This is a genomic window from Bilifractor porci (assembly GCF_009696005.1).
Taxonomy (GTDB): domain Bacteria; phylum Bacillota; class Clostridia; order Lachnospirales; family Lachnospiraceae; genus Bilifractor; species Bilifractor porci.
In genome coordinates, this window is the sequence record NZ_VUMV01000002.1 from 1 (window position 1) to 115343 (window position 115343).

The 115343-nt window shown below is 50.1% G+C and carries 101 protein-coding genes, 8 tRNA genes, 1 rRNA gene, 2 pseudogenes and 1 riboswitch (1 of these 113 running past the window's edge); of the genes and pseudogenes, 93 read left to right on the plus strand and 19 right to left on the minus strand.

Annotated elements, in window-relative coordinates:
* The 10 genes and pseudogenes from FYJ60_RS02850 to FYJ60_RS02895 all read left to right on the plus strand — a co-directional run.
* Nucleotides 1–97: ribosomal RNA gene (locus FYJ60_RS02850) — 23S ribosomal RNA — on the plus strand; the annotation flags it as partial.
* A gap of 111 nt (nucleotides 98–208) precedes the next feature.
* Nucleotides 209–282: transfer RNA gene (locus tag FYJ60_RS02855), tRNA-Asp, on the plus strand.
* A 45-nt stretch (nucleotides 283–327) separates the two neighbouring features.
* Nucleotides 328–400, plus strand: a tRNA-Val gene (locus tag FYJ60_RS02860).
* Nucleotides 401–405: 5 nt separating this feature from the next.
* Nucleotides 406–487: transfer RNA gene (locus FYJ60_RS02865), tRNA-Tyr, on the plus strand.
* Between the two features lie 31 nt (nucleotides 488–518).
* Nucleotides 519–591: transfer RNA gene (locus tag FYJ60_RS02870), tRNA-Thr, on the plus strand.
* Nucleotides 592–609: 18 nt separating this feature from the next.
* A tRNA-Met gene (locus tag FYJ60_RS02875) sits at nucleotides 610–683 on the plus strand.
* 7 nt (nucleotides 684–690) lie between these two features.
* Nucleotides 691–763 (plus strand) — tRNA-Phe (locus FYJ60_RS02880).
* A 9-nt stretch (nucleotides 764–772) separates the two neighbouring features.
* Nucleotides 773–845, plus strand: a tRNA-Lys gene (locus tag FYJ60_RS02885).
* Between the two features lie 165 nt (nucleotides 846–1010).
* Nucleotides 1011–2138 carry a D-alanyl-D-alanine carboxypeptidase family protein gene (locus tag FYJ60_RS02890; protein WP_154457084.1) on the plus strand — a complete coding sequence of 376 codons (1128 nt, stop codon included), beginning with the start codon at nucleotides 1011–1013 and terminating at the stop codon, nucleotides 2136–2138.
* Nucleotides 2139–2182: 44 nt separating this feature from the next.
* Nucleotides 2183–2455 (plus strand): annotated as a pseudogene (locus tag FYJ60_RS02895) (GIY-YIG nuclease family protein); the annotation flags it as partial.
* A gap of 200 nt (nucleotides 2456–2655) precedes the next feature.
* On the opposite strand, the gene FYJ60_RS02900 reads toward FYJ60_RS02895, so the two are convergent.
* The gene (locus FYJ60_RS02900) at nucleotides 2656–3354 is read right to left on the minus strand and encodes a S1 RNA-binding domain-containing protein (protein WP_154457085.1); all 699 of its coding nucleotides are present in this window, start codon (nucleotides 3352–3354) and stop codon (nucleotides 2656–2658) included.
* A gap of 349 nt (nucleotides 3355–3703) precedes the next feature.
* Between FYJ60_RS02900 and gdhA the strand changes: the two genes are divergently transcribed.
* The 44 genes and pseudogenes from gdhA (at nucleotide 3704) to FYJ60_RS03120 (ending at nucleotide 52067) form a co-directional block, all read left to right on the plus strand.
* Complete coding sequence (gene gdhA, locus FYJ60_RS02905) at nucleotides 3704–5038, plus strand: NADP-specific glutamate dehydrogenase (RefSeq protein WP_154457086.1); 1335 nt, start codon at nucleotides 3704–3706, stop codon at nucleotides 5036–5038.
* Between the two features lie 253 nt (nucleotides 5039–5291).
* Nucleotides 5292–5801, plus strand: a complete 510-nt coding sequence (locus tag FYJ60_RS02910; RefSeq protein WP_235903300.1) for a shikimate kinase — start codon at nucleotides 5292–5294, stop codon at nucleotides 5799–5801.
* Between the two features lie 271 nt (nucleotides 5802–6072).
* Entirely contained in the window at nucleotides 6073–7365 is a 1293-nt protein-coding gene (locus FYJ60_RS02915; RefSeq protein ID WP_154457088.1) for a UDP-N-acetylglucosamine 1-carboxyvinyltransferase, read from the plus strand.
* 134 nt (nucleotides 7366–7499) lie between these two features.
* Nucleotides 7500–7597: riboswitch (SAM riboswitch) on the plus strand.
* A gap of 215 nt (nucleotides 7598–7812) precedes the next feature.
* Complete coding sequence (metK, locus tag FYJ60_RS02920) at nucleotides 7813–9000, plus strand: methionine adenosyltransferase (protein ID WP_154457089.1); 1188 nt, start codon at nucleotides 7813–7815, stop codon at nucleotides 8998–9000.
* Between the two features lie 292 nt (nucleotides 9001–9292).
* Nucleotides 9293–10852, plus strand: a complete 1560-nt coding sequence (locus FYJ60_RS02925) for a sensor histidine kinase (RefSeq protein WP_154457547.1) — start codon at nucleotides 9293–9295, stop codon at nucleotides 10850–10852.
* On the plus strand, nucleotides 10849–11538 hold the full coding sequence (locus FYJ60_RS02930) for a response regulator transcription factor (protein WP_154457090.1): 690 nt from the start codon (nucleotides 10849–10851) through the stop codon (nucleotides 11536–11538). Before FYJ60_RS02925 ends, FYJ60_RS02930 begins: the two co-directional genes overlap by 4 nt.
* A gap of 124 nt (nucleotides 11539–11662) precedes the next feature.
* Nucleotides 11663–12133, plus strand: coding sequence for a YbaK/EbsC family protein (locus FYJ60_RS02935; protein ID WP_154457549.1), 471 nt, complete (start codon nucleotides 11663–11665; stop codon nucleotides 12131–12133).
* 219 nt (nucleotides 12134–12352) lie between these two features.
* A complete protein-coding gene (crcB, locus tag FYJ60_RS02940; protein WP_154457091.1) occupies nucleotides 12353–12727 on the plus strand; it encodes a fluoride efflux transporter CrcB in 375 nt (124 codons plus the stop codon).
* A gap of 282 nt (nucleotides 12728–13009) precedes the next feature.
* The gene (locus FYJ60_RS02945) at nucleotides 13010–13654 is read left to right on the plus strand and encodes a trimeric intracellular cation channel family protein (protein ID WP_154457092.1); all 645 of its coding nucleotides are present in this window, start codon (nucleotides 13010–13012) and stop codon (nucleotides 13652–13654) included.
* Between the two features lie 110 nt (nucleotides 13655–13764).
* Nucleotides 13765–14367, plus strand: coding sequence for a bifunctional phosphoserine phosphatase/homoserine phosphotransferase ThrH (gene thrH / locus FYJ60_RS02950; protein WP_154457093.1), 603 nt, complete (start codon nucleotides 13765–13767; stop codon nucleotides 14365–14367).
* A gap of 82 nt (nucleotides 14368–14449) precedes the next feature.
* Nucleotides 14450–15043 carry a nucleoside/nucleotide kinase family protein gene (locus FYJ60_RS02955; protein WP_154457094.1) on the plus strand — a complete coding sequence of 198 codons (594 nt, stop codon included), beginning with the start codon at nucleotides 14450–14452 and terminating at the stop codon, nucleotides 15041–15043.
* 115 nt (nucleotides 15044–15158) lie between these two features.
* Nucleotides 15159–16166 (plus strand): DNA polymerase III subunit delta', encoded by a 1008-nt coding sequence (gene holB, locus FYJ60_RS02960; protein WP_154457095.1) that lies wholly within the window; start codon nucleotides 15159–15161, stop codon nucleotides 16164–16166.
* A gap of 96 nt (nucleotides 16167–16262) precedes the next feature.
* Nucleotides 16263–17150, plus strand: a pseudogene (locus FYJ60_RS12820) (PSP1 domain-containing protein); the annotation flags it as partial.
* A gap of 403 nt (nucleotides 17151–17553) precedes the next feature.
* On the plus strand, nucleotides 17554–18318 hold the full coding sequence (locus FYJ60_RS02970; protein WP_154457097.1) for a tRNA1(Val) (adenine(37)-N6)-methyltransferase: 765 nt from the start codon (nucleotides 17554–17556) through the stop codon (nucleotides 18316–18318).
* On the plus strand, nucleotides 18315–19169 hold the full coding sequence (gene rsmI, locus FYJ60_RS02975; protein WP_154457098.1) for a 16S rRNA (cytidine(1402)-2'-O)-methyltransferase: 855 nt from the start codon (nucleotides 18315–18317) through the stop codon (nucleotides 19167–19169). The genes FYJ60_RS02970 and rsmI overlap by 4 nt, the downstream gene beginning before the upstream one ends.
* A gap of 164 nt (nucleotides 19170–19333) precedes the next feature.
* Nucleotides 19334–19936 (plus strand): C39 family peptidase, encoded by a 603-nt coding sequence (locus FYJ60_RS02980; RefSeq protein ID WP_154457099.1) that lies wholly within the window; start codon nucleotides 19334–19336, stop codon nucleotides 19934–19936.
* Nucleotides 19937–20018: 82 nt separating this feature from the next.
* Nucleotides 20019–21707 (plus strand): ABC transporter substrate-binding protein, encoded by a 1689-nt coding sequence (locus FYJ60_RS02985; protein WP_154457100.1) that lies wholly within the window; start codon nucleotides 20019–20021, stop codon nucleotides 21705–21707.
* 145 nt (nucleotides 21708–21852) lie between these two features.
* Entirely contained in the window at nucleotides 21853–22842 is a 990-nt protein-coding gene (locus tag FYJ60_RS02990) for an ABC transporter ATP-binding protein (RefSeq protein ID WP_154457101.1), read from the plus strand.
* A gap of 24 nt (nucleotides 22843–22866) precedes the next feature.
* Entirely contained in the window at nucleotides 22867–23907 is a 1041-nt protein-coding gene (locus tag FYJ60_RS02995) for an ABC transporter ATP-binding protein (protein ID WP_154457102.1), read from the plus strand.
* The gene (locus tag FYJ60_RS03000) at nucleotides 23904–24851 is read left to right on the plus strand and encodes an ABC transporter permease (protein ID WP_154457103.1); all 948 of its coding nucleotides are present in this window, start codon (nucleotides 23904–23906) and stop codon (nucleotides 24849–24851) included. The genes FYJ60_RS02995 and FYJ60_RS03000 overlap by 4 nt, the downstream gene beginning before the upstream one ends.
* 12 nt (nucleotides 24852–24863) lie before the next feature.
* Nucleotides 24864–25712 carry an ABC transporter permease gene (locus tag FYJ60_RS03005; protein ID WP_154457104.1) on the plus strand — a complete coding sequence of 283 codons (849 nt, stop codon included), beginning with the start codon at nucleotides 24864–24866 and terminating at the stop codon, nucleotides 25710–25712.
* Nucleotides 25713–25812: 100 nt separating this feature from the next.
* Nucleotides 25813–26340, plus strand: a complete 528-nt coding sequence (hpf, locus tag FYJ60_RS03010; protein ID WP_154457105.1) for a ribosome hibernation-promoting factor, HPF/YfiA family — start codon at nucleotides 25813–25815, stop codon at nucleotides 26338–26340.
* A 31-nt stretch (nucleotides 26341–26371) separates the two neighbouring features.
* Entirely contained in the window at nucleotides 26372–28942 is a 2571-nt protein-coding gene (secA, locus tag FYJ60_RS03015; protein WP_154457106.1) for a preprotein translocase subunit SecA, read from the plus strand.
* A 211-nt stretch (nucleotides 28943–29153) separates the two neighbouring features.
* Nucleotides 29154–30288 (plus strand): peptide chain release factor 2 gene (gene prfB / locus FYJ60_RS03020; protein WP_154457107.1). Its coding sequence is split into 2 segments (ribosomal slippage): nucleotides 29154–29231 and nucleotides 29233–30288, totalling 1134 coding nucleotides; the frame shifts between segments, so codons are not numbered across the junction.
* Nucleotides 30289–30563: 275 nt separating this feature from the next.
* The gene (locus FYJ60_RS03025; protein ID WP_154457108.1) at nucleotides 30564–30995 is read left to right on the plus strand and encodes an ACT domain-containing protein; all 432 of its coding nucleotides are present in this window, start codon (nucleotides 30564–30566) and stop codon (nucleotides 30993–30995) included.
* A 51-nt stretch (nucleotides 30996–31046) separates the two neighbouring features.
* On the plus strand, nucleotides 31047–32264 hold the full coding sequence (locus FYJ60_RS03030; RefSeq protein WP_154457109.1) for a homoserine dehydrogenase: 1218 nt from the start codon (nucleotides 31047–31049) through the stop codon (nucleotides 32262–32264).
* A gap of 230 nt (nucleotides 32265–32494) precedes the next feature.
* A complete protein-coding gene (locus FYJ60_RS03035) occupies nucleotides 32495–33469 on the plus strand; it encodes an NAD(P)-dependent oxidoreductase (protein ID WP_154457110.1) in 975 nt (324 codons plus the stop codon).
* Nucleotides 33460–34155 (plus strand): FadR/GntR family transcriptional regulator, encoded by a 696-nt coding sequence (locus tag FYJ60_RS03040; RefSeq protein ID WP_154457111.1) that lies wholly within the window; start codon nucleotides 33460–33462, stop codon nucleotides 34153–34155. The genes FYJ60_RS03035 and FYJ60_RS03040 overlap by 10 nt, the downstream gene beginning before the upstream one ends.
* 275 nt (nucleotides 34156–34430) lie before the next feature.
* Nucleotides 34431–35588, plus strand: a complete 1158-nt coding sequence (locus tag FYJ60_RS03045; RefSeq protein ID WP_154457112.1) for a pyridoxal phosphate-dependent aminotransferase — start codon at nucleotides 34431–34433, stop codon at nucleotides 35586–35588.
* A 289-nt stretch (nucleotides 35589–35877) separates the two neighbouring features.
* Nucleotides 35878–36600 carry an amino acid ABC transporter permease gene (locus tag FYJ60_RS03050; RefSeq protein ID WP_154457113.1) on the plus strand — a complete coding sequence of 241 codons (723 nt, stop codon included), beginning with the start codon at nucleotides 35878–35880 and terminating at the stop codon, nucleotides 36598–36600.
* Nucleotides 36601–36630: 30 nt separating this feature from the next.
* Entirely contained in the window at nucleotides 36631–37392 is a 762-nt protein-coding gene (locus tag FYJ60_RS03055) for an amino acid ABC transporter permease (protein WP_154457114.1), read from the plus strand.
* An 8-nt stretch (nucleotides 37393–37400) separates the two neighbouring features.
* The gene (locus tag FYJ60_RS03060) at nucleotides 37401–38279 is read left to right on the plus strand and encodes a sulfite exporter TauE/SafE family protein (RefSeq protein ID WP_154457115.1); all 879 of its coding nucleotides are present in this window, start codon (nucleotides 37401–37403) and stop codon (nucleotides 38277–38279) included.
* A 72-nt stretch (nucleotides 38280–38351) separates the two neighbouring features.
* Complete coding sequence (locus tag FYJ60_RS03065) at nucleotides 38352–39086, plus strand: amino acid ABC transporter ATP-binding protein (RefSeq protein ID WP_154457551.1); 735 nt, start codon at nucleotides 38352–38354, stop codon at nucleotides 39084–39086.
* Between the two features lie 61 nt (nucleotides 39087–39147).
* On the plus strand, nucleotides 39148–40146 hold the full coding sequence (locus FYJ60_RS03070; RefSeq protein WP_205838937.1) for a transporter substrate-binding domain-containing protein: 999 nt from the start codon (nucleotides 39148–39150) through the stop codon (nucleotides 40144–40146).
* A gap of 30 nt (nucleotides 40147–40176) precedes the next feature.
* A complete protein-coding gene (locus tag FYJ60_RS03075) occupies nucleotides 40177–40923 on the plus strand; it encodes an SDR family NAD(P)-dependent oxidoreductase (RefSeq protein WP_154457117.1) in 747 nt (248 codons plus the stop codon).
* Nucleotides 40924–40956: 33 nt separating this feature from the next.
* On the plus strand, nucleotides 40957–42351 hold the full coding sequence (locus tag FYJ60_RS03080) for a glutamate mutase L (RefSeq protein ID WP_154457118.1): 1395 nt from the start codon (nucleotides 40957–40959) through the stop codon (nucleotides 42349–42351).
* A gap of 1 nt (nucleotide 42352) precedes the next feature.
* Nucleotides 42353–44110, plus strand: a complete 1758-nt coding sequence (locus FYJ60_RS03085) for a cobalamin-dependent protein (protein ID WP_205838938.1) — start codon at nucleotides 42353–42355, stop codon at nucleotides 44108–44110.
* A gap of 77 nt (nucleotides 44111–44187) precedes the next feature.
* Nucleotides 44188–44787 carry a cytidylate kinase-like family protein gene (locus tag FYJ60_RS03090; RefSeq protein WP_154457120.1) on the plus strand — a complete coding sequence of 200 codons (600 nt, stop codon included), beginning with the start codon at nucleotides 44188–44190 and terminating at the stop codon, nucleotides 44785–44787.
* Between the two features lie 44 nt (nucleotides 44788–44831).
* The gene (locus FYJ60_RS03095) at nucleotides 44832–46028 is read left to right on the plus strand and encodes a DUF362 domain-containing protein (RefSeq protein WP_154457121.1); all 1197 of its coding nucleotides are present in this window, start codon (nucleotides 44832–44834) and stop codon (nucleotides 46026–46028) included.
* Between the two features lie 22 nt (nucleotides 46029–46050).
* Entirely contained in the window at nucleotides 46051–46983 is a 933-nt protein-coding gene (locus FYJ60_RS03100; protein ID WP_154457122.1) for an AEC family transporter, read from the plus strand.
* Between the two features lie 34 nt (nucleotides 46984–47017).
* Entirely contained in the window at nucleotides 47018–47578 is a 561-nt protein-coding gene (locus FYJ60_RS03105; protein WP_154457123.1) for a flavodoxin family protein, read from the plus strand.
* Between the two features lie 184 nt (nucleotides 47579–47762).
* Entirely contained in the window at nucleotides 47763–49754 is a 1992-nt protein-coding gene (gene metG, locus FYJ60_RS03110) for a methionine--tRNA ligase (RefSeq protein WP_154457124.1), read from the plus strand.
* Nucleotides 49755–49818: 64 nt separating this feature from the next.
* Nucleotides 49819–50619, plus strand: coding sequence for a TatD family hydrolase (locus FYJ60_RS03115; RefSeq protein ID WP_154457125.1), 801 nt, complete (start codon nucleotides 49819–49821; stop codon nucleotides 50617–50619).
* A gap of 89 nt (nucleotides 50620–50708) precedes the next feature.
* The gene (locus tag FYJ60_RS03120) at nucleotides 50709–52067 is read left to right on the plus strand and encodes an alpha-amylase family glycosyl hydrolase (RefSeq protein ID WP_154457126.1); all 1359 of its coding nucleotides are present in this window, start codon (nucleotides 50709–50711) and stop codon (nucleotides 52065–52067) included.
* Nucleotides 52068–52137: 70 nt separating this feature from the next.
* Here the strand turns inward: FYJ60_RS03120 and FYJ60_RS03125 are convergent, their stop codons facing one another.
* Nucleotides 52138–52830, minus strand: a complete 693-nt coding sequence (locus FYJ60_RS03125) for a Crp/Fnr family transcriptional regulator (RefSeq protein ID WP_154457127.1) — start codon at nucleotides 52828–52830, stop codon at nucleotides 52138–52140.
* Nucleotides 52831–53002: 172 nt separating this feature from the next.
* Here FYJ60_RS03125 and asrA point away from each other — a divergent pair, with 172 nt between their 5' ends.
* From asrA to glgD, 12 genes are all read left to right on the plus strand, one after another.
* Complete coding sequence (gene asrA, locus FYJ60_RS03130) at nucleotides 53003–54037, plus strand: anaerobic sulfite reductase subunit AsrA (protein WP_330579089.1); 1035 nt, start codon at nucleotides 53003–53005, stop codon at nucleotides 54035–54037.
* Complete coding sequence (gene asrB, locus FYJ60_RS03135; RefSeq protein ID WP_154457128.1) at nucleotides 54034–54822, plus strand: anaerobic sulfite reductase subunit AsrB; 789 nt, start codon at nucleotides 54034–54036, stop codon at nucleotides 54820–54822. Before asrA ends, asrB begins: the two co-directional genes overlap by 4 nt.
* 14 nt (nucleotides 54823–54836) lie before the next feature.
* A complete protein-coding gene (gene asrC, locus FYJ60_RS03140; RefSeq protein WP_154457129.1) occupies nucleotides 54837–55820 on the plus strand; it encodes a sulfite reductase subunit C in 984 nt (327 codons plus the stop codon).
* A gap of 390 nt (nucleotides 55821–56210) precedes the next feature.
* On the plus strand, nucleotides 56211–57191 hold the full coding sequence (locus FYJ60_RS03145) for a phosphate ABC transporter substrate-binding protein (protein ID WP_235903301.1): 981 nt from the start codon (nucleotides 56211–56213) through the stop codon (nucleotides 57189–57191).
* Nucleotides 57192–57344: 153 nt separating this feature from the next.
* Nucleotides 57345–58220, plus strand: coding sequence for a phosphate ABC transporter permease subunit PstC (gene pstC / locus FYJ60_RS03150; protein WP_154457130.1), 876 nt, complete (start codon nucleotides 57345–57347; stop codon nucleotides 58218–58220).
* A complete protein-coding gene (pstA, locus tag FYJ60_RS03155; RefSeq protein WP_330579090.1) occupies nucleotides 58217–59188 on the plus strand; it encodes a phosphate ABC transporter permease PstA in 972 nt (323 codons plus the stop codon). Before pstC ends, pstA begins: the two co-directional genes overlap by 4 nt.
* 9 nt (nucleotides 59189–59197) lie before the next feature.
* Nucleotides 59198–59950, plus strand: coding sequence for a phosphate ABC transporter ATP-binding protein PstB (pstB, locus tag FYJ60_RS03160; protein ID WP_154457131.1), 753 nt, complete (start codon nucleotides 59198–59200; stop codon nucleotides 59948–59950).
* 58 nt (nucleotides 59951–60008) lie between these two features.
* Nucleotides 60009–60695 carry a phosphate signaling complex protein PhoU gene (phoU, locus tag FYJ60_RS03165; protein ID WP_154457132.1) on the plus strand — a complete coding sequence of 229 codons (687 nt, stop codon included), beginning with the start codon at nucleotides 60009–60011 and terminating at the stop codon, nucleotides 60693–60695.
* Between the two features lie 225 nt (nucleotides 60696–60920).
* Complete coding sequence (locus FYJ60_RS03170; RefSeq protein ID WP_154457556.1) at nucleotides 60921–61625, plus strand: response regulator transcription factor; 705 nt, start codon at nucleotides 60921–60923, stop codon at nucleotides 61623–61625.
* 35 nt (nucleotides 61626–61660) lie between these two features.
* Entirely contained in the window at nucleotides 61661–63145 is a 1485-nt protein-coding gene (locus FYJ60_RS03175; protein WP_205838939.1) for a sensor histidine kinase, read from the plus strand.
* 196 nt (nucleotides 63146–63341) lie between these two features.
* Complete coding sequence (locus FYJ60_RS03180; protein WP_154457134.1) at nucleotides 63342–64478, plus strand: glucose-1-phosphate adenylyltransferase; 1137 nt, start codon at nucleotides 63342–63344, stop codon at nucleotides 64476–64478.
* 1 nt (nucleotide 64479) lies between these two features.
* Nucleotides 64480–65598 carry a glucose-1-phosphate adenylyltransferase subunit GlgD gene (gene glgD, locus FYJ60_RS03185; protein WP_154457135.1) on the plus strand — a complete coding sequence of 373 codons (1119 nt, stop codon included), beginning with the start codon at nucleotides 64480–64482 and terminating at the stop codon, nucleotides 65596–65598.
* A gap of 138 nt (nucleotides 65599–65736) precedes the next feature.
* Here glgD and FYJ60_RS03190 read toward each other — a convergent pair whose 3' ends face one another.
* Nucleotides 65737–66045 (minus strand): AzlD domain-containing protein, encoded by a 309-nt coding sequence (locus FYJ60_RS03190; RefSeq protein ID WP_154457136.1) that lies wholly within the window; start codon nucleotides 66043–66045, stop codon nucleotides 65737–65739.
* A 3-nt stretch (nucleotides 66046–66048) separates the two neighbouring features.
* On the minus strand, nucleotides 66049–66810 hold the full coding sequence (locus FYJ60_RS03195; protein WP_154457137.1) for an AzlC family ABC transporter permease: 762 nt from the start codon (nucleotides 66808–66810) through the stop codon (nucleotides 66049–66051).
* Between the two features lie 369 nt (nucleotides 66811–67179).
* On the opposite strand from FYJ60_RS03195, the gene FYJ60_RS03200 reads away from it, so the two are divergent.
* The 3 genes from FYJ60_RS03200 to FYJ60_RS03210 all read left to right on the plus strand — a co-directional run bounded on the left by FYJ60_RS03200 (nucleotide 67180) and on the right by FYJ60_RS03210 (nucleotide 69297).
* The gene (locus FYJ60_RS03200) at nucleotides 67180–67833 is read left to right on the plus strand and encodes a YesL family protein (protein ID WP_154457138.1); all 654 of its coding nucleotides are present in this window, start codon (nucleotides 67180–67182) and stop codon (nucleotides 67831–67833) included.
* A 329-nt stretch (nucleotides 67834–68162) separates the two neighbouring features.
* The gene (locus tag FYJ60_RS03205; protein ID WP_408609142.1) at nucleotides 68163–68750 is read left to right on the plus strand and encodes a manganese efflux pump MntP; all 588 of its coding nucleotides are present in this window, start codon (nucleotides 68163–68165) and stop codon (nucleotides 68748–68750) included.
* Between the two features lie 64 nt (nucleotides 68751–68814).
* A complete protein-coding gene (locus FYJ60_RS03210; protein ID WP_154457140.1) occupies nucleotides 68815–69297 on the plus strand; it encodes a cytidine deaminase in 483 nt (160 codons plus the stop codon).
* A 50-nt stretch (nucleotides 69298–69347) separates the two neighbouring features.
* Here the strand turns inward: FYJ60_RS03210 and FYJ60_RS03215 are convergent, their stop codons facing one another.
* Nucleotides 69348–70730, minus strand: a complete 1383-nt coding sequence (locus FYJ60_RS03215; RefSeq protein WP_154457141.1) for an MATE family efflux transporter — start codon at nucleotides 70728–70730, stop codon at nucleotides 69348–69350.
* Nucleotides 70731–71022: 292 nt separating this feature from the next.
* On the opposite strand from FYJ60_RS03215, the gene FYJ60_RS03220 reads away from it, so the two are divergent.
* Nucleotides 71023–71445 (plus strand): amino acid-binding protein, encoded by a 423-nt coding sequence (locus FYJ60_RS03220; RefSeq protein WP_154457142.1) that lies wholly within the window; start codon nucleotides 71023–71025, stop codon nucleotides 71443–71445.
* 65 nt (nucleotides 71446–71510) lie between these two features.
* Nucleotides 71511–72524, plus strand: a complete 1014-nt coding sequence (locus FYJ60_RS03225) for a glycosyltransferase family 2 protein (protein ID WP_330579092.1) — start codon at nucleotides 71511–71513, stop codon at nucleotides 72522–72524.
* A gap of 359 nt (nucleotides 72525–72883) precedes the next feature.
* On the opposite strand, the gene FYJ60_RS03230 is transcribed toward FYJ60_RS03225, so the two are convergent.
* A complete protein-coding gene (locus FYJ60_RS03230; protein WP_154457143.1) occupies nucleotides 72884–73393 on the minus strand; it encodes a pyridoxamine 5'-phosphate oxidase family protein in 510 nt (169 codons plus the stop codon).
* A 135-nt stretch (nucleotides 73394–73528) separates the two neighbouring features.
* Here FYJ60_RS03230 and FYJ60_RS03235 point away from each other — a divergent pair, with 135 nt between their 5' ends.
* The 4 genes from FYJ60_RS03235 to FYJ60_RS03250 all read left to right on the plus strand — a co-directional run bounded on the left by FYJ60_RS03235 (nucleotide 73529) and on the right by FYJ60_RS03250 (nucleotide 76429).
* A complete protein-coding gene (locus FYJ60_RS03235; protein WP_154457144.1) occupies nucleotides 73529–73930 on the plus strand; it encodes a hypothetical protein in 402 nt (133 codons plus the stop codon).
* 279 nt (nucleotides 73931–74209) lie between these two features.
* A complete protein-coding gene (locus FYJ60_RS03240) occupies nucleotides 74210–74665 on the plus strand; it encodes a low molecular weight protein-tyrosine-phosphatase (protein ID WP_154457145.1) in 456 nt (151 codons plus the stop codon).
* Between the two features lie 97 nt (nucleotides 74666–74762).
* Nucleotides 74763–74903, plus strand: a complete 141-nt coding sequence (locus tag FYJ60_RS03245) for a hypothetical protein (protein ID WP_154457146.1) — start codon at nucleotides 74763–74765, stop codon at nucleotides 74901–74903.
* Between the two features lie 332 nt (nucleotides 74904–75235).
* Nucleotides 75236–76429, plus strand: a complete 1194-nt coding sequence (locus tag FYJ60_RS03250; protein WP_235903302.1) for a M20/M25/M40 family metallo-hydrolase — start codon at nucleotides 75236–75238, stop codon at nucleotides 76427–76429.
* A 57-nt stretch (nucleotides 76430–76486) separates the two neighbouring features.
* Here the strand turns inward: FYJ60_RS03250 and FYJ60_RS03255 are convergent, their stop codons facing one another.
* Nucleotides 76487–77050, minus strand: coding sequence for a TetR/AcrR family transcriptional regulator (locus FYJ60_RS03255; RefSeq protein WP_154457147.1), 564 nt, complete (start codon nucleotides 77048–77050; stop codon nucleotides 76487–76489).
* 350 nt (nucleotides 77051–77400) lie between these two features.
* Here FYJ60_RS03255 and FYJ60_RS03260 point away from each other — a divergent pair, with 350 nt between their 5' ends.
* The gene (locus FYJ60_RS03260) at nucleotides 77401–78369 is read left to right on the plus strand and encodes a B12-binding domain-containing radical SAM protein (protein ID WP_205838940.1); all 969 of its coding nucleotides are present in this window, start codon (nucleotides 77401–77403) and stop codon (nucleotides 78367–78369) included.
* Here FYJ60_RS03260 and FYJ60_RS03265 read toward each other — a convergent pair.
* A complete protein-coding gene (locus FYJ60_RS03265; RefSeq protein WP_154457149.1) occupies nucleotides 78366–79355 on the minus strand; it encodes a nucleotidyltransferase family protein in 990 nt (329 codons plus the stop codon). The genes FYJ60_RS03260 and FYJ60_RS03265 overlap by 4 nt on opposite strands.
* Nucleotides 79356–79533: 178 nt before the next feature.
* The gene (locus tag FYJ60_RS03270) at nucleotides 79534–79776 is read right to left on the minus strand and encodes a hypothetical protein (protein WP_154457150.1); all 243 of its coding nucleotides are present in this window, start codon (nucleotides 79774–79776) and stop codon (nucleotides 79534–79536) included.
* A 116-nt stretch (nucleotides 79777–79892) separates the two neighbouring features.
* On the opposite strand from FYJ60_RS03270, the gene FYJ60_RS03275 reads away from it, so the two are divergent.
* Entirely contained in the window at nucleotides 79893–81647 is a 1755-nt protein-coding gene (locus tag FYJ60_RS03275; RefSeq protein ID WP_154457151.1) for an ammonium transporter, read from the plus strand.
* 306 nt (nucleotides 81648–81953) lie between these two features.
* On the opposite strand, the gene FYJ60_RS03280 is transcribed toward FYJ60_RS03275, so the two are convergent.
* Nucleotides 81954–82026: transfer RNA gene (locus FYJ60_RS03280), tRNA-Val, on the minus strand.
* 221 nt (nucleotides 82027–82247) lie between these two features.
* On the opposite strand from FYJ60_RS03280, the gene FYJ60_RS03285 reads away from it, so the two are divergent.
* Together FYJ60_RS03285 and FYJ60_RS03290 are read left to right on the plus strand one after the other, a co-directional pair.
* Nucleotides 82248–82472, plus strand: a complete 225-nt coding sequence (locus FYJ60_RS03285; RefSeq protein ID WP_154457152.1) for a hypothetical protein — start codon at nucleotides 82248–82250, stop codon at nucleotides 82470–82472.
* Between the two features lie 274 nt (nucleotides 82473–82746).
* Nucleotides 82747–83625, plus strand: a complete 879-nt coding sequence (locus FYJ60_RS03290) for an aldose 1-epimerase family protein (RefSeq protein WP_154457153.1) — start codon at nucleotides 82747–82749, stop codon at nucleotides 83623–83625.
* 100 nt (nucleotides 83626–83725) lie between these two features.
* Here the strand turns inward: FYJ60_RS03290 and FYJ60_RS03295 are convergent, their stop codons facing one another.
* The 5 genes from FYJ60_RS03295 to FYJ60_RS03310 all read right to left on the minus strand — a co-directional run bounded on the left by FYJ60_RS03295 (nucleotide 83726) and on the right by FYJ60_RS03310 (nucleotide 87790).
* On the minus strand, nucleotides 83726–84028 hold the full coding sequence (locus FYJ60_RS03295) for a metallophosphoesterase family protein (RefSeq protein ID WP_154457154.1): 303 nt from the start codon (nucleotides 84026–84028) through the stop codon (nucleotides 83726–83728).
* A gap of 169 nt (nucleotides 84029–84197) precedes the next feature.
* Nucleotides 84198–85637, minus strand: coding sequence for a M20/M25/M40 family metallo-hydrolase (locus FYJ60_RS03300; RefSeq protein ID WP_205838941.1), 1440 nt, complete (start codon nucleotides 85635–85637; stop codon nucleotides 84198–84200).
* Nucleotides 85634–86344 (minus strand): hypothetical protein, encoded by a 711-nt coding sequence (locus FYJ60_RS12435; RefSeq protein WP_205838942.1) that lies wholly within the window; start codon nucleotides 86342–86344, stop codon nucleotides 85634–85636. The genes FYJ60_RS03300 and FYJ60_RS12435 overlap by 4 nt, the downstream gene beginning before the upstream one ends.
* A 116-nt stretch (nucleotides 86345–86460) precedes the next feature.
* Nucleotides 86461–87201, minus strand: coding sequence for a DUF5058 family protein (locus tag FYJ60_RS03305; RefSeq protein ID WP_154457156.1), 741 nt, complete (start codon nucleotides 87199–87201; stop codon nucleotides 86461–86463).
* Between the two features lie 157 nt (nucleotides 87202–87358).
* Nucleotides 87359–87790 carry an Lrp/AsnC family transcriptional regulator gene (locus tag FYJ60_RS03310; RefSeq protein WP_205838969.1) on the minus strand — a complete coding sequence of 144 codons (432 nt, stop codon included), beginning with the start codon at nucleotides 87788–87790 and terminating at the stop codon, nucleotides 87359–87361.
* A gap of 519 nt (nucleotides 87791–88309) precedes the next feature.
* On the opposite strand from FYJ60_RS03310, the gene FYJ60_RS03315 reads away from it, so the two are divergent.
* Nucleotides 88310–89716, plus strand: coding sequence for an aspartate ammonia-lyase (locus tag FYJ60_RS03315; RefSeq protein ID WP_154457158.1), 1407 nt, complete (start codon nucleotides 88310–88312; stop codon nucleotides 89714–89716).
* Between the two features lie 287 nt (nucleotides 89717–90003).
* Nucleotides 90004–92571: a glycoside hydrolase family 3 protein gene (locus FYJ60_RS03320; RefSeq protein ID WP_235903303.1), complete on the plus strand. Its 2568-nt coding sequence runs from the start codon at nucleotides 90004–90006 to the stop codon at nucleotides 92569–92571.
* A 62-nt stretch (nucleotides 92572–92633) separates the two neighbouring features.
* Here the strand turns inward: FYJ60_RS03320 and FYJ60_RS03325 are convergent, their stop codons facing one another.
* Nucleotides 92634–94025 (minus strand): MATE family efflux transporter, encoded by a 1392-nt coding sequence (locus tag FYJ60_RS03325; protein WP_154457159.1) that lies wholly within the window; start codon nucleotides 94023–94025, stop codon nucleotides 92634–92636.
* A gap of 399 nt (nucleotides 94026–94424) precedes the next feature.
* On the opposite strand from FYJ60_RS03325, the gene deoD reads away from it, so the two are divergent.
* Together deoD and FYJ60_RS03335 are read left to right on the plus strand one after the other, a co-directional pair.
* Nucleotides 94425–95156 (plus strand): purine-nucleoside phosphorylase, encoded by a 732-nt coding sequence (gene deoD, locus FYJ60_RS03330; RefSeq protein WP_154457160.1) that lies wholly within the window; start codon nucleotides 94425–94427, stop codon nucleotides 95154–95156.
* 47 nt (nucleotides 95157–95203) lie between these two features.
* Entirely contained in the window at nucleotides 95204–95932 is a 729-nt protein-coding gene (locus tag FYJ60_RS03335) for a glycerophosphodiester phosphodiesterase (protein ID WP_154457161.1), read from the plus strand.
* A 12-nt stretch (nucleotides 95933–95944) separates the two neighbouring features.
* Here the strand turns inward: FYJ60_RS03335 and FYJ60_RS03340 are convergent, their stop codons facing one another.
* Entirely contained in the window at nucleotides 95945–96811 is an 867-nt protein-coding gene (locus FYJ60_RS03340; RefSeq protein ID WP_154457162.1) for a glycoside hydrolase family 25 protein, read from the minus strand.
* Between the two features lie 198 nt (nucleotides 96812–97009).
* Here FYJ60_RS03340 and FYJ60_RS03345 point away from each other — a divergent pair, with 198 nt between their 5' ends.
* Nucleotides 97010–98398: a hypothetical protein gene (locus FYJ60_RS03345; protein ID WP_154457163.1), complete on the plus strand. Its 1389-nt coding sequence runs from the start codon at nucleotides 97010–97012 to the stop codon at nucleotides 98396–98398.
* A gap of 13 nt (nucleotides 98399–98411) precedes the next feature.
* Here FYJ60_RS03345 and FYJ60_RS03350 read toward each other — a convergent pair whose 3' ends face one another.
* On the minus strand, nucleotides 98412–99035 hold the full coding sequence (locus tag FYJ60_RS03350; protein ID WP_154457164.1) for a TetR/AcrR family transcriptional regulator: 624 nt from the start codon (nucleotides 99033–99035) through the stop codon (nucleotides 98412–98414).
* A gap of 443 nt (nucleotides 99036–99478) precedes the next feature.
* Between FYJ60_RS03350 and FYJ60_RS03355 the strand changes: the two genes are divergently transcribed.
* The 6 genes from FYJ60_RS03355 to FYJ60_RS03380 all read left to right on the plus strand — a co-directional run bounded on the left by FYJ60_RS03355 (nucleotide 99479) and on the right by FYJ60_RS03380 (nucleotide 111030).
* A complete protein-coding gene (locus FYJ60_RS03355; protein WP_154457165.1) occupies nucleotides 99479–101734 on the plus strand; it encodes an efflux RND transporter permease subunit in 2256 nt (751 codons plus the stop codon).
* Nucleotides 101735–101823: 89 nt separating this feature from the next.
* Complete coding sequence (locus FYJ60_RS03360) at nucleotides 101824–104715, plus strand: hypothetical protein (RefSeq protein WP_154457166.1); 2892 nt, start codon at nucleotides 101824–101826, stop codon at nucleotides 104713–104715.
* 328 nt (nucleotides 104716–105043) lie between these two features.
* Complete coding sequence (locus FYJ60_RS03365; RefSeq protein ID WP_154457167.1) at nucleotides 105044–105217, plus strand: ribbon-helix-helix domain-containing protein; 174 nt, start codon at nucleotides 105044–105046, stop codon at nucleotides 105215–105217.
* A 181-nt stretch (nucleotides 105218–105398) separates the two neighbouring features.
* On the plus strand, nucleotides 105399–106343 hold the full coding sequence (locus FYJ60_RS03370; protein WP_154457168.1) for an Rpn family recombination-promoting nuclease/putative transposase: 945 nt from the start codon (nucleotides 105399–105401) through the stop codon (nucleotides 106341–106343).
* A 285-nt stretch (nucleotides 106344–106628) separates the two neighbouring features.
* The gene (locus tag FYJ60_RS03375) at nucleotides 106629–110300 is read left to right on the plus strand and encodes a DEAD/DEAH box helicase (RefSeq protein ID WP_154457169.1); all 3672 of its coding nucleotides are present in this window, start codon (nucleotides 106629–106631) and stop codon (nucleotides 110298–110300) included.
* Nucleotides 110301–110352: 52 nt separating this feature from the next.
* Nucleotides 110353–111030, plus strand: a complete 678-nt coding sequence (locus FYJ60_RS03380) for a GtrA domain-containing protein (protein ID WP_154457170.1) — start codon at nucleotides 110353–110355, stop codon at nucleotides 111028–111030.
* Nucleotides 111031–111134: 104 nt separating this feature from the next.
* Here FYJ60_RS03380 and FYJ60_RS03385 read toward each other — a convergent pair whose 3' ends face one another.
* Entirely contained in the window at nucleotides 111135–112322 is a 1188-nt protein-coding gene (locus FYJ60_RS03385; protein WP_154457171.1) for a cation diffusion facilitator family transporter, read from the minus strand.
* A gap of 411 nt (nucleotides 112323–112733) precedes the next feature.
* On the opposite strand from FYJ60_RS03385, the gene FYJ60_RS03390 reads away from it, so the two are divergent.
* The 3 genes from FYJ60_RS03390 to FYJ60_RS03400 form a co-directional block, all read left to right on the plus strand.
* Entirely contained in the window at nucleotides 112734–113294 is a 561-nt protein-coding gene (locus tag FYJ60_RS03390) for a prolyl-tRNA synthetase associated domain-containing protein (protein ID WP_154457172.1), read from the plus strand.
* 208 nt (nucleotides 113295–113502) lie between these two features.
* Nucleotides 113503–114378, plus strand: a complete 876-nt coding sequence (locus FYJ60_RS03395; protein ID WP_205838943.1) for an AraC family transcriptional regulator — start codon at nucleotides 113503–113505, stop codon at nucleotides 114376–114378.
* 796 nt (nucleotides 114379–115174) lie between these two features.
* A protein-coding gene (locus FYJ60_RS03400; RefSeq protein ID WP_154457174.1) for a hypothetical protein crosses the window boundary here: on the plus strand, nucleotides 115175–115343 show its 5' portion. It continues 5231 nt past the right edge of the window; only the first 169 of its 5400 coding nucleotides appear in the window; its start codon is at nucleotides 115175–115177; its stop codon lies beyond the right edge, outside the window.

The following is a 115343-nucleotide window of genomic DNA, read 5'->3' on the forward strand; positions in this document are numbered from 1 at the left end:
GTAAGACCCCTTGAAGACGACGAGGTAGATAGGGCAGAGGTGGAAGTGCAGCAATGCATGGAGCTGACTGTTACTAATCGGTCGAGGGCTAGATCAGGGAAGCGCGGAAGCGGAGCAGAAGAAGCGAAGCGGAGGCGTGGAGCGGTTCATAGAATTGCGGGACGTTTGGAAAGAGTATATGCAGTTTTGAAGGTATGAAGTACCTTATGGCCCGGTGGCTCAGCTGGTTAGAGCGCCGCCCTGTCACGGCGGAGGTCGTCGGTTCGATCCCGATCCGGGTCGCGCGGACAAAGCTTTCAGAGTTTTGTTCTTTGATAATGATATGATGGGGTCTTAGCTCAGCTGGGAGAGCATCTGCCTTACAAGCAGAGGGTCACAGGTTCGAGCCCTGTAGGCCCCATTTGTGGATGGTTTCCCGAGTGGCCAAAGGGGACAGACTGTAAATCTGCTGGCACTGCCTTCGGTGGTTCGAATCCACCACCATCCATTACAGCATGATGATAGGATTGCTGGTATATGCCGATGTGGCTCAATTGGCAGAGCAGCTGATTTGTAATCAGCAGGTTATCGGTTCGAGTCCGATCATCGGCTTGTAAAAATTTTATATATCGCGGGATGGAGCAGTCAGGAAGCTCGTCGGGCTCATAACCCGAAGGTCGTAGGTTCAAATCCTACTCCCGCAACTTTTGTGCCTAGTTAGCTCAGTTGGTAGAGCAGAGGACTGAAAATCCTCGTGTCTCTGGTTCGATTCCGGAACTAGGCACTATTTTAAGGAGCATTAGCTCAGGTGGTAGAGCACTTGACTTTTAATCAAGTTGTCCGGGGTTCGAGTCCCCGATGCTTCAGAGAAGCCCGGTAAGATGTTTACCGGGTTATTTTTTAATTCGGAAAAATTGCTTTTGTGTATTTCACCCGGTATACTGAATCAGAGATGGGGAAGCACTGACGGCCTCCGTGCGTCAGGAGAAAAAAGGGTCTTTTGAAGATGAAGTAGAAGACAGGAGGAAATTATGTCTTTTGAAGATGAAGTAGAAGAAACAAGAGAGGAACGCAAGGCTCGAAGGGCCAGGGAAAAAAAGATAAAGAAAAAAATTCTCATGGTTGTTTCTATCCTTGTACTTGTAGTGGCTCTGCTTATTGTCCTGTTTTTATTTCTTCTGGTAAAGGGGCGGATGGATGCCAGCAATAAGCTTTACTCGGAAGCGGATAACAGCGTATCAGGTTTTTCTCTGGTTTACGCAGGTGAGAAAACTGATACAACGATTCCGGAAGAAAACAGTTCATCTGAAAATGTTCAATCCTCTTCTCAGACCGGAAATACCGACGTACCTGTCATTGACCAGTCCGGCATTGTAAGCCCGGAGGCTCTGATGATCCGGTTAAGCGATCAGGCAGTGGTATTTGATAAAAATGGAGAGACAACCATCTATCCGGCGTCTCTGACCAAGATGATGACCTGTATCATCGGGATAGAAAACGAGAGTGATCTGAACAAATCCTTCATGGTTACAGACAATGAAATTGATCCCGCCTGGAACGAAGGCGCTACGGTGGCCGGATTCGGATACGGAGAAACCGTTACCATCAGTGACCTTCTTTACGGCATTATGCTTCCTTCCGGAGCAGATGCCTGTTATGCGCTGGCAGACGCGGTTTCCGGTTCCGAGGCAGATTTTGTTACCCTCATGAATCAGAAGGCGCAGGAACTAGGCATGACCGGTACCAATTTCACAAACTGCACAGGTCTGCATGATGCCAATCAGTATACAACCTGTGCGGATCTTGCGAAGCTTCTGGAATATTGCCTGCAGAATTCCACATTCCGGGATATTTTTACTTCTTATGTGTATACGACAACCTCTACCGATCAGCATCCGGACGGTATTACACTCAGCAGCAGGCTTTTTACCTATCTGACAGAATCCTTGCTGGATAATGGAACGGTTATTGAGGGAGGAAAGACAGGATATACCGATGAAGCGGGAAACTGTCTGGCAAGTCTGGCGAAGGCAAAGGACGGGACAGAATATATCCTGATTACAGCCGGCGCGGCAAGCCAGGATACGGATGACAGTGACGGTTCGGTTGATCATCCGAATATTACGGACGCTGTTTATGTTTACGGTCAGCTTCCGTGACCGCAGAGTCGGATGCTATGCAGCGCGGCGGAACAGAAAAAAGTATGGACGCGGACTTGGAAATCAGAACGTCGTGTGATAGCGGCGGAAATTATACTTATATTCTGCTGTGTGCAGATCATACCCTGTATACCGGCTGGACCAACGATCTGGAAAACCGGGTCCGCACGCATAACCGCGGAGCCGGAGCAAAGTATACCAGGAGCCGTCTTCCGGTCAAACTGGTGTACTGGGAAGTTTTTCCGACGAAGAAAGAGGCGATGGCAAGAGAATATGCCATCAAACAGCTTTCCAGGAAGCAGAAAGAGACGTTAATATTCGGATGGAAAGCCCCCGGTCCGGAAAATAAAGAGCATTCCCGCAGCGTCGGCAGAGCCGACGCAGTGAGATCTGCCGATACAAAAGGTAATAGAACAGCCGCTTTATAGACATTGCAGCTGAATATTCCCGTGAATATCCGGCTGCTGCATAAAGCGGCTGTTTCTGTATTTATCACATATATATTACGATTCTTTAATCAGACCTTGATATTTTTCAAGAGAGATCCGAGATTTGTGGTGAGATCCTCAGATTTTGGCAGTTTAATGTTGCGTACCTCCTGCCGGTCTTCTTCCTCTGCGTTCTTTTCCAGGGCTTTCATGGACAGGCTGAGCTTTCCATCTTTGATAGCTATTACCTTTACCTTAACTTCCTGTCCTGTTTTCAGCACAACATCCGGAGATTTAATTCTGTTTCTGGAGATCTGAGATACATGAACAAGACCGGACAGACCGTTTTCCAGACGGACAAAGGCACCATAAGGCTGTATGGTTTCCACGACGCCGGACATAACGGTGCCGACAGCCATTTCATTCATTTTTTCTTTTTTCTCTTCATTTGCCTTGGCGCGCAGAAGTTCAACGCAGGAAAGAATCAGACGTTTCTTTTCCGGATCTGCCTCGCGGACAATTACTTCTACAGTTTTTCCAAGATATTCATTTAAGTCATTGACATGACCAAGGGCAAGACGGGAAGCGGGGATGAAACCGCGAATACCTTCTATGTTGGAAACAACACCTTTATTCACCACTCCGTCTACAGTAACCGTAAGGGGAGTCTTATCCGCCTGGTATTGTTTCAGCTTTTCCCAGTTTTCTTCACCCTCATCCTTAAAATTGACGAAAGAGCTGTCAATAGCGTTGGAAAAGTCTTCCATGCTCATGTTTTCTTCAGACATTTTTTTCACCTCAACTAAACTTTTATGCCGGTAGATGGCATTTATGATATACACAGCTTTATTAGTATAACATAGATAGAATCCTTTCGGAAGAAAGAAATAGGGAGGAGTTTTTATTCCTTATGCGCGGAGCCGGATGTCAAAACTGCATGGCGGCGTAAAGAATCCTTCAGTAATACTTAAAAATAAGTAAATTTTGCAGAGATAAATGCTTATTATGCAGGATTCAAAAAATTGATTGCATCCATAAGTAGTACATGATATAGTTTGCGATAGAGTCGATATAATCAGAATGAAGTATTGGCCGACAGATCATGCAGAAGAATCTACAGTAAGGAGGAACCAACAAATGGGATATGTAGATGAAGTTTACGAAAAAGTTGTCGCGAAAAATCCGGCGCAGCCCGAATTTCATCAGGCTGTAAAAGAATTTCTGGAAACCATCCGCCCGGTAGCGGAGAGAAACGAAGAGCTTTACAGAAAGAACGCGCTTCTTGAGCGTCTCTGTGAGCCGGAACGTCAGATTCGTTTCCGCGTTCCGTGGGTAGATGATAACGGACAGGTTCAGGTTAACGCAGGATACCGCGTACAGTTTAACAGCGCTATCGGACCGTACAAGGGCGGTCTCCGGTTCCATCCTTCTGTAAATATCGGAATTATTAAGTTCCTCGGATTCGAGCAGATCTTCAAAAATTCTCTGACCGGACTTCCCATCGGAGGCGGCAAAGGCGGCTCCGATTTTGATCCGAAGGGAAAATCCGACAGAGAGGTTATGGCATTCTGCCAGAGCTTTATGACAGAGCTGTACCGCCATATCGGCGCGGACACAGATGTTCCTGCCGGTGATATTGGTGTCGGCGGCCGCGAGATCGGATTCCTTTTCGGACAGTACAAGAGAATCCGCGACAGCTACGAAGGCGTCCTTACCGGAAAAGGCCTGAGCTATGGCGGTTCTCTTGCAAGAACAGAGGCAACCGGTTATGGTCTCCTGTACTTTACACAGGAACTCCTGAAAATAAATAACATTGATATTTCCGGAAAGACCGCTGTTGTCTCCGGTGCCGGAAATGTTGCGATTTACGCGATTCAGAAAGCACAGCAGCTTGGCGTTAAGGTCCTTACCTGCTCCGATTCTACCGGCTGGGTCTATGATCCGGATGGAATTGATGTGGCAGCTCTGCAGGAGATTAAGGAAGTTAACCGTGCGCGTCTGACAGAGTACAAGAAGTATCGTCCGAATTCCGAGTACCATGAGGGCAGAGGCGTATGGGCTGTGAAGGCAGACATCGCCCTTCCGTGCGCGACACAGAACGAGCTGAATCTGGAAGACGCAAAGACACTGGTGGCAAATGGAACCATCGCTGTGTGCGAGGGCGCTAATATGCCTACAACTCTGGAAGCTACTGATTATCTGAAGCAGCACGGCGTAATTTTCGGACCGGCAAAAGCAGCAAATGCAGGCGGCGTGGCTACTTCCGCTCTGGAAATGAGCCAGAACAGCGAACGTCTTTCCTGGACCTTCGAGGAGGTAGACGCGAAGCTGAAACAGATTATGATCAATATTGTTCATAATATTGACAGTGCCGCAAAGGAGTACGGCAAGGACGGCGATTATGCGGCAGGAGCAAATATCGCAGGATTTAAGAAGGTAGAGCAGGCAATGCTCGCCCAGGGTATTGTATAATAACTGCCGGGTCCCGCAGACGGGGCTTATCGTATATTGATTTTAAAAACAGGGTTCCGCGTAAACCGGGAGCCCTGTTTTTCCGTCAGAAGGTGGCTGGTTGAAATCTGAAGTTCCAGTTTGAAAGAGTAAGTTCCATGCCTGTTGAGTGGCTGAAAATGCGGAATCTCTTTCTTGCATATGGTGGCAGGGCTTACTATAATAAACCCGCCTGGCTGTTCCAATGCCGGGCAGACCAGTAAGGAGAAAAGATATGGACAATATTATTCTGACGGGAATGCCGGGTGTCGGCAAGAGTACAATAGGAGTCATTCTCGCAAAAGAAATCGGATACCGCTTTCTGGATTCAGATCTGCTGATTCAGGAGAGGGAAAAACGGCTTTTGAAGGAAATTATTGCAGAGGAAGGCATCGACGGTTTTCTGGAAATAGAAAACCGTGTTAATGCTTCAATTCAAACAGAGAATACGGTTATTGCGACGGGGGGAAGCGCTGTCTACGGATACGAAGCGATGCGTCATTTTAAGGAAACAGGCCGGGTTGTCTATCTCCATCTGGAATATGACCAGCTGAAAAAAAGACTCGGTGACTTGAAAGACCGTGGTGTCGTGCTGCGGGAGGGACAGACGCTGCTGGATATCTACAAAGAGAGGGAACTCCTGTACAGACAATACGCGGATCTGATTCTGGATGAAACCGGCAGGGATCTGGAAAACACGCTGGCAGAACTGATCCGTCAGCTTCATATAACCGGCCATAAGTAATCCGTATAACGGATGTAAGTAGCTGTGGGGCGCCGGTACAGCGCGCAGTCCGCATGGCAGTTTACAAATTTCCTGATTTCATGTAAGATAGAGGAAACTTTTACATACAGACATGTCGGTGGGTCCGGCATGAAAATTTACGCACAGGGTTTTTACTGCAGAATTTCCGGTAATAAGGGGTAACCGGAATTCACACGCGAAAGACCGGGGAACTGCCGGGGGAGAAAGGCAGTTTTTCCGGGGCATGCAGAAACGTTTACTGAGGTGGAGAATGGATAAATATGTAATTAAGGGCGGCAATCCTCTGGTTGGAGAGGTAGAGATCGGAGGAGCCAAGAATGCTGCGCTTGCTATTCTTACTGCGGCGATCATGACAGATGAGCCGGTTCTGGTAGAGAATATTCCTGATGTAAGTGATATCAATGTTTTGCTGGAAGCAATTTCGGTTATCGGGGCATCCGTAGAGCGGCTTGACCGTCACAGAGTCCGCATCAACGGTTCCACAATCGGAAGTGTCAGCGTGGATTATGAGTTTATAAAGAAAATACGTGCCTCATATTATCTTCTGGGCGCATTGCTCGGAAAATATAAAAAGGCGGAGGTTCCGCTTCCCGGCGGGTGCAATATCGGAAGCCGTCCGATTGACCAGCATCTGAAGGGGTTTCGCGCCCTGGGCGCGACGGTCAATATCACACATGGGGTCATTGAGGCGTCTGCGGAAAACCTTCATGGCGCGCATATCTTTCTGGACATGGTTTCTGTGGGCGCGACCATTAATATTATGATGGCGGCATCCATGGCAAAGGGAAATACCATAATCGAAAATGCGGCCAGAGAGCCTCATGTTGTAGACGCGGCAAATTTTCTGAACAGCATGGGAGCCAATATCAAGGGTGCCGGTACTGATGTGATCCGGATCTGCGGCGTGGAGAAACTGCACCGCACCGTTTATGCTGTGGTGCCGGATATGATTGAGGCAGGAACCTATATGTTTGCGGCAGCGGCAACCAGAGGGGATGTTCTTGTGCGCAATGTCATTCCGAAGCATCTGGAGGCAATGACGGCAAAACTTCTGGAGATCGGCTGCTATGTCGAGGAGTTTGATGACGCGGTAAGAATAAGCGCGAAAAGCCGTCTCAGAAAAACGCATGTAAAAACGCTTCCGTATCCCGGCTTCCCAACAGATATGCAGCCGCAGATGAGCGTCGTTCTCTGTACGGCCCAGGGAACCAGTATCGTTACGGAAAGTATATTTGAAAACCGCTTTAAGTACGCCGATGAGCTCTCCCGCATGGGAGCAAGTATCAAGGTGGAAGGAAATACGGCAATTATTGACGGCACGGAATCTTTAACCGGCGCCAGGATATCTGCCCCTGACCTTCGGGCAGGAGCTGCTCTGGTCATTGCCGGGCTGGTAGCAGAGGGCATTACGGTAGTAGACGATATTGTCTATATCCTCCGCGGGTATGAAGACTTTGACGCGAAGCTGCGCAGTCTCGGAGCGGAAATCCAGCAGGTCAGCGACGAGAGGGAAATCCAGAAATTCCGCCTTATGGTAGGCTGATGATTGTCGAATGCGTATTTTGGTTGGACAAAATTGATACCCTGTCTAAACGGGCAGGTATGGTTCTTGACGGAGATTTTGAAAAGCGTTATGTTAGTTGTCGTAAATAAAAATGACAACTGCATAACGCTTTTCTCTTATTCAGAGTGGTGGAGGTGTAAGGACCGTAGAGACCACGACAACCCCGGAAACGGAAGGTGCCAGCCTGAGCGAGACGATCGAACAATAAGAGTTTGGAATATCAGATCCGCTTTTATTGAGCGGATTTTTTACTGTATAAGTCCAGTCGCAAAGCAGGGAGGGGCGCATGCTTGCATGCAGGTCCAGTTGCAAAGCAGGGAGGGAGGCATGCTTGCATGCAGGACCGGACGTGCTTTAGCGACGACAACAGGTATGAGCGCAAAGTGACGTAAGAGCGGCACGGGAAAAGCAGCAAAAGGAGAAGAAATGGAGAGAAAATTATTTACTTCCGAATCAGTTACTGAGGGACATCCGGATAAAATCTGCGACGCGGTTTCCGACGCCATCCTGGACGCCTGCATGGCAGAGGATCCCATGAGCCGTGTTGCATGTGAAACCGCTATGTGTACCGGTTTTGCCCTGGTTACAGGTGAAATCACGACGAAAGCGCATCTGGATTACCAGAAAATTGTCCGCGATACGATCCGTGAAATCGGATATGACAGCTCCGAGAAGGGCTTTGACGCAAATACCTGCGCGGTTTTTGTAGCTGTTGACCAGCAGTCCCCGGATATTGCCATGGGTGTTGATAAAGCACTGGAGGCAAAAGAGAGCAAGATGACAGATGCCCAGATTGAGGCCATCGGCGCCGGCGATCAGGGGATGATGTTCGGTTATGCCACCAATGAGACTCCGGAATACATGCCGTATTCCATTGAGCTTGCGCACAAGCTGACAAGAAAGCTCGCGGAGGTCAGAAAAAACGGAACATTATCTTATCTTCGTCCGGATGGAAAATCACAGGTTTCTGTCGAGTATGATGAGAATGACAAGCCGGTACGTCTGGAGGCTATTGTTATCTCTACCCAGCATGATGAAGATGTAACGCAGGAGCAGATTCATAAGGATATCCGCAAATACGTGATTGATCCGGTTGTAGATTCTGCTATGGTTGATGAAAACACCAAAATTTACATTAACCCCACCGGCCGTTTTGTAATCGGCGGACCGCAGGGAGATGCAGGACTTACCGGACGCAAGATTATTGTTGATACATATGGCGGAGTAGGCCGCCATGGCGGCGGTGCCTTTTCCGGAAAGGACTGCACAAAGGTAGACCGTTCTGCCGCGTATGCTGCCCGTTATGTGGCAAAAAATCTGGTTGCGGCAGGACTTGCCGATAAGTGCGAGATTCAGCTCTCTTATGCCATTGGTGTAGCGCAGCCGACATCCATCAATATCAATACCTTTGGTACAGGAAAACTTTCTGATGAGAAATTAATCGCAATTATCCGTGACCATTTTGATCTTCGTCCGGCGGGAATTATTAAAATGCTGGATCTCCGCCGTCCGATTTATCGTCAGACTGCGGCCTATGGCCATTTCGGAAGAACAGACATTGATCTTCCGTGGGAGCAGACCGATAAGGCAGAAGAACTGAAAAAGTATCTGTAACCGTGAGCAAACAGGGGAAAACGGACCGGAAGGTCCGGGTGGACTGTCGCTTTATCAGCGGAAAAGGGAGTGCTCTGAAAAGAGTACCCCCTTTTCCCGCGAAAAGCGGCAGTCTTTTTCTTGCTCCGCATTCCTGCCTTTCCTCAGTTTTTGATCGGGATATTTCCGAAAAAGACTTCATAAAGAATTAAGAAACAGCCGGACAGCCGGTATGCTATACTTTTTTCTGAATCCTACAGGACTGCAGACTACAGTGAAATAGAAAAGAAAACATATGAAGAACAAAAAGGGCATGAGCCTTAAAGCGCGCATTACAACAGCATTTATCCTTATTATTATCATTCCGGTTGTTTTCTGCACACTGCTCTTTTATTTTCTGACAGGTTATAAACTACAGTCGTTGAAGAAAGAGTACGGACTGGAAAATCCCACCTATGAAAGTCTTTATAACAGCTCTCTGATTACCGCAAAAAAGATGGACGAGGATATGAAAACCCTGTCAGAGCTGATCGGGGCAGACCCTGCAAAGGCGGAAGATACCGGCTTTCTGGAAGAGGAAAACACGAAATTTCAGTCAGACGGAATCTTTCTGATCATCCGGAAGGGAGATGAAATTCTCTATAACGGGCGGTTCTCTATCAAAAACTCCGTTCTTCTGAAAGAGCTTCCTCCCTATGGCTCGGAAGAAAATACGGAGAACGGATACACCCAGATCATGGGCGATTACATGACACAGCAGTATGATTTTACTTTTGCCGACGGTACGGCAGGGAGTGTATTTCTGATCAGCGAGCTGTCCCGTGTAACCAATGAGACAAAGATTTGGATGGCAGAAATGATTTTCCTTATTATCCTGATTCTGGCTGTCACGGCCATGGGAATGAGTTTCTGGATCTATCAGGGCGTTATCACCCCGATTAACCGGCTAAAGACAGCAGCGCAGAACATCCGGGACGGCAGACTGGATTTTACGGTGGAAGGGAGCAACATACAGGAAATAAATGATCTGTGTATGGATTTCGAGGAAATGAGAATCCGCCTGAAGCAGTCTGCGGAAGAAAAGCTGAAATTTGACAGGGAGAGCAAGGAACTGGTCAGCAATATTTCTCATGACTTGAAAACACCGGTAACCGCCATCCGGGGTTACGCGGAAGGAATTATGGATGGGGTTGCGGATACTCCGGAAAAAATCGACCGCTATATCCGGACGATTTATAACAAGACAAACGATATGGCCAGGCTGATTGATGAGCTTACCATGTATTCCAAGATTGATACAAACCGGATTCCCTACAATTTTACAAAGCTCCATGTTACGGAATACTTTGATGACTGTGTGGATGAGCTTCGGCTGGAGATGGAGGGCAGGGGAATCGAACTGTCCTATTTCAATTATCTGCAGGATGATGCTATTATTATTGCAGACCCGGAGCAGTTAAAACGGGTCATCAATAATATCATCAGCAACTCCATTAAATATATGAATAAGGAGAAGGGAGTCATTAACATCCGGCTCCGTGATGTAGGAGACTATATCCAGGCGGAATTTGAAGACAATGGAAAGGGGATTCCCCAGAAGGATGTCAGCCGCATTTTTGACCGCTTTTACCGGACGGATGCTTCCCGGAATTCCAGACAGGGAGGCAGCGGCATAGGGCTCTCTATTGTAAAGAAAATACTGGAGGATCATGAGGGGAAGGTCTGGGCGACCAGTAAGGAAAATGTAGGAACGGTCATTTATTTTGTCCTGCGGAAATATCAGGAACCGCCGGCAGCGCAGCCGGATGGAGAAGAAAAGCCGCAGGAAAATTCCAGGATCAGAAATTATATCAGGGGGAGAAATAAAAAATGAGCAGAATCCTAATCGTAGAAGACGAGGAATCGATCGCGGAGCTGGAAAAGGATTATCTGGAGCTTTCCGGCTTCGAGGTAGAAATCGAAACAGATGGGGAGGCGGGACAGAAGCGTGCGCTGGAGGAGGATTTTAATCTCTATATTCTGGATCTGATGCTTCCCGGAGCGGACGGGTTTGAGATCTGCAAAAAGATAAGAGAAAAGAAAGATGCCCCGATTATTATTGTCTCTGCCAAAAAGGATGACATAGATAAAATTCATGGTCTTGGTCTGGGTGCGGATGACTACATGACCAAACCCTTTTCTCCCAGTGAACTGGTGGCGAGAGTAAAGGCGCATCTGGCAAGATACAGCCGGCTGACAGAAAGTGTAAAGCAGGAAAACGAAATCGTAGAGATTCGTGGAATACGGATAGACAAAACAGCCCGCAGGGTCTGGGTGAACGGCGAGGAAAAGAGCTTTACCAATAAGGAGTTTGATTTACTGACTTTTCTTGCGGAACATCCGAATCACGTGTACACCAAAGAAGAACTGTTCCGTCAGATCTGGAACATGGATTCGGTGGGAGACATTGCGACAGTAACCGTCCACATAAAAAAAATCCGCGAGAAAATCGAGTACAACACAGCCAAACCCCAGTATATTGAGACCATCTGGGGAGTAGGATACCGCTTCAAAATATAAATGTATAAGTCCAGTCGCAAAGCACGGCGGGACGCATGCTTGCATGCAGGACCGGACGTGCTTTAGCGACGACAACAGGTATGAGCATAGAGCCGTGAGGAGCACGGCGGGAATGGGAGAAAAAATGTCTTTTGAAAAAGCAGTAAGTTATTTGAAACAGAAGGGTTATGAATCAAGGATCCTTGTTCCGGAGGATTCAACGGCAACGGTAGATCTGGCTGCCCGTGCAATCGGCACAGATCCTGGCGCGATAGCAAAAACCATGTCCCTTCTTGTGGATGGAAAACCGCTTCTGATTCTGACAGAAGGAACTGCCAGGATTGATAATCATAAATTCAAGGAAACATTTCATACCAAGGCGAAAATGATTCCGGCAGACCAGGTTGAAGAACTTGTCGGACATGCGCCGGGAGGAATCTGTCCGTTTGGCATACATGAAGGTATTCCGGTGTGCCTGGATAAGAGCATCCGGAAACATGATACCGTATATCCGGCCGCAGGAGATGATCACAGCTGTGTCAGGCTTACATTGGAAGAACTGGAGGATGTGATCGGGAATTTCCAGTGGGTGGATGTCTGCAAGGAAACAGCATAATTATATCTTAGGACATATGAAGAAAAAACCGGCGGCGGGCTTTCTGCATAAAATAACTGCCTGTCGGAAATAGCTCACGGGAAATCTGAGCATTACGAAAACCGTATATTCATCTGCAGGGGTTCCTGTGGTATGATTCTCTGTAAAAGGCTGACAGGCGCAGAAGTCTTTGTATATGGCTGCATGCAGACTGTCAGCCGATACAGGAGGATGGATTTTATGGCAGAATGCATCATCATCGGGGCGGGCGGAGCGCTGGGAGCCATATGCAGATACCTGATCGGACTGGCACCGTTAAATCCGGAAAGCGGGTTTCCGCTGAAGACGTTTCTGATTAATGTAATCGGTTCCTTTGTCATTGGGATTGTTGCCGCACTGGCAGTGAAATATCATCTGAACCCCAGGCTGATTTTGTTTCTGAAGGTTGGCATCTGCGGGGGATTTACTACGTTTTCTTCTTTTGCGCTGGAGACAGCGCAGCTGACAGAAAAGGGACATGCAGGAATAGCCTTCCTGTATGTGGTTCTTAGTATTGCGGCCGGAGTAACAGCAGTCATTCTGGCGAATAAAATGATTGTACAGGGAAGGATGTGAGAGCCGTGATTCTGCTTGGAATATTATTCCTTTTTATCTTTTTCGGCCTGATCGGGATTGCCGTCAGGCTGGCATGGGGATTTTTGAAATTCATTACAGGCGTTGGATTGTTCTGTGCCTGTCCTCTGCTGTTTCTGATGCTTTTGATAACCGGAACACTGAATTTTGGAGTTGTTCTTATTATTTTACTGGTTTTATGCGGGATAGGGTTTCGCAGAGGCTGAAAATACGAATTTTTGAGCAGGCGTTGCGGGGGTAGGGATTGACAGGGGCAGCAGGCTGATGACAAAAGATTTTATTCTGATAATGGATCTGATTGGAACCGTTGCTTTTGCAATTTCCGGTTCCATGACAGCGGTCGAACAGGGAATGGATCTGTTCGGCATATTGATTCTTGCGCTGACAACCGCAACGGGAGGCGGGTTTATCCGGGATCTGACGATTGGCAGCCTGCCTCCGGTTGTATTCAGAAATCCCGTCTATATGATTCTTTCCTTCCTGACAGCAGGGATCGTCTTCCTTGTTCTGAAATTTCAAAGCCTGAGGCCTCATTCAGAACGCGTCAGACTTGTTTATGAAAAAACGTTATTGGTAACAGACTCCCTGGGGCTGGCAGCTTTTACAGTTGATGGCGTCTGCGCAGGACTGGTGCAGACGGATACCAACCTTTTTCTTGCGGTGTTTTTAGGTGTAATTACCGGTGTTGGGGGAGGAATCCTGAGGGATCTTTTTGCGGGGAAGAAACCCTACGTGTTTGTAAAGCATGTTTATGCCCTTGCGTCTCTGGGAGGCGCAGTCGCAGCCTATGTTCTCCCCCGGTATATGGATTCCGGCATTTCTATTATGATCAGCTTTGGAATCATTATTCTGATCCGGTATCTGGCCGCCCATTTCCGCTGGGATCTTCCCCGGATTTCCTCCGGATGATCCGTTTCCGGTGAGTGTTCCTGATCTTTTATGTCTGGACTTCCCGGGCATTGTTCTGCTAGAATAAAAAAGCGTGGCTGCTGTATTTGAAAGACAAGGAGGATGCTGCTATGGATATTGTGTGTCTTGACCTGGAGGGCGTTCTGGTTCCGGAAATCTGGATCGCGTTTTCAAAGGCCAGCGGTATACCGGAGCTTAAAAGAACAACACGGGATGAGCCGGACTATAATAAACTGATGAACTGGAGACTGGGAATTCTGAAGGAACACGGACTGGGACTGAAGGAAATTCAGGATACGATTGCAACGATTGATCCGATGCCCGGCGCCAGAGAGTTTCTCGACAGACTCCGCTCGGAGACCCAGGTGATTATTATCAGCGATACCTTTACACAGTTTGCGAAGCCGCTGATGGAAAAGCTGGGATGGCCGACGATTTTCTGCAATACACTGGAAGTTGCCCCGAATGGGGAAATCACCGGATTCCGGATGCGGATTCCGGATTCCAAGCTCAGTACGGTCAAAGCACTGCAGAGTATCGGTTTTGAGACAATCGCCAGTGGTGACAGCTATAATGATCTCGGAATGATTCGGGCGAGCAAAGCAGGCTTTCTGTTCAAAAGTACGGATCAGATCAAAAAGGATAATGCGGATCTGGAAGCGTTTGAGACGTACGATGAGCTGCTTGCCGCCATTGAAAAGCATCTCGGATAAAACAGGAATACAGGGGCTGCTGTCACTGCCGGGATATCCGGCAAACAGCAGCCCTTTCCGCATGCAGAGGCAAAAACGGCAGATGAAGAAGATTTTTTATATTATGGGGAAAAGCGCTACCGGAAAGGATCATATTTACCGGGCGCTGGCGGAGGATCCGGAGCTGGATCTGAGCCGTCTGGTTCTTTATACGACAAGACCCCGCAGGGAAAAAGAAGAAAACGGCCGGGAATATTTTTTCACTGATCAGGAACGTCTGCAGCAGCTTCGGACGGAGGGGAAGGTGATCGAGGAACGCGTATACCACACGGTGTCCGGAGACTGGTACTACTTTACCGCGGATGAGGGGCAGATTGATCTGAAACAAAGAAACTATCTGGGTATCGGAACGCTGGAATCCTATGAACGGATGAGGGAATATTTCGGCGGAGGGCAGTTGGTTCCCATCTACATAGAGACGGAGGACGGGCTGCGTCTGGAGAGAGCCCTGAAAAGGGAAAAAAAGCAGAAAAATCCGAATTATGAAGAACTGTGCCGGCGATATCTGGCGGACTGCGCGGATTTTTCCCCGGAAAGAATTACAGAGGCGGGAATTGAGAGAAGATTCAGCAATAATGGCACACTGGAAGCGTGTGTGGAAAACGTAAAGCATTATGTCAGATGCTTTTTATCGTGATGCGGGTATGCTATACTGTAGGCGTCTTAAAAGGAGCGGCCGGAAATTCCGTCTGGAAAATCCGGCATGGCGCGGAGACGTTTTTATCCTGCATACAGGGACAAGGGGGTAAGGCATGAGAGAACCGGATGAAAGAAAAGGGTTTGCCGGAATTGTCGGGCACAGGGATGTGGTCGAACATCTCCAGAATGCAATCAGGACGGGAAAAGTTTCTCACGCCTATATCATCGGCGGGGAAAAAGGATCCGGGAAAAGGCTGATCGCGGCGATTTTCGCCATGACCCTGCAGTGTCAGGAGCACGGAACGGAACCCTGCCAGGTATGTACCTCCTGCCGGAAAATGCTGTCCGGGAATCACCCGGATGTTATCTATGTGACGCATGAAAAGCCGAACACGGTCAGCATTGACGATATCCGGGAACAGCTGGTAGATGACATTTCCATCAAGCCGTATGAGAGCCGGTATAAGATTTACATTGTGGATGACGCCTCCATGATGTCTCCGCAGGCGCAGAATGCCCTGCTGAAAACCATAGAGGAACCGCCCGCATACGCGGTTATCCTGCTTCTTGCGGAAAATCCGGACATCCTGCTTCCGACCATTACATCCCGGTGTGTCACGCTTCGCCTGAAGCCGGTCAGTGATGAGGAAATGAAGGACTACCTGATGCATCAGATGCATGTGCCGGATTATCAGGCGGAGATCGAGGCATCGTTTGCGCAGGGGAATATCGGAAAGGCCAAAAAGGCCGCGGAATCCCGCGATTTTATGGAGAGCGTGGAATACTGCGTCCGGATTATGAAAAAAGCGAAGCAGATGGAAATCTACGAACTTGTGGATGCCGTAAAGCAGCTCTCTTCGGATAAGAAGAGTATCTATGACAAGCTGGATCTGTTTGAAATGTGGTTTCGGGACGTACTTCTGTTTAAGGCGACAAAGGAAGTGGACGGACTGATTTTCAAAGAGGAAATCAATGCGATTTCCGAACGCGCGGCTACCAGCTCCTACGAGGGAATTCAGAAAATTATAGAGGCAATCCATGTGGCAGCGGACCGGCTTCGCGCGAATGTAAATTTTGACCTCACCATGGAGCTGATGTTCCTTACCATCAAGGAAAACTGAAAGAATACTTTTGGCGATTTCATCATAGCATTATAAAAGAAGGAAGAAAGCACCGGGACAGGACCGGACCGGTGACAGAGGAAGATAAAAAGATATATGGTAACAATCGTTGGTGTACGTTTCCGCAGCGGCGGAAAGGTTTATTATTTTGACCCGAAGGATTATCATCCGCACATGGGCGACCGTGTGATTGTAGAGACTGCCCGTGGTCTGGAATGCGGCCGTGTGGTTCTGGGCTCGCACCAGATTCCGGAGAAGCAGGTGGTGCAGCCGCTCAGGGAAATTATCCGCATGGCTACGGAAAAGGATATTGCCAGGGAAGAATCCAACCGGGTGAAGGAGAAGGAAGCCTACAAAATCTGCCAGGAAAAAATACGGGAGCTGCATCTGGATATGAAGCTGATCCAGGCAGAGTATTCCTTCGATAACAAAAAAGTCCTGTTTTATTTTACGGCGGATGGACGGGTGGATTTCCGGGAGCTTGTCCGGGAACTGGCGGCTATATTCAAGACCAGAATCGAACTCCGTCAGATCGGTGTCCGGGATGAGACAAAGCTGCTGGGAGGGATAGGAATCTGCGGCCGCCCGCTGTGCTGCCATACCTATCTTTCCAATTTTGCCCCGGTATCTATCAAAATGGCAAAGGAGCAGAACCTGTCCCTGAATCCGGCGAAGATATCCGGCGTCTGCGGACGGCTTATGTGCTGCCTGAAAAATGAGCAGGAAACCTATGAATATCTGAATAAAAACCTTCCGGGACTCGGCGATGTCGTGCAGGTTCAGGATGGTCCGCAGGGGATTGTCCAGAGTGTCAACGTCCTGAAGCAGACCGTCCGCGTTCTGATTGAAGAGGGCGACGATAAGGAAATGCAGGAGCATCCGGTAGAAGAGCTGACACTTGTCATGAAGCACCGGAAGGGGACTGCCTGGAGGGCATCGGCGGAAAAAGAAGAAACCCGGCCGGCGCAGGAGGAAGGCCGTTCCGGCAGGGGAGAGGACACCCGCAAAAAGAACGGTCAGGAAGAGCATCTGGAAAACAGGAAAGAAGAGAAGCCGGGAAGAGACAGAAACCGCGGACGCTCCAGAGGGAAGGAGCGCGACAGGGAGCAGAAGGGTGATCCGGAGCAGAATCGGACAGAGCGTCCCGACCGTCCGGGACGGTCATCCGGACGATCCAGGGCTTCCGGACAGAGCAGGAATCCAGAGGCGGAAGTTTCCGGAAACGGCGGGTACGCACCATATGCCGCCGCAGAAGGGCAGGAGCAGCGGGAACGCCGCAGAAGCCGTACAAGAAACCGGAGCCGGAACAGAAACCGTGATAAGGGAACAGAAGGGGCCGGAACGGCTTCTGCCAGACGTACAGAGGAAAAGCGGACAGGTAAAGGCGATGGGGAATAAACCGGACAGAGATGCGGGGCTGAAAGAGGGCGAGCATCTGGATGATCTGCAGAACGGATATTGGATCATCCAGGCGGAAAAAGGGTTCCGTTATGGTATTGATGCTGTCCTCCTCTCCGGTTACGCGAACGTGAAAAAGGGAGACAGGGTTCTGGATCTGGGAACCGGAACAGGAATTATTCCCATTCTGCTTGCGGCAAAAACAGAGGGCCGGACTTTTACCGGGCTGGAGATCCAGAAAAAATCTGCCGATATGGCGCAGAGAAGCGTCATCCGGAATCATCTGGAGGACAGAGTGAAAATTGTACAGGGGGATATCAGAGAAGCCGTAACCATTTTTGGCGCGGCTTCCTTTGATGTCATTGTCAGCAATCCCCCCTATATGATCAGCCGCCACGGGCTGGTCAATCCCGATGAGAGTACGGCGATTGCCAGACATGAAATATTATGTACCTTCCGGGAACTGGCGCAGCAGGCGTCCGGGCTTCTGTGTGCAGGCGGAAGGTTCTGTCTGGTTCACAGGCCGTTCCGGCTTGCGGAGATTATGGATGTTCTGCGGGAGGTCCGGCTGGAGCCGAAGAGAATGCAACTGGTTTATCCTTTTGCGGATAAAGAGCCGAATCTGGTTCTTCTGGAAGCGTATAAGAACGGACGGCCAAGGCTCCATGTGGATAAGCCGCTCATTGTATACGAAAAACCCGGCGTTTATTCCAGGGATATCTGCAGGATATACGGAGACGGGAGGCAGGCATGACCGGAAAACTGATTCTCTGCGCCACGCCCATCGGAAATCTGGGCGATATGACGCCGCGGTGTATCCAGACGCTCCGGGAGGCGGATCTGATCGCGGCGGAGGATACCAGAAACAGCAGAAAACTGCTGACTCATTTTGACATTCACACGCCGATGACCAGCTATCACGAGTTTAATAAGTATGATAAAGCCAGGGAACTGGTGGAAAAAATGCAGCAGGGAGCCGTTGTGGCACTGATTACCGACGCGGGGACGCCCGGTATCTCGGATCCCGGAGAAGTGCTTACACAGATGGCTGTGGAGGCCGGAATTCCGGTTTCTACAAATCCCGGGGCTGCGGCATTTCTGCAGGCTTTGATTCTTTCCGGGTTTTCCACCAGAAGATTCGTGTTTGAGGCATTTCTTCCCCAGGAGAAAAAGGAACAGAGGGAAGTGCTGGATTCTCTGAAAGAGGAGACCAGGACAATGATCCTCTATGAAGCACCGCACAGGCTCAGGAAGACACTGGATGTGCTGACCGGCTTACTTGGAGAAGACCGTCCGGCGGCCATCTGCAAGGAGTTGACCAAAAAACATGAAACGGTGCTCCGGCTGACATTGGGAGAAGCCGTCTCCCAGTTCCGGGAGGAAGAACCCAGAGGCGAGTATGTCATTGTCATCCGGGGAAAGGATCCGGAACAGAAAAAGGCGGAACAGCAGGCCGTCTGGCAGCAGCTTGGCATCGAAGAACATATGCAGCGGTATCTGGACGAAGGCCTGGATAAGAAAACAGCGATGAAAAAGGTGGCAGCGGACCGAGGAGTTTCCAAACGGGACATTTATGCGGCGCTGAACCGGAAACAGCAGTCCTAAAGCCTCGATAGGATCAAAATTTCTATCTTGACATATGGCGGAAGTATGGTATTCTTTGTAATCATAGCAAAGCCTACAGGTTATCTAGGAAATAGCCCCGGGCGCCGGTATGCGTCAGCAGGCGGCTTTGTGATGTGAGAGCTTTTTGAGGGGGAGACAGCAGGATGAGGACACCACTCAGATATCAGGCGACCGAGTATGACTGTGGTCCTACGGCCGTCCTGAACGCAATTACCTATCTGTATTCAACGGAAGAAATTCCTCCGGATTTTGTTAAGGCAGTCTATAATTACGGCTTGGATGAATACAATGACCTGGGCTGTCCGGGAAGGCACGGGACCTCTCAGGCGGCCATCCGCTTTATGACGGAATGGTTTAATAATTACGCGAAGTGTACGGGCTATCCCCTTCGGTGTGAGTATTATCAGGGAGAGGATGTCCACATGAAGGAGAATTCCCAGCTTGTTGCCTGTCTGGAACAGGGAGGGGTGGCGGTCGTCCGGTGCATTCTGGAGTGCGAGCATTACATCACCCTGACGGGCATTGACAGTGAGTATGTGCATGTGTTTGATCCGTATTTCTGGGATATGGATTTTGGAAAAAAGGGGATTATCCGTGTGACAGACAAGCCCTTTGAGATGAACCGGAAAATATCCAGAAACATCATGGACTGTACGGATGACTGCGATTATTCTTTTTGCAAGACAGAAAACCGCACGGCCATGTTGATATATAAGACAGGGAAAGGAAAGGTACTTCTTCCCTGAAAAAGAGGCTGTCACGGCGGGAGAGATACGCGGCAGTTTGTTACCGGAACGGGTTCCGGCAGAATAGGAGGAACAGGGAGCTATGAGAAAGAACGGGAGATGGAAGGAAAAAATACTGGCCGCCGGGCTGGCGCTGGCTATGGCGGCGGGACTTGGCGCCTGCGGAAGTGCTTCGGGAAGTGCTTCGTCCGGCAGCTCTGTGACGGGAACGTCCGGCGCGGCGGTATCCGGAAGCACAGATGCGGCAGCGGTCCAGACCGGAGATGATATTGTCAATATCGCGTTTACCGATACGGTAGGCACGGTAAATCCGCTGAATATGGATGTTACCTTTATCAATTATTACGCAACGAGCATGATGTTTCTTCCGCTGGTATCTTTTAACAATAAGTATGAGCCGGATTATCTGCTTGCCGAAAGCATCACGACCGATGACAATCAGACCTTCAAGGTGAAGTTAAAGGATAACGCGGCCTGGTCCGACGGGGAGCCGGTAACATCCGATGACGTGATTTACACAATCCTGAAGTTTACCTGCCCGGCGGTCGCGAATCCTAATTTTGATTTCACACCTTTCAAGGGCTTTAATGACGACGGAACCTCACCGGAGGGGGCGACAGAAATCGAGGGAATCCACAAGACCGATGACAAAAATCTGGAGTTCATCTGCAAGGAGCATATGTCCCTTAACACGTTCCTGAATAATGTGGCAACCTGGGTGTGCATTCTTCCCAAACATGCCATTGAGGACATTCCGGACGACCAGCTTTTGACGGACAGCTGGTTCAGCCATCCGGACGTTGTGGACGGGCCTTATTTCCTGGATGATTACGATCCGGCACATTATGTCTCTTACCATGCCAATGAAAACTATTTTGAGGGAGCCCCGAAAATTCCGAAAATCAATTTCCGGATTATGCAGGGAAGTGAAATTCTTGCCGGACTGAAGTCCGGGGAGATCGACATGGTACATCCCTCCAGCTCGATTCCGATTGAGGACCGCGAGGCGGTAGAAAATCTGGAAGGCTTTACCACAAAATACACAGACAACATTATTAACGAGATGACGCTGTTCAATACCAGCAAGGAATACCTGTCCGATCCCAAGGTGCGCCAGGCTATCATTTACGCCATTGACAGAGACACGATTGTGAAGCAGCTTCTGAACGGGCAGGGTGAGGTGACCGACGGATTTATCTGCTCCGGAAGCCCCTTCTATAATGAGGGCAAAACGAAGCTCTCCTATGATCCGGAAAAGGCAAAACAGCTTCTGGAAGAAGCAGGCTGGGACAGCTCGCAGACCCTGCAGTATTATGTGAGCTCCAGTGATTCTACCGCGGTGAAAGCGGCCCAGCTGGTCCAGCAGTATCTGCAGAATGTAGGCGTAAAAATAGAGATCAATACCGTGGATTTTGCGACACTGATGACAATCGGCGGCACAGATGAGGAGGATTTCTTCTCCGTGCAGTATACGATCACTCCGAACGATTACTGGGCGGATATCAAAAATCTGATTGATGTACAGGACTTCAGCTGGTCCGGCGGCTATTACAATGAAAAGGTGGATGCGGATCTGGCCAAGACACAGGAGACCACAGACGATACGGAGCTGAAAAACCTGTATAACGAAATCGAGGAGCAGGTGATTGAGGACGCGCCGATGTTCCCCATGTATTTCCAGAGTAATCTGGGCGTGGTCAGCGACAGGCTGAAAAACGTGACGCCAAGTTTTTACGGGGCTTTTGACAACATCCAGGAATGGAGCGTATAAAAAGAGAAGTATGATTCAGAGCGCCAGGGGCACTGCCTTTGGCGCTCTGTTAAGATAGAGTTGTATGCGGCGGTTCGATATGCTACAATCGCGGAAGCCAGTTTCGGGAAGAGCGGGAAAGCAGGAATAGAGGAAGGAATTGTTCATGGAAGAGCCGGTATTAGAGGTAAAAAACCTGCGTGTTGGTTTCAGAAGTGATTTTGGGGAAAGAATTGTCACGGATGATGTCTGCTTTCATATCAATAAAGGAGAAATGCTTGGCATTGTAGGGGAATCCGGATGCGGGAAAAGCGTCTCCTGCCTTGCGGTGATGGGGCTGTTAACTGCCAACGGATATGTGAAGCAGGGACAGGCGCTTTTTGACGGGAAGGATCTTCTGTCCATTCCGGAAAAAGAACTGGACAGGATAAGGGGAAAGGATCTTTCCATGATTTTTCAGGACGCGCTGGCAAGCCTGAATCCGGCTTTTACGGTGGGAAACCAGATCACAGAGGTTCTTCGGAAGCACCTGCATATGACCAAAAAAGAAGCGGAAAAAAGAGCGGTTGTTCTTCTTCACCAGGTCGGTATTCCGGATCCGGTTTCGGCGTCCCGGAGATATCCCAACGAGCTTTCCGGAGGAATGCGGCAGAGGGTCATGATTGCCATGGCGCTGTCCTGCAGTCCGAAGCTTTTAATTGCAGACGAACCGACAACCGCGCTGGATGTGACCATTCAGGCGCAGATTATGCAGCTGATTCAGAAAATCCGGGACGACCTCCATATGTCGATGATCCTGATCACGCACGACATCGGGCTGATGGCGCAGATGGCGGATCGCGTAATGGTTATGTACGCGGGGCAGTTTATTGAAGAGGCAGATGTGTTTGAACTGTTCCGGAATCCTCTTCACCCGTATACAAGGGCGCTGCTGGCAGCGGCTCCCGGCATTGACGACGCAAAAGACCGGAAACTGGCCTCGATCCGGGGAACTGTCCCGGAGACTTATTGGGATATTACCGGATGCAGGTTCTGTGGCCGCTGTCCCTATGCGCAGGAGGCCTGCCGCGAAAAGCAGGAGATGCCGGAGCTCTCGGCAGGGCATTATGTAAGGTGCTGCAGGGCAGGAGAACTGGCAAAGAAGGAACAGAAGTAGATTGCGGGGCAGAGGACGGAGCACATGGAGCAAGAACAGGGAAAGGAAAAAGAACCGATACTTCAGGTTCGGGATCTGGTGAAATATTATCCGCAGGCAAATACGGCGCTGCTTCCGAGGAACCGCCGGCTTCTGCACGCGGTGGACGGCGTCAGCTTTGAGCTTTTCCAGGGAGAGACCCTGGGACTGGTAGGGGAGTCCGGATGCGGAAAGTCAACGGTCGGGAGAATGCTGGTGGGAATTGAAAAGCCAACGTCCGGCGAGATCCTGTATAAAAAGAAGGATCTGGTCCATATGCCGGGCGGAGAGCTTCGGGGAATCCGCACGGAGCTGCAGATGGTCTTTCAGGATTCCTATGCCTCTCTGAATCCCCGGAAGAGAGTCTGCGACATTCTTGCGGCGCCCATGCTGTATCATCACATGGCAGAGAAGGCGGATGTAAACCGCAGGATTGAACAGCTGCTGGAACAGGTGGGACTGCCGAAAAATGCCGGCAGGCGTTACCCCTATGAATTTTCCGGGGGACAGAGGCAGCGAATTTCCATCGCGCGGGCGCTGTCCCTGAATCCGGGTCTGATTGTCTGTGACGAACCGGTGTCTGCCCTGGATATGTCGATTCAGGCGCAGATTCTGAATCTGCTGAAGGAACTCCAGGATGAGCTGGGGGTCACGTATCTGTTCATTGCCCACGGCCTGGGAGCCGTCCACTATGTCAGTCAGCGGATTGCCGTGATGTATCTGGGGAAAATTGTCGAGATCGGGCCGGGAACCGAAGTTTTCCGGAATCCGAGACATCCGTATGCGCAGATGCTGATTTCCGCGGTTCCTGTCGCGGATCCGACCAAAAGGACGCTTACCCGGACAGAAATAGAAGGGGAGGTTCCATCCGCCGTTGACCTGCCGAAAGGGTGCCGTTTTGCCTCCCGATGTCCGTATGCCACGGATCGCTGCTGGATGAGCGAGCCGGAAATGCGGCACACGGAAGCGCCGGGGGAACCGCCGCATCTGGCGGCATGCTTTGAGTGGGAAAGGATAGCCGCGGGCGGAAAGGAGGACCGGTCATGACCAAATATATTGTCAAACGCGTTTTGATTGCGGTTGTGGTCCTGCTGGGCATTACCGTTGTCGATTTCTGGATCATGACGCTGATCGGAAATCCGATCGAAATTATGAGTGGGGGGCCGAAGGTCTCCAAGGTGATGCTGCAGAGAAGGGCAGAGACGCTGGGGCTGGATAAACCGATAATTGTCCAGTATTTCAGCTGGCTGGGGCAGGTTCTTCACGGAAATCTGGGATATTCCTACAAGGATTATCAGCCGGTATCGGCCCAGATTGCTTCCCATCTGGGACCGACGCTCATTCTGACGGGTTCTGCCCTGGTCCTCAGTATGCTGATTGCCATCTTCGGGGGAATCTACAGCGCGCTGCATCCCCATAAAAAAAGCGATTACACGATTGTCACACTGTCCTTCCTGGGACAGAGCATACCGGGATTCTTTCTCGCGCTGATTTTGATCTATCTGTTTTCCGTGAAACTGGGCTGGCTGCCGTCCAACGGCATGAGGGAGCTGGGAACAGCGGGAAACGGCGTACAGCTCCGTTATCTGATTCTGCCCTGCATTGTGCTTGCCGTAAGCATGGCAGGAAGGAACATCCGTTACATCCGGTCTGCCATGCTGGAAATTCTGAACAAGGATTATCTGCGGACGGCGAAGGGAAAAGGAATCGGCCGGCGAATGGTGATCTATAAGCATGCGCTCCGGAACGCGCTGATTCCCATCATCACGGTAATCGGGATGGAAATTCCCGGGCTTTTCGGCGGATCTATTATCGTGGAACAGGTATTTTCCTGGCCGGGGCTGGGCCTTCTGACCATGAATGCCGTGCTGGCCAGGGATTATCCCGTTATTATGGGCGTATGCCTGCTTTCGGCAGTTGTTGTTCTTGCGGCCAATCTGGTAACAGATATTCTGTATGCTGTGGCGGATCCCACAGTTCGTTATGAGTGACGGAGGAATCATATGGAAGAAAGTTATCTGCAGTCCGTCATCCGGCGGTTCAGACATCATAAGGCTGGGGTAGTCAGCTTCTGGATTGTGGCTGTTATCATTGTTCTGGCGCTGCTGGCGCCGGTGCTGGCACCGTATGGCCCGCAGGAAATCACATCTGAATTTTCCGCGGCTCCCAGCCTGAAGCACCTGCTGGGAACCGATCAGATCGGCAGGGACGTACTCTCCCGGCTGCTGTACGGCACCAGGGTTTCCCTGTTTGTAGGGTTTATGGCCACGGTCATTTCCACTATGCTGGGAGTACTCCTGGGACTTCTTGCCGGCTACGTGGGAGGCGCCCTGGATATGATACTCATGCGGTTTACCGATATGGTCATGTCTTTTCCGTACATTCTCCTGATCCTTGTGGCCAGCGTTATTTTCAAGCCCGGACTCTGGAGTATCATTCTGATTTTCGGTTTTGTGGACTGGCCGGGAGTCGCCCGCCTGGTCCGGGGAAGCATTCTGTCGATCAAAGAGCAGGATTACGTCAAAAGCAGCCAGATTGCCGGGATGCCACGTTCCTATATCCTTTTTTCCGATATTCTTCCCAATGTTATGACGAATATCCTGGTCTTTGCAACAACCGTCATGGCGACATCCATTCTGGATGAAGCGGCGCTCAGCTTTCTGGGGATGGGGATACAGCCCCCGGCGGCAAGCCTGGGCAATATGCTGAACGGTGCCGAATCCGTAACCGTGCTTACGGGCATGCCGTGGCTCTGGATCAGTCCCGGACTGGTCATTATCATCCTGGTCGTCTGCGTCAACTTTGTCGGAGACGCGCTGCGGGACGCACTGGATCCGACGGCGGTTGTCTGACGCTGAAAGGGGGTACATTCGTTGCATTTGCCCCCTGCAGTTGCTATAATACCCTTATTCCATTAGGGGATTTTAAGCCCCATGAAAGGAGAAACTGCTTATGAAGATCACAATCAGCGGTAAAAATATTGATGTAACACCGGGACTGCGTCAGACGGTCAATGAAAAACTTGGAAAACTGGATCGCTACTTCACTCCGGACACACAGGTGAATGTAACACTGAGTGTAGAGAAGGAGAGACATAAAATCGAGGTGACCATTCCCGTAAAAGGAAGAATTATCCGTTCGGAGCAGGTCAGCAATGACATGTATGTCTCGATTGACCTGGTAGAAGAGGTAATAGAGAGACAGCTCCGGAAATACAAGAACAAGATTATCGATAAAAAGCAGAGCGCAGAGAACTTCCAGAAGGCTTACGTGGACAACGATTATCTGGAGAATGAAGAGATCCGGATTGTCAGAACCAAAAAATTTGATATTAAGCCGATGTACCCGGAGGACGCCTGCGTTCAGATGGAGCTGCTGGGGCATAATTTCTTCGTCTTCATGAACGCGGATACCGATCAGGTAAACGTCGTTTACAAGAGGAAGGGAAATACCTACGGCCTGATTGAGCCGGAAAGCTGAAGCAGTCAAGAAGGGAGCACCACTTTAATTTATGAAACTTTCAGAAAAAATTTTCGGCACCCACAGCCAGCGGGAGCTGAAACGGATTGAGCCTCTTGTGGATAAAATCGAGAGCCTCCGTCCGTCTATGCAGAACCTGTCTGATGCAGAGCTTCGCGCGAAAACACAGGAGTACAAAGACCGCCTGAAAAACGGGGAGACTCTGGATGACCTTCTTCCGGAGGCGTTTGCCACGGTAAGAGAGGCGGCAAAGCGGGTGCTGAACATGGAGCCCTACCGGGTGCAGATCATCGGCGGAATTATCCTTCATCAAGGAAGAATTGCGGAGATGAAGACCGGAGAAGGAAAGACGCTGGTTTCCACCATGCCGGCCTATCTGAATGCGCTTACCGGGAAAGGTGTTCACATTATTACGGTCAACGATTATCTGGCCAGCCGTGACGCCGGCTGGATGGGCAAGGTGCATGAATTCCTCGGCCTCACGGTAGGCTGCGTACTGAACAGTATGAAGGGGGACGAGCGCCGCGCGGCATACAACTGCGACATCACCTATGTGACCAATAACGAGGATGGGTTTGATTATCTTCGGGACAACATGGTGATTTACAAAGAACAGCTGGTACAGAGAGGGCTGGCCTATGCCATCATCGACGAGGTAGACTCTGTTCTGATTGATGAGGCCCGTACCCCGCTGATTATTTCCGGCCAGAGCGGAAAATCTACCAAGCTCTATGAAACCTGCGATATCCTTGCCTCCCAGATGGAACGCGGCGAGGCATCCGGCGAAGTGACCAAGATGACGGCCATCATGGGCGAAGAAATCGAGGAAACCGGAGATTTTATTGTAAATGAAAAAGACAAGCTGGTAACGCTGACCGAACAGGGCGTGAAAAAGGTCGAGAAGTTCTTCCACATCGAGAACCTGTCCGACCCGGAAAACATGGATATCCAGCACAATATTATTCTGGCGCTCCGTGCGCATAATCTGATGTTCCGCGACAGGGACTATATTGTCAAGGATGACCAGGTCTTGATTGTCGATGAATTTACCGGCCGTGTGCTTCCGGGCAGACGGTATTCCGACGGGCTGCATCAGGCGATCGAGGCAAAGGAGCATGTGAAGATCAAGCGTGAGAGCAAGACCCTTGCGACGATAACCTTCCAGAATTTCTTTAACAAGTATGAAAAGAAGGCCGGCATGACCGGTACTGCCCTCACCGAGGAGCAGGAATTCCGTGACATCTACGGGATGGATGTAGTAGAGATTCCTACTAATAAACCGGTGATCCGTGTGGATCATGAAGACGCTGTCTACATGACCAAGAAGGAAAAATACAACGCGGTTGTGGAAGAGATCAAGGAATCTCACGAGAAAAACCAGCCTGTGCTGGTCGGCACGGTGAATATTGATACATCTGAGCTGCTCAGCCGCATGCTGAAGCGGGAGGGCATTCCGCACCAGGTACTGAATGCCAAGTTCCATGAGATGGAGGCGGAAATCATCTCCCATGCAGGAGAGGCCGGAACGGTGACCATAGCGACCAACATGGCCGGCCGTGGTACCGATATCAAGCTGGACGATGCGGCCAGGGAGGCCGGCGGCCTGAAGGTGATCGGAACAGAACGCCATGAGTCCAGACGAATTGACAATCAGCTGCGTGGCCGTTCCGGCCGTCAGGGAGATCCGGGAGAATCCAGATTCTATATTTCCCTGGAAGATGACCTGATGCGTCTTTTTGGTTCCGAGAAGCTGATGGGCGTGTTTAAGTCTCTGGGCGTTGCAGAGGGCGAGCAGATTGAGCACAAAATGCTTTCCTCCGCGATTGAAAAAGCGCAGAAGAAGATCGAGAGCAACAACTACGGAATCCGTAAAAATCTGCTGGATTACGACAGCGTGAACAACGAGCAGAGAGAGATTATCTATAAAGAACGCCGCCGTGTGCTGGACGGGGAGAACATGCGGGATTCCATCCTGAAGATGATCTACGATACCGTGGATGGAATGGTGGACCGCTGTATTTCCGAGGATGCGGAGAGCGATGAATGGGATCTCAGGGAGTTAAACGAGCTCCTGCTTCCGGTGATTCCGATCCGGGAAATTACGCAGGACGACGTGAAAGGACTCCGCAAGGACGAGCTGAAGCAGAAGCTGAAAGAAGCGGCCGTGAAGCTCTATGAGGAGAAGGAAGCCCAATTCCCGGCGGAGGAGCAGATTCGTGAGCTGGAGCGAGTGGTTCTGCTTCGTGTCATTGACGAGAAGTGGATGAATCACATCGATGACATGGATCAGCTGCGTCAGGGAATCGGCCTGCAGGCTTATGGGCAGAGAGATCCCAAGGTGGAATACAAGATGATCGCCTATGATATGTTCAACGAAATGACGGAGAACATTCAGCAGGATACGATCCGCCTTCTGTACCACGTACGTGTGCAGGAGAAAGTAGAGCGGGAGCAGGTTGCAGAGGTTACCGGAACAAACAAAGATGATTCCGATGTGAAAAAACCCGTGCAGCGGAAACAGAAAAAGATTTATCCGAATGATCCCTGCCCCTGCGGCAGCGGGTTGAAATATAAGCAGTGCCACGGCAGGAAAGCCGTGTAAGTTGTGTAAATAAGTCCACCGCGCTGCTACGCTGCTTACGCAGCTCTCGCATCGCTAACAGGCATTCGCATTTTCGTGCCGCATGCGCGTCACTTCATGCTCATACCTGTTGTCGTCGCTAAAGCATGGCCAGGTCTGCATGCAAGCATGCGCCCGTCCCTGCTTTGCGACTGGACTTATCAATAAAAATATCACGAAAGAAGGTGAGCCAATGGTAGTTGAACTTGAAAACATGAAGCAGGAAATCCGCTCCTATGAGCAGCCGTTGGTCGAAGTGAGGGATTCACTTTGACCTCGCCAGTAAAGAGCAGAGGATAGAGGAACTGCAGAGAAAGATGGAGGAGCCGAATTTCTGGGATAATCCGGAGGAGGCTCAGAAACAGACCATCGAGCTGGGAAATCTGAAGGATGACCTGGAAAAGTACAAAAAGCTGGAAACGGACAAAGAAGACATCGAGACGATGATCGAGATGGGCGAGGAAGAAGACGATGAGTCTGTGGTCCCGGAAATCCGGGAGATGCTGGACGAGTTTATTGAAACGCTGGACAATATGCGGATCAAAACGCTTCTGTCCGGAGAATACGATTCCAACAACGCGATTCTTCGCCTGAATGCCGGCGCCGGCGGAACGGAGGCCATGGACTGGTGCTCCATGCTCTACCGTATGTACTGCAGATGGGCGGAGAGGAAAGGTTTCCGGATTGAAGAGCTGGATTATCTGGAAGGCGATGAGGCCGGGATTAAATCGGTCACTTTCCAGGTAGACGGAGAAAATGCCTACGGGCTTCTGAAGTCTGAGAAGGGCGTACACCGTCTGGTGCGTATCTCGCCTTTCAACGCAAACGGAAAGAGACAGACATCCTTTGTTTCCTGCGATGTCATGCCGGATATCGAGCAGGATATCGACATAGAGGTAAAGGATGAGGATATCCGTGTAGATACCTATCGCTCCAGCGGTGCAGGCGGACAGCACATTAACAAGACCTCTTCGGCTATCCGTATTACCCATCTTCCGACCGGAATTGTGGTGACCTGCCAGAATGAGCGGTCACAGCACATGAACAAAGATAAGGCCATGCAGATGTTGAAGGCAAAGCTGTATCTTCTGGAACAGGAAAAACAGGAGGAAAAGCTGAGCGGAATCCGCGGCGAGGTAACAGATATCGCCTGGGGACATCAGATTCGGTCCTATGTTCTTCAGCCGTACACCATGGTGAAGGATCTTCGGACGAATTACGAACGTCCGCAGGCGGATGCCGTGCTGGACGGCGATCTGGATCCGTTTATCAATGCTTATCTGAAATGGCTGGCCCTGAAGAAAAAAGGGCAGACAGCCCAGCAGTAAAGAAAAGCTTCCGTACCGGGTATTCCGGTACAGAAGCTTTTTTCAGTGCAACTGGATGTGCCGTCTCTGCCATATGTAGCGAGGGAGGATTTGTGCGGCTGAAACGGCTGAAAGAAAGGCAGATAACATATGGCGGAAGCGAAGTGTCTGGTTCTGACGGACGCTATACAGGGAACTGAAAAAGATTTAGGACTTGCGCGGCAAGACTTATTGTGATACCATCCATGAGTGGCAGACAGATGTATTTCTGTGACGAACGCACATGGAGGAGTTTCATGGGGGATACCTATTATCTGGTAAGAGAAAAGGCCGTTCCGGAAGTCCTGCTGAAGGTTTTGCAGGCCCGGAGGCTGATAGAGGAACGCCGTATGACGGTCCAGCAGGCCACCGAAGAAGCAGGCATCAGCCGGAGTTCTTTCTACAAATATCAGGACGATATCTATCCGTTTCACGACACGGCAAAAGGGAAAACCATTACGATTGTACTCCAGGTGAAGGATGAAACAGGAATTCTTTCGGATGTCCTGCATGTGATTGCGGAATATCACGGTAATATTTTGACGATCCACCAGTCCATACCCTTAAATGGTGTGGCCACGCTTACTATCAGTGTGGAAATCCCTCAGCAGGGCGACGTAGCCGGTATGCTAAGCAAAATTGAAGAGCGGTCCGGCGTGCGGGAGCTTCGCATTCTGGGAAGAGAATAAAAGAAAAGTTGACGTAAAACCGTTACAGGCTGAAAGAGAGGAAACTGGAGTATGATAAAGATTGCTGTTCTCGGATATGGAACCGTCGGTTCCGGCGTGGTAGAGGTGATTGAGAAAAATCACGATTCCATTAACAAAAAGGCAGCGGATGATATTGAAATCAAATACGTTCTGGATCTGAGAGATTTTCCCGGTGATCCGGTGGAAAAGGTGCTTGTTCATGACTACAATGTTATCCTGAACGATCCGGAAGTCAGCATTGTGGTGGAGACGATGGGAGGCCTGCATCCGGCATATGAATTTACAAAACAGGCGCTGGAAGCGGGAAAAAGTGTCTGTACATCCAATAAAGAGCTTGTGGCGGAATATGGGACAGAATTAGTGCGGATCGCCGAAAAAAAAGATATCAACTATCTGTTTGAGGCAAGCTGCGGAGGAGGAATCCCGATTATCCGTCCGTTAAACTCCTCCCTTACCGCAGATGAAATTGATGAAATTGAAGGAATCCTGAATGGCACCACCAATTATATTCTGACAAAGATGGCAGTGGACGGGCTGGATTTCGATGAGGCGCTGAAGGAAGCGCAGCAGAACGGCTATGCGGAGAGAAATCCCGAAGCAGATATTGAAGGATATGACGCATGCCGTAAGATAGCCATTCTTTCTTCACTTGCCTATGGCGCACATATCGATTACAGGGATATTTACACCGAGGGAATCACAAAGATCACGGCGACAGATATCAAGTACGCGCAGAGCCTTGGAGCCAGTATTAAGCTGCTTGCCACAAGCAAAAAGGTGCACGACGGTTTTTACGCTATGGTCAGCCCGGTAATGATTAACGCGCATAATCCGTTGTACAGTGTGCAGGGTGTTTTCAATGCTATTTTTATCCATGGCAATGTGCTGGGCGATGCCATGTTCTACGGAAGCGGAGCGGGAAAACTGCCGACAGCAAGCGCGGTTGTGGCAGACGTGGTGGACTGCGCGAAACATCTGCACAAGCATATCATCATGAACTGGAGCAGCCGTCCGCTTAAACTTATGGATATTGAGAATGTGCGCAACCGCTTCTTTGTTCGTATGGAAGGCTGTATGGCGCAGGAGATTGTCAGGGTAAACGGTGTGTTCGGGGATGTGGAAAGCTTTAGTGTTCCCGGAATTTCAGGGGAATTTGCTTTTATCACGGAAAAGATGCCGGAGCATGAATTCCGTGACGGTATTGCCCAGCTGAAGGGAATCCGCAGCACCATCCGGGTAGGATTCTGAAATCCTAAACAGAGAAGTATCAGATAGGCTCTTCTGATGACAGGGATTTTCCCTGTCCGGAGGAGCTTTTTTAATCCTGATTTTCTGTTTAGGGAGTTTCTGCTTCGTCTTCTACTTGATTAAAATAATCTTTTGAAAAAACAGTTGACAGGCAGAATAGAAAAGCCTACATTTGTAATACATCGTTAGCGATGTATTACAAATGTAGGCACGGATAGGAGATGATTGCAATGAAAGTTCTGGTCTATAGCTGCAGAGAGGATGAAAAAGAACTGCTTGAGGAATATGAGAGTTCAGGGGAGTTTGAATTTACATACTGCAGTTCTCAGCCCACCATGGAAAATTACTTTCTTGCAGAGGGAATTCCGATTATTACCATTGTGGGCACACAGGTTCCGGATGAACTGCTGAAAAAATTTGCGGATATCGGAGTAAAATTTATTTCATGCAGGTGCATAGGACTGGATCACATTAATCCTGCTTACGCAAAAGAGCTTGGCATAAAAGTGACAAATATTACATATTCGCCAAATGCGGTGGCGGATTACGCGATTATGCTGATACTTATGTGTCTCCGGAAGGAAAAGTATATTCTGGAGCATTACAAGGTGAGAGATTACACGCTGGCGCAGAATCAGGGCAGAGAGCTGCGGGATATGACGGTCGGAGTGGTAGGCGGCGGGAGAATCGGAAGAACGGTGATTCAGGAGATCAGCGGCTTCGGAAGCAGAATTCTGGTTTATGACAAATATGAAAACGAAGAGGTAAAAAAACATGCGGAGTATGTGCCTTATGAAACACTGCTTCGTCAGTCGGACGTAATCACCTTTCACGCGCCGGGAAATGATGATACCTACCATATGCTTAATTTAGAAAATGTAAAACTCCTGAAGCGAGGTGCGGTTATTGTTAATACATCAAGGGGATCCAATATTGATAATAAGGCTTTAATCTATGGTATAGAGCACGGAATAATCAGTCAGGCGGGGCTTGATGTTGTGGATCATGAGCCCCGGATTTATAATATCAATCATCGGGATTCTATTCCGACAGATCATGATGTGGCTGTGCTTGAGAGCTATCCTAACGTGATTATTACGCCACATACAGCTTTTTATACGGATCATGCAGTAAGAGATATGATTGAACATGCACTGGATAATATCCGGAATTTCGCGCAGGAAAGCAAAGGTGGATGCCAATGAAGGTAGCGGACAGAGCCAAGCAGGAGCTGCTGAATAAAATTATTGTTGAAAAGGAATATCATTCCGGTGAAAAACTTCCCAACGAGAACAGACTGGCGGAGGAATTGCGTGTGAGCAGGACGTCTGTGCGGGAGGCCATTCAGTTTCTTGTAACCCAGAATGTTCTGGAAGTTCGCCGCGGAAAGGGAACTTTTGTAACTGATCATGTGGATGACAGTCAGGGATTCGGATCAAAAGCAGCACTGTCTCTGCAGAACAGGAGACTGCGGGATATTTACGAGCTTCGCTATATGCTGGCGCCGCAGGCTGCCTATTTTGCGGCAAAACGGGCAACCGAAGCAGAGCTGGAAAATATCATTCAAATCGGAAAAGAAATTCAGGAACATAGTCTTGAGTCGGATGAAGATATGGGCAATAACGAAAAGTTTCATATGGCTATTGCCAGGGCAACGCATAATGAGTTTGCTGTTCAGCTGATGCAGATGATCGAGGACCGGCTGATAGAAGAATTCAAGGCCGGGGAGAAAAGACAGGTTTTATATGACAGTGTTCTGGATGATCATAAGATGATTATCAATTATTTGAAGCTTAGGGACGCAGACGGCGCAAGACAGGCAATGGCGCTCCATATGCAGCACAGCATGAGGGAATATCATATTGACAGCGAGGAAGAAGGAGCGGTATAAGCCCGTGTATTGTTTCCAGCAGAAGGAACACAGAAAAGTAGGCAGCCTTTGAGGGCTGAATGTGGGCATGGTGGTTTAAAATATAAAATAAGGCTGGTAAAAGTGACAGCATTTTTCACAAGGAAGTGGGATCTGAACAGATTCCGCTTTTTTTCGTCAGGAAAATATAATTATCGTGTTAAAAGTCTGATATCATGCGTGACCATAAATGGACGCAAAAGGTACGTTTGATGCCCATATCTGAATATTTGTCAGTGGAAAAGGAGGAAATGTCAATGGAAATGTCAAAAATTGCAAAAAACTATCCGGCATCAGGAATCCGAAAAATGTTTGATCTGGCAGCGCAGTATAAAGATGTCATCGATTTAACCTGCGGAGATCCGAATTTTGACACACCGGAGAACGTCCGGGAAGCTGCAAAAAAGGCGATTGATGATGGATTTACGCATTACGCGCCCAATGCCGGAATTCCGGAACTCCGGGAGGCGGTTGCTGCAAGGTACAAAGGATACGATCCTGACCAGGTTATTATCACGGTGGGAGCGCTGGAAGGCCTTACGTTGGGGCTTCTGGCAGTGGTGGATCCGGACGATGAGGTAATTGTGCCAAATCCGTCCTTTGCCAATTACCAGGGGCAGATTATGCTTGCGCACGGAAAACCGGCAGGGGTCGATGTCTACGAGGAAAATGATTACCGGATCCGTCCGGAGGATATTGAAAAAGCGGTTACCCCGAAAACAAAGGCGATTATTATAAATTCTCCAAGTAATCCACTTGGTTCAGTACTGACAGAGGAGGACTGCAGAAGAATCGGGGAGATTGCAGAGAAGCATGATCTCTATATTTTTTCAGATGAACCGTACGACAAGATCTTATTTGATCATACCGAGTTTTTCAGCATGTCAGAGATTGAATCCATTCGTGACAGGTTGTTTTCGCTTAACAGTTTTTCAAAGACATATGCAATGACCGGATGGCGGATCGGGTATATGCTGTATCCCACGCAGTTTCAAAGTGTTCTTCCGCATATGCAGGAGGGAATTGTATCCTGTGTTTCTACATTTATCCAGAAGGCAGCGGTAGAAGCCCTTACCGGTCCGCAGGACTGCATCCGGCAGATGTCTGAGGATTATTGCAGGAGAAGGGATATTCTGCAGAATGGTCTGAATTCTATTCCGGGATTTTCCTGCAGACCGGTAAAAGGCAGTTTCTATATTTTTGTGAATATCAAAGCGTTTGGAAAGACCTCACAGGAGTTTGCGGAGGAGCTGGTTCGCGGGGCGAGGGTGGTAACCGTTCCCGGATCCGCCTTTGGCTCTATGGGAGAGGGATATCTTCGGCTGGTTTTTGCTAATTCTGACCAGAACCTGGAAGAAGCAGTGCGCAGGATAAGAGAATATATTGCCGGGAATTACCCGGATCTGAAGGCATAAGCAGTCAGATGAATCATGCCGGATTTCGTCAAATCACAGATAATATTTCTATTTATGTGAAAAAACTTGGGAAAATAGCCAAGTTGACTTTATGCTATGATGGTGATAGTATTTGATAAACCGAAAAGAGATCATACATCGAAGCAAAACTCATACAACGCATAGGCATAGAACGGTGTAGGATCAATATAGGAATGATGCAAAGGAGCAGATAACCCGGAAGTGGTTCTGCTCCTTCTTTTTTATCCGGCGGACGGTGTCAGATGTTTATTAGCGAAAGGAGATTGTTATGAAACAATTTGAATCATTCATTAACGCAATTCCAAAGCTGATCAGTGTGATACCATCAACGCTGCTTCTTTTTCTGGGAATAATAGGAGTCGGTATTGTTCTGGGCATGCTGCTGGCCTGGGTAAGGCTGAAGGGAAACACGGTTGGAAATGTTCTGGTGAACATTTATATCTCTTTTATCCGCGGAACACCGCTGCTGATTCAGATTTTGATTGTGTATTTCGGTTTGCGGGCGATAGCCGTTAACGGTTTTGGCAATCAGAATGCAACAAGATGGCCGGCCGCATTGTTTGTCTTTATTGCCTATAGTCTTAATCTTGGAGCCTTTCTTTGCGAAACCTTCCGTTCTGCTTATACTTCTGTGGATTTTGGACAGGTGGAGGCAGGGATGAGCATTAACATGAAAAACAGTCAGATCTTCTGGCATATCATTTTTCCCCAGGCGGCAAGGATCGCTCTTCCCAATATGAGCAATCTTCTGATTGATGATTATAAGGCTTTATCGCTGGCGTTCTCCATAGGATTCATAGATATCATGGGAAGAGGAGAAGGGCTGGCCGGTTTGACAAAAGGAGTTGGCGCCGTCGGGATTTATCTGGCAGTTGCAGCGCTGTACTGGCTGGTCTGCAAGGGACTGGACATTGTGTTCCGGAGAGTCGAGTGGGGTCTGAGCAAAGATATCCGGGTCGCCCAGGCTGCTGTTGCACATCAGACATCCTGAATACAGAAGCATAGGGAGAGGAGGTAGAATATGATTTTTAATTTTGAGTTCGCGGCTGAAAGCTTTCCGAAAATCCTTTCTGCAATTCCGGTTACGCTTCTGCTGACGGTTATCGGCATGGCGGTCAGTTCCATCCTGGGTTTTCTAATGGCAATGGCAAGAATTGAGCAAAAGAAATTCTGGTCCGGGTTTTCCTCCGTTTATATCACGATCATGCGGGGCGTTCCGATTATGGTACAGCTTTATCTGGTGTTTGTTGCTCTTCCGCTTGCTATTCAGAGTATCGCAGAGGCAATGGGGATAAAAACATATGTGGATATTCCCCCGATGGTTGTCGCGGCGACAGCACTGTCCCTGAACTATACGGCCTATATGGAGGAGGTTTTCCGGGCGGCGATTCAATCGGTGGATTCCGGACAGTGGGAAGCGGCAATTTCCATCGGAATGACAAAAAGGCAGATGATGGCAGAAGTTATTCTCCCACAGGCATTTGTGGAGGCCATTCCGAATCTGGGGAATACGTTTATCGGACTGATTAAGGATACTTCACTGGCCTACATGGTTATGGTCATGGACATTATGGGAGAAGCCAGAACATTAGCAGGAGCCGGCCTTAATTATCTGGAAGCATATGCGGATGCCGCTTTGATTTACTGGGGATTAAATTTTCTGCTGGAGCGTTTATTTGGCATCTGGGAACGGCATGCCGGTGTCTTTAACCGGAAGGATGTACGTCCGGCAGGTAAGACAATAGGGAGAACAAAAGTAAAAACCGCAGCGGCCGGAAGATGAGAAATGCCATGAAAATGATACAGAGCGTTGTACTGGGACTTGCGTGCGTCTATATTTTCTTCGCTTCTTTCGCATTGTTTCGTCATCGGAAAAAGATTCGTGAAGAGAAAGGAAGTTATCTGCTTTATGGTTTGATTTCCGTGCTTGCCATGTTTTTTGGAACCTTTGGCGTTTCGGATACGGCAATTTCAGTTTTCGGATACAGAGCAGCCGGGATTGTAAAAGATGACGTGCTTCCGGGGACAATTATCACGGCAGCTGTGCTTCCGGTCTGCGCGATGGCCCTGTCCTATACCTCCCTTTTTCCGGTTGAGGCAGGGCTGCTGGTCGGATGTGTCGTATTTGAAACCGCAGGAGCAGTTATCGGCTCGGCACTTGTTTCCAGACTGAGCGGAAGAAAAATCAGTATGGTGATCGGCATTGCAATGCTGGCTACAGCAGCAATGATTATTGTCAAACTTTTGATTAATGGAATGGAAGGAGGAACGTTATATGAGCTGGCAGGATGGAAAAGATATCTGGCGTTTATCTCATTCTTTTTTCTGGGAGCCTTAAATATGGCCGGCATCGGGGCGACCGTTCCTGCTATCGCGCTTTTAATGGTTCTGGGAATGGATCTCCGGTCAATTTACCCGGTTGTAATGACTGGAAACGCGGTAAGCAGCACGTTTGGAGGGCTTGCGTTCCTGAAAACGGAAAAATATAACGGCAAGGCAGTTCTTGCAAGCGTTTTTGGCACAGTGGCAGTTGTTTTTGCCGTCCGCCTGGTCAGGAATATTAATGTGACAGTCCTGCAGATTGCGATGGTTGGATTAATGATTTACAGCGCGGTGTCTGTATTTAAAAAACAGGAAGGGGAAAAGAAGAAAACTTCCGGGATGCCGTAAAGAATAAAACAAAAGAAACAGTATTGGCAGAAGAAAATAAGACAGAAAAAAGAGGTGGATATAATGAGCAGCTTGATAGAAGTACGCGGCATAAAAAAGGCATTTGGCGATCTGGCAGTTTTGCGTGGTGTTGATCTTGATATTAATAAGGGAGAAGTTCTTGCCATATTGGGACCCAGTGGTTCCGGAAAGACAACGTTTCTGAGAACGATCAATTTTCTTGGCCCCGCAAATGAGGGAACCATCCGGATCGGTGATATTCAGGTGGACTGCAAACAGGCGACGAAAAAAGAAATCTACGGACTCCGAAAGAAAACGGCCATGGTTTTCCAGAATTACAACCTGTTTAAGAACAAAACAGTCCTGCAAAATGTCATGGAAGGACTGGTACTTGTTCAGAAGATGGATAAAAAAGAAGCCAGGGAAAGGAGTATTGAAACCCTGAATAAAGTCGGGCTGGGAGAACGGCTGGATTATTATCCGTCACAGATGTCAGGAGGCCAGCAGCAGAGAGCGAGTATTGCGAGAGCGCTTGTGCTGAATCCGGAGGTTATTTTATTTGATGAACCTACATCAGCCCTGGATCCAGAACTGGTTGGCGAGGTTCTGCAGGTGATGAAAGAAGTTGCAGAAACAGGAATTACCATGATGGTGGTGACGCATGAAATCGGATTTGCCCACGATGTTGCCACAAATGTTGTTTTTATGGATGGAGGACGAGTGGTTGAGCAGGGCAGGCCAACCGATGTGATAGACCATCCGCAGAATGAAAGGACGCAGCAGTTTCTTGGAAAACTATCGGCATGATGTTTTGCAAAACTGTTCGTTATACAGAAAACCGCGGCAGAGATTCAAGGAGGGAAGAATTATGAGAAGAATGACCAGAAATATTGCTATGGGTATGGCACTTGTACTTGGGGCAGGATTGATGGCGGCAGGATGTGGGAGTTCGAGCAGTACAGCGTCTTCCGGAACTTCGGAATCCTCATCATCAGGAACATCCGCAGCGGCAGCAGCGTCCTCCGAGAGTGTAGGAACTTCGTCATCCTCTTCAGCTGGCTCATCGGATGCATATGTAACAGCAAACAGTTATGATTCGACTGCGGCTGTCGATGATAACAGTGACGCGAAAGAAATGCAGATCGCACTTGATGCAAATGTTTCTCCGTATACCTATACGGATGATGACAGAAATCCGGCTGGTTATGATTATGAGGTACTCAAATTGATTGATGCCATGCTTCCCCAGTATAAATTTTCCTATAATGTGGTGGATTATGATGCCGCAGCTATCGGCCTGGAGCAGGGACAGTATGATCTGGAAGCCGGGGATAAATATGATACATCCGCAAGACAGAAGAAATTTTATATTTCAGATTCTGATTACTATGCAGGTGTCAGCATCGCGGTAAAAAAGGACAGCGGGATTTCTTCCATAGAAGATCTGTACAACGGTGGAAAACTTGTTCCGGTACCGGAGGCTGATGGACTTCGGCAGGTTTATCTGGATTATATGAAGGAGCATCCGGATTGCGGAATCGTTCAGGAAACGGGTTCTTCTCTGATCAGTATCGCAGACGGATTGAATTATGTGGCTGCCGGGAGGTATGACGCAATGATTGATTCTCCGGATATGTTCAAGGAGGTACTGGACCAGGATAAGGATCTGGCGTCTGAAATTACCATTCTGGATCCGTTTACTGTTGTCGGCGGACATTTTCTGATTAACCGGAATGACAAGGAATTCTGCGCAGACGTCAATGGAGCTGTGGCCGCTTTGATTAAAGATGGAACGCTTGGCAAATTAAGTGAAAAGTGGTTCGGAGAGGACGTATTTACCAAATATGCGGATATAGCTGCAAATTGAAAAGATTTTTGATGACAGGGGGTGAAGGAATTGGCTCGCAGATATGAGAAAGTACTTATCACTGGCGGAACACATGGGATTGGGAAAGCGATTGCAGAGCAGTTTGCCTCCTGTGGTTATGAAGTATGTATCACCGGAAGAAATGTGGAAGCCGGCGATGAAGTAACAAAAAATGCAAAGGAAAAATACCGGGAAAGCATGCATTTTATACCGTGTGAAATGCAGGATACAGAGCAGATAAAAAATGCCGTAGCACAGGCTGTGCAGAAGATGGACCGGATTGACATTCTCGTTAATAATGCCGGAATTTATCCGGCAGCTCCTCTTCTTGAAATGACAGAAGAAGATTTTGACAGAGTTTTCCGGGTTAATGTATGGGGAGCCTTCGAGATGGCAAGAGAAGCAGCAAAACAAAGTATGATTCCATGCAAAGGGGGAAAGCTCATTTTTGTAAGCTCGGTGGACGGATGGCTCCCCTCGGCGGGAATTGCTGCTTATGCCGCTTCAAAAGCCGCTGTTAACAGTCTGGTAAAGTCTTTTGCCATTGAGCTTTCTCCTTATGGTATTCATGCCAATGGAATTGCCCCCGGATGGGTGGCAACAGAAACTGTGCTGAAAGCAGGCCGCTGGAAAAGTCAGATGGACAGCGTTTTGGAAAAACGCATGGCGGATCCGGAAGAAATCGGAAAGGCCATCATAGCCCTGTGTACAGAGTCCTTCGATTATATGGATGGTGAAGTATTGAATTTCAGCGGAGGTCTGATCATGAACGCATGACAGGAAAAACAGAGAAAAAAGCCGGTGAAAAATATGGGATATACAATTTGCTTTGATTTTGGCAGCACCTATACCAAAATGGCGGTTCTTGATCTGGAGAATGCGGAAACCGCAGTTACATCGAGGGTTCCTTCAACGGTAAAGACGGACGCGGTGCAGGGTCTGAAGGCGAATCTGGAAATTGCCGCAAAGTATATCGGCGAGGAGGCAGTTCGGAGCGCGCATATGCTTGCCAGCAGCAGCGCGGCAGGCGGGCTCAGGATGGTTGTTGTCGGATTGACGGAAAAATACAGTCTTCTTGCCGGCATGAACACAGCGTTGGGAGCGGGTGCCAGAGTCATCCGTTCCTATTATGGAATCCTGGATGATAAGAAACTGGAAGAAATCCGAGAGGCCAACCCGTCTATCCTGCTGCTCTGCGGCGGAACCGATGAAGGAAATGTGGACAGGCTCTGGCATAATACGGAAATGCTGGCGGGAAAAAGAATGGTAAGTTGTCCGGTTATCTACGCGGGGAATAAGAAAATTGCCCAGGAGGTACGGACAAAGTTTTTGCAAAGCGGCATAGAATGTTACCTGACCGATAACATATTTCCGGAACTGGATTGTCTGAATGCCGGGCCGGCACAGAAGGTTATCCATAATATTTTTATGAATCGTATTACCGGTATGCGGGGCATGAATGAGGTAAGGAAATATGTCGGAGACATTGTGATGCCTACGCCGGCCGCGGTTCTGCGGGCAGGTACCCTTCTTGCGAAAGGGTCTGGGAATGATGAAACCGGAATAGGAAGCTGCATGTTGTTTGATGTCGGAGGAGCCACCACAGACGTATATTCTTTCAGCGATAATCTTCCGAAAGGGATGAAAGCGGTAGGAGCTCCGGAACCCTTTGCCAAAAGAAGCGTGGAGGGAGATCTCGGACTCAGGTCTTCCGCAAAGTCTCTTTTTGAAAATGCAAGAGGTTTTATCCTGAAGGGGCATTTCTCTGGGAGTGAAAATAAGGTTGAAGAGATGTGCGTCCGCAGAACCCGGCAGGAAGCGTTTCTGCCGGATAATGAAGAGGAAACCGCTCTGGATCAAAAATTGGCGGAGGCGGCTGTTTATACTTCCGCCAGAAGGCATTGCGGAAGGGTCGAAAACGCATATGGAAAAGATTCCGTATTGATACAAAACGGAAAAAATCTGACAAATGTAAAGACGCTGATCGGGACAGGCGGGCCGATTATTTTTCGGAAACAGCCGGAAAAAGTTCTCAGAATGGCGCTGCGAAAGCCGGAGGAGAAGGAACTGCTGCTCCCGGAACACGCGGATTGTTTCGTAGACAGCAGATACCTGCTTTTTGCGGCAGGTCTTTCAGCGGAAGAGAATCCCGGCGGTGCGTACCAGATTGCGGTGAATAGCTTGAAAAGGGCAGGAGATGGTTAAGATGCCACAGATTACAAGGCAGGGTTTAATTAAGAAAGAATTGCCTTCGTTTAAAGAAATGCAGCTGTATGCGGAGCAGGTCTCAGAGGGATGGAAAATAGGAAGAAGTCCTTTTATGGATGCTCACGGAATAAAATCGGAACGGGAATACAAAGAACAGTGTAAGAAAACCGGAAAAATCATGCGGCACGCACACATCGGTTATAACTCCGCGGAAGAGACGATTGCTGCCATTCAGTATATTTACCGTGAGCTTCAGGCCAGAAATGCCAGCCTGGACCGATTCGGAATTTGCCTGGATGTGCAGATGGGAGTTCCGGAGGAACAGAGACAGAATATCCCGCGGGGAGCGGGACTGGTTTTTCAGTCTGAAGAAGAATGGATTCGGGTTGCCCAGGCCGCGCCGGTTATGGTTCATTTTGGGGACAATATGATTGGAACACTGAATTCCATTGAAAACCTTCGTCTGGCATTTGCGGCAGGAGGCACAACGATAGGAAATGTTTCCCATTACTATACCTATGAATATCCGTTTCCCTATGATCTGAATCTCCGTACCGAGAGGATGGTGGAGGCTTTTTGTATTATGGGCCTCTATAAAGACAGGGGTATGCTGGTTCACTCTAATCTGGATGACGGATTTGGTGCCCTGTTTCATGATCTTGCCGATACGCTTGGCTGGGCAAAGTTGGAAAAACATATTGTTGAAGATCTGATAGGGGCGAAGCTGGGACATTGCTTTGGGAATCTGTACAGCGATCCTGTGCTTCGGATCGCGTTTTCCTTTGCGCTGGATGATATCAACGGTCACGATTCCTGCGGAACCATGATTTACGGCAACACAACCGATTTCGATACGGATTTCCGGAAAAACTATTCAGTGACAAACGGATATCTGCTGGGAGACATGATCGGGCAGATTCACCGGCCGACAGGCCACGCGCTGAATGCGGTTCCGGTTTCAGAGGCTGCCAGAATCCCGTCCAGGGATGAAATCCTGGAGGCCCAGATTATGAGCAACGAGCTGGAGCGGTATGCCCGAATGTATGAACCATACATGGATTGGGAGAAAATTGAGAGCTGTGAAAAGAAGCTTCTGGAAGGCGCAGAGGTATTCTACCACAATACGCTTCAGGAACTGGATCGGATAGGAATTGATCTGGAAAATCCGGCAGAAATCATGCTGGCGTTGAAGCGTCTGGGTCCGGACTATCTGGAGCGGTATTGCGGAGCGGGAAAGGTCAGGGAAGAAGAAAGAATCCCGGTCTGGCCGACAGATATGGTAAAGAAGATCACAAAAATCAAAGAAAATGCACTGCGGCATATTTCGCAGGGCGAACTGACGGGAACCAGGCTGGTCATCTGTTCCACGGACGTGCATGAATTCGGGAAGAATATTGTCGGAAGTGTGCTGAAAAAAGCAGGGGCTTCTGTTCATGATATCGGGACAGATGCCTCCCCGGCAGAAATTGCGGAAACCGCAATCGAGACGGACAGTCAGTATATCGTTGTCAGCACGTTTAATGGGGTAGCCAAAACATTTGCCCGGAATTTACTTGATACCTTGGGAAAATATCAGCTGGATGTTCCGGTTTTTATGGGAGGGCTGCTGAATGAAAACAGAGAGGATGGAAATCTTCCGGTGGATGTAACAGAAGAGCTAAAACAAATGGGAATTATCTGCACAAAAAAAGCAGAGGAAATTGTGGAAATCATGAAGGAACGGAACAAAACAGCCAGAGACCGGAAAACCACATGAGTGACGGTGAAGGGTACCTGTTGTGATGCCCTGGGTACAGGGCAGGACTGTATACCGGGATCGGGGGTAAGGATGATATGGAAAATTATACCGTAACTATTTCCAGACAGTTCGGAAGCCTGGGAAGACCGATAGGAATGAAATTGGCGGAACTGTTGGGAATTGAATTTTATGACAGAGATATTATTGAAGAAGCTGCCCGGCAGATGGATTTGCCCCTGGCAGAGGCCAGTAATCTGGAAGAAAAGGAGAGAACAGGTCTGCTGTACATGAGGTATCCGCTTGGAAAGAGCAATATTGAGGTGAAGGAGAGGCTCTATGAAGTAGAGAATTCTATTATCCGGAACTGGGCGTCCAGAAAGAGCTGTGTCATTGTCGGAAGATGTTCTGATTATATTCTGAGGAACGAGAAGAATCATATCAATTTCTTCATCTATGCTCCATATGATCAGCGTGTAAAAAACTGCATTGAGGATTTAGGCTTCAAGAAAGAAGATGCTATGAGCATGATTGACGAGGTGGATAAGGCAAGAAACCGGTATCATAAAAGATATACACATTTTAAGCAGGAAGATCTGGAGTTAAATCAGGTTGTGATTGACAGTTCCGTGTTAGGCGTCGACGGGACGGCGGAGATTATGGCGGATTTTGTGAAGAAGAGATTCCATATCAATTAAAGTCCAAAACGGGAAAAGATCCGGGAAAATACAGGAGGTGCGGTATGTCAGTTGTTTCCATACAGAAAACAGAAGGTAATGAATATGAGCAGATAAAAAAGGCGGTTTATAAGGCGATTGAGGATTGCGGCGGACTGGCGGATATCGTCAAACCGGGATATAAGGTGCTGGTGAAGCCTAACTTTGTCGCTGTTCCCAAGGAACGCTGTACGGGCGGCGTTACCAGATGGGAAGTGACAAAAGCAGTGGCGGAGCGTGTCAGAGAAGAAGGCGCGGAGGCAATTATCGCGGAGTCTGCGGCGGCAGGTGTAGATACCGAGGAGGTTATTCAGGCCTGCGGGTATCAGAAACTGCGGGATGAGGGTTTTCAGGTGATCGACTTAAAGAGCAGAAAACCGGCATCGATTCCGACAGAAAACGGAAAGGTGATTCAGAAAATGAATACCTGGGATATCGTTGCGGAGGCGGATGCGGTAATCAGTGTCCCCGTCATGAAGACGCATGACCAGACAGAGGTTACTCTGGGGATGAAAAACCTGAAGGGGTTGATCGCAGACGGTCAGAAAAAGTTTTTCCACCGGCATGGAGTGGTAAACGGTGTGGTGGATATTATTCAGACGATTAAACCGGTGATGACAGTAATTGATGGGACATTTTGTCAGCAGGGTCTCGGACCGATTTACGGAGAAACGGTTGAGATGGATCTCATTGTGGCCTCTAAGGATGTGGTTGCCTGTGATTCTGTTGGAAGTGCCATTATGGGATATGACGTCAATGCTCCTATGATTACGGTGGAGGCTTATAACCGGGGATTAGGCGAGAAAGATCTGGATAAGATTGAAGTGAAGGGCTGTACCATTCAGTCTGTGGCACGCCGTTTTAAGCGTTCATCCGAAGTCACCATTCCCGGACTTCCGCCTTATCAGCTGATTTTTGATGAAGGCGCATGTACAGGCTGCAGAAATACCGTGATCAGTGCTTTAATGGACTTGAAAGCGGGAGGATATGAAAAATATCTGGAAGGCAAATATATCGTTGTCGGACCCGTTAAGGAGCTCCCGGAAGGTGCGACAAAGGATAACACCGTGCTGGTAGGGCAGTGTACCAAAAAACTTGAAGATCAGGGCAGGTGGGTACCTGGCTGTCCTCCGGGAAATGTATTCGTTGTTCAGGGAATAGTCGGAGATGCAGAAACGGTAGGACGCCGTTATTCGGATAAGTCCGAAGATGAGATCGGATAATCAGTGACAGGAGTACGGTACTATGAGTGCAGAGATAGCCTTTCAACAGATGCTGGTCATACTTATTCTGATTATGACAGGCTGGCTCTGCAGAAAAGCACGGATTATTAATGATGAAAACAACAAATGTCTTTCTAAATTGATGCTTGATGTTTTCAACCCTGCGATTCTGATCTCCAGTATGCTGGACAACAAGATAGAGGACCGGCATTCCGTGTTTGCTGCTATTGGTGGAGCGGCTCTGTTTTTTGCGATTACTATTTTTCTGGCAATGGCGGCAGTCCGGCTGATTGCCAGAAAGACAGGGGACAGAGAGATTTATCAGCTGATGCTGACATTTTCCAATCTGGGTTTTATCGGGATCCCCGTAATTTCAGCGCTTTTAGGGAAGGATTATCTTGTATATGTTGCCATTTACTCTTTTGAATATAATATCTTAATCTATACCTATGGCATCGGCCTGATTGCGCCGGATGATAAAAAAGAAAAAGGGATTGGCAGCCGGCTTCGCGGGATCATGAATATCGGGACAATAGCCAGCGCGCTTGCCGTTGTTTTATTTCTCCTTAATATCAGACTTCCCGATGTGCTGAGTTCGGCGGTCAGTTATCTGGGAGACGCAGCCGTGCCGGTTTCTCTGATGATTATCGGCGTTAATCTGGGAGGGGCGTCTTTTCTTGAGATATTCCGAAAAAAACAGAATTATTTATTCTGCCTGTTTAAGCTTTTACTGATTCCCATACTGGAGATTTGGATTCTGAAACGGCTGCCTTTTGATGAGGGGTTTAAAGATGCCAGCGCAATTATCCTGGCAATGCCGGCGGGAACCATGCCGTTGATTTTAGCAATGGAATATGGAAAAGAAACAAGATTTTGCTCGGAAGGAATCATCCTATCTACCATGCTCTCAGTCGTGACAATTCCCGCAGTTATCTGGCTGTATCCGCTGTTGTAAGACAGCTTCCGTATTGCGGGAAAAGGAGATAAAATTGTTAAATATCATGGTTTTAACAGGAAGTCCGCACAAGAGGGGAACGACGGCACAGCTGGCGGACAGTTTTTGCCGCGGGGCTGCTGAAGCAGGTCATACAATCGAAAGATTCGATGCCGCACAGCTTCAGGTTCATCGCTGTACCGGCTGCGGAAAATGTAGTGGAGGTAAAGAACTCTGCATTTTTCAGGATGATATGGAAAAGATTTATTCCGGGCTGAAAAAAGCAGATCTGATCGTGTTTGTGACGCCCCTGTATTATCATACGATGACGGCATACCTGAAAACGGTGATTGACCGCTTCTATGCCGTTAACAGCCGTATCAAAGGGGGAAAAGGCGCACTTCTGATTGCTGCGGCAGCGGCCAGTGAGTCCTGGAATTTTGACGCACTGAAGGCCTGGTTTCAGACGGAACTCCGCTATCTCTCCTGGAAGAATTTCGGAATGATCTGCGCGGAGGGATGCGCCGTGCCGGCGGATCTGAAACAGACAAGTTATCCGGAACAGGCATGGGAAAAAGGACACATGCTGCCGGAAAGCATAGAAATTTCATCCTGACTGCGCAGCAACTTTCTGTCGGACACTATCCCGGTCGGCTTGCAAATCCTGCGGAATCCATGTATTCTAATACATGCGGTATACAGGCGGACATTTTCTGTTCAGGAAAAACCGCCTGCCGAAAAATCCGATTTTGCACCGGCCGGAGGGGATTTTGCGGAGGATCCGGCGGAAGGAGTGTGCTATGCAGAAAAAAAACAAACCATATTATATAACGACGGCCATAGCCTATGCGTCAGGCAAGCCGCATATCGGAAATACGTATGAAATTGTTCTGGCGGACAGCATTGCCAGATTCCGCAGAATGCAAGGATATGATGTCTTTTTTCAGACCGGAACAGATGAGCACGGAATGAAAATCGAGGCCAAGGCGGAAGAAAAGGGCTGTACGCCCAAACAGTACGTGGATGATGTGTCCGGAGAAATCCACCGCATCTGGGACCTGATGAATACTTCCTATGATAAGTTTATTCGTACGACGGACGAAGACCACGTCAGGCAGGTTCAGAAGATGTTCCGCAAAATGTACGAAAAAGGGGATATCTATAAAGGAAAGTATGAAGGATGGTACTGTACGCCCTGTGAGTCTTTCTGGACAGAATCCCAGCTGGTGGACGGAAAGTGTCCGGACTGCGGGCGCCCGGTTACCAGAGCTTCCGAGGAAGCTTACTTCTTTAAGATGAGCAAGTATGCGCCGAAGCTGATTGATTACATCAACACGCATCCGGAATTTATCCAGCCTGTCTCACGTAAGAATGAGATGATGAATAATTTCCTGCTTCCTGGCCTGCAGGATCTCTGCGTTTCCAGAACGTCCTTTACCTGGGGCATTCCGGTGGATTTTGATCCGAAGCATGTGGTCTATGTCTGGCTGGATGCGCTTACAAACTATATTACCGGTATCGGATATGATGTAGACGGAAACAGTTCGGAACAGTTCAAGAAATACTGGCCGGCGGATCTGCATCTGATCGGCAAGGATATTATCCGGTTCCATACTATTTACTGGCCGATTTTCCTGATGTCTCTGGATCTTCCTCTGCCGAAGCAGGTGTTCGGGCACCCGTGGCTTCTTCAGGCGGACGGGAAAATGAGCAAGTCAAAAGGCAATGTGATTTACGCGGATGACCTGGTAGACCTTTTCGGCGTGGACGCGGTGCGTTATTTCGTCCTGCATGAGATGCCGTTTGAAAATGACGGGGTGATCAGCTGGGATCTGATGGTAGAGCGGCTGAATTCCGATCTGGCCAATACCCTCGGAAACCTGGTCAACCGCACAATCGCCATGAGTAATAAATATTTTGGCGGTGTTGTGGAAAATAAAGGTGTGACCGAGCCTGTGGATGAGGATCTGAAACGGGCAGTTACCGGGACGGCTCCGCGGATAGAGGAAAAAATGGAGCAGCTGCGGGTAGCGGATGCCATTACCGAGATATTTGCCCTTTTCAAGCGCTGCAACAAGTATATTGACGAGACGGCTCCCTGGGTGCTGGCGAAGGATGAGGCAAAAAAAGATCGGCTGGCGACTGTCCTGTACAACCTGGCGGAAAGCATCTCCATCGGCGCGTCGCTTCTGAAGCCGTTTATGCCGGAGACATCGGAAAAAATTCTGGCGCAGCTTCATACCGCGGAGAGATCCTATGAGACGCTGGATGTTTTCGGACTGTACCCGTCCGGTACGAAGGTGACAGAAAAACCGGAAATTCTATTCGCCCGCATGGACATCAAGGACGTGATGGAGCAGGTAGAGGCGAAAAATCCTGAAGCGGCCAAGAGCGCGGAGGACAAAGAAGACGCTCCGTCGGAAAAGAAGGAGAGTGGAGCGGCGGATCTTCATGTAGAACCGAAACCGGAAATTACCTACGATGACTTTGCAAAGTGCCAGTTTGCCGTGGGGGAGATCCTTTCCTGTGAAGAGGTTCCAAAATCCAAAAAGCTGCTGGTGTCAAAAGTAAAGGTCGGAGACCAGACCCGGCAGATTGTGTCCGGAATTAAGAAGTGGTACAAGCCGGAGGAGATGGTCGGCAAAAGGGTGATGGTTCTCCTGAATCTGAAGCCTGCAAAGCTGGCAGGAGTTCTTTCGGAGGGAATGCTTCTGGCGGCGGAGGATGCAGACGGCAATATCTGTCTGATGCGTCCGGAAAAAGATGTGCCGTCCGGTTCGGAAATCGCATAAAAGAATACAGCGGCTGTCCGATGCTCCGTGCGCGGGCAGTCATTTGTATATAAAGGACAGAAAAATGATTTTTGATACACATACACATTATGATGATGAAGCTTTTCAGCCGGACCGTGCGGAGCTGATGCAGAAGCTCCGGGAGAACGGAATTGGAAAAGCAGTGAATGCGTCTTCAGATTGGGAGAGTCTGGAGAATACCAGGATTCTGGCGGATCAGTATGATTTTATCTTTGCGGCCTATGGTCTGCATCCGGAAAATCTGGATTCTGTCCCGGAAGGCATGACAGAAGCACAGGCATTGGAGGCAATCAGGGAATTGCTGAGGACTCCGAAGGCAGCTGCCGTGGGAGAGATCGGCCTGGACTATTACTGGGAAAAGGATCCTGCAAAACAGGAGAGGCAGAAGCACTGGTTCAGACTGCAGCTGCAGGTGGCAAGAGAGGAAAAGTTTCCGGTCATCATTCACAGCCGGGATGCGGCGGAAGATACTCTGCGGATTGCAAAAGAGGAGAAGCTGGGTGAAATAGGGGGAGTCATTCACTGCTTTTCCTATTCCAGAGAGATTGCCGCAGAATATCTGAAAATGGGAATGTTCCTGGGGATCGGAGGCGTGGTAACCTATAAAAATTCCAGGAAGCTGAAAGAAACGGTAGAAATGGCGCCTCTGGAACAGCTGGTGCTGGAAACGGACTGCCCATATCTGACGCCCGTTCCAAACAGGGGACAGAGAAATTCTTCGCTGAATCTGCCTTATGTCATACAGGCAATCGCCCAGATCAAGGGGCTTCCTGCGGAAGAGGTGGAAAACACAACATGGGAAAACGCCCATCGGCTGTATCGGATGGACGATTTCGGTTTATGACTTTTTGAACCTGAATGATGCCGCGAATTGCTCTTTTTAATGGAGGCTTTTAACCCTGGCATCATCAATTACTTGGAGTGATGAAGAATATGAGCAAATGGTATGAAGAGGCGGAATTTTATCATATTTACCCGATCGGGCTCCTGGGAGCACCGCGGCGAAATGAAGGAGGAGAGACGGTTCACAGATTTCCTGTTCTGACGGAAAAATGGCTTCCGCACATCCGGGATCTGGGGTTCCGGGCCATCTACATCGGACCGCTGTTTGAGTCTGCCGCGCACGGATATGATACGACTGACTATAAGCAGGTTGACCGCAGGCTTGGGGACAATCAGGATTTTCAGTACTTTGTGCAGAAAGCACATGAGATGGGAATAAAGATCGTTGTAGACGGGGTATTTAACCACACAGGCAGGGATTTTTTTGCCTTTCGGGATATCCGGGAGAAAAAATGGGATTCATCCTATAAGAACTGGTATAAGGGCATCAATTTTGACGGAAACAGCAGCTGCAATGACGGCTTTTCCTATGAATCCTGGCACGGCTGCGGAGATCTGGCAGTCCTGAACCTTTACGACCCGGCGGTCCGTGAATATCTGTTTGGAGTTGTCGATTTCTGGATTGATGAATTTGACATTGACGGAATCCGACTGGACTGCGCAGACTGTCTTGAATTCGGGTTTATGGAAGGGTTGCGCAGACGGACAGAGGCAAAAAAGGCGGATTTCTGGCTGATGGGAGAGGTGATCCACGGAGATTACAGCCGCTGGGCAGGTCCGGACCAGAGTAAACTTCACAGTGTCACTAATTACGAATTATGGAAGGGCCTGTACTCCGGACACAACTCTCACAATTACTTTGAGATTGCGCATACCATCCGCAGAGAATTCGGGAACGAGTGGGGAATCTACAGGGGGATGAAGCTTTATACCTTTGCGGACAATCATGATGTGAACAGAATTGCGTCTCTGCTGGAGGATAAGCGCCACCTGAAACCGGTATACGCCATGGTTTACATGCTTCCGGGAATTCCCTCTGTGTACTACGGATCAGAATTCGGCATAGAAGGAAGAAAGGAGAATGGTGGGGACGATGCGCTTCGCCCGGCTCTGGAGCTGGACGAAATGGAGAAAACCGCTCCGCAGCCCTGGCTCTGCGGCTGGCTTCAGGTACTCAGTAAGATCCGCAGAGAGCATCCGGCCTGTGTCAATGGTTCTTATCAGGAACTGCTGCTTACAAACCGTCAGTACGCATTCGGACGATTCCAGGATAAGGATGCGGTTCTTGTGGCGGCCAATAATGACGGGGAACCGGCCGACCTGTGGATTCCCGCCGCAGATGCAGAATGGGAGGACGCTGAAACCGGAGCAAGAATACGGGCGGAAGGCGGAAAACTGCATGTAAATCTTCCCGCAGGAGGAGCTGCGGTTTACACGGCTGTTTCGTGAAGGAAAAACAGGGGGATGTGAACAGGTCTGTTTTTTGAAAAACGGGCGGATCAGGAGGAGCTTTCGCCGCTCACCGGGTCCGCAGGAGATGGAACAGGTTTCTGTCGTACTCCAGGATTCCTTCCTCTTGCATTAAAGAGAGTTCCCGGCTCAGGGAGCTTCGGTTTGCATTCAGAAATCCGGCCAGTTCCTGACGGTCCAGCGGACACTCGATATAATTGGAATGCTGCTGTCCCTTCAGAAAATACAGGTAAGTCAGAATTTTCTCCCGGAGAGTTTTTTTAGAAGAAATCTCAACCTTCTGGAGAAGAAGCATGTTTTTATCGGCAATCAGCCGCACCAGATTCGTAATTACCTGATGGTGGAAGGCGCAGTTGTTGGAGCACACGTTCAGCACCCTGTGAAAAGGAAGAAGCAGGGCTCTGGTCGGGACAGCCGCCTGAAAGGAAACTGTTGTGTCCTGACGGCTGCCGCACACAAAGGTTTCGCCGAACAGCTCGGAATTCCGCATGACAGCAAGAACAGAAAGCTGTCCCCCAAAGTCTTCCTTCAGCATATTGACCTGTCCGGAGAGAATCACGCCGATATAGGCAACATTTTCACCTTCCAGAAAAATGAACTCGTTCTTTTTGTATTTCTTTTCTGTCGCCTGCAGACATTTCAGCATCGGACCCAGATGTGCCTCGCTGATGCCTGAAAAAACAGGAAGTCCGGCGGCTTCTTCCACCAGCCCGGCAGATATTCCCGCATGATTGGTATTCATAGTCTTGTTCCCCGTTAGAGAAGTTTCCCCTGCAGCTCATCCGTTACGAAAAAAGAGGATAAAAACAGTATAACACGTTGCATGCGCAACACGCAGATTTTTTTGTTTATGATATGATTCAGATAACACAACTGGCGATTGTTATTTTTTTATCAAATGAAAGGAGAAGCTTGTGGGATTTGTATTCAGCAGGGACGGTTTTGCGGAGGTAATCCGTCAGCTTGGAAGCAGATACCGGATTTACGCGCCGGTTCTGAAGAAGGGTGAGGGGCGATTTACAGACACAGATGTAGTCCGCTATGATTATGTAAAGAACTTCGATGAGATTGAGCTTGAGAAAAGATCGGATTATTCCTTCAAGGAAATCCTGCTTCCGGTCTCCGGGACATTATTTTATTTTACAGAGGACAAGGTGACAGAGCCGGAGATGGATGATCGGGAAATCCTGGTATTCGTGCGGAGCTGTGATTTACACGCGGTAAAGCGGTTCGACCAGATTTACCTGCATAACGGGCAGGAGAGGGATTGGTTTTACGAGAGAGTACGCGACAGACTGAAGTTTGTTCTGATCGGCTGCCGGGAGAGCTTTGATGACTGCTTCTGTGTGGACATGCATACCAATGAAAGTACAGACGGGTATGTGTTTTCGGTAGAAGAAGCAGATGGGGAAATCTACTCTGACTTAAAGGAAGAAGGACTTCGGGAGCTTTTCTCCGGAAACAGTGTCCGCGAAGAGGATAAGGCTCCGGCTCATGTAGAGACCAATAAAATATTTGTTTCTGTTCCGGATGAAGTGCCGGTTTCTATCTGCAAAGATAAGGTATGGGACGAGTACGACAGCCGCTGCATCGGCTGCGGCCGGTGTACGCTGGTCTGCCCGACCTGCACCTGTTTTACCATGGAGGATATCTATTATTCCGATAACGGAAAAGTCGGTGAGCGCCGCCGCGTGCACGCCTCCTGCATGATTGATGGATACTCCAATGTGGCCGGTGGAGGTGAATACCGCAAAAAACACGGTGAGAGAATGCGCTTCAAGGTTCTTCATAAGATATCTGATTTTAAGAAGAAATTCGGATATCAGATGTGCGTAGGCTGCGGCCGGTGCGATATGGTCTGTCCGGAGTATATTTCTTTCTCTGAGTGCATCAACAAAGTTGACAGGGCAATTCGTTCGGCGGAGGACGGAAAGGAGGCACAGGCATGAGCAACCCCTATATTCCCTTTGCATCCAAGATTCTGGATGTCAAAAAACATACGCAGAAGGAATATACTTTCCGGATGGAATATCATGGAGAGGTAAAACCGGGACAATTTTTTGAGGTTTCTGTTCCGAAATTCGGAGAAGCGCCTATTTCTGTCAGCGGAATCGGAGACGGTTACGTAGAACTGACCATACGCCGTGTGGGCCGGGTTACCAACGAAGTGTTTGAAAATTATGTGGGAGATTCTCTCCTGATGCGGGGACCCTACGGCAACGGGTTCGATATCAGCATCTTTGACCATGGAGAGACGCTGGTCGTGGCCGGCGGAACCGGTGTATCGCCGGTTCGGGGAGTCATTGAAGCACTTGCGGCTTCCCCTGCGGCAAAAGATACCCATGTCATTGTCGGTTTCCGAAGCCCGGCGGATATGCTGTTCCGTTCGGATCTGGAAGAATGGAAGGACAAGCTGGATCTGGTGCTTACCGTTGACGGGGCACCGGAAGGATACGCGGGAAATATCGGCCTGGTCACGAAATATATTCCGCAGATCCAGCTGCGGGATGTTTCTGCTGCAAAAGCTATTGTTGTGGGACCGCCGCCCATGATGCGCTTTTCTATTATGGGCTTCCTGGACATGGGGTTCCGGGAGGAAAATATCTGGGTATCCAATGAGAGAAAGATGTGCTGCGGTCTGGGCAAATGCGGCCATTGCCGGATCGGAGACAAATATGTCTGCCTGGACGGACCTGTTTTCAATTACACCGAAAGTAAAAATCTGATTGACTAAGGGGGGAACGAAACATGGATATTAATGTAAAAGAACTCAAGAAAAACGCGTTTCGTTACTCTAAGGTAAGAGGAGAGACAGCGTCCAGAATCCGTATCACCGGAGGAAAAATTAACGCAAAGGTCATGCGCCAGGTGGCAGAAATTGCCGAGGAGTACGGAGACGGAACCATTTTTATCACCAACCGTCAGGGCATAGAGCTTCTTGGAATTCCGATGGAGAAGATGGGTGAGGTGAATGAAAAACTGCAGCCGATCATTGACGCCATGGGAACCAATCAGGAGGAAAGAGGGAAAGGTTACTCTGCTTCCGGAACAAGAAATATTGTGGCCTGTCCCGGAGAAGAGCTCTGTCCGTTTGCCTGCTATGATACAACTGCTTTTGCCAGAAAGGTAGAACATGAGATTTTCCCGAACAACAGGCATGTCAAGGTCGCTTTTACGGGCTGCTCCAACGACTGCGCCAAGGTACGGATGGATGATTTTGGCATTATCGGAATGACAGAGCCGCAGTACGATCCGGACCGGTGCATCGGATGCGGACAGTGCGTGAAATATTGTGAAAAAAGGTCGGTGGGCGCACTCAGGCTGGTGAACAATAAGGTGGTCCGCGATACGGATCTCTGTATTGGCTGCGGAGTCTGCGTGACGTACTGCCCGACCAGGGCATGGACCAGAAGCAAGGAAAGATATTTCCGGCTGACTCTTCTGGGACGTACCGGAAAGAAAAACCCTCGTCTGGCGGAAGATTTCATCCGGTGGGCGGACGAGGAGAGCATTACAAAAATCATAAAGAATGCGTACGCCTATGTGGAAGAGTACATAGATCCCCATGCGGTGGAAGGCAAGGAGCACATCGGCTACATTGTGGATCGTACCGGCTTTGAGGAATTCTATAAATGGATCATGAAGGATGTGCAGCTGCCGGAAAAGGCAGAGGTCTCCAGCCATATGTACTGGGGCGGCAAATGGTATGACCGGTCCAATGAATTGAAATAAATGTCCTGCGGCCAGGTGTATTTAGCAGATTTAGCGTAACCGTCAGGAGACCAGACGGTTTTCAGGACAAAACAGGTAAAAGAGAAGGCGGCAGCCTCGGGATTTTTCCGAGGCGCCGCCTTCTCTTTTTCTGTCCGGTTAACAGCGCTCCCGGAGAAGAAAGAAAAGAGAAACAAAAGGGAAGTAGCCGGGCAGCGGTTACAAATACCAGTTGGGAGAAGTTTACATGAATACCGGACTGTTACACAGAGTTAACGCAGCTTTGGTTTCGGAGTTTACATTGCGTGTGGCAGAATAAGCGCATACAGACGAAAAGCTGTAAATACATTACGATCCGGAAATGAAGGTCCGGGGAAATTTGATCAGACCAGATCAGAAGGAGAATGGAAAATGAAAAAATCAGTTTTAGCGGTGCTTTTCGCAGGAATGCTTGGAGCAACTATGATGGCAGGATGCGGAAGCTCTTCCAGCACCACAGAGAGCAGCAATAGCGCCAGCGACACCGCAGCATCCGCTACTGAGGCGGCCGCTTCCACAGAAGCAGCTTCATCCGAAGAGGCGTCCTCCGCAGATACGGCATCTTCCACAGCAGACAGCGCATCTTCCGCTTCTGCAGATGCCACAGCAAGCAGCGACCTGAGCGGAACGGTCAGCACAGACGGTTCTACCTCCATGGAGAAGGTAATCGGTTATCTCAGCGAGGCTTTTCAGGAGAAATATCCGAATGTAAAGGTTACTTATAATCCGACCGGTTCTTCTTCCGGTATCACAGCCGCAAAGGAAGGATCCGCAGATCTGGGACTTGCAAGCCGTGACCTGAAGGATGACGAAAAAGACGGACTGGTTCAGACTACCATTGCCATTGACGGAATTGCTATGATTGTAAACCCGCAGAATTCCGTAGCAGATCTTTCCATTGACCAGATCGCACAGATTTACAAAGGAGAGATTACAAACTGGAAGGATGTAGGAGGATCCGACGGAGAAATCGTCTGCATCGGACGTGAGGCAGGTTCCGGTACCCGTGACGGATTTGAGACAATCACAGATACAAAGGATGCCTGCAAGCTTTCTCAGGAGCTGACATCCACAGGTGATGTGATTCAGACCGTTGCCAATAACCCGAACGCAATCGGATATGCTTCTCTGGCAGCAATTAACGACACCGTAAAGGCTCTTACTGTAGAAGGAGTAGCACCTTCAGAGGAGACCGTTCTGGACGGTACCTATAAGATTCAGCGTAATTTCAATGTAATTACCAAAGAGGGCGCAGAGCTGAGCCCGCAGGCACAGGCATTCTTCGATTACATGCAGAGCAAGGATGCAGATGAGCTGATTAAAAAGGCAGGCGCAGTGCCGGTTGCAAAATAATCAGACCTGAAAAAGAGCAGTGCGGCGGCTTTTAGCCGCCGCCGGTACAGAATGATAAAGCTGTGACAATATCCCGTTAAGCAGCCGGTCAGGGCACTTTTCGGGAATTCGTCAGTTATGGCAGAAAAGCTGCCTGGAGGGGTTCTGTAATCCATGAATGTAAAGAAAGCTAAAAATCCGGCAGAGAAGGCAATGAGTCTTATCTTTTTCATCTGCGGAATGCTGTCGGTTGCCTTTGTTTTGTTTATTACCTTATTTCTGGTTGTGTCCGGTGTACCGGCAATCGGAACCATAGGAATTTTCAAATTTCTGTTTGGAACTGTCTGGGCATCTACTGCGGCAGATCCGAAATTCGGAATTCTTCCGTTTATACTGACATCCGTATACGGAACCTTCGGAGCGGTTCTTCTTGCTGTACCGGTCGGACTTTTATGCGCCATTTATCTTTCCAAATTTGCAGGCAGCAGACTGGCAGAGCTGATTCGGTCCGCGGTTGAGCTTCTTGCCGGCATTCCTTCCGTGGTTTACGGTCTTGTCGGCATGATCCTTATTGTCCCTGCAGTCCGGACAATTTTCCATCTTCCGGACGGCGCCAATCTGTTTTCCGCCATCATCGTTCTTTCTGTCATGGTGCTTCCAAACGTAATCAGCGTATCGGAAACTTCTCTTCTGGCGGTTCCGCGCGAATATGAGGAAGCAAGCCTGGCACTTGGCGCGACTTATACGGAGACTGTTTTTAAGGTATCTGTTCCGGCCGCAAAAAGCGGAATTGCCTCTGCGGTTGTCCTCGGTGTCGGGCGTGCGATCGGGGAAGCAATGGCTGTCATGATGGTGTCCGGAAATGTGGCCAATATGCCGGGACTTTTCAAGAGCGTCCGGTTCCTTACAACTGCTGTGGCCAGTGAGATGTCTTATTCTTCCGGCCTGCAGAGACAGGCGCTTTTCTCAATTGCCCTGGTGCTGTTTATCTTCATTATGATTATTACTCTGTTGCTGAATTTCGTATTCAAGAAGGAGAAAAATAAATGAAATCTGATATGATTACATATTCCGCGGCAGATCCCCAGAGTATCAGCAGGCCGGTGGCCAAAACAGCGGACGGGAAGAATGGGAGCGTTCCTCCGGAAAACGGTAAAATCTCTTCTTCCAGAAGAGTAAAGATCGGTGTGCTCCAGGGACTCATGCGGGTATCCTTTGTTATTATTCTGGCGCTTCTGGCATGCATGATCGGTTATATCATCTATCGCGGAGCGGCACATGTTACCTGGACGCTTGTCAGCACCAGTCCGAGCCTTTTGAATGACACCATCGGAATTCTTCCGAATATCCTGAATACGCTCTATATCGTGCTGATGACGCTGGTTCTGGTTCTTCCGCTGGGCGTCGGCACCGCGGTTTATCTGACGGAATACGCAGCCAATGCCAAGCTGGTCAGCGTTATTGAATTTGCGACAGAGACACTGGCCGGAATCCCCTCCATTATTTATGGTCTGGCCGGCATGCTGATTTTTGTGCAGTTCTTCAGCCTTGGAACCAGCCTTCTGGCGGGCGCCCTTACCCTGGTAATTATGACGCTCCCCACCATCATCCGTACGACGCAGGAAAGCCTGAAAACCGTGCCGGACAGCTACCGGGAGGGAGGCCTGGCGCTTGGAGCGGGCAAGTGGTATATGATACGGACTGTCGTTCTGCCTTCCTCTATCGACGGTATTGTGACCGGATGTATTCTGGCAATCGGACGTATCGTAGGAGAATCTGCCGCCCTTCTGTTTACGGCGGGCATGGCAAACGAGATTATGAACCTGGGAGAAGCCATTCAGCCCGGACATGCCGGGTCAACGCTGACGGTAGCTTTGTATATGTATGCAAAGGAGCGGGGAGAATTTGATGTGGCATTTGCCATCGCGCTGATTCTTCTGGTGCTTACATTTCTTATCAATATGGCAGCCAAACTGGTGGCAAAAAAATTGCGCCGTCCGACGCAGAATGAGGATTAAGGAGAAATTATGGCAACAATTATTCAAAGTGAAAATCTGAATCTCTGGTACGGAGATCACCAGGCGCTGAAGGATATCAATCTGAGCATTGAAGAACACCAGATTACCGCGCTGATCGGACCTTCCGGCTGCGGAAAATCCACTTTCATGAAGACGCTTAACCGTATGAATGATCTGGTAAAGAGCTGCCGGATTGAGGGAAAAGTCACACTGAACGGTGTGGATATCTACAAGGATATGGATGCCAACATTCTGCGGAAGAGAGTCGGGATGGTGTTCCAGAAGGCCAATCCGTTCCCGATGTCTATTTATGATAATGTTGCTTACGGACCGAGAATCCACGGAATCCGCAGCCACGCAAAGCTGGACGAGATTGTAGAGCGGTCTCTGCAGCAGGCCGCGCTCTGGGATGAGTGCAAGGACAGGCTGAAAACCAGCGCTCTTGGCATGAGCGGAGGCCAGCAGCAGAGACTCTGCATCGCGCGTGCGCTTGCCGTGGAACCGGAGGTACTGCTGATGGATGAGTCTACTTCAGCCCTGGATCCGATCTCCACTGCAAAGATTGAGGATTTGTGCCTCGAACTGAAGAAAAAATATACCATCGTTATGGTTACACATAATATGCAGCAGGCAAACCGTATTTCCGACGTAACCGCTTTCTTCCTTCTGGGAGAGCTGATAGAGGCGGGCGAAACAAAGCAGATTTTCCTGAATCCGACAAACAAAAAGACCGAAGAATACATCACAGGAAGGTTCGGCTGATTCTGCGGAGCGGGAGAGAACAGGCGGTATTGTTTTTTATACGGGAAAAGGAAAAGATATGGCTACAAGAATAGAGTATGATGAGGAACTTCGGGATATCAGCAGCCAGATCCGGGCCATGGGTACGGAGGTAAAAAGGGCGATTGATATGACGGTGGAGGCTTTCTCCGGGCTTGATACAGAGCGTGCCAATCAGATTATGCAGCACGACGATATTATTGACCACTACGAGAGCCTGATTGAAGAAAGGTGCATCGAGATTGTTGTCAAGCAGGCGCCGATTGCGTCTGACTGGAGAAAAATAGCTTCTTATATGCGTATGATTTCCGATCTGGAGCGCATCGCGGACAACTGCAGCGATATTTCTATGTACATCAAGAGGATTGCGGCAGGGCCGGAGGTACATGTCCCGGTGGCATTCACCGGTATGTTTGATACGATGCGCGATATGGTCAGTGACACCATCGAGAGCTTTTTCAATGGAGACACAAAGCTCGCCGCCGCGGTTATCCGCAATGATGAAGTAGTAGACAGGGATTTTGATGTCATCATGAAGGAAATCAGTGCAGAGATCCAGAAAAATCCGGGGCATACAGATCAATTTCTGGATTATCTCATGATCAACAAATACGTGGAGCGCATGGCCGATCATTCCGCCAATATTGCTTCCTGGGTGACCTTCATTGTAAAAGGACAGCTGCGTCTGCAGTATACAGACAGATACAGGAAAAATTCCGAGAGCTGAGGAGGTTAATATAGAATTTACATTATCCGGGTATTAGAGTTAACATGGACATGGTAAACTGCAATAGACAGTTTGAGTTAACATTAGAATGTTAACCAATGCAAACAATGTAAACGGAGGCAGCTGAGGCAGCACGGAAGAGGCTTTATAATTATGGCAGATGACAGGATGGATCAGGATTCAGAGACGAGTCGGGGAGAGAAGAAGGAAAGGAACTCTGCCGGTATGATTTATATTCTGGAGGATGATGATAATATTCGGAAGCTCGTAAGTTATGCTCTGGTCCGGGAGGGCTTTGAGGCGGAGGGATTCCCTACGCCTAAGAAGTTTTATAAGGCAATGGAGAAAAAACAGCCGGATCTGATTCTGCTGGATATTATGCTTCCGGAGGAGGACGGGCTCAGCATTCTTCACCGGCTGCGCCAGGATATCAACACGGCAGATCTTCCTGTTATCATGCTCACCGCAAAAAGCAGCGAGTACGATAAGGTGACCGGTCTGGACAGCGGAGCGGATGATTATATTGCCAAGCCTTTTGGTATTGTGGAGCTTACTTCCCGTGTGCGCGCCGTGCTCAGGAGAAGCAGGAGAATGCCTTCCTTGATGGACGAGAAACCGGAAAAAGCAATTCCGGAGGAGGAATATAAGGTAGGAACCCTTTATGTGGATCCCTCCAGGCACATCATTAAAGTCGGAGGGAAAGAAGTGACTCTTTCTTATAAGGAATTTAATCTGCTGATGGTTTTGCTGGAGGCAAAGGGAAAAGTAGTAAGCCGCGAACAGCTGCTCTCCAGGGTATGGGGAGAATATTACGGGGAATCCCGAACGCTGGATGTGCATATCCGCAAGCTGCGCGTGAAGCTGGGCAAGAAGGCGGGAAGCTATATCCAGACAGTCAAGGGAATCGGATATAAGCTTGCCAAGGAATGAACAGGCAGACGCTATGCATGCAGAGGATCGGTAGAATGCAGACAGCAGGAATCGCACCGGAACAGTTTCCGGATGAAAGAGAATACAAACAAAAACCCGGGACGGATATTCATGCGCCGGGAGAACCGGGAAACGGCAGGGGATCCGGAAGACATACAAAGGGGCCGCTCAGCAACGAAATCTTCAAGTATACTTTTCTGGTATCACTGATTATTGTGTTGATCAGCATGGGGATGACAGTGGTCTACCTGTTCCGCTTTTTTGAAAATGAAACCCTGGACAACCTGCAGGAAGAGGCGTCTATTCTGTCCGCAGGGGTGGAGACCAACGGCATCAGTTACCTGAATCATGTGGACAGCACAAGCCGGATTACTCTGATCGATGCGGATGGGACGGTCCTGTTTGATAATGAAGCCGATGTGGATACGATGGAAAATCATTCAGACCGCTCGGAGATTGAAGAGGCTGTTCAAAGCGGAAGCGGACAAAGCATCCGGCGCTCGACTACGCTGACAAGGGAGACGATTTATTTCGCGAAGAAGCTGCCGGACGGTTCGGTCATCCGGGTGGCGCAGAACCTCAGTTCCGTCTGGATGCTGCTGCGCAGACTGCTGCAGCCGGCCATTATTATTTTCATGGTTGCCATTATGCTGTCCCTGTTTCTTTCCATGAAAGTCTCCAAAAAGATACTGGGGCCGCTGAATCATCTGGATCTGGATGAGCCGGAAAATAATCAGACCTATGAAGAGCTTTCGCCTCTTCTGGAGAGAATATCCAGACAGCAGATGCTGATCCGGGAACGGGAACACAGCGAAAGTGTCCGGAGAGAGACGTTTCGACGCGATTTCACGGCAAATGTTTCGCATGAGTTGAAAACTCCGCTTACCTCCATTTCCGGCTTCGCTGAAATTATGAAGGACGGGGGCGTTCCCGAAGAAACCGTCAAAGATTTCTCCAAATCTATCTACGAGGAAGCCAGCAGGCTGATCTCCCTGGTGAACGACATCATTAAGCTGAGCCGTCTGGACGATGAAAAGATGGAGTACGAGTGGGAGATTATTGATACCTACGCGCTTTCCGGCGAAATTCTGAACCGGCTGAAACCGGAGGCAGATAAAAAAGATATCCGCCTGATTCTGGATGGAGATCACGGAAAAATAAAAGGCGTCCGCCAGGTGGTGACGGAGATGATTTTTAATCTGTGCGATAATGCCATTAAATATAACAAAGCAGGCGGCAAGGTCCTGGTAAGAATAGCGACCACGCCGAACCATGTCAGCGTCTGCGTGGAAGATAACGGGATTGGAATTCCGGCGAAGGATCTGAAACATGTATTCGAGCGCTTTTACCGGGTGGACAAGAGCCACTCCAAAGCGGTGGGAGGTACCGGGCTGGGGCTTTCGATCGTGAAGCATGGCGCGGGGCTGCATCATGCGACCATTCAGGCAAACAGCCGTCCGGGAAAGGGAACCTCCATTACCCTGCGGTTCCGCAGGGCAGATCCGCAGGAGGAAAAATGATCATACAGGTGTTTTCTTTGTGGCAGTGTGAATAAATGCCGTCGGCAAAGGAACACTTTTTTTGTGCAGATTTTTGTGTATTTTTATCAAAAAGACTGGCTAGAACAAAGGGTATGTTGTACAATGTTAATTAGTAAAGTTTGCTGTTCTCTGTCAGGAGGCGGTGTATCAAAATGAAAGAGGAGGTCATTTTCCTATGCAAAGTGAAATGTTGGCAATGATTCTTGCCGGCGGCCGCGGAAGCCGGCTGAAGGACCTGACTAGCAAAGTTGCCAAGCCTGCAGTATCTTTTGGCGGGAAATACCGTATTGTGGATTTTCCCCTCTCTAACTGCGCAAACAGCGGGATTGATGTGGTCGGCGTTCTCACCCAGTATGAGTCGGTTCTGCTGAACAGCTACGTGGCATACTCCGGACGCTGGGGATTGGACACCAAGGACAGCGGTGTGTTTGTCTTACCGCCCATGGAGAGAGCGGATGCGGCTCTGGACGTATACCGCGGCACCGCCGATGCGATTTCACAGAATATCGGGTTCGTTGATAATTATGATCCGGAATACCTTTTGATTCTGTCCGGAGATCATATCTATAAGATGAATTACGACAAGATGCTTCAGTACCATAAGGAAAAGGGAGCAGACGCAACGATAGCGGTAATCGGAGTCCCGATGAAGGAAGCCAGCCGGTTTGGCATTATGAACACCGGCGAGGATGGACAGATTGTTGAGTTTGAAGAAAAGCCGGAGCATCCGAAGAGCAATCTTGCGTCCATGGGCATCTATATTTTTAACTGGAAGCTTCTCCGCAGAATTCTGGTTGCCGATATGAAGAACCCGGATTCCAGCCATGATTTCGGAAAAGACGTTATTCCGGAGCTGCTGAGAGAGGGAAAGAAACTGTACGCCTGGCAGTTTAAGGGATACTGGAAGGATGTAGGAACGATTGATTCGCTGTGGGAGGCGAACATGGATCTGCTGGATCCCGGAAACGCGCTGAATCTGGACGATCACGCATGGAAAATCTATACGGAGGATGTAACAGCGCTTCCGCAGTACATCGGGCCGAATGCCCATATTGATGTCGCCTATATCACCCAGGGCTGCCGGGTGGAGGGAGATGTCACCAAGTCTGTTCTGTTTACCAACTCGCAGGTGTGTCCCGGAGCAAAGGTTATTGACAGTGTTATTATGCCTGGCGCTGTCGTGGAAGAGGGAGCGGTTGTTACCAGGGCTCTTGTGGCTCCTAATGTACACATCGGAAAGAATGCAGTCGTGGGAAGCAAGGACAGTGCGGAGATCACACTTGTCGCAAAACGAGTAAAGGGGGACGAGTAAGATGGAACAGGCATTTGGCATTATTACATCGGCTTCAAAATTAACCCGCGTGGAGGAAATGGAAAAATACCGTCCGGTCGGTGCGTTTTCTTTTCTCGGAAGATACCGGGTCATAGATTTTCCGATTTCCAACATGAGCAACAGCGATATTGACCGGATTCATGTTTATATTGGCGACAACAATCCGCGCTCTCTGGTAGAGCATGTGGGAACCGGACGCCATTATAACATCAATTCCAAGCACGGCAAGGTTCAGATGCTGTTTTCCGATTCGGCAAGAAAGGATAATCTGTACAATACGGATATCAACGCGTTTCAGGAAAACATTGAGATTATTCAGCGGATGCCACAGCCATATGTAGTCATTACTCCAAGTTATATGGTGTTCCGGCAGGACTTTAACGCGCTTCTGCAGACACATCTGGAGAGCGGGGCGGATATCACGCTTCTGTATCATAAAACAGATGATGCCAGAGAAAATTTCCTGAATACCTATGTTGTGAACCTGAATAAGCAGAAGGGGGTTCTCTCTTTGGAGAGAAACAGCGGCACGGCGAAGGAAAAGAACATCTTCATGGATACCTATATCATGAAAAAGGATCTGTTCCTGGATCTGATCAGCAGGGCGAAGAAGGTGTCTTCTATTTATCAGCTGGTACAGATCGTTAATGATTCCTGCAATGATCTGGATATCCGTGGCGTCGCGCACAGGGGATTTTTTGCGGCAATTACAGATTTCCGCAGCTACTATAAGGCACAGATGGAAATGCTGGACTACAACGTGGCGAAGGTTCTGTTTGAAAACAACTGGCCCATTTATACCAGAACAACAGACTCCTGCCCGACTAAGTATATGGACGGAGCGAAGGTCACCAATTCCTTCGTCTCTAACGGGTGTCTGGTGGAAGGAACGATTGAGAATTCCATCATCGGCCGTGGCGTTACCGTTTCCAAGGGCGCGGTCATTCGGAACAGCGTGATACTGGCGTATTCCGTCATCGGAGAAGATGTCACGGTGGAGAATCAGGTGATTGATAAATGGGCGAATATCATCCACGTCAAGGAACTGGTTTCCACTCCGGAAAACCCCGGTTATGTGCACAGGGATGATATCATCTGACAGGATATAGCTGCTGATGTGAAAGAATGGCCGGACGCATGCCTTCATGCAATCCGGCCATTCTTTTACGGCCATTTTATGCTGTATAAGTCCCTGCGTCACTACGCTGCTGCGCAGCTTTCGTGCCGCTAACAGGACTCACAGGAGGAACAGTTCTGCGATGTAAACGACGGCGCAGCAGATGGCGGCGACGACAAACAGGTTTCCGCCCGCCCAGGCAACGGCTACCCCGGCAATAAGCGCCAGAAGCCCTGCCACGGGATGCTGTGTGGCGGTTATTATCGCTGGAAACGTCATGACCGCCAGCGTCACGTAGGGGACATAGTACAGGAAAGAGCGCACGAAACGGTTCCGGATCGGCTTCCGGAAAATGGTCATGGGAAGCAGCCGGATTGTAATGCTCACCAGGAACATGATTAAAATATAGATGTAGATATTATGTGTCATGGCTTACTTTTCCTCCGGAATACCTGTTTTTTCTTCAGCCGCCTGGCCAGGCTCTTTTTCTTCCGGTATAGGGCGGATGGCAGCCGCGGCTCCGGCAATGACAAGTGTTAAGAGGATGATTCTTGTACCGGAGGATACGGTGCGTATTCCCGGCAGCACAGAACATAAATAGCTGGCGGCAAAACACACGGGAATCAGAACGCGGACGGTACGATCCTTCTTCATTGGCGGGATAAAGATAGCGAGAAACATCCCATATAAGGCAACGGAAAACGCACTGACAAGCCGCACAGAGAGCATATTTCCCGCGATAATTCCAAGTGCCGTGCCTATGGACCAGAGGGGTACGGAAATGGCAATGGCCCCGTAGTGATACCAGGGATCCAGATATCCCGGCCGGGCGACAGAAATTGCAAAGATTTCGTCTGTGATTCCGTAGCTTACAAAAAAACGGTGAACCGGCTTCATATCCGGAGCGGTGCGCTGGCTGAGCACGGTACTCATCAGAAGATACCGCGCGTTTGTAATCAGAGTAATAAGGGCAATGGACAGATAGGAGGAATCTGAAGCAATCATGGTAAAGCCTGCATATTCACCGGCAGAAGCAACGTTAAGAATGCTGGCCAGAAAGCCCTGAAAAGCGTTCAGTCCGGCCTTTTTTGCCGCGATGCCCAGCGAAAATGAAACGGCCAGATATCCCAGGGCAATGGGAATGCCGTCCCTGACACCGTTAAAAAAGGCTGCTTTTTTTCTAGTTTCTGACATGCTTCCAGTGTTCACTTTGAATCCTCGTACTGATAAGGGCGTCTTGCTTTTCGGGTAAGAAAACGGTATGCTTTTTTATACCTGTTGTCGTCGCTAAAGCACGTCCGGATGTGCATGCAAGCATGCATCCGTCCCTGCTTTGCGACTGGACCTGCAGATACTGTATAAGTCCTCGCGTCACTACGCTGCTGCGCAGCTTTCGTGCCGCTAACAGGTATTCGCATTCCCGTGCCGCTTCGCGTCACTCCATGCTCATACCTGTTGTCGTCGCTAAAGCATGTCCGGATGTGCATGCAAGCATGCATCCGTCCCTGCTTTGCGACTGACTTATACAGTATATCATTTCGTATGAAGGGATAAACGCAAAAAATGAAGTTTTTTAATATGGACAGTCCGGTGTCCAGATTTTTAACCAAATTGTTTGATATTGTCTGGCTGAATATTCTGACGATGATCTGTGCGCTTCCGATCGTGACGGCGGGGGCATCTTTTACAGCCATGCATTATGTCCTTCTGCATATGGTTCGGAATGAGGAGGGGTACATTGCGAAATCTTTTTTCAGGGCATTTAAGCAGAATTTCCGGCAGGCAACGCTTGTGTGGCTGACTGTTTTGCCATTCCTTCTTCTGTATGCCGGGATTTTTGTCTTTTTCGGGAGAGATGAAAACGGCAGTCTGACTGCCGCAGGTATTGCAGTTCTTGTGGCGTTCATCCTTCTGCTTCCGTTTCTGCTGTTTTTGTTTCCTCTTCTCGCCAGATTTGAAACCAATATCCGTCAGCTGTACAAAAATACGGTTCTGATCATGTTTGCGCATAGTAAGACATCCATTTTCATGATCCTGACGCATCTTGTATTCTGGTATGCGATCTGGAAATGGTTGGCTTATGTGGCCTTTTTAATTCCTCTGATGTTTTTTACTCTGCCCGGTTATATCTGCGCCGTTCTTTACACACCGGTTCTGAAAAAATATGAACCGGAGGAACAGAAAGAAGAGAATGCAGGAGAAGAGGGAGAACAATAAGAGGCAGAGCGGTTATCATTGACTAACCTGGAGGAGCTTTGCTAAGGTTATTCGAAATGAGGGAGTAGCAGACGTTGCTATACTAAAAAAACGTGGCAAGTCAACACACTGATGAACCTTTCATCTGGCTTGTCTTAGATTGCGAGACTCATGTGGGCAAAAGTTCTGCATGGGTAATATTGTATTCAATGGCAGCTGTGCTTTTGCACAGCTGCTTTTTTCAGGCCTGCTTTCTGTCAGGCTGTTTTATCTTTATGATGCTGAAATTTGCAGCAGCACTTACTGCGCCTTGATGAAAAATTCTTCCGGTGCCGTCAAAATGGAGGAGAATAAAAATGAGTGGTTTATTTTTTCTAAACAGTGTACTGCTGGGAATCGGACTGGCCATGGATGCTTTCTCGGTTTCCATGGCAAACGGCTTGAACGAGCCGGAAATGGGCAGAAAGAGAATGACGGGAATTGCGCTTGTTTATGCCGGATTTCAGTTTCTGATGCCTGTCATCGGCTGGATCTGTGTCCATACGATCGTGTCTTACTTCAATGCTTTCCAGAAATTCATTCCCTGGATTGCCTTGTTCCTGCTACTCTATATCGGTGGTAAAATGCTGATGGAAGGAATCAGAAATAAGGAAGAGGACGGGGAGTCAGGCAAACGGCTTGGAAAAGGGACGCTGCTGGTGCAGGGAATAGCCACATCTATCGACGCGCTTTCGGTTGGGTTTACTATCTCGGAATACAGCGGAAAAATGGCGGTGGCTGCATCTCTGATTATTGCTGCCGTGACATTTCTGATCTGTATGGGAGGCCTTCAGATAGGGAAGAAGGTTGGCACAAAACTGGCTGGGAAGGCCTCTGTTCTGGGAGGGATTATCCTGATCGCTATCGGCGTGGAAATTTTGGTGACAGGAATTTTCTGAGAAGTGCAGAATCCGGAATAACATCTCGTTGGCGGTCATTCATGTAAAGCAGGGGAAGAATCGTATGGAGGATAAAACGACAGAGAAAAACGGTAATGAAAACTTCAGTGCCGGGACAGCAGAAATGCTGATTAAAGCAGCCTTGAAGGCAAGAGAAAACGCGTATTGTCCTTATTCCGGTTTCGCGGTAGGGGCGGCCCTTTTGTGCAGGGACGGGTCGGTCTGGTGCGGGTGCAATCTTGAAAATGCGGCGTTTACTCCCGGAAACTGCGCGGAGAGGACGGCTTTTTTCAAGGCCGTCAGTGAAGGAAAACGTGAATTTTCCGCCATCGCCATCGTCGGGGGAAAAGCAGATGCGGAGAAGCTGGAGTTTTGTCCTCCCTGTGGCGTGTGCAGGCAGGTCATGCGGGAATTCTGCAGAAACGACTTCCGGATTATCCTGGCCGTTTCGGAGAAGGAATACCGGCTCTATACCCTGGAAGAGCTTCTGCCCCTGAGCTTTGGCCCGGAGCAGCTTGCCGGGGATACAGATACTTGTGAAAAGTGACGGATCAACACCGACAAGAACAGCTTTGCCAAAGGTTTAATCCCGACTGCTTAGCGGGAAACTTTGGCGGGCCCGGTCTTGAAATCCTGCAGGAAGCGGATGTATAGAATGACGGCCAGAACCGTGGAAATGACCTCTGCAATCGGAGTGGCAAGGACAACACCGAAAGCACCAAGAAAGCTGCTGAAAAGAAACATGCCCGGTACATCCAGGAAGCCCTTCCGCAGAGTGGAGAGCAGGAAAGACTGCAATTTTCTGCCTGTTGCCTGAAAGACTGTGTTAAAAAGATAGCAGATGGCAGCAAGCGGAGCCGCAAAAGCAATAGTCTGGAGGAATGTGCTTCCGTAGGAGACAGAGACATCTTCATCAATAAAGAAACGGCACATGGGAGAGGCAAAAAGGCGGAAGAGCACCGTACAGATACAGCCGAAGATAACAGCAATGATGCCTGTTTTGCGTACTGCTTCCCGAAGCCGCTCGTAGTTTTTAGCGCCGTAGCTGTAGCCGATCAGAGGGAGAATTCCCTGCGTCAGTCCCATCGAGGTATTAAATGCGATCATATTTATCTTTTTAGCCACGCCCATTCCGGCCACAGCTTCACTTCCATAGGTTTTCACAAGGGCATTGGCGAAAATGTTGGACACCATGGCCAGCGTAGTCTGCAGAGCGGCAGGAAATCCAATCGTAAGGACGTCTCCCGGAATGTGTTCCTGAAAAGAAATGTCTTTTGGATTGACGGTAAACACAGGATTGTCCCGGTGACGGAAAAGAAAAATCAGGAAGTATACGAGAGAGGCTGTATTAGACAGCATGGTTGCGATGGCCGCGCCTGTGACCTCCATTCCGGAGGGAAGGATCACAAACATAAAAAGCGGATCCAGAATAATATTCAGAACCCCTCCCATGGACATGCCAAATCCGGCCTCCTTTGCCGCTCCTATGGAACGGATCAGATGCCCGCAGAGCACGTTGCCGACGGTTGGAACGGCCCCGATCACCATTGTCCAGAAAATATAGCTGTAGGCATAGGGATAGGAGCTGCTGTCTCCTCCAATCAGCGGAATCAGCCATGAACGGCAGAGAAACATAAACAGGGCGTAAACGATAGCAGAGGCCAGACCTCCATACAGGCAGAAGGCAAAAACCTTTCTGGCTCTTTCCGGATTCTTCTGCCCCAGATTCCGGCTGATTACGCTGGAACCTCCAATTCCAAACAGGTTTGCCAGGGCTGCCATGATCACAAAAACTGGCATGGTGACAGACAGGCTGGCCACCATTGCCGGATTGCCGGTTCTGCCCACAAACCATGTATCGGCATAATTATAAATAATGTTAATCAGCTGCGTAATGACGGTTGGGACGCCCAGAATGACAATGGCCTTCCATACAGGTGCGTCCTCGAATATATAGGTTTCCTCATACTTGCGAGACATGGAATATACCTCCTGCTGCCTTTATATAAAAATCCTCGGATGAATAGCAGGCTTTGCTGCCCGGTTCCGGTAAATAGGAGAAATGCCGCCGGGCAAAACAAAAGACATTCCCAGAATCTGGGAATGCCCCTTACGCATGCCGTTATTTTATCAGGAAAAAAATAGAAAAGCAATAAATAATTAAAAGACGTCCGGACTGTTCATTGCGGCAGACCGGATGTTTCGCTATAATAACAATGCCTGAAAAGGGATGAAACAGGAGATAGATTTTTGAGGAGAGGCGGCAGCAGGGATGATTGCACAGATATCCATATTTGCAGAGAACAGAAAAGGCGCGATGAGAAAACTGACAGATGTTCTTGGAAATGCCGGAATTGACATTATTGCACTTGTGACAAATGACAGCGCGGAGTTCGGCATTGTCCGGATGATCGTTTCAGACCCGGCCCTGGCGGAGAAGAGGCTGGCGCAAAGTGGATATATGGTGCACAAGGATCTGGTTATGGCCGTAGATCTGGAAGACAGGCCGGGCGGGCTGAACCGTCTTCTTGCGTCTATTGATGAAAGCAATACAAATATTGATTACCTGTATATTTCATACGACAGGGCGCTGTCCGTTCCGATTGCGGTTATTCATTCCGGAGATCTGGAAGAGCTGGAACAGTGCCTGAAAAACCAGGGGTATCATGTACGAAGCACCGGGAATTTTATATAATGCCTTATTATATTTCAGTGGCAAATGCGGCAATCTGAGAATACTCTGGGGAAGGAAGCAGAAAAGTGGCCGATAAATTGTATTTTGTGATTCCCTGTTATAATGAAGAAGAGGTCCTTCCGGAAACAGCACGAAGACTGCAGGAGAAAATGCACGCGCTGATAAAGTCCGGGATGATCAGCGGGGACAGCAGGGTTGTTTTTGTTAACGACGGATCCGGCGACAGGACCTGGGAGATAATCCGGAACCTACATGAAAAGGACGGACTCTTTTCAGGGGTGAACCTTTCCAGAAACCGCGGACACCAGAATGCCCTGCTTGCGGGGCTGATGACCGTGCGCCCTTACTGCGATATGGCAATCTCCATGGACGCAGATCTTCAGGATGACATCAATGCATGCGACAGGATGCTGGAAAAATACTACAGCGGTTCGGATATTGTCTATGGTGTGCGCTCCGCCAGAAAGACAGATACCTGGTTCAAAAGAACAACTGCGGAAGGGTTTTACAGCCTGATGAAGCACATGGGGACCAACACGGTTTCCAACCACGCGGATTTTCGGCTCATGAGCCGCCGCGCGCTGGACGGACTCTCCGAATTCGGAGAGGTGAATCTTTTCCTCAGGGGCATTGTCCCGATGATCGGATATCCTTCTGATGTGGTCTACTACGAGAGAGCGGAGCGATTTGCCGGAACAAGCAAGTATCCGCTGAAAAAAATGCTCAGCTTTGCCGTAGAGGGGATTACTTCTCTCTCCATCGAGCCGCTCCGGATCATTTCACAGCTGGGCATTGCGGTTTTTCTTGTCAGCATTGCCATCCTTATTTATTCTCTGATCCGTTACGCCATGGGAGCAACCGTGCCGGGATGGACGTTCCTTGCCATTTCGATCTGGGCAATCGGCGGATTGATTCTCCTGGCACTTGGGGTGATCGGTGAATATATCGGAAAAATTTACCTGGAGACAAAAGCCAGACCGCGGTATCTGATCCGTGAATTCCTGGACAGCGAGCACGGTTTCGATACAGACAAGCCCAGGAACCTGACACGGAAAGACAAATACCCCTTTCATTCATAAAGAGCAGAGGGGTTCATATATGACTTTGATTCATATAGGGAGTGGAGCGATAAACTCTGTCCGAGCCAGGTTCGAAAATGCTTTCGCATTTCCTCGCTGTGGCGTATCCGCCAAATAATTTTTCGGGTAAAAGCTTTCGTTCGTGCGGGCACGACTCAGGCTTTTTGCATGGCTCGCCAGAATCAAGCCGGTCTCGTGTCCCTTGTATATCACGGCTTTATTATCTGTGAATCCCCAAAGATAGTCCGAGAAGGTTTCGTGCTTCTCCCGGATTTCCTGAAAACAGGCGGCGGTCTCCATTTTTCGTGATATTCGCTTTGCGCGTCATTCGGTGAAAACCAGCCGCAGTAGGACATTTCTTATTTTTTCCATATCTGTCGGCTGCCGAAGCCTTCCTTCTTCCAGTCTGAGTTCAGGCAGGTAATCTCCGCCGGCGTGATCTTCAGGAGCCACATCGGTTCCGGGAGCTTTTTCAGTGTCTGCAGCGGAATCTTTCGGAAAGCGGCAGCGGCGTTATATTCATCGGAATAAAGGTCCACGATCTCCGCGATCCCCTCGATCTGCAGCGATTTTAGTCCGCCGAAGGAGGCATTCGTCTCGAAAACCGCCGCAGCGACGTTCTTATTCTCCTTCAGTCCTTTGAACTTCAGCCCGCCTTCCGTGAAAATCCAGAGTGCATCATCATGCCAGGTATATTCAAGCGGCGTGCAGCGGACATAATCCCCGGTTCCGGTCGCAAGGGTAAGAACCTTGTGAGCGGAGAGGAAGCTGCTGATCCAGTCGTAGAGAGCAGCGGGATCCAGTTTGTTTTCAGTTTCGTCCTTGCGGGTCCAGAAGGACTGGGCCTGGGTCAATTGTGAGTCGGTCATATAAATTGCTCCTATTTACGAATGATAGTTGTGATTTGATTTTGCATTTCTTTATTATAGCAGACAGTACGAACCTTTTTATTTAAAAAACGTGATTAAACATGAATGATTCTGTGATATGGATTCATTAACCAGATGGTTCTCGAACTTACGGATAAAAATACCGGCGAGATCGAGACTGTCAAAGAAACAAATATGATCACAAATGCGGTGAACCATCTGCTAGGGATCAATCCTGCGGCGCTCTGGCACAAGACGAGCGGAGAATATTACGCCAGCCTGCTGCGGAATGACAACATGCTCCCGATCTGTCCGAACATGATCGGAGGGATTCTGCTGTTTTCCAAAACGCTGACAGAGGATGCTGACAATATCTATCCGTCATCGGATAACCTCCCGGTGGCGTATGCCGGCAATCGTTTCATAAGTGATCAGAATGATCCTGTATCATTTAGACCCGGAGAGCGGATGCACCAGAGCAATGCTTTCCGGGTCTTTGCTGTCTTTGATATCATGGTAAACTGGAGTGGCAGGTGAATAATGATAACCATGCATCGCTTTTTATATTGCGAGTCTTTGAACCGCTTGAGGCTGGTGTTAAGAAGATAAAGAAAAGGTTCATGTGTTACAGCGACATTTTCTGTCCGAAAAAACGGCTGTGAAATGCCGAGGGTAAACCGCTTTCTGCCGCATACTGCCGTCCAAAGCCCTACTACTCAGATTTTCAGCGGGTGGTGTAAATCTACAAATTTAAAAATCAAGCCGCAAAACCCCGCAAAACGCGGCGTTCTGCGGCATCTGAGGAAGGAAATTTTAATGATAAAAATACTTTTCGTCTGTCACGGCAATATCTGCAGGTCTGTTTCCGCCCAGTATATTCTGCAGGGGATGGTGGACAGCAAAGGCTGTGGAGAGAAATTTTTTATTGATTCGGCGGCTACGTCCATGGAGGAAATCGGAAACCCGGTCTACCCGCCCATGAGGAAAACGCTGGAAAAGCACGGGATTCCGATCGGAGACCACCGGGCCAGACAGCTGAAGAAAAAAGATTACGGAAATTTCGATCTGTTTCTTGGCATGGACGAAGAAAACATGTACTATATGAACAGAATCCTTGGCGGCGATCCGGAAGAAAAAATACACTGCCTGATGGAATATACGGACAAACCGACGGCCAAAATTGAGGATCCGTGGTACACCAGAAATTTTGAAAAAGCATATCAGGATATTTGCCGGGGCTGTCAGGGTCTGCTGGAACGGATTATTTTATAGTAATGAAGCAGGTTTTAAGCCAGAGAACCTTATGCGGTTTTAAGAGATAAACCATCAACGAATTTACAATCATGACGGATGAGAAGGGAGGATTCAGATGTTCAGTCGGAAAGGGAAAGTTCCGGATAAACGGGAACTTGCGGCAGCTGTAAGCTTCCTGTTTCTTGTATCCGTCTGCACCGCATTTGCGGCGGCGGTAAACCGGGAGTGCAGCAGGGTGGAAAAATTCCGGAAGTAAACGTTGTTTCGGGAGAAAAAAAGAGGCCGTCAGGAAAGCACCGGCAGATGCTTTGGTTGGCGGTCTCTTTTGTTAAGGAGAATTTACCGGCGTTACGCCGGATCTATGAGAAAAAACGAAAAGACATACTGGCTTGTAATTGTCTTTTTGTTTATAACGGTATCATAATGGTAAAATGTGATTGCTTTCTGGATAATATGTGAACATTTTGTGCAGAATCATGCGGAACGCTGTCGGAAGCGGACAGCAAGCAGCGCGCAATAAACAGCGCGCGATATGCAGCGGACAGTAAGCGGAGGAAGAAAAGCGGACATGGAAAGGGTGGGAGTGTTTTGAAAGAGATCAATAAGGTTTGTGTATCGGAGAGCAGGCTGGTTCGGGAGTTTATAGAGCTCACAGCTCTGGATTCTCCCAGCTTCGGGGAACGGAAAATGGCAGACTGTCTGGCGGCAAAGCTGCGGGAACTCGGCTTTGCCGTGGAAGAAGACAGGGCGTGGGAGAAGGCGCTTTCAGAAGAAGGCATTGTTCCGGAGGGGCAAAAGGAGGCCGGGAGGTCGGACCGTGCGGGAAATTTGTACGGATTTCTGCAGGGAACCATCCCAGGTCAGCCGGTACTCTTTTCGGCGCATATGGACACGGTAGAGCCGTCGAAAGGGAAAAAGGCGTTTCTGGAACCGGATGGCACAATTCACTCCGATGGGACAACCGTTCTCGGAGCAGACGATGTGGCCGGGCTGGTGGAAATTCTGGAGGGCATCCGGGCGGTTCTGGAATCCGGAAATCCGCATCGGGATATTGAAGTATTGTTTCCGATAGCGGAAGAGCTCTATACGGTCGGCACCAGCTCCATGACAGAGGAAGAATTCGGGAAAATCCGGGCAAAGGAAGCATATGTGCCGGATATGAGCGGTATGCCCGGAACAGCCGCGAACAGGGCGCCAAGTCTGATTTCTTTTCGGGCCACGGTAACCGGCAGGGCTTCACATGCCGGCTTTGAACCGGAAAAGGGCATTCATGCCATACAGGCGGCGGCAGAGGCCGTTACGAAAATAAAAATGGGCCATATTGATGAAGAGACCACCTGCAATATCGGCGTGATTCAGGGAGGAAGCGGAACGAATATCGTTCCGGAAGAGTGTACAGCCGAAGGGGAAATACGCAGTTACGTTCACGAGAAGGCGCTGGCGTGTCTGGACCGGGTGACAGAGATCTTTCGGCAGACGGCAGAGAGCTTCGGGGCATCTGCGGATGTCCGGTATACCGTTCACCTGCATGCTTATGAAACAGGCATGGAGAGTGTTCCTGTCAGACGGTTCCGGCGCGTCTGCCGGAGCCTTGGCCTGACAGGGGATATTACTTCTACCTTTGGAGGCAGCGATAATAATACTTTTGCGGAGCATGGGATCGAGGGACTGGTTCTTTCCTGTGGAATGTATCAGGCGCATTCGGTAAAGGAATATACTAGAACCGCCGATCTTGCTGCCGGGGCGAAGCTGATAGCGGGACTGATTCTCGATTCAGAGTGATCTGACAGCAATAAAAGAGCGATTTTCTTGCTGCCGGATAAAGACCGGCTTTCTGTTTCAGCTCTGCGGGAAAATGCTGCTTTCCGCAAGATCCCTGGCCAGCTGGTGGGCGTCCCTGCGCGTTTCCAGAGGATTCCTGGATTCGTTTCCGTGAAGAAAGCCCCAGAAACCGAGCGCGAGAAAGGAATTCAGCTGGCGCTGGTCGTAGCGGGTCTGCATCCGCTTTCCCATCCCTGTTTCCATCCCCTCCAGATGGGAAAGAACCATGTGGTAGTAAATAGTCATCAAGTCCAGATCCTCCGTCAGAGAAACGTAGGAGTATTTTCTGGTTTCATCAAAAATAGCATCAATCATATTTTCAAAGGTCTGGACAAGCGTGTTGTCCGGATTATTTTGTTTCTGAAGCAGATGGAAATGTTCCGCTACATTCTGCTGCATGGCGTCAAAACAGTCCAACAGGAGATCGTACTTATCGTCGTAGTGATTGTAAAAGGTTACACGCCCGGTATTGGATTTCTCACAGATTTCTTTCACGGATATTTTCTTATAGGGCTTTTCTTTTAACAGTTCCAGCATGGTCTCGCGCAGACATTTTCTTGTTTTCAGAATTCTTTTATCCATAGATACATATTCTCCTGGCTGTATTGATAGGACTACAAAAATTGAATTGTGATCTTGCCGCCGGTTCCCCTGTTTGCTTATATATTATACATATGTATTGATATTATTATAAATGTAATATCTGCGAACTGTCTGTAAAGGCGGCGAGCAGGTTCAGACGGCGGCTGTATTACATGATCTGTCGGCGGACAGGTTTTCAGGATTTTACAAGCATCTGCGGTGCGGCAGCCGGATGGGCAGGAGGGTAACATGAAGATTGTTTTTATTGTGCCGGCGTCGGGGCTTCGCCGTATTCCCATGTACCGCTGGGGAGGAAAGATCTACGGGCAGAGCAACTCAATTACCGGTCCTTGATTCTGGGCGGAATTCTCCGGAGGTCAGGGCATCAGGTAGAGGCTTATGAGGAGCTGAATGTGGGCGTAAATTATAAAAAGCTTCTGAAGGATACGGATGTATTCTGCATTTCCTGTATGACCTCGAATGCTCCCAGAGGATATCAGCTGGCCGATACGATTCACGAAAAATCCGGCGCGCGGGTGATTATGGGAGGGATGCATCCCACCTGGATGCCGGAGGAAACCGCGCAGCATGCGGATCAGGTGATCGTCGGAGAGGGAGAAAAGGTGATCCTGGATGTTGTGGAGGGACACCGGAAGGAAAAGATTGTCCGGGGCATTGCCCTGACAGATCTGGATGAGGCGCCGTTTCCGGACTACTCTATTCTGAAAACACCCTGTGAGGCAGCGAATGTGATCTCCACCAGGGGCTGTCCCTTCCGCTGTACGTTCTGCACCACGTCCCGGATGTTCGCGCCTTACCGGCAGAGAAGCATTGACAACGTGATTGCCGAAATCCGGATGTACAAGAAAATGGGGTTTAAGTACCTGAATTTTGAGGACGACAACTTTACCGCGGATAAGGAGCGGGCAAAGGAAATCTGCCGCCGCATGATACGGGAAGGGCTGACGTTTAAAGAGACCTTTTTCTTTGGAAGAACCGACATGGCGGACGATGAGGAGCTGCTGCAGCTGCTTCACGACGCGCACCTGACCCGTGTCCTGATCGGCATTGAATCTCTGAACCAGGCTGCACTGAACAGTATTCATAAAGGACAGAATATTGAGAACATACGGCGGGCCGGAGCGGCCTGCGAAAAGTATCACATCCGTGTCATTGCGAGCATCGTGCTGGGACTGGATGAGGATACAAAAGAAGATATGGACCGCAGCGTGGAGTTTGCGAAATCCATTCATGCTTACCAGCTGCAGCCGGCAGACCCGGAGCGCGTAAAAAGCGGATCCTTTCCTCAATCTCTTTAATCTATCTCGTCGTTCTGGAACCGGGACAGATGTTCATAGGGAAGAATAAGCCGCCCGTAATACAGGCCGCATCCGTCGTTAATCCGGTATTTGTCCAGGGCCGTAAACATGTTGACATCTATTTTCGACAGGTCAAGGTTCTGAAGGTTTATGATCCGGTCGTACGCTTCATCAAAATAAAGGCATTCTCCGCGGGGAATTTCCATCCGGCGGGAGCGTTCGCACTCCTGCCTTTTTTCGTAGATGCTGTGATTGGCCTCTCCGATCTCGGCAAAATCATCCATATCCTTCGTCCGCAGCTGAATTTCCGTATAGCTTCTGGCCATATTGTCAAAAAGAGTCAGATGAAGGGAACGATAGCCGTCCTCCTTGGGATTGGCCACATAATCCTTGTAATAGGGCCGTACATTATCGTTCAGAAGCGGAGAACGGACCGGCTGGCTTTTCTGGGCCAGCTGCGCGCTGAAGCCGCGTTCTTCCAGAAAATCCGGCAGAAGGTTCGCGATCTCATAGAGCGTTTTTTCCTCCAGCTCCGTCCGGCTTACGCCCGGTTTCAGATGGCAGGAAGGAAGGGAAAGCACAATGCGGTAGGCGATCAGGTCCTTAAAACGGTTAATCTGCCCGCGCAGCTCCGAGACAGGCGGCCAGGTTCCGTACTCCGTGTGATAGGAGTAAATGCTGTTGACAATATAGCCGTTGAATTTCTCCTCTGCCCGGATCAGGGATTTGATCCTTCCGCGGAAGGTAAAGGAATACATGCCGTAATGCTCCGCCATGAATTTATAGAATTCACGGATCCGCTGGGACTGCGAGGTAAGGAAATTGTTGTGCTCCAGCAGCTCCTCCATCTGAAGAAGGAAATTCGCGTGTGACAGGTCTACAGGATTATCGGCATTGGAAGCATTTTTCCTCAGCGCGTCAGAATAATTTCGTATAATATGCAGAACTGTGTCGCCGGAATAAAGATAATCAGTTAATTGAACCATAGTCTCCCCAAACCGCAGAGCGTACAAAAGCCGGAAGCAGGCAGGCTGCGGAAACCGACTGCGGATAAAAGTATATTGCTAACAAGTGTATCACAAGTATAGGCTCTTCCCTCTGCCCGCGCAAGCACGCGGACCGTAGAAATCCGTTTGCTTGTACCGCTTGGATTTCGCCAATATGCTATTCTTTTGCCCGAGCAAGCGTGCGGGTTGTTTTTGCCGGGGCAGGCCGATACCGGCCTTTTTGCAGAAAACCTCTTGACTTCTTTTTTATCCGGGTATAAGATTCCAATATCAAACGAGGGTGTTTGAAGATTTTCTTCTCATACCCTCGTCTTTTTTTCTGGCCACGGCAGCACTGTCGCACTTCATGGTGGCCGGAAATCATTTGATATTCAGCAAGGGCGCTGGTCGGAGTTTTCATAAGAAACTCCGCCCGGCGTCTTTTTCTTTCCCGGAGCAGCGCCGGATGGAGAAAGGGCTGAATGCAGCTGTTTACCCGGCAGGTAACCATAAAGGAAGGAGAAGGAGGGGAATTTTATGGCAAATATTGATATACCTACCGTTGTATGGGTTTTGTTATGTGCAGCGCTTGTTTATTTTATGCAGGCCGGTTTTGCGCTCTGTGAAGCAGGACTTACCAGGGCAAAAAATACAGGAAACATCCTTATGAAAAACATGATGGATTTCTGTATTGGCACACCCTGCTTCTGGCTGATCGGTTTTGGCCTGATGTTTAATGGAACGGGGGCTTTCATCGGAAAACTGGATCCGATGATTCTTGGAACATACACGGCGGAAAACAGCGTGGTTCCGCAGAATATGCCTCTGTGGGCATATGTGATTTTCCAGACAGTTTTCTGCGCTACGGCGGCTACTATTGTTTCCGGCTCCATGGCAGAGCGGACAAACTTTAAGGCGTACTGCTGCTACTCGGCAATTATTTCGCTGATTGTCTACCCCATCAGCGGACATTGGATCTGGGGCGGCGGCTGGCTTTCTCAGCTCGGCTTCCACGATTTTGCGGGAAGCACCTGCGTACATATGGTGGGCGGACTGATTGCCATGCTGGGTGCGTGGATGCTCGGACCCCGTATCGGAAAATACGGGAAGGACGGAAAGCCCAGGGCTATTCCCGGCCACAATATGACAGCAGTTGCTCTTGGCGTCTTTATCCTCTGGTTCTGCTGGTTCGGATTTAACGGCGGATCCACGGTATCTATGGCGGATGCGGATGCGGCGTCAACGGCAGCCCTGGCCTTTATGAACACAAACCTGGCGGCGGCGGTTGCCACGGTTGTGGCCATGATTTTTACCTGGGTTCGTTACGGAAAACCGGATGTCTCCATGACACTGAATGCGTCGTTGGCGGGTCTGGTAGCGGTTACTGCTCCGTGCGACTGTATTTCTCCGCTAGGAGCCTTTTTCATCGGTCTTGTTTCCGGATTCCTTGTGGTATTCAGCGTTGAATTCTTTGATAATGTCGCCAAAATCGACGATCCGGTCGGCGCTGTTTCCGTCCACATGGCAAACGGCATATGGGGAACGATTGCAGTCGGACTGTTTTCCACAGGGGCAGACGGCGTAGGTGTCGGCCTGTTCTACGGCGGCGGTGTAAAGCAGCTTGGGATCCAGCTGCTGGGAATTGTATCGGTTGCTGTGTATGTTCTTGTGGTTATGTTTATCGCCTTCAAGATTATTGACAAAACAATCGGGCTCCGTGTTCCGGCTGAGGTTGAGATTGAAGGACTGGATATTCATGAGCATGGTCTTGCATCCGCTTATTCCGGATTTGCCATCAGCGATGTTACCGATATGACAGTAGATGCCAATGAAAATACGGATCTCGGTGTGGACAGCTATGAGGAAGCCTCCCAGGCGGCAAAGGATGCGGCAGTTAAGGTGCAGAAGGCACCTGATGTTGCGGCAGAGACTGATACAGGAGTTCACAAGGTGGTTATTATCTGTCGGCTGTCCCGGTTCGATAAGCTGAAGAAGGCACTGAATGAGCTTGGCGTAACCGGAATGACTATGATTCAGGTTATGGGATCCGGCATTCAGAAGGGAACCACGGAGAAGTACAGAGGAGCTGTTGTCGATTCTACGCTGCTGCCCAAGGTTAAGGTAGAGGTTGTAGTGTCCAAGATCAGCGTAGACCGCGTCATTGAGACGGCTAAGAAGACTCTGTACACCGGACACATCGGAGACGGAAAGATTTTCGTTTACAATGTGCAGAAAGTTGTAAAAGTACGGACAGGAGAGGAAGGATATGCCGCAGTGCAGGATGTAGAGTAATGCTCGGAATTTTAATGCTGCCGTTGTTCAAAGAGATAAAAATGACGAAATGACGGCAGCCCGCAGAGCTGTTCCAGATTCTTATCTGATCAATAAGAAAAGCTCCGGGTACCGGCAGAATCCACATGGGTGGACTGTCCGGAAGCCCGGGCTTTTATTTTTTACGGCATCTGATTCAATAAGGAGCAAGTGCGTTTTTCCACAATAGAAGCCGGAGAACATCATTTCAGCTAACAATTTGCTAACCGTGGACATAGTAAAAGCCCGGAAATCCACATAAATAAAGGAAATTCCGGGCTTATTTAATGGAAGATACAGGACTCGAACCTGCGACCCTTCGCACGTCAAGCGAATGCTCTCCCAGCTGAGCTAACCTTCCGTGACATACGGATATTATAACCGATTATTCCAGCAATGCCAACGATAATTTTATAGATTGTTTAGAAAAAAATTAGCACTCTTTCATTGCATCTGCTAATGTGCTATGGCATTATTTAGTCACGGTATCAAACATTCGATGCCACACATGATAGAACCTACAGACAGTTCAGGAGTACAGAAAACAACATCCTGACGATGTATGAAAGAGAGATTATATTTATGAATACATACAGAACAGAAATCCAGACAGATATCGCTATTTTCATCGGCGATTTTGTCCGTCACTACAGAGAGGTTCCGGCAGTCTCTGATCTTATCCGAGAATTTGGCCTGCTCAAGACGCTGTCCGTTTACGGATATCTGGCAGGGCTGATGAGTGCCGGAATGATCCGCCCATTCGGTTTTTCCAGATCAGGAATTCCTGTTCTGGCTAAAAACCGTTAATTATAGATTCATTATTCTCTATCTCATGTGAAAGCGGGCTGCGGAAATTACCGGAAGGTAATCTCCGCAGCCTGCTTTTATGCTGACAGAAAGAACGGATATTGGGCTCTGCAGGCGACCTACAAGCTTTTATTGCAACGGATTTATTAGAAACAACACGTAAACTGCAATTTCCTGAAGATAATTCGTGATATAATGCAGTATGAAATGCGGCTTGATATGTTTTATGTTTATATAAAGCTTAATTAAGAGAAGGCATGAAGGAGGAAAGAGGATGGATTATTCATTGGGCAATGATAAACTGGATGTTACTTTCAAATCAAAGGGAGGAACATTAAAGTCTATAAAAAACAAGGAGGGACTGGAATATCTTTGGCAGGGTGATCCGGCCTTTTGGAGTGGACAGGCTCCGATATTATTTCCGATATGTGGAAGCATTCGCAATGATACGGCCTCGGTAGGAAATGGAAAGACTATGAGTATGCCGCGTCACGGCATTATCCGCAAAAAAGAATTCTCCATGGAGGAGAAGTCAAAAGACCGTATTGTATTTTCCATTTACTCAGATGAAGAATCTCAAAAACAATTTCCATATGACTTTAAGGTATCTGAAATTTTTACGTTAAAAGGCAGTACAATTGAGGTTACCTATAGAGTGGAGAATACCGGGACTGAAAAAATGCCGTTTTTCGTAGGAGGACATCCGGCATTTTGCTGTCCGCTGGAGGAGAGGGAACACTTTGAGGACTATCATGTGAAATTTCCGCAAAAGGAGAACTGTGCGACTCCTGACCCGGTTCCCGGGACGGGACTCCAGAATATGCATCAGAGGACTCCTCTGATGCAGGATTCAGACGATCTTCCGCTATCTTACGCGTTGTTTACCAATGATGCGCGGGTGCTGGATAATCTTAAGTCCAGGAGTGCCACCCTCATTTCTTCTGTATCAGGAAAAGGGGTGCGTCTGGATTTTGCAGATTTCCAGTATCTTCTGCTCTGGAACAACAAGGAAGGAAGATTTCTGGCCATGGAACCGTGGACAGGGCTTTCCACAACAACGGATGAGGATGATGTTTTTGAACATAAAAATAATGTCCAGTATGCACTTCCCTCAGAGAGCAGAGAGTATACGTATTCCATTACTGTTTTTTAAATTTCTATTCCGACTGGTGTTCTGCCTTTCCGGCGGAGCGCATGGAAGGAAGCGGCTCCCTGTCTTTCACCGGGTTTGTCTTTTTATTGCAGTTCAGGGGTTACGGTGCTTCGCCTCCGGTTAACTGAATGAGGATGATCTCGCTGTCTGTGCCTACCCGGACGGGTGTCTGGAAGAATCCAGTTCCGGAGGATATGATCCAGGAGGTATGGCCTTCCCAGTGTATTCCGTGGCAGTGCTCTTTTCCATACCAGTACCGGGTGATCAGCGTGCAGGGAAAAAACTGCCCGTCGTGGGTGTGGCCGCACAGTACCAGGTCGGCGCGTTCTTTCTGCGCTTCCGGAATTCCGGCGGGATCATGGTCCAGAACAAGAACCGGCTGTCTGGGGCTGCACCCGCTCATCAATTCTTTCAGCGGGATTCTTCCCGGGTCATGCGCCAGTCCGGGTCTTCCGACCAGGTTCAGTGCTCCGGTTTTTACACAGCGGTTGTCCAGGTCTGTGGCCTGGGACTCCTCAAGGAATTCCGCCCAGGCATCACTGCCGGCGGCGGGGCAGGCGGACTGCCGGTGATTATTTCTGGGCGCGGATCAGATTTTTATAAAAATCCACGCATCCCGGCAGGCAGCTGTATTCGATATTCTCATTAACGCCATGCATCCCCCGCATCTGCTCCGGGCCGTAAATAACGGGCGCGAAGCGGATCACGTTATCACAGATTTCCTGATAGAAGCGGGCATCGGTGGCACCGGTCATAACGTACGGGTTTCCGGCCATGCCGTCAAAGGTCTGTGCTATGACATCCTGAACCATGCGGAATGCATCTCCGTGAATATCAATGGGCTTTGTATAATCACTCTGATACAGGACAGACATGGACAGACCGTATTTTTCCGCCCGTTTCCGGATGATCTCCAGGCTCTCTTCCATTCCCTGATGAGGAATGAAACGCATATTAGCAGAGACGGACGCTTCCTGTGGGATAACGTTAACAGCATCGGAGCCGGACTGCATGGTGAAGGCAATGGTTGTCCGAAGCATTGCCGCGCCCTGTGCGGAAATAGCCGGCATGAGGCGGGTCAGGAGCCCTTGAAACAGCCACAGGTTCTCAAAAAGATAGCGAAGCCCAAAATTGGCATAGGGACCCAGCGTGCGGAACATGGCGGAGACCTCCGGAAGCATTTTTACGCGGAACGGATTGTGCTTCTCCACACTGTTTTCAAAGGCGGCCAGGCGGGCAATTGGAGAGCCCGGAGACGGGGCGCTTGCGTGTCCGCCGTTCCCCTTTGCGGTGAACTGCACATCGGCCTTTCCTTTTTCAAAGACGCCGACCATGGCAAAATTTCCCTTGATGCCCCCGATTGGATCGGTGATAATGCCTCCGCCTTCGTCGCAGACAAGGTACGGACGGACGCCTCGCCGTTTCAGTTCTTCGACCAGCTTCGGACATCCGTCCCCCGCCCATTCCTCTGTGCAGGAGGAGGACAGGTAGATGTCCTGTTCGGGAACATAGCCCTCAGCCAGAAGTTCTTCTGCCGCCTGGAAGAATCCCATAACGGAGCATTTTGTGTCGGATGCGCCCCGTCCCCAGACCTTCCCGTCTGCAATATCGCCGGAAAACGGGTCATGGATCCATTCTCCCTCCGCGGGAACGACATCCTGATGGCTCATCAGGACGATCGGCCTGTCGTGGTTTCGCCCCTCCCACTTGAAAAGCAGGTTTCCTTCGATTTCGGTTTTTTCCAGTTTTTGATGTACAAGCGGAAACAGCTCCTCCAGCAGCCGGTGAAAACCCAGAAACTTTTCCCGGTCATGCATTCCCTGATGAGAAGTGGTATCATACGCCACCATGCGGGAGAGCTTTCCGGCATATGTTTCCGCACGTTTTTTGTCCGGATTTGGCTTGTAATCAGAGAACTTTTTCGGAATACAGAGTGTGTGAATCAGTGCGGCGATCAGAAGTGCCGCCAGCACCAGAAAAACAGTTATTAGAATGGTCAGAAAAATTCTCATGATGATGATTTCTCCTTTCTGCCTGGATTTTTCTTTCTGTATTCCGCCCATGCCAGCAGAATGGAAAGCGCGCCGGAGGGCAGGATCATCATGCTCGTCTGAGAGGTCAGGGAAGGAAGCAGGATAAAGAGCACAGTCATAACAGCCAGCGGAATCAGCGCCAGCTTCAGATTCCGCCGGTAATACTGCCATGCCATGGCTCCGAACAGGGCGGGAACGACATTTTCAAAGGCAGGGGCAAGGACTTCGCTCTGCAAAACCGGCTGCAGGGGCTGCAGAAGCAGCACGCCAAGCGCGAGAATCAAAATCGTGACAAGTGATGATGCGGCTATGGAGAGTGTCGAGATAATTTCGTTCTCTGGGGTACCGGCCTTTGTTCCTGCAATGTCACGTGCGTTCATGGCGCAGGGGATCTTCATATTGATCAGATTTCCGGTAATAAATGCCAGGTAACCGCCGCCGGCGCCTAGCATGGGTGTGTAGACCAGAAATTCCACAACGCTGGAAACAGTCCAGATCAGGCCGACGGAGAGGAATCCCTTTGCGGCAGCGGACAGATCCGGCATGGCCTGCAGATACAGGCCGATCAGAAAAGGAGCGCCGACCAGAAGAAACAGCGTAACGGCGCTGCTTATCCTGCCGATCCGGTGGGTACTCCGGTTAAAACGCTCCACAGAAAAATTTTTAGAATTTTCTTTGTTTGTCATATCAATCATCCTTTCCCGGTTTTTACTTTTATCTTTTCAACATTGATGCGCTCCGGACCTCGGAAAGAAACTTCTGCCGGAGTGCGGGGTTCGTCTGAGGCGGCTGTCCAGCCCGACTATCCCAGGAAAACAGCGGCTGCCATTCCGATCAGCATGCTGCCGGCCACAGAGAAGTTTTCCAGCCAGCGGGCGTTTTTCTTTTCGGAAAAATAGGTAAAGATTCCCATGGAGGCAGCGGAAACCGCGGCGACAAGCAGAGGAACGGCATTTCCGCGGAAGGTAAAGGTGCCTTTGCCGGAAATAATCTCTCCTATGTAGCTTCCGATGTAGGCGCTGACCAGGCCGATAAACATGGCGGTCATTGCGGAATCTCCGAAACCGGCTCCGCTTTTCTTTGCGGCATTTTTACCGCCCAGACGGTCTGTGTAGCGTTTGTTGAAAAAAATGGAGAGGATCATGCCCCACATAATACAGATGCTCATCAGCAGCGCGATGGTGGTGAAGGCACGCGGCGTCATGTGGGAGATGGAGAGGCTTCCTATGCCGACGGCCTCGGAAGCGGCTTCTGCCACCTGTGTCTCATAGTGCAGGGCGCCGATGACGGACAGACGCAGCCAGGGCCAGGGAGTTCCCAGGCTTCCGGACAGGGCGATAACGCCCAGAAGAATGCCCACGGCGGGCAGTGCGGAAAAGGTGGCGCTGGAAGTAATGGCACGCTTCAGCACCCTTGGATCCATGCCCATGGCCTTTCCCGCGCGGTAGGAACGGACAAGAAAAATGACACACACGACGGCGACAAAAAGAATAATCAGGCCGCAGACCGCATACATAAAAGGACTGTTCAGTTTTTGAAGCATACAATACCTCCTGTAAAGTTACAGGGGCTGCCGACCGGGACAGCCCCGTCCAAATGGTTTTGTTATTTCTATTATGCATCCGCAGGCCCGGCAAAGAAACCTGTTTTCTGTCCTGCTTATGGCTGAAAAACTTCTTTTTCTTTTGCCTGCGGGCATGTCAGACGGGAACGTCCCGGTGCTCCACTGATGTGGAGAAGGCAATCAGCGTTTTGGTCTTGCCGAAGTGCTGAAGCTCGTTGATAAAGTGATCCAGTTGTTCGGTGGACTGAAAAGCTGTTTCGATCAGCATAGAGTAATCCCCGGTTACGCAGCTGCACTCGATGACATTGCCGATCTTCTGAATATAAGGATAAAACTCCTTCTTCTGGTTCGGTTCTACCTCCAGATTGATAAAGGCCTTGATGTGGTAGCCGAACTGCCGGTAGTCCACCTCTGCGTGATAGCCGCGGATCACGCCGGCCTTTTCCATCTTTTCAATGCGGGCGGAGGTGGCCGGGGAAGAAAGGAATACCTTTCTTGCGATATCCTTGACGGAAGCCCGCCCGTTTTCCAGAAGTATTTTTATTATTTTCTTATCTACCGCGTCCAGCTCCATGGTATGGCTCTCCCTTTCTGTCTGAATTTTCTTTTCCGGCGCCGGAGGAATGCTTCTGTGCCGGAACTCTCTTTTTCTCTGTTTTTCTCATGTATACTCATTTTTAAGCATAACTATATACTGAATATCAGGAATAATTAAAAATGAGTAGATTAAAAAAATAAAGTTAAAATGTTATTTAATTAAATATTTTAAGCTGAAACTCCGAAAATTCAAGGGTTCCTTTCGTTCTGCCCGAAAAATATTTACAAAGCGGCGGGATGGGTCTATCCTTCGCTCATACCGGCAGGAACACAAAAACACTAAGCGAGATTGACACAGGCCGGGCTAAGCGGAGGGATAAGTTCAGACAAGTGTAAAGCGAAATCGCAAAAGACGGATGAAACAGCGGTGCAAGGTAAAACATAAAGTAAAACTGAAAACCGCAGGAGCCAGATAAATCGGCGGCCGTGTGAGAGTTGGAAACAGAGAGCAGTCAGCAGATCAGAATCAGGAAAAGAGGAGTACAGCATCATGAGAACACGTCTGGAATCAGATTCTATCGGAACAAAAGCAGTACCGGAAAACGCCTATTACGGCGTGCAGTCCCTGCGGGCACAGGAAAATTTTCAGATTACCGGGCACCCGATGAACCCTGTTTTTCTGAAAAATCTGGCGCTGATTAAAAAAGCGGCCGCGGTTACCAATCTTGCGGCCGGAAAACTGGACGCACAGGTTGCGGAAGCGATTATAAAGGCAAGCGAAGAGGTGATGGACGGCTCCTTCCGGGAGGAATTTATTGTAGATGCTGTTCAGGGCGGCGCCGGGACAAGCGCAAACATGAACATGAATGAGGTGATCGCCAACAGAGCCTGTGAACTCCTGGGCACACGGAAGGGCGACTACAGCACGGTGCATCCGAATGATCACGTCAATATGGCGCAGTCCACCAATGACGTGATTCCGACGGCCGGCAAGCTGACGGTTCTGGATCTTCTTCAGCCTCTGGAGGGAGAATTAAAGCGGCTTCACAGCGCGCTCTTGAAAAAGTCCGATGAATTTGATGATGTCATTAAAATGGGGCGCACGCAGCTGCAGGACGCGGTTCCGATGCGCCTGGGTCAGGCGTTTCATGCCTATGCGGTTATGGCAGAACGTGACAGAAAAAGAATTTCAGACATCAGCCGTGAGATGCTGAGCGTCAATCTCGGAGGTACAGCAATCGGAACGTCCATCAATGTGTCTGAAAAGTATCTGGACAATATTGTTCCGAATCTGGCTTCGCTTTCCGGATATCCCCTTGTGCAGGCCGACGACCTGTTCGACGCGACGGAGAACCTGGACGGTTTTGTGGCTGTCTCCGGAGCATTGAAAACCTGTGCCATGGATCTTTCCAAAATGTGCAATGATCTCCGTCTCCTTTCCTCCGGACCGAAAACCGGTCTTGCGGAGATCAGCCTGCCGGCGAAACAGAATGGCTCTTCCATTATGCCGGGCAAAGTAAATCCGGTCATTCCGGAGGTTGTCACACAGGTGGCCTATCTGGTGGCCGGGCATGATGTGACCATCGCTATGGCGGCGGAAGCAGGGCAGATGGAACTGAACGCGTTTGAGCCGGTTGCCTTCTACAATCTGTTTGAGTCCATAGAGGCCATGGAGGGAGCGATCCGGACTCTGACCGACAACTGTATCGCAGGAATCCGGGCAAATCGTGCCCGCTGCCGTGCGCTGATGGAGAGCAGCGCCGGTGTTGCAACCGCCCTTTCCCCGTATCTCGGCTACAAAAAATCCGCGGAGATCGCAAAGCAGGCCGTCCGGGAGGACAGAACCGTCCGGGAAATCGTTCTTACGGATGGCCTGATGACCGAACAGGAACTGAGCCGCGTCCTGGATCCCTGGAGTATGACAGGGGTGCGCGCCGGCACCAGACAGGCCATGTAGCCCCGTCCGATTACCTGCCGCAGATCTGCCGGCCATAAGCCGACTCATGGCGCTGCGGCGGAAAACCGAAAACCTTCCGAAAATGTTGAAATACGCTAAGCAGACGCGCTATGATGATGCCAGAGCGAAAAACCATGTCCGTGGGGATGAGATGCAGAAGAGGGCTGCGGAAGCGTCCCGACTGCGGGTGTGGGATGGCTGAAACGCATGAAAACAGGAGGGGTGCGGAAGCGTCCCGCCTGCGGGCGTGGAAGGGCTGAAGCGTATGAAAACAGGAGGGTTTTAAGATGAATCACTGGGTCAGGGCGAGATTTACACCGAATCTTCCGCTGGGAAAAGACGGAAGGCGGGTGACGGCATCCGCGGAGCACCGGTCGGCGGCAAGGGAAGCCGCGAAGGAGGGAATGGTTCTCCTGAAGAATGAAAACGAGGTGCTTCCGCTGCGTCCCGGCGCAAGGGTGGCTCTTTTCGGAAAGGGAACGATTGACTATGTAAAAGGCGGCGGCGGTTCCGGAGACGTTGCTTCTCCTTATGTACACAATATTCTGGACGGCTTTCTGGCGTTAAGCGGTGAGGTATCTGTATTTCCGGACAGTGCGGAATTTTACCGGCATTATGTGCAGGAGGCATACAGCCAGGGGGGAATTCCGGGGCTTATTCCGGAACCTGAGGTTCCCGGAGACCTGCTGCAGAGAGCGGCGGCATGGACGGACACGGCGGTTGTCTCCTTCAGCCGCTATTCCGGCGAGGGGTGGGACCGCAAATCGGATTTCGGCGGCCCGGAGTATGAGCCGGAGGACGGATTTACCCATATTCATCTGGCGGACACGATTTTTCAGCACTCGGACTTTTACCTGACGGAGGCGGAGAACCGGATGCTTCAGGATGTGACCGTGCATTTTCCGAAGGTCATTGTTCTCCTGAATGTGGGTGGCATGGCAGATACGCGATGGATTCGGGACAATGACACTGTTTCCGCGGCGCTGATTACCTGGCAGGGCGGCATGGAGGGCGGTGATGCGGCGGCGGAGCTGCTGATGGGTCACGGCAGTCCTTCCGGGAAGCTGGCAGATACCTTTGCCGGAACCCTGGAGGATTATCCTTCCACAGAGGGATTTCATGCGTCGGATGGATACGTGGATTATACGGACGATATCTATGTGGGCTACCGCTATTTTGAGACCATACCGGGCGCGGCGGAAAAGGTCGTATATCCTTTCGGGTACGGTCTTTCCTATACATCCTTTGCCCTTACGGATGCGACGGGGTGGACAGAGCAGCCAGGAAAGGGTGGACAAGGGGAAGGAACGTTCTCCGCGGAGGTGCACATTTCTCTCTGTATCACCAATACCGGAAAGTATCCGGGCAAAGAGGTGGTGCAGCTTTATTACAGCGCGCCGCAGGGACTTCTGGGAAAGCCTTTGCGCGTGCTGGGAGATTACCGGAAAACGCGGCTGTTGGAACCGGGAGAAAGCCAGAGGATAGAGTTCGTGCTTCCTGCGGAGCGGATGGCCAGCTATGATGATATGGGAAAAATCTGCAAATCTGCCTGGGTGCTGGAAGCTGGAGAATATCATTTCTATGTGGGTACAGATGTGCGCGGACAGCTTCAGCCCGCCGCCGGGAGCTGCAAAGCGGCGCACAATGGCGGAGGATGCGGAAGCGCCGGGAAACCGGAGTGCCCGGACGCAGACCGGAAAGTCCTGAAAGGGGAGAAATCCGGCACGGGTGTATTTTCCTGGAATCTGGAAGAAAACGTAGTGACAAAACAGTGCAGCGCGCGGCTTGTTCCCGAAAAGCTGGAAAAGCGCATGCTGGCGGACGGATCATATGAAAAGCTTCCTCTCCGGGAGCAGTCTGATCCGGACGAAAATATTTTCACTCCGCTGAAATATCCGGAGGAGATCGAGTGCATAGCCCCGGAGGTCCGTTACCGGAAGTCCCGCCCCGCCTATCAGGCGCCGGAGTGTCCGCAGCTGGCAGATGTTGCGGAAGGGAAAATGACGCTGCAGGAGTTCATTCAGTCGCTTTCAGACGAGGATCTGACCTGGCTTCTGTCCGGAACGCCGAACACCGGCTGCGCCAATACCTTCGGATGGGGAAATCTTCCGGAATCGGGGGTTCCCAATATCATGACGGAGGACGGACCCGCGGGAGTCCGGTTTGAGGAGGAGACCGGCGTGCGTACCACGGCCTTCCCCTGCTCCACACTCCTGGCCTGCACCTGGAATCCGGATGCGGTCTACGAGGTCGGACGGGCCGGCGGAGAAGAGGCGAGGGAAAACAACATCTATGTTTGGCTTACCCCTGCCGTAAACATTCACCGGAGCCCGCTGTGCGGAAGAAATTTTGAGTATTATTCGGAGGATCCGTTCCTGGCGGGAAAACAGGCTGCGGCCATGGTGCGCGGCATACAGAGCAGCCATGTGGCGGCCTGCCTGAAGCATTTTGCGCTGAACAACAAGGAGACAAACCGCAAGAATTCCGATTCCCGCGTCTCCGAGCGTGCGGCAAGGGAAATCTATCTGAAACAGTTTGAAATTGTGATCCGGGAGGCCAATCCCTGGTCGGTCATGTCCAGCTATAACCTGATTAACGGATGCCGGGCATCGGAAAACCACGATCTTCTGACCGGAATTCTGCGGGAAGAGTGGGGATATGACGGCACGGTGACAACCGACTGGTGGGGCTGCGGAGAGCAGTACAAGGAATGCGCGGCCGGAAATGACGTGAAAATGGGCTGTGGGTTCCCGGATCGCCTGCAAAAGGCAATGGAAAAGGGGGCTGTGACTCGCAGTCAGATGGAAACAGCGGCCAGGCATATCCTGACCACCATCCTGCGGCTGGATGACTGAAAGCCCCGCGCGTCCTGTTAATAATCCTTCGTGTGTCCGTTTTCAGATTAAGGCAATGTTTTCTACGGGGCATCGTCTCCAGACAGCGGCGGATCCGGCAGACGCATAAAAAATCGGATTACAAAAGGCATGGTGATGGCTGCTGTTAGGATCTCCGCTATGCCCTGGCACCACTCCAGGCCGGTAAGCCCGAAAAGGGAGGTCAGAAGAATCACCAGCGGAATCAGCAGGATGCCGCGGCGGAGAGAGGCCATGAAGGAGGCGGTTTTCGCCTTTCCGATGGATTGAAACATCATGTCCCCGTAGACGGAGAGAGGGCTGATAAACATGCCGATGCATTGAATCCGCAGCATTTTCTCGCCAATACGGATCACCGCCGGATCGTCCCGGAACCATTCAATCAGCTGCGGGGCAAAGATCCATGCCAGGATGCTTAAAGCTGCCATCAGCAGCAGGGCGGATTTCAGGGAGTAAAGAAATCCCTCTTTTACCCGCCGGTAGATTTTGGCGCCGTAGTTAAAGGCGGAAACCGGCTGGAAGCCCTGGCCGATTCCGATGGTGACGCAGTTCAGGAACATGACAATCCGGGTGACAATGGAGACGGCTGCTACGGCGGCATCTCCGTAGACGCCGGCAAAATTATTCATCACCATGGTGGACAGGGAGTTCAGTCCCTGCCGGAGCAGGGAGGGTGTTCCCGTCATGACAATGTTGCGTATCAGGCGGCTGTTCCACACAAAATACCGGGGCGAGAAGCTGCTCTGCGTTTTTCCTCTCAGATAGGGAAGAAGCAGTATAAAAAAGCTGATGTACTGGGAGACGGCTGTGGACAGTCCTGCCCCGGCAATTCCCATGTGCAGAACCCGGATCAGAAAGGCGTCTCCGAAAATATTCAGGATACCGCCGCTTGTCAGTCCGATCATGGCATAAAAGGCCTTTCCCTCGTAGCGAAGGATATTATTCATGACGCAGGAGGATGTCAGCGCGGGTCCCGCGATCAGGATATAAAAGGCGTAATCTCTGGCATAGGGAAGAATCGTTTCGGTGCTCCCCAGAAGGCGCATCAGCGGATTCATAAAAATAAGTCCCAGAACCATGACAAGTGTTCCGGCGCCGATGGAAAGATAGAAGCTGTCGGCGCTGAAGTTCCGTGCGTGTTCTACGTTTCTGGCTCCAAGGAGGCGGGAGATGTTGCTTCCGGCCCCGTGGCCGAACATAAAACCGAAGGCCTGCAGAATTGCCATCAGACCGAAAACTACGCCGGTCGCCCCGGACGCGCTTGTCCCGATTCCGCTGACAAACCAGGTATCTGCCATATTGTAGATATTTGTCACCAGCATAGAGACGATTGTCGGAAGAGACAGGGACAAGATCAGCCTGCTGACTGGTTCCTGTGTCATTTTTCTATACTGCTCCTCCATGGCTGATAGTTCTTGTTTTTCATCTGATTCCATTGCTGTTACTTCCATTTCCCGTAAAGTTCTTTTTTATATTTCTTTTATGTCGGATGCCGCGGCGGCGCCCGGATTTCTCCTGCTTTTATAGCTTTCACCGTTATTTTAGCAGAAAAAGCAGCTTTAAGCCATGGAGACTGCTGAAGCGTATTTCTGCTGTCAGACATTTCACCGACGGTTTTTCGGCGGTGCGCAGGAATCCGCGGCGAAATGTTTTCCGACACTCTGGAATATGGTAAGATAGGTACGGTTCTCCGGTCCTGTCGGACGGGAGAACGGAACCATTGTGGATCGGTTACAAACACTGCAGGCGCCGGGAAAGTTCGGATATTTCGGATGCCTTCCGCATGGGAAAAGTCTGCAGAACAGAATGACAGGAAAAACAAGGAGGTCTTACTTATGGGAACACCATCACCATCCGCCTGTATGGAAATCAAAGACGGAACACATGTTGCAAAGGTTGTGCTGATGCCGGGGGATCCGCTCCGCGCGAAATATGTGGCGGAAACGTATCTGGAGCATCCGGTCGTTTTTAATGACGTCCGCAATATGCTGGGTTTTACCGGAACCTACGAGGGTAAAGAGGTCTCGGTTATGGGAAGCGGAATGGGAATTCCGTCCATCGGACTTTATTCACATGAGCTGTTTCATTTCTTTGGCGTCGAGGGGATCATCCGGATCGGAAGCGCCGGCGGCGTCGGTGAAAAGGTGAATGTCCGGGACGTTGTGCTTGCCATGAGCGCGACGACGAATTCTGCCTATCCTTCCCGCTACGGTCTGCCGGGACAGCTTGCCCCCACGGCGGACTGGGAGATGCTGCGCACAGCCGCGGACATCGCGGATGAAATGGGTGTAAAGACGGCTGTTGGCAGCGTGTATTCCTCCGACTACTTCTACTATCCGGACCCGGAGGTCAGCGAAAAAGAGCGGAAGGCCGGACTTCTGGCTGTGGAGATGGAGACGGCCGGACTGTATACAGAGGCCATGTACGCGGGAAAGAAGGCGCTGAGCATCCTGCAGGTGTCCGATCATCTGTTTAAGCCGGATCACCTTACGCCGGATGAGATCCGAACATCCTTCCATGAGATGATGGAAATCGCTCTGAAAACGGCGGTCCGCATACAGGGCTGACAGGCGGCAGGAACAGCATAGCAGGCAAAAAACGGAGGCATAAAAAAATGAGCAAACCGTTGGTATGGGCGCACAGAGGCGCCAGCGGATACGCGCCGGAAAATACACTCCCGGCCTTTCAGAGAGCGGCGGATCTGGGGGCGGACGGCGTAGAGCTGGATGTCCAGCTGACAAAGGACGGGGAGATTGTAGTCTGCCACGACGAGCAGATTGACAGGACCGCAAGCGCAAAGGGCTGGATAAAGGATTATACGCTGGAAGAGCTTAAAAAAATGGATTTCTGCTGCGGGCAGATGGCTTACGAGGGCGTGCAGATTCCCACCATGCAGGAGGTGTTTGATCTGCTGAAGCCGACCGGGCTGACCATCAATATCGAGCTGAAGACCGGGGAAATCTTTTACCCGGGGCTGGAGCGCAGAATTGTGGAGCTTACCCGTGAAAACGGGTGGATGGACCGGGTGATTTTTTCTTCCTTCAACCATTATTCCATCATGGAAATCCAGAAGCTTGCGCCGGAGGCAAAGACAGGGTTCCTGTATGCGGACGGCACGCTGGACATGCCGGAATACGGCAGAGATCACCATGTCAATGCCCTGCATCCGGCTCTTTACAATCTGCAGTACCCGGATTACATGAAGAAATGCAGAGAATTCGGTCTGGACGTCAATGTATGGACGGTCAACCGGGATGAATGGCTGAAGATGTGCTGCGACTTCGGTGTCCACGCCATTATTACCAATTATCCGGATAAGGCAAGAAAGATCATTGACGGCTGAATCCGGGGCCGATCAGGAGACACTGTTGGCGGGGGTCAGGGCAATATTCATGTCCACATCCCCGTCAATGCCATCTACCGTTCCCGTGTTCGAGTACTGCCAGTAGTCAAACCGGTAGGTGGAGGACGGGGTGGTCTCATAGCTGCTGTACCAGATCGGCAGGTTCTCCAGCCTGCTCATGTTCAGGATCAGAAGCTCCCATTGCAGGTTGGCATACAGCATGGGCGTGTACCCCGCGTCCGCAATCTTCAGACTGAATGCCTGTATATTAGAGGTAAACTGCTCTCCGGACACGTTGTCCGTCCTTGCGGCGTCATCCGAAATATTTTCCACATCATAAGTGACGGGAAGATCCAGCGTTCTCCCGTCCAGCTTCTTTAGAACAAAGTCAGCTTCTTCTTCTGCTTCTGTCTCGTTGACAGCCTGGGAGAAGAAGTAAACGCCGACCTTCAGCCCCGCTTTTCTGGCATTTTTATAATTTTCTTCAAAATTGGCATCTTCCTGCAGCGTGCCCTCCGTGCCATAGCCGCGGTAGCCGATCCGCAGAAACACAAAGTCAATGCCGTCAGACCTCACCTTATTCCAGTCCACGGAACCGTTGTGTTCGGAGACATCAATTCCGGTACTGTAGGAGTAAGAGCCGGTATCGGTGTAGATCATTCTTCCGTTTTCCAGTACGAACGCGGCCTTGTTATAGTCGTTGTACAGGTGGGAAGAACCGGATACAAACAGCTGGGAAGCGGCAGAGGATGCCAGATTTCCAACTGCCGTTTTGGTCCGCCGGTTTACGGACAGCAGAATACATATCAATACAAGGATGCCGACGGGTATCAGCAGATACCGCCGGCTCCGTCTGGATGATTTTTTTCTTCTTTTCATAAATCTGTGAATTCCCTGTTACATAATGACCTATATTATTACACGAAAGAGCGGGAATGCGCAATAAAGTTTATGCTTTTTTAAATAATCGGAACCCCCAATCCGTGGTACACTGATTATTGCATGAAGCTATGACTGATTTGTGAAAACATCCGGGGATCTGGGGAGATATCCGGATGGCTAAAAGGGGTAAGAGTATTGAAAAAAATCACACAGGATTTCCGCACCGGCGCGAGCAGAGCTGCGCTGATGCTTTTATCCGCTGTTCTTCTGGCTGGATCGCTGTCTGGCTGCGGGCTGCGGGAGACGCTGGAGAAACTGGCCGGGGAGGGCGGCACAGGAGAAAACGGACAGACGGCTGCCTCCGCTGTACCAGAAGGGGATCAGAACGGAGGCACTGCGGATTCCCCGGCGGCGGTTTCGGCTTCCTCCGAAGACTTTGAAGAGAATTCCGACGGCGGGTTTCTGGAGCAGCTTGCGCGGAACCCGCTGAACGCGGACAAATATCAGGATAATATTCCGGATGAGGAGAGCCTTTTCCGGAATGCAGCCACGGATTATTTCTTTTATAATCAGCTGACGGACGAGGAAAAAATCATTTACGATGCCATGAAAACGGTGGCGGGGCATCCGGAATCCACGGAGTATCACAAGCGGATGGAGATTGCGGCAGATCCGTCCTCGGATGCGTTTAAGCAAGAGGTGAACCGGGCATATGACGCCCTGATCTACGATCACCCGGAAATGTTCTGGCTGCGGGAGGGAAGCGGAAGCTTTACCTATTATTATCTGGATTCCTTTCATCTGGGGGATCAGTACGCCGTGATGCTGCAGCTGACGGAGCCATATCAGAATTATCAGGCGGAGATGACGGCCTTTAACAGTGCGGTGGACAGCTTTTTTTCCGATATTGACACGACACAGGCTGCACCCTGGCTGGCTCTGCGTATTCATGACAAATTGAACAGTCTGGTCTCTTATGACTGTGAGCTGGCGGACGCCGTGACGGATACAGGCTCCGCATCCTTTGACCTGTCGTATTCCGCATACGGAGCCCTGGTGGCTGACAGCAGGGGCGACGCCAACACAGCGCTCTGCGACGGGTACACCTATGCCTACCAGTATCTGCTGCAGCAGGTGGGCATTCCGGTGGTACGGGTAACCGGACAGGCGGGAAAATCTGCAGATGATCTGCAGCCACATTCCTGGACGGTTATTTCACTGGACGGAGAATGGTATGAGACAGATCCCACCTGGGATGACATAGAACCGGATCTGAATTCCGGGGACGCAGACCAGACGATTGTCCAGGCGGCGGTCAGTGACACGGCCTACTGGAACAGGGTGCGTCATTATATGTATGACCTGACGACAGAACAGATTTCCAATTACACTGCGGACGACAGCTACACCTACTACATCACGACAGACGAGTACAGCGGCTACGCGAAATTTCTGGACGATTCCGTGCACATCCGCACCACGCAGGGCGAGGGAGAAGCACAAGGAGATACGCTCTCCTGGCTGGCGCCCACCGCCACGGGAACGACTTACACGTATGATTATCTGATTCAGAACGGGGGATAACTGTATCCTCCGTTTATTCTGTCTGTCTGTTGCTGGTGTATCCGATCAGTATCTGATGAATGCTCTGGTGCAGCCAGGGCAGATAGGTGTTCAGGTCGCATGGGGACTCATAGACAATGCAGCTGTAGCCGGTGGAACCGACCAGCTCGATAATGGTAAAAAGCAGGAGATTCGGATGCCCGCATTCCAGGTGATCCGCCTTTAACGCCTGCAGAAAGCCCTCGTAGAATTCTGTCAGCTGCGGCACATCGTCCGGCTGCGCAGAGGCAAAACGAAACAGTCCCCAGGAAAGATTCTTGGAGATGAACCTCAGCAGCATGGGATTTGCCTGCAGATAATTCAGAATATAGTCTGTGATGCCGAAAATATAATCCTCCAGTGTCTTTGGCTTCTCCGGGCGCAGCTCCAGGGCTTTCAGCGCCTCCTGCATCAGCTGAGCGGATTTTCTGGCCACAAGCTGATCCCGCAGATCATATTTATCCTTGAAATACAGATAAAACGTTCCCTTGGCCAAACCGGCTCTTTTGGATATATCCGATATGGTGGTTTTGGAAAACCCCTGCTCCACAAACAGATCGAACGCGGTCTGAAGAAGGGACGTCCGTTTATTTCTTTTATTCACTTCAACTTTTCCCATGGCTGCTCCTCCGCTGCCTGTGCATCCTGAATCCGGCCGTCTGCTTCGGTCTTCTGTAACATCCTTCGTCCGGTACGTTTAACTGTTCCAGGCCGTTTGGGTCACAGAGAACCACGCAAAGGCCTGCTGGTACTACTAGTCTACCACTGTTTAGGGGGAAGCGGAGAGAAAAATAATGACCAAAATTCATTTTAATTGTTTGAATTTATTGTGAAACATAAACATTGACCAATGGTCATTTGTGAAATAAGATGAGAGAGGCGTTGGGAGCAGTCCCTGTGTTCTGGTCTGTACCGGTTTCTCTCTGTGATAAAAGATGAGGACAAAAGGGTTGGGACGCTTCCGTATTACAGATAAAGATATGATTACAGTGTCGGAAGTTATGCCGCAATCATATTTTTGGCAGCTATATCAAAATATTAAAAGGATAGGGGTTGATTAGTTTGATTAAGGTAGGAAAGTGGATTGCCAGACACAGAGTCCTGATTCTGGTCGTGGCAGTTATCCTTCTGTTCCCGTCCATGTATGGCTTTGAGCATACCCGGACGAATTACGACCTTCTGACTTATCTTCCGGACACCCTGGAGACCGTAAAGGGACAGGACATTCTGGTGGATGAGTACGGAATGGGAGCGTTTTCCATGATCGTGGTGGAAAACGAGGATCTGAAGGATGTCGCAAAGCTGGAAAAGGATATCGAGGCCATCCCGCATGTTAAGGATGTGCTCTGGTATGACGATGTAGCGGATATCAATCTTCCGGTGGATATGATTCCGAAGAACCTCCGGGAAAAGTTCTTTAACGGGGACGCTACCATGATGATTGCCCTTCTGGACGATTCCACATCCGCGGATTCCTCCATGGAGGCCGTGGAACAGATACGGCAGACGGTTAAGGACGACTGCTACGTCTCCGGAATGACTGCCATCCTGAACGACCTGAAGAGCCTGACCGACCAGGAACTTCCTATTTATGTAACGATAGCCGTTGCCCTCTGTCTGGCCGCACTTCTTTTACTGACAGATTCCTTTGCGGTGCCGTTTCTGTTTCTGATCGATATTGGAATGGCGATTATCTACAATATGGGAACCAACATGGTGTTCGGCCAGATCTCCTACATTACCAAGGCCGTCGCCGCGGTTCTGCAGCTGGGCGTGACCACCGACTACTCCATCTTCCTGCTGGGAAGCTACCGGGAGAATAAGGAAAGATTCCCCGGCGACAATAACCGTGCCATGGGGCACGCAATTTCTAACACCTTCAAGTCCATTATCGGAAGTTCCGTCACGACGATCGCGGGATTTATCGCCCTCTGCTTTATGAGCTTCAGCCTGGGCTTCGACATGGGACTGGTTATGGCTAAGGGTGTTCTGTTTGGCGTATTAAGCTGCGTGACCATCCTTCCGGCGCTGGTTCTTATTTTTGACAAGCTGATTACCAAAACCACGCACAGACCTCTTCTGCGGAATACCGACAGGCTGTCCGATTTTGTCACAAAGCACTGGGTGATCTGGCTGGTCATCTTCGCGGTGATGTTTGTTCCGGCTCTGTACGGCAACAACAACGTGAAAAATTACTACGATATGTCCGGTTCTCTTCCGAAAACCCTTCCGTCCAGCATTGCGGAGACAAAGCTGGAGGATGACTTCGGCAGCAGTACCATGCATGTGATTCTGATGGACAAGGATCTTCCGGCAAAGGACCAGAAGGCTGTCCTGGATCAGATTGACGACGTGGACGGTGTAAACTACTGCATCGGCATCCGCTCCCTGGTAGGATCGGAAGTTCCGGATTCCATGATTCCGGCAAAAGCAAAGAGCATGCTGGAGAGTGATAAATACACGCTGGCCTTTGTCAGCAGCCAGTACTACACAGGCTCCGACGAAGTAAACGCGCAGATCGACGACATCAACAAAATCCTGAAGCAGTATGACCCCAACGGCATGCTGATCGGCGAAGCTCCGCTGACCCATGATCTGGTGGATGTCACGAATGTGGACTTCATGCACGTAAACACGGCATCCATCGGAATTATCTTCTTCATTATTCTGTTCGTGTTCAAGTCCTTCTCGCTGCCGGTGATTCTGGAAGCGACCATCGAATTTGCCATCTTTGTCAACATGGCCATTGAATTCTACACGGGAACATCGGTTTCCTTTGTAACAAGCATTGTCCTGGGCACCGTCCAGCTGGGTTCCACCGTTGACTACGCCATCCTGATGACAAGCCGGTTCCAGAAGGAAAGACAGAGAGGACGGGATAAAAAGACGGCTGTAACAATCGCGCACCGCGCTTGTATGCCATCCATCATCACCTCCGGAGCAGCCTTCTTCGCCGCAACCTTCGGCGTGGCCGTATATTCGGACATCGATGTGATCCACTCCATCTGCATGATGCTGGCACGAGGCGCACTGATCAGTATGGTGACGGTTATCTTCGTGCTGCCCGGCTGGTTCATGCTGCTGGATGGATTTATCGAAAAGACGTCCATCGATTTCCTGGGAACAAAGAAAGCTGCCCGTAAGGCAGCCGCCCAGAGCAGACGGATCGGCACTGCAGCCACGGCTGCAGCGGCAGGAAGCGGACAGGTTTCCGGAGCTTCCGGTGATACTGGTGTGACCGGCGCGTCCGGCATGGAGACGGCGGAAGACAGCAGCAAGACATCCGGGGATTCCGAAAAACAGGACTTTAAAGAGTAAAAATCTGATAAACAGGAATAAGGATAGTTAAATAAAGCTAATCATACTGTCCGGGCTTAGACGGGAATCTAAGAGAATCGAGGAAGAATATGAACCGCAATAGAAAAATAAAGGTAAAAAAGTTAAATAAGCCACTGGCAATCGGAATGGCAGCCCTTATGGGCGCTGTTCCCATGGTCACAGCCGCGCCCGTATTCGCGGACAGCGCGCAGACGGCCGATTCCGCAGTAACCAAAGACGAGACGGTCTATGTCAATGCGGACGCCTCCGGAAAAACATCCAAGATTACGGTATCCGATCAGCTGACAAACGCGGGTTCGCAGAAAACGGTAGAGGACGCCTCCGATCTTTCTGACATTCAGAACGTCAAGGGCGACGAGACCTACAGCGGCTCCGGCAGCAACATGACATGGACCACAGACGGAGAGGATATCTTCTACCAGGGAACATCCAACAAGGAGCTCCCGGTAGGCGTCAGTTTCACCTATCTGCTGGATGGCAAGGAAATTGCCCCGAAGGATCTGATCGGAAAAAGCGGTAAGCTGACCATTAAGATCAAATATACCAACAACACCAGCACATCCGTGGACATCAACGGGAAAAAGCAGGATGTACAGACACCGTTTATGATGATTACCGGACTGATTATGCCGTCCGAGACCTTCTCCAATGTAACCGTGGATAACGGCAAGGTAATTAACGACGGCAGCAGAAACGTGGTCGTGGCATACGGAATGCCCGGCCTCCGGGAGAGCCTGAACATAGACGGTTATACCTCGGATGACAGCAGCAAAACAACTTCTGAGGAAAGCGTGAGCAGCACATCTTCGGAGGACAGCAGCAAAGCGGCATCGGACAGCAGCGCATCTTCAGAGGACAGCGGCAAAAAGACTTCCGATAATAAGGACAGTAAGAGCACCGAAGATAAAATCGACGAGAAAACCCAGACGGTGAAAGATAAAATTGCGGACATCAACATTCCGGACACCGTAGAGATCACTGCGGATGTGACAGATTTTGAGATGAGCTCCACCTACACGGTTGCCATGGACAGCATCTTTGATGATATCGACGTGGACGACATCGATGATTCCGACGACCTTCGCGATTCACTGAACGAGCTGGAGGACGCCGCTGTAAAGCTTGCGGACGGCAGCAGCGAACTGAAGGACGGCACCTCCGAGCTGGCCACAAAATATAAAGATCTGGACAGCGGCATCAAGCAGCTGAAGGAAGGACTGGACACCGCGGCAAGCGGGGTGAATGCTCTGGCTTCGCAGGCACCGGATGCGGCAAATGGAGCCAAGGCTCTGGCAAATGGAACGACAGCGCTGAAAAATACAATGGATGGTTTTTCCAGTGATACAAAGACGCTGAACAGTATTTCTTCTGCCGCGTCAAAACAGGCCAGTGATGAAGTCGGAGCTCAGCTGAGCAATAGTGATGCCTTAAATAAACAAGCGGAAGCAATAGGAAAATCTGCAGCCGCCTCGGCAGTGCAGACAATAAACAGCCAGACGAAAACAATCGGCGACACGGCAGTGGCAGGAGTCAACGCACAGCTTGAGGACAAGGCGAAAGCGGCGGGAGTAAGTGCGAAAAGTACCGCTGAAGCAAGCGTAAATGAGAAAGAAGTCGGGGACGCGGCTGTAAATGTGGTGAATCAGTCACTGGACAAAGCGGCAGAGGATGCATCCAATCAGGCGTCACAGCAGGCCGCCGCAGCAGTGACAGGAGATGAGAAGCTGAAGGCACTGGCATCACAGGCGGGAGCAGCGGCGAAAAGCACGGTTCAGAAAAATGCAGATCAGACTAAGGCAAAGGCCAGCAGTGATGCGGCAGGATCGTCGGCGGTTACAGAAGCAGCGAAGGCTTTGTCCAGCGGTATCGGTTCTGCTGTGTCCGGGACGGTTTCTTCCAAGCTGAAAGGCGCGGCCTCGGGCATCTCTTCCAATATTACAGCAGGTCAGATGGCAGTAATATTGGAAGCATCCGGTATGCCACAGGATGACGCAAACAAGTATGCTGCGGCAGTGGCGTCAACGGTCAACAGCAGTGTGAATACCTCTATTTCTACGCAGCTCAGCGGTATCTCGGTCAGTGCAGATGATATTACGAACGCAGTTTCCGCTTCTGTAACCTCGACGCTGCAGCAAGTGGCAGGCAGCGCGGCGGGAGAGGCCGCTGAGGCTGCGGCAGAGAGTGCGGCAGAGAAGGCGGCTTCCGGAACAGTTATCCAGATACCGGCAGATATTGTCGGAACAGCAGCGGGGAACGCAGCGGCAAGTGCGGTAAAGGCAACAGCGCCTGCAACCGCAAGAGAGACTGCGGTAGAGACAGCAAAGGCAACAGCCGGGACGACCGCATATAATGTTGCGTATAACACAGTAAAGAGTACGGCACCTGAGGTGGCAAGAACAACAGCTACACAGGTTGCGCCTCTGGTGGCATCTTCTGTCGGGGAGAAGGTTGGAGCGGAGACCTTTAAGGCTGTTGCCAAGCAGTCCGGTCAGGAAGTGGCATCCCAGGTAGCAGGAAAGACATCGGTATCGGTTGCAAAGCAGGTTGTGTCGAATTTCCTGAATCCGATTGCCGCGCTTAATACGGGTGCGGTTACGTTGAGCAACGGACTGTCAGCACTTCCCTCCGGAGCGCAGCAGCTGCAGTCCGGAATGAAACAGCTCAGCAGCGGCGCGGAGCAGCTGCAGTCCGGCAGCAGCCAGGTGGTGACCGGTATTGACAAGCTGAACGACGGCGCAGAGGAGCTTTCCTCCGGCATGAACGAGTTCAAGGATGATGGGATTCTTCCGCTTACAAAGGCCATGAATGAGCTGCTGGATACTACAGATGACATCCAGTCCAGACTGAAAGCACTGGCATCCGATCAGGTTTCCTACAAGAACTACAGCGGAATTTCGGACGGAATGACCGGAAGCGTGAAGTTTGTTATCGAGACAGACGAGCTGGAAAAAGACGAGTAATTTCTTTTTCTGCGGGTAATACCCCAAAATAACACACTGGGTCATTTCATTCATATCAAACATAAAGAAAAAGGGAAAACAGACATTGCGGAAAAAAATCTGTAGTGTCTGTTTTTTTTATCCCGGAGTCATTCGGATGGGAATACAGCAGCATCGATATCGTTTTCCCTGCATCTCCTGAAGAGGATTGCGTAACACAGAAAATATTTGAATTTTAGATAGGAGATGGATCTTTGAAATTCCGTTCCAGTGAATTAAAGATACATCGGAAAAGAAAAGGATTGAATAATTGCATTGCAAAAATTATAGTATAATCGGAGGGAAGAGAATGGCAAATGTAGGACGCCCAAAGGGCGAAAATAACAAGGATTATAATTACACGCTCCGGATAGACGAGCAGACGAGAAAAAGATTAGAAGCGTACTGTGAAAAAATGAAAATCCAAAAATCAGAAGCAATCAGACAGGCGCTAGAATTGCTGCTGGTAGAAGAATATAAATAAAAGGATGTATCAAAAAGGCGCTACAGGTGACAGGATATTTACAGATGGGAGCACAGAATATACGGTTTGGACTGACATTGCGTCTGAACAGTAACTGATGGGACTGAGAGGCATTCACAGCCCTCTTCCTTGTCATGATTAAGAAAAAATGATAAGGTACGAATAGAAGATAAAGTACAATATGGGAAAAGAAAAAGATTTATCAGAAAAAATACTGGAAGAATATAACGATGTCTTCGCAGACATAGTAAATGGTATTGTCTTCAAAGGTAAACCGATCATTCAGCCAGAGGATCTTCAAAACACAATGCTTGAGGCAATGTACCGTTCTGTCGGAAATGGTAAAATCCGAAGCCAGGAACGGGACGTGGCAAAAATATGGAAGAAAAATGGCATAAAAATCGCTCTTTGCGGATTGGAAAACCAGACAATGGTGGATAAATACATGCCTCTTCGGATCATGGGGTATGAAGGCCTTTCCTATCGGGATATGTTAAAAAACGGAAGTGCTGATGTATACCCTGTCATGACATTAGTTTTGTATTTCGGAGACGAGCATTGGCAATCGCCAAAAAGTGTAAAGGGGATTTTTGCGGATAAACCATATTTGGAAGAGATGGACGGATACCTTAATGATGTCAAGGCGAACATCTGTGAGGTAGCATTTCTGACAGAAGAAGAAATCAATAATTTTCAAAGTGATTTTAAAATTGTCGCCAACTTTTTCGCCAGCAAACGGAAAGATCCGGACTACGTTCCAGACGATAAACAGATAATGGGACATGTGGAAGATGTCCTGTGGCTTCTTTCAGCTGTTACGGGTGACAATAGATACCGGGACATATGTTACGAGAAAGATTTTGAGGAGGTACATACGATGTGTGATGTGGCTCAAAGATTAGAGGACAGAGGAAGAGTTTCTGGATTAAAAGAAGGCATAAAAGAAGGCATAAAAGAAGGAAGAAAAGAAGGGATAAAAGAAGGCGGATTGATTATGCTGTATCGTCTGGCCTCAGAAGGCACAATAACCATTGATCAGGCAGTAAACGCGGCGCTGCCTTATGGCGTTAAGAACGCAGAGGATTTCCGAAAGAGAGCAATGCTGGCCGGATATAATCTGAAGTAAGCGGACATACGCGGGCAAAACAGCAACATCCCTCCCAAGGTTATAGACGGGCTGGGAAAGACAGAAGGAAATATGACCCCAAATAGCAGCATCCTTCCCAGGGTCATAGACGGGCAGGAAAAAGTATAGAGAAACATGACGTGGCTGGCAAGAATCCCCAAATGGATTGCAGGCAGGCAAGGCGGGCACCTTTCTCTTTGCTTCTCCCTGCCTTCTTTTGCGTCTTGGGAAAATATGCTAGAATATGCTGGGCGAAAATGAAAGTCGGCTGTTTTAAGGAGTGTTATGGGCTGGAGAGATTTTTTTTCAGAGGTTATTCTAAAAAGAGGGCTGGATCTTTATAAGAAGAAAAGAGTCCTGGGGTTCAGCCGGACGGATGACTCTGCCATTGCCAGGGTTGCGGACGGAAGAAATTACCAGGTGACGGTCTGGTACCGGGATGAGAAGCTGGCCGGAAGGTGTAACTGTGAATCCGCCCGGAATGGCCGTGTCTGCAAACATATGGCTGCCGTTCTGTTCCAGTGGGAGGCGGATAAATACCAGTGCGTTCCTACCCTGTGGCAGAAAAAAGCGCTGCAGCCGGAAGTCCTGCGTGCGGAGGATGCTCTGGAACCGGCGGACAGAAAAGAACTGTATTTTAATCTTATTCCGCTTTTGAAAGACTATACAGTCAGCGCGGACAGTGTAAAGAGTGCCAGAGAACAGATTGCTGACGAAGAGATTACGCCGGAGAACCAGGAATTTTTCTATGCCATCGGGCAGGGGTATCAGTCCCGCTTTTACGGGCACATGGTTTACCGGATTAAGGAGAAGAACGGGAAAACCGGAAGCGTAGAGCTGCAGTTTACCAAAAACGCGATCTCCATTCTGCAGTGTTCCTGCTGCAACCGGAGGTATCACGATTCTTACTACTACAGTAACTCGACGCGGCTCTGTTCCCACGCGATGGCGGCAATTATTGACACGGACCGCTATTTGCTTCTGTATAATCCGGGGGATGCCACGGATGTATCGGCGGCACAGTTCCTGGAAAGAGTCGGGAGAAAGCGCGCGATCGAAAAAAAGGAGCTGGGCGGGGAGCGTAAAAAGACGATTGTTCTGGAACCGCGGGTTTTCATGGAATACTCCGGTCTGGAGCTGTCCTTTAAGATCGGGAATACCAAAATGTATGTCCTGAAGGATATGACAGACCTGGTGGACAAGGTGGAGAAGCGAGAGACTCTGCAGCTGGGGACCAAAAGTGCGATTTCCTTTGCCACGGATACCTTTGTGGACAGCTCGCTGCCTTTTTACCGTCTGATACGGAGCGAGGTTCGTCTGGGGGAGAAGCTGATGGACCAGATGCTGAGTAAGCAGGCCTACTATTTCAGCGGCAGGGATCTGCTGGTAAAGAACCGGATTATCCTCTCCGGCAGCGGGCTGGATCAATTTTACACGCAGGAGCTTGGGAAGGATGTGCCGGTGGCCGGCGGGGATGCCGCCGTGTTCCAGAAGCTGAAAATCCGGGAGACAGCTATTACTATTCCTGTCATGATTTCTGCTTCGGGCAAGGGGAAGAATTTTGATGGGGTTCTTCTGAAGGCGGACACTCCGGAGCTTCTGCAGGGGGAAAAGGAGAATTACCTGCTGGACGGAGATGTCATGACGCGCATCCCGGAGGAACAATTCCGGGAGCTGGAGCCTCTGCTGGAAATGTCTGATGAGGATGGGATTCCCCAGATGAAGATCGGCAAGAAGAAAATGCCGGAATTCTTCTATCGCGTGCTGCCGGAGATGGAGAAAAATCCCTGTCTGGATATCCGGATTACCGATGAGGAGGAAATACAGAAGCATCTGGCGCCGGAGGCGCAGTTTGTTTTCCGGCTGGACGCGGAGGACGGACAGCTGCTGTGTCGGGCGGAAGTGGCCTACGGGGACAAGAAACACGTGCTGCGGCTGCCGGAGCCGCAGGAACTTCCACTGCCGGCCTACCGGGATCTGAACCAGGAGCAGGACGCGCTGGAACAGGTGCACAACTACTTTCCGGAGTACAGCGAACAGAAGGAAGCCTGGTGTTCCGACAGCAGCGCCGACCAGGTGTTCCGCGTGCTGACAGAGGGAACAGACACCCTTCTGGAGTACGGAGAGGTGGAAGGAACCGAAGCCTTCCGCAGACAGAAGATCCGAAAAATGCCGCCCATCCAGGTCGGCGTCGGGGTGGAAAGCGACTTGATGAATCTTTCCATCACCACCGACGATATGTCCCTGGAGGAGCTGGCGGCCCTTCTGGACAGCTATCGGAAAAAGAAGAAATACTACCGCCTGAAAAGCGGGGAATTTATCCGGCTGGAGGAGTCCGGGTCGCTGGATGTTCTGCAGGCCATGATGGACAGCATGGGGGTTTCGGTAAAGGAATTTACCAAAGGGAAGATGCACCTTCCGCTGTACCGGGCGCTCTATCTGGACAAGATGCTGGAGGAGCATGACGAGCTGGCCTCCGACCGCGACCACGCGTTCCGGGAACTGGTAAAAAATTTCAAGACCATCAAGGACTCAGATTTCTCTGTCCCGGCATCCCTGAAAAAAAGCATGAGAAACTATCAGGTCTACGGCTACAAGTGGATGCGCACGCTGGCCGGGGTCGGTTTTTCGGGCATTCTGGCGGACGATATGGGACTGGGAAAAACCCTGCAGATGATCTCCGTCCTGCTGGCAGACAAGCTGGAGAATGCCGCGCCGCACACCTCGCTGATTGTCTGCCCGGCCTCCCTGGTGTACAACTGGCAGGAGGAGCTGCAGCGGTTTGCGCCGGAGCTGAAAACGATTCCCGTGACAGGAACAGCAGCGGCGCGCAGGGACATCATCGAGGGCTGGCAGAGCTGGGATGTCATGATCACCTCCTACGATTTGCTGAAGCGGGACATCAGCCATTACGAGGACAAGACCTTCTTCTATCATGTGCTGGACGAGGCGCAGTTCATCAAAAACCCGAAGGCCGGGGTGAGCAAGGCGGTAAAAGTGATTCACAGCCGCCACCGGATGGCGCTGACCGGGACGCCCATAGAAAACAGACTCAGCGAGCTCTGGAGCATCTTTGATTTCCTGATGCCCGGATTCCTGTACGACTATGCGGAATTTCACAACAGATATGAGAATCCGATCACAAGGGAAAAAGACGAAGAAGCGGCGGGCCGCCTGAAACGGATGGTGGGGCCGTTTATCCTGCGCCGCCTGAAGGGAGACGTCCTGAAAGACCTCCCGGAGAAGATCGAAGAGGTGCGCTACGCGAAATTTGACGCGGAGCAGCAGCATCTGTACGATGCGCAGGTGGCGCATATGACATCCATGCTGGAATCGGGAGAGCTGAACAGCGGGAAGGACAAAATACGGATTCTGGCGGAGCTGACGAAAATCCGGCAGCTGTGCTGTGACCCTTCCCTCATTTTGGAAAATTATTCCGGCGGCTCCGCCAAGCGGGAGGCCGTTCTGGATCTGATCCGGAGCGCCATGGACGGCGGGCACCGGATGCTGGTGTTTTCCCAGTTTACCTCCATGCTGGAGCTGCTGGAAGAGGATCTGAAGAAAGAAAATATTTCCTATTACAAAATAACCGGATCGACGTCGAAGGAAGAAAGAATCCGGCTGGTGCATGCCTTTAATGAAAACAGCACGCCGGTATTCCTGATCTCGCTGAAGGCGGGCGGAACCGGACTGAACCTGGTGGGCGCGGATATGGTCATTCACTACGATCCGTGGTGGAATCTGGCGGCGCAGAACCAGGCCACAGACCGCGCGCACCGTATCGGACAGAAGCACAAGGTTTCTGTCTTTAAGCTGATTGCGAAAAACACTATCGAAGAAAAAATCCTGAAGCTTCAGGAAGCCAAAAAAGACCTGGCGGACGCCATCATCAGCGGCGAGGGAGAATCCCTTACTTCGCTTACGGCAGAGGAGCTGGTGGAACTTCTGCAGGGGTGAAGGACTGCCAGCCACAGGATTCGCTTCAGGGGCGCGGGAGGCTCCTGCAAGGGTGCGAAAGTGTCGGCAGCAGGATCGCTGCGGGCGCCGGGAGGGCGCCTGCAAGGGAGAGAAAGTGTCGGCAGCAGGTTCGCTGCGGCGCAGAAATAACAGGAAACCGGAACACGCAGAGGGGGATATGGATATGGACGCAGAAAACCGCGGAACAACAAAGGCGGGAAAGGAAAAATGGACGGCGAGGCACGCGGAGATGTGGAAGTTTCTAAAGTTTCTGTTTGCCGGAACCGTATCTTCCGCTGTGGAGCTGCTGGCGCATCTCCTGCTGCTGAATGTCATTCTGACAGGAGTCAGCGGGGAGGTGCACAGCAGGATTTTTGAATTTCTGCACATGAGCGATCAGAGAATCATTCTCGCTTACATGATCTCCACGGCGATCGGATACGCCATCGCCTTTATCATGAATCGGAAAATCTCTTTCCAGGCGGATGCCAATGTGGCACTCAGCGTGTTTCTGTATGTTCTCATGGTGATTTTTACGATTTTCGCCAACGGGTGGATCGGCGACAACATCAACACCCTGTTCATGCATCTGAATCCCGCGCTGGACGCCGCCTCCAATACCACCAGCGCGCTGCTCCAGAAAATCGTCTGCATGATTATCCCGACCGCGTGGACCTATCCCTGCAACCGGTTTATCATTCACCGGAAGAGAAAGGAAAAGGTTTCCTGAAAAAAAGCGTCTGCCGTCGTCTGCCGATCACAGGGGCACCCAGCTCTTCCTACTGTCCGTTATCACTGCAGGAAAGGAAAAAAAGGGCAATCTTACAAGGGCGCTCAGCCCTGCCCCAGCGTCTCGTTCATATAGCCGCGCTCAATCTGAATCTCGCAGGTGCAGTCGGGATCCAGCTCCTTCAGGAGCCCCCGGCACTGGCTGACAACCCGCTTCTCCTGTTCTTTTTTGTAGGAGTACGGCACGTGAAGCTCAAACTGCAGGTGCGTTTTTCCGTCACTGACAGTCGAGCCGAAGTCGTGAATTTCCAGATCCGGATCCAGAAGCTTAATCAGCCGCTCCATCTGGCTCCGCAGTTTCTGTGTCTCCGCGTCGCACACATCCGAGGGATCCACATGAACTACAAGCATCACACCAAGCTCTTTCCAGACGGCATTTTCCGCCGCATCCGCAATGGCATGCGCTTCCGCAACTGTCATTTCCTTCGGAAGAAGCATGTGGATGGTGGCGAAGTTTTTGCCGGGACCGTAATTATGAATGATCAGGTCATGGGTTCCTTCCGCTTTCTCCTGGCCGGAGACCAGTTCCTCTATTTTATCCCGCAGCTTCGGATCCTCAGACTGTCCCAGAAGCGGAGAAAGCACATCCCGCACGATGCCGATGCCCGCCCAGACGATCAGCAGGGAGACAAAGATTCCGGCAAAACCATCCACGTGGATGCCGAGCAGCCGCTCCGCCGCGACAGAAAAAATGGTGATGGATGTCGTCAGGCAGTCAAACAGAGAGTCCATCGCCGTGGCATGAAGAACAGTGGAGGAAATTTTTTTGCCAATTGCGTTGTAGAAGAAATACAGCCACAGCTTTGCCAGCACGGCAATGACCAGCAGCACCATCAGCACCGCGGAAAAACCCAGATTTTTCGGGTGAAGGATGTTCTGAAAAGACTCGCGGAAGAAGCTGATGCCGACCTCCACAATGGCAAAGGCAATGATAAAGGCCGCAATATACTCAATCCTTCCGTGACCGAAGGGATGTTCCTGATCCGCGGGCTTTTCGGAAATTCTTGCGCTTACCAGGCTGATGCCGGAGGAAACCGCGTCGGAAAGGTTGTTTACGGCGTCCGCCGTTACCGCCATGGAAGAGAGCAGGATGCCGATGACCAGTTTGACCGCGAACAGAACCAGGTTTGTGCCGATTCCCACAATGCCGGCGGCGGTTCCGTAGGCGGCGCGCACGCGGACATCCTGCACATCAGAGCTGTTTTTAATCATTTTATCAAGAAATTTCCCCATAGAAAGAACCCTCTTTCAGATTTTCCGCCGGATTCCTATTCGGTCTTTACTGTTTCCGTGCGGTATCCTTGTTTCCACCGATATTTTTCAGATAGAAAGAATCCGGCGCAGCCTGTTCCTGCCGCTCCGGATTCTCTGTATCTTATCACAGGAATCGGATATGAGTCCAGCCTAACAGAGATTAGATGGCAATTTATTCTGCCTGTGCTATACTGGCAGAGACGGTTTCCGGGGCTGCCAAGGCCAGGCCGGATCAGACCGTGACGGAAATTTGATGTGGAGACGGTTTCCGGGGCTGCCAGGACCAGGCCGGATCAGACCGTGACGGAAATTTGGCATGGAGACGGTTCCGGGGAACAGTCGGAAATGGAAATCTGCCGTGCGCATTAGGAAAGGAGCAGCAGGAGAGAAATGAGCAGATATATACTGGAAAAAGGAAGGCCGACATCCATGGAGGGAAGGCTCGAAAAGGAAATTAGGGTCTATGACCTGCTGGACAGCCTTCACATGGAATACTGGCACACGGATCATCCGGACGCCCAGGCGTATACCATGGAAGCCTGCCGGGATATTGATGAGGTGCTGGGAGCCACCGTCTGTAAGAACCTGTTCCTGACGAACCGTCAGCACACAGACTTCTATCTGCTGATGATGCCGGGAGACAAGGTGTTTAAGACAAAGGAACTGTCCGGGCAGATCGGATCTGCGCGGCTTTCTTTCGGATCGCCGGAGGAAATGGAGGAGATGCTGGACTGCCATCCCGGCTCGGCCTCTGTCATGGGACTGATGAATGACAGGGACAACCGTGTCCGGCTGCTGGTGGACAGGGATGTGCTGAAAGGGGAATTTATCGGCGCCCATCCCTGCATCAATACATCCAGCCTGAAGCTCCGGACGGAAGAGGTTTTCGGAAAATTTCTGGAGGCGGTGCACCATCCCATGACAGAGGTGACGCTGACCGGGGAGGCCTGAGCGCCCGAAGATGCCTGCACTGCCGGTCAAGAAGAAGGCTGTTCCGGCAAAGAAAGCAGGAAAAACGGGCTGCTTGCGTAAAGGGACGGAATGGACTTAAAATAACCGGAGGATGACCGGCGCCGGAGCGGCCGGCTGCGGTCATTTGGAAGCAACAGGGCGAAACGCGGCGGAAAGCGGAAACAGATTGCGGAGACAGGGGATATTCATGAGAAAAGATCCGACACAGGACAGCGTTTTACAGTATATTGACTCAATTCTTGATACGGACGCGGACACCGGGCAGATTGCCCGGCAGTTCGGTTTTTCTCCCGACCACTTCCGGCACCGTTTTTCGGTGGACTACGGCATCAGCCTGGCCGCGTATGTGCGCAGGCGGCGGCTGACCCGGGCAGTGCGGGAGCTCCGGGACGGGAGCACAGCAGAGGATGCGGCGCACAAATACCAGTTCTCCGGCGTCGCGTCCATGTCCAAGGCCTTTCGGAAGGAGTTCGGCTGCTCCATGAAGCAGGCGCTGACGGAAGGGGACTTTGCCGGCCAGACATTCCCATGCCCGGAATACGACAGGGAACAGGTGCTGGTCAGCATTGCGGAGATCCCGGAGCTGTACATGGTCGGCAGGCCGGTGGAGATCGGCGGCGCGGAGGCGTCGGAGCGCCTGGACCGCGCGGCGTGGTGGATTGACCATTCCCTCCCGGAATTCAGCGAAGAAGAAAAACAGCAGATCGGCGCGTATCAGCGCGACGTGATTGCCATGTGGTATCACCCGGAGGAACTGCCGGAGATCGTCTATCTTGTCGGCCCGGTGGTGCAGCCGGGTCGCGCCGCAGGGCCTCTGCCGGAAGGCCTGATCGAGGTGCACATTCCAAAGCAGCGCTACGCGGTCTTTCAGGTGCGCCGCCGGGTAAAGGCGCCCGGCAGGCAGCCGGAGATGGCGGAGGATATCCGGCAACTCTGCCGCTACATCTTCTGGGAGTGGGTGCCGGAGCACCACGCCGAGACGGACAAGTGGGGCTTTACCTTCGAGCGGTATCACGAGAGCAAGGCGATGATCTACCTGCCCCTGCTCCCCGAAAACGTCTAAAAGTCAGCCGTTTTGGACAACGACAAATTCACAGGACTGTGCTACGATAGACACATAAAAGACACAAATATCTGTACAGAAACATCACAATTCAATAGAAGTGTCGCGGCTCCCGCAGACGTTCGCAGAGACAGGAAGCCGCGTAGATGGAAGAAGGAACCGTGAAAGCTTAAATAACAAAGGGAAGCTTTCCGTTTCTGACGTCGCCGACGCTGTGCGCGAGAGCGTTCCCCGAAGCAGGAAACTGTGAGCTGAAAGGCTACCACTGTGAGAGAACTCATGGGAAGGGAGGAGGAACACGCAGGGGAGAGAAATTCTCCTCCTATCGCTAGTCAGAAGACTTACATTTCTAGTTGGATGCTACGCGGCGGGCGTGCGTCCAAAACAGAGTATACAAATACGGGTATACCGGTCAGAGATGATTGGTGTGCCCGTTTTTTGTGTCCGGAAAAGCAGTAACAGGGCGAGAGTCCTGCCAAGGCGTACAGAAGCTTCATAAAAACTTTATGCATAAAAAAGGAGGGAAAAACTATGAAGTAGCTAAAAAAGAAACTATTGACACTCGTATTATCTCTGGTCATGGTGCTGGGAATGGCTGTGCCTGTACTGGCGGACGACACTGCAGCAAGCACCGCGACAGCAGCAAATATCATATTGACCTAAGGCGGATATCAATACAGCAAGAGCTGAAAAAGCTCTATGCATTGGTTCAGAATAAAGGACAACGGATACTGGTAGTCTAGATCACCCCTTTGTTTCAAAAAGCAAAGGGGGTTTTTAATAGGGATTGAATAATATGCAAGTAAATCATAATAAAATAGGCATCACAGGCTTCTTAATTTTACTGTTTTTATTACTCGGAATACTGGCCTTTTTCCCACAAAAAGCGTATGCGGATACGACTAAGCATGATGTCAGTTTTACCATATCCGATGCTTCGTCTACGCTGTTAGATAAGGAATCAA

Excerpts from the sequence above, each read along its gene's own strand:
- FYJ60_RS03290 (WP_154457153.1), top strand. The coding sequence starts at position 82,747 with ATGGATTATTCATTGGGCAATGATAAACTGGATGTTACTTTCAAATCA.
- FYJ60_RS03195 (WP_154457137.1), bottom strand. The coding sequence starts at position 66,810 with ATGTCAGAAACTAGAAAAAAAGCAGCCTTTTTTAACGGTGTCAGGGAC.
- phoU (WP_154457132.1), top strand. The coding sequence starts at position 60,009 with ATGGCTACAAGAATAGAGTATGATGAGGAACTTCGGGATATCAGCAGC.
- FYJ60_RS03395 (WP_205838943.1), top strand. The coding sequence starts at position 113,503 with ATGAGAAAAGATCCGACACAGGACAGCGTTTTACAGTATATTGACTCA.
- FYJ60_RS03375 (WP_154457169.1), top strand. The coding sequence starts at position 106,629 with ATGGGCTGGAGAGATTTTTTTTCAGAGGTTATTCTAAAAAGAGGGCTG.
- FYJ60_RS02995 (WP_154457102.1), top strand. The coding sequence starts at position 22,867 with ATGGAGCAAGAACAGGGAAAGGAAAAAGAACCGATACTTCAGGTTCGG.
- FYJ60_RS03190 (WP_154457136.1), bottom strand. The coding sequence starts at position 66,045 with ATGACACATAATATCTACATCTATATTTTAATCATGTTCCTGGTGAGC.
- FYJ60_RS03040 (WP_154457111.1), top strand. The coding sequence starts at position 33,460 with ATGCCAATGAAGGTAGCGGACAGAGCCAAGCAGGAGCTGCTGAATAAA.
- FYJ60_RS03230 (WP_154457143.1), bottom strand. The coding sequence starts at position 73,393 with ATGACCGACTCACAATTGACCCAGGCCCAGTCCTTCTGGACCCGCAAG.
- FYJ60_RS03385 (WP_154457171.1), bottom strand. The coding sequence starts at position 112,322 with ATGGGGAAATTTCTTGATAAAATGATTAAAAACAGCTCTGATGTGCAG.
- FYJ60_RS03120 (WP_154457126.1), top strand. The coding sequence starts at position 50,709 with ATGAGCAAATGGTATGAAGAGGCGGAATTTTATCATATTTACCCGATC.
- metK (WP_154457089.1), top strand. The coding sequence starts at position 7,813 with ATGGAGAGAAAATTATTTACTTCCGAATCAGTTACTGAGGGACATCCG.
- rsmI (WP_154457098.1), top strand. The coding sequence starts at position 18,315 with ATGACCGGAAAACTGATTCTCTGCGCCACGCCCATCGGAAATCTGGGC.
- pstB (WP_154457131.1), top strand. The coding sequence starts at position 59,198 with ATGGCAACAATTATTCAAAGTGAAAATCTGAATCTCTGGTACGGAGAT.
- FYJ60_RS02900 (WP_154457085.1), bottom strand. The coding sequence starts at position 3,354 with ATGTCTGAAGAAAACATGAGCATGGAAGACTTTTCCAACGCTATTGAC.
- FYJ60_RS03335 (WP_154457161.1), top strand. The coding sequence starts at position 95,204 with ATGAGCAAACCGTTGGTATGGGCGCACAGAGGCGCCAGCGGATACGCG.
- FYJ60_RS03115 (WP_154457125.1), top strand. The coding sequence starts at position 49,819 with ATGATTTTTGATACACATACACATTATGATGATGAAGCTTTTCAGCCG.
- holB (WP_154457095.1), top strand. The coding sequence starts at position 15,159 with ATGAGAGAACCGGATGAAAGAAAAGGGTTTGCCGGAATTGTCGGGCAC.
- FYJ60_RS02910 (WP_235903300.1), top strand. The coding sequence starts at position 5,292 with ATGGACAATATTATTCTGACGGGAATGCCGGGTGTCGGCAAGAGTACA.
- hpf (WP_154457105.1), top strand. The coding sequence starts at position 25,813 with ATGAAGATCACAATCAGCGGTAAAAATATTGATGTAACACCGGGACTG.
- FYJ60_RS02970 (WP_154457097.1), top strand. The coding sequence starts at position 17,554 with ATGGGGAATAAACCGGACAGAGATGCGGGGCTGAAAGAGGGCGAGCAT.
- FYJ60_RS03255 (WP_154457147.1), bottom strand. The coding sequence starts at position 77,050 with ATGGATAAAAGAATTCTGAAAACAAGAAAATGTCTGCGCGAGACCATG.
- FYJ60_RS03295 (WP_154457154.1), bottom strand. The coding sequence starts at position 84,028 with ATGAGCGGGTGCAGCCCCAGACAGCCGGTTCTTGTTCTGGACCATGAT.
- FYJ60_RS03080 (WP_154457118.1), top strand. The coding sequence starts at position 40,957 with ATGGGATATACAATTTGCTTTGATTTTGGCAGCACCTATACCAAAATG.
- FYJ60_RS03215 (WP_154457141.1), bottom strand. The coding sequence starts at position 70,730 with ATGTCTCGCAAGTATGAGGAAACCTATATATTCGAGGACGCACCTGTA.
- FYJ60_RS03060 (WP_154457115.1), top strand. The coding sequence starts at position 37,401 with ATGAAAATGATACAGAGCGTTGTACTGGGACTTGCGTGCGTCTATATT.
- FYJ60_RS12435 (WP_205838942.1), bottom strand. The coding sequence starts at position 86,344 with ATGACAAACAAAGAAAATTCTAAAAATTTTTCTGTGGAGCGTTTTAAC.
- FYJ60_RS03315 (WP_154457158.1), top strand. The coding sequence starts at position 88,310 with ATGAGAACACGTCTGGAATCAGATTCTATCGGAACAAAAGCAGTACCG.
- FYJ60_RS03350 (WP_154457164.1), bottom strand. The coding sequence starts at position 99,035 with ATGGGAAAAGTTGAAGTGAATAAAAGAAATAAACGGACGTCCCTTCTT.
- FYJ60_RS03245 (WP_154457146.1), top strand. The coding sequence starts at position 74,763 with ATGTTCAGTCGGAAAGGGAAAGTTCCGGATAAACGGGAACTTGCGGCA.
- FYJ60_RS03320 (WP_235903303.1), top strand. The coding sequence starts at position 90,004 with ATGAATCACTGGGTCAGGGCGAGATTTACACCGAATCTTCCGCTGGGA.
- FYJ60_RS02945 (WP_154457092.1), top strand. The coding sequence starts at position 13,010 with ATGACAAAAGATTTTATTCTGATAATGGATCTGATTGGAACCGTTGCT.
- FYJ60_RS03005 (WP_154457104.1), top strand. The coding sequence starts at position 24,864 with ATGGAAGAAAGTTATCTGCAGTCCGTCATCCGGCGGTTCAGACATCAT.
- FYJ60_RS02935 (WP_154457549.1), top strand. The coding sequence starts at position 11,663 with ATGTCTTTTGAAAAAGCAGTAAGTTATTTGAAACAGAAGGGTTATGAA.
- FYJ60_RS03390 (WP_154457172.1), top strand. The coding sequence starts at position 112,734 with ATGAGCAGATATATACTGGAAAAAGGAAGGCCGACATCCATGGAGGGA.
- FYJ60_RS03235 (WP_154457144.1), top strand. The coding sequence starts at position 73,529 with ATGGTTCTCGAACTTACGGATAAAAATACCGGCGAGATCGAGACTGTC.
- FYJ60_RS02915 (WP_154457088.1), top strand. The coding sequence starts at position 6,073 with ATGGATAAATATGTAATTAAGGGCGGCAATCCTCTGGTTGGAGAGGTA.
- FYJ60_RS03305 (WP_154457156.1), bottom strand. The coding sequence starts at position 87,201 with ATGCTTCAAAAACTGAACAGTCCTTTTATGTATGCGGTCTGCGGCCTG.
- FYJ60_RS03025 (WP_154457108.1), top strand. The coding sequence starts at position 30,564 with ATGGGGGATACCTATTATCTGGTAAGAGAAAAGGCCGTTCCGGAAGTC.
- FYJ60_RS03265 (WP_154457149.1), bottom strand. The coding sequence starts at position 79,355 with ATGGTTCAATTAACTGATTATCTTTATTCCGGCGACACAGTTCTGCAT.
- FYJ60_RS03300 (WP_205838941.1), bottom strand. The coding sequence starts at position 85,637 with ATGAGAATTTTTCTGACCATTCTAATAACTGTTTTTCTGGTGCTGGCG.
- deoD (WP_154457160.1), top strand. The coding sequence starts at position 94,425 with ATGGGAACACCATCACCATCCGCCTGTATGGAAATCAAAGACGGAACA.
- FYJ60_RS03270 (WP_154457150.1), bottom strand. The coding sequence starts at position 79,776 with ATGAAAACTCCGACCAGCGCCCTTGCTGAATATCAAATGATTTCCGGC.
- FYJ60_RS02955 (WP_154457094.1), top strand. The coding sequence starts at position 14,450 with ATGAAGAAGATTTTTTATATTATGGGGAAAAGCGCTACCGGAAAGGAT.
- pstC (WP_154457130.1), top strand. The coding sequence starts at position 57,345 with ATGAATGTAAAGAAAGCTAAAAATCCGGCAGAGAAGGCAATGAGTCTT.
- FYJ60_RS03240 (WP_154457145.1), top strand. The coding sequence starts at position 74,210 with ATGATAAAAATACTTTTCGTCTGTCACGGCAATATCTGCAGGTCTGTT.
- FYJ60_RS03170 (WP_154457556.1), top strand. The coding sequence starts at position 60,921 with ATGATTTATATTCTGGAGGATGATGATAATATTCGGAAGCTCGTAAGT.
- FYJ60_RS03220 (WP_154457142.1), top strand. The coding sequence starts at position 71,023 with ATGATTGCACAGATATCCATATTTGCAGAGAACAGAAAAGGCGCGATG.
- metG (WP_154457124.1), top strand. The coding sequence starts at position 47,763 with ATGCAGAAAAAAAACAAACCATATTATATAACGACGGCCATAGCCTAT.
- FYJ60_RS03325 (WP_154457159.1), bottom strand. The coding sequence starts at position 94,025 with ATGGAATCAGATGAAAAACAAGAACTATCAGCCATGGAGGAGCAGTAT.
- FYJ60_RS03360 (WP_154457166.1), top strand. The coding sequence starts at position 101,824 with ATGAACCGCAATAGAAAAATAAAGGTAAAAAAGTTAAATAAGCCACTG.
- FYJ60_RS02980 (WP_154457099.1), top strand. The coding sequence starts at position 19,334 with ATGAGGACACCACTCAGATATCAGGCGACCGAGTATGACTGTGGTCCT.
- FYJ60_RS03200 (WP_154457138.1), top strand. The coding sequence starts at position 67,180 with ATGAAGTTTTTTAATATGGACAGTCCGGTGTCCAGATTTTTAACCAAA.
- FYJ60_RS03210 (WP_154457140.1), top strand. The coding sequence starts at position 68,815 with ATGGAGGATAAAACGACAGAGAAAAACGGTAATGAAAACTTCAGTGCC.
- FYJ60_RS03055 (WP_154457114.1), top strand. The coding sequence starts at position 36,631 with ATGATTTTTAATTTTGAGTTCGCGGCTGAAAGCTTTCCGAAAATCCTT.
- FYJ60_RS03070 (WP_205838937.1), top strand. The coding sequence starts at position 39,148 with ATGAGAAGAATGACCAGAAATATTGCTATGGGTATGGCACTTGTACTT.
- FYJ60_RS02890 (WP_154457084.1), top strand. The coding sequence starts at position 1,011 with ATGTCTTTTGAAGATGAAGTAGAAGAAACAAGAGAGGAACGCAAGGCT.
- gdhA (WP_154457086.1), top strand. The coding sequence starts at position 3,704 with ATGGGATATGTAGATGAAGTTTACGAAAAAGTTGTCGCGAAAAATCCG.
- FYJ60_RS03175 (WP_205838939.1), top strand. The coding sequence starts at position 61,661 with ATGCAGACAGCAGGAATCGCACCGGAACAGTTTCCGGATGAAAGAGAA.
- FYJ60_RS03045 (WP_154457112.1), top strand. The coding sequence starts at position 34,431 with ATGGAAATGTCAAAAATTGCAAAAAACTATCCGGCATCAGGAATCCGA.
- asrC (WP_154457129.1), top strand. The coding sequence starts at position 54,837 with ATGGATATTAATGTAAAAGAACTCAAGAAAAACGCGTTTCGTTACTCT.
- FYJ60_RS03050 (WP_154457113.1), top strand. The coding sequence starts at position 35,878 with ATGAAACAATTTGAATCATTCATTAACGCAATTCCAAAGCTGATCAGT.
- crcB (WP_154457091.1), top strand. The coding sequence starts at position 12,353 with ATGGCAGAATGCATCATCATCGGGGCGGGCGGAGCGCTGGGAGCCATA.
- FYJ60_RS03035 (WP_154457110.1), top strand. The coding sequence starts at position 32,495 with ATGAAAGTTCTGGTCTATAGCTGCAGAGAGGATGAAAAAGAACTGCTT.
- FYJ60_RS02985 (WP_154457100.1), top strand. The coding sequence starts at position 20,019 with ATGAGAAAGAACGGGAGATGGAAGGAAAAAATACTGGCCGCCGGGCTG.
- FYJ60_RS03145 (WP_235903301.1), top strand. The coding sequence starts at position 56,211 with ATGAAAAAATCAGTTTTAGCGGTGCTTTTCGCAGGAATGCTTGGAGCA.
- FYJ60_RS03285 (WP_154457152.1), top strand. The coding sequence starts at position 82,248 with ATGAATACATACAGAACAGAAATCCAGACAGATATCGCTATTTTCATC.
- FYJ60_RS03370 (WP_154457168.1), top strand. The coding sequence starts at position 105,399 with ATGGGAAAAGAAAAAGATTTATCAGAAAAAATACTGGAAGAATATAAC.
- pstA (WP_330579090.1), top strand. The coding sequence starts at position 58,217 with ATGAAATCTGATATGATTACATATTCCGCGGCAGATCCCCAGAGTATC.
- FYJ60_RS03275 (WP_154457151.1), top strand. The coding sequence starts at position 79,893 with ATGGCAAATATTGATATACCTACCGTTGTATGGGTTTTGTTATGTGCA.
- FYJ60_RS03000 (WP_154457103.1), top strand. The coding sequence starts at position 23,904 with ATGACCAAATATATTGTCAAACGCGTTTTGATTGCGGTTGTGGTCCTG.
- FYJ60_RS03365 (WP_154457167.1), top strand. The coding sequence starts at position 105,044 with ATGGCAAATGTAGGACGCCCAAAGGGCGAAAATAACAAGGATTATAAT.
- FYJ60_RS03125 (WP_154457127.1), bottom strand. The coding sequence starts at position 52,830 with ATGAATACCAATCATGCGGGAATATCTGCCGGGCTGGTGGAAGAAGCC.
- glgD (WP_154457135.1), top strand. The coding sequence starts at position 64,480 with ATGGAACAGGCATTTGGCATTATTACATCGGCTTCAAAATTAACCCGC.
- FYJ60_RS02925 (WP_154457547.1), top strand. The coding sequence starts at position 9,293 with ATGAGCCTTAAAGCGCGCATTACAACAGCATTTATCCTTATTATTATC.
- FYJ60_RS03030 (WP_154457109.1), top strand. The coding sequence starts at position 31,047 with ATGATAAAGATTGCTGTTCTCGGATATGGAACCGTCGGTTCCGGCGTG.
- thrH (WP_154457093.1), top strand. The coding sequence starts at position 13,765 with ATGGATATTGTGTGTCTTGACCTGGAGGGCGTTCTGGTTCCGGAAATC.
- asrB (WP_154457128.1), top strand. The coding sequence starts at position 54,034 with ATGAGCAACCCCTATATTCCCTTTGCATCCAAGATTCTGGATGTCAAA.
- FYJ60_RS03180 (WP_154457134.1), top strand. The coding sequence starts at position 63,342 with ATGCAAAGTGAAATGTTGGCAATGATTCTTGCCGGCGGCCGCGGAAGC.
- secA (WP_154457106.1), top strand. The coding sequence starts at position 26,372 with ATGAAACTTTCAGAAAAAATTTTCGGCACCCACAGCCAGCGGGAGCTG.
- FYJ60_RS03340 (WP_154457162.1), bottom strand. The coding sequence starts at position 96,811 with ATGAAAAGAAGAAAAAAATCATCCAGACGGAGCCGGCGGTATCTGCTG.
- FYJ60_RS03100 (WP_154457122.1), top strand. The coding sequence starts at position 46,051 with ATGAGTGCAGAGATAGCCTTTCAACAGATGCTGGTCATACTTATTCTG.
- FYJ60_RS03095 (WP_154457121.1), top strand. The coding sequence starts at position 44,832 with ATGTCAGTTGTTTCCATACAGAAAACAGAAGGTAATGAATATGAGCAG.
- FYJ60_RS03090 (WP_154457120.1), top strand. The coding sequence starts at position 44,188 with ATGGAAAATTATACCGTAACTATTTCCAGACAGTTCGGAAGCCTGGGA.
- FYJ60_RS02990 (WP_154457101.1), top strand. The coding sequence starts at position 21,853 with ATGGAAGAGCCGGTATTAGAGGTAAAAAACCTGCGTGTTGGTTTCAGA.
- FYJ60_RS02930 (WP_154457090.1), top strand. The coding sequence starts at position 10,849 with ATGAGCAGAATCCTAATCGTAGAAGACGAGGAATCGATCGCGGAGCTG.
- FYJ60_RS03085 (WP_205838938.1), top strand. The coding sequence starts at position 42,353 with ATGCCACAGATTACAAGGCAGGGTTTAATTAAGAAAGAATTGCCTTCG.